Origin of the sequence: Sphingorhabdus sp. 109, assembly GCF_902506555.1 — a bacterium.
GTDB lineage: Bacteria > Pseudomonadota > Alphaproteobacteria > Sphingomonadales > Sphingomonadaceae > Parasphingorhabdus.
Genome location: NZ_LR732707.1, coordinates 55,791 through 169,470, shown reverse-complemented (window position 1 = coordinate 169,470; position 113,680 = coordinate 55,791). Strand labels below are relative to the sequence as shown.

Here is a 113,680-nt window from a genome sequence, read left to right as displayed (position 1 = left end):
AAAATATCCGCCACTATGTCGTGAACCGGTCAATCTGGACGAAGGAAAACCTGCCCGAGATGACCGCGCCAACCCCGCGCTGATCTGGCGGCAACTGCCTGCCCAAATATTGGTCATGCATCGCGATAAATGCCTGTTTTTTGAGCAGCATTGTCAGTCGTCCGATAACAGATTAGCAACGTAATCAAGCATTCCGGCGATTCTGTTCGCGAATCGATTCTGGCATGGTAATTGAATAGCAACGGGCAATTGTGCCCGGCCAAGGCGGTCCACTCCTGTTCGGGGGAATTGTCAGGGTAGCGGTACACGGGAACGTAAAAATGAAAAAAATCGAAGCCATCATCAAGCCCTTCAAACTGGACGAGGTCAAAGAAGCACTGCACGAAGTCGGTGTGTCCGGAATTACCGTGACCGAGGCGAAAGGCTTTGGCCGGCAGAAAGGCCATACCGAACTTTATCGTGGCGCAGAATATGTCGTCGACTTCCTGCCCAAGGTGAAGCTGGAAGTCGTCGTTGACGATAATCTGGCCGACCGTACCGTCGAGGCGATTGCCGCAGCGGCCCAGACCGGTCGCATCGGCGACGGCAAGATTTTCGTCATTCCGGTTGAAGCGGCGCTGCGTATCCGGACGGGCGAGCGCGACAACGACGCCATCTGATCTTTCTTTAACAATCATCCAATCACCGAAAAACCAAGGGATTACAATATGGGCAATTCAGCATCCGACATTATGAAAATGATCAAGGAGCACGAAGTCGAATGGGTCGACGTGCGTTTCACCGACCCACGCGGCAAATGGCAGCATCTGTCGATGTGCGCCGAAGTCATTGACGAGGATGTTCTGGAAGAAGGCTTCATGTTTGACGGCTCTTCCATCGAGGGCTGGAAGGCGATCAACGAATCCGACATGATCCTGCGTCCCGACCTCGATGCGGTCTACATGGATCCGTTCTCCGCGACGCCGATGATGATCCTGGTCTGCAATATTGTCGAGCCCGGCGACGGATCCCTCTACAGCCGCGACCCGCGCTCGACCGCTGTCCGCGCCGAAGCCTATCTGAAATCGACCGGCATCGGTGACACCGTCTATGTCGGACCGGAGCCTGAATTCTTCATGTTCGACGATGTGAAATTCGAAGACGGCTATGACCGCTCCGGCTTCCGGATCGACGATATCGAGCTGCCGACCAACACCGGTCGCGATTATGATGTCGGCAACATGGGCCACCGGCCGCGCGCCAAGGGTGGCTATTTCCCGGTTGCGCCGGTTGACAGCTGCATGGACATTCGCGGCGAAATGGTTGCGACCATGCTGGAAATGGGCCTGCCGATGGACAAGCACCATCACGAAGTGGCCGCCGCACAGCACGAGCTGGGCATCACGTTCGGTACGCTGACCGAAACCGCCGACCGCACGCAGGTTTATAAATATGTCGTGCAGCAGGTTGCCCATGCCTATGGCAAGACCGCAACCTTCATGCCGAAGCCGATCAAGGAAGATAACGGCAGCGGCATGCACACCCATATGTCGATCTGGAAAGACGGCAAGCCCCTGTTCGCCGGCAATGAATATGCCGGCCTGTCGGAAATGTGCCTCTATTATATCGGCGGTGTGATCAAACATGCCAAGGCGATCAACGCCTTCTCCAACCCGACGACCAACAGCTACAAGCGTCTGGTCCCCGGTTTTGAAGCGCCGGTGCTGCTCGCTTATTCGAGCCGCAACCGTTCCGCATCCTGCCGTATTCCTTATGGCGCCGGCGACAAGGCGAAGCGCGTCGAATTCCGCTTCCCCGATGCACTTGCCAACCCCTATCTGTCGGCTGCAGCGCTGCTGATGGCGGGTCTCGACGGCATCGAGAACAAGATCCACCCGGGCGATGCCATGGACAAGAATCTCTATGACCTGCCACCGGCAGAGCTGGCCGAAGTACCGACCGTTTGCGGTTCGCTGCGCGAGGCTCTGGAAGCGCTGGAGGCCGATCACGAATTCCTGCTCAAGGGCGATGTCTTCTCGAAAGACCAGATCGACGCCTATGCCGAGCTGAAATGGGAAGAAGTCAGCCGCTTCGAAACCACGCCGAGCCCGGTCGAGTTCGATATGTACTATAGCAGCTGATCTTTTCGATCAGACTGGAAATACAAGCCCGGGGCGTAAAATCGCTCCGGGCTTTTTTGTTACGGCATGAGCCGCGAGCGACGGCGCGTTTGCCTCCGGAAAATATGTGCGGACTTTGACATCGCGCAGCCGCTGACGGTGACCGGCTGCGCGTTTCTACCGGCGTGAGCCGCCGTTCAACGCCCCATCGCAATCCTCATAATTCTTCCACAATCCGGATTAATGAAGCCTGTTGAATCCCCCATTCAACATGACATCAGGATTGATCCCATTATGCGTATTATCAGAAGTACGACCTGTGCCCTGGCCATTGCAACAGCACTCGCCCACTTGCCCGCCCGCGCCGACACCACCATCGACAGCGAAACATCCGATCCGATCCTGACCTCGATAGACGGCGATATCATCATAACCGACGGCGGCATTCTCGCGATCGATTCGGGTGTGGCGATCACGGTGGACAGCGACAATGACGTGACCATCGAAGGGCTGGACGAAGACGATTCGACCGTCGTCGTCGGCGAGATCAACGTCGGCGACGCGGATGACGCGATCGCCATCCTGGTCGAGACCGGTACCAATGCGAATATTTCCAATGTCGGAACGATTACCGTGTTGGAAGATTTCGTTTCGGAGGATGAAGATGCAAATGCGATTGCCGATGGCCCGATTGCCTCTGCCAGCAACCGTTATGGTATCTACGTTGCCGGCGGTGGCACGGCGAGCGGATCGATCGACAATAGCGGTATCATCACCGTGGAAGGCCTGAACTCCGGCGGTATCGTGGTCGATTCCGCCTATGACGGCTCGATCACCAACACCGGTACGATCACCGTCATCGGCGACAATAGCTATGGCATCAAGGTCCAGGACGTTTCGGAAGACGTCACCGTGCGCGGCAATGTACAGGTGGCCGGCGAAGGCTCTGTGGCCTTTTCCTCGCAGGGCGATATTGACGGGGCGCTGACGTTCCAGGGCGCGGTCCGGCAACTGAGCAGCTATACCAATGACGATAGCGTGACCACAGCTCTGTCCCGGACGGACCTGAGATCCGGCGCGGCGGCGGTCGAAATCAGCGGCAATGTCGGTGGTGGTATCATGGTTGCAATCGCACCCGATGATGATGACGAGGACAATGACGACGAGGATGGTGACGGCATAGAGGATACGCTGGAAGGCACCGGCTATATCGCTTCGACCGGCAACGGTCCGGCGATGCTGATCGGCGGCGCCGCCGACACCGTCATCGGCACGGTCGCGGACAGCGATGACGGCTATTCACTCGTGATCGACGGGTCGATCGTCAGCAGCGCCGGTTACAGTTCTACCGACTCATTCGGGCTGGTGATTGGTGGACAAGGCGGTTCAGTGGACGTTGCAGGCGGTATCGAACTGAATGGCACGCTGAGCGCCACCAGCTATGATTCCGCGGCCACCGCCCTGCTGATCAACGAGGATTCTGTCGTGGACCGCATTGCGGTTACCGGCTCTCTGTCTGCCAATCTCACGTCCACCGGCGAAGGCGAAGTCTATGCGATCAGGGATCTGTCCGGATCACTGACATCGATCGACAATTCCGGGTTCATAACGACTTCGGCGTCGAGCGAGGACATCCGCCAGGCGATCGCCGCGTCGAGCAACACCACCGGACTGACGATCATCCAGTATCTCAACGACGAGGATGCCGAAACAAAGGCGGATATCGAAGCGGAACTCGAAGACGGCGAGACCGATGATACCATCTATACCGCGATCATCGGCGATATCGTAACCGGATCGGGGAATGACCTGATCAGTGCCAGCGCCGGCATCATTACCGGCGACACCTATTTCAACGCGGGCAATGATACGCTCACCCTGTCGGACGATGCCGTCTATACCGGCGACGTCTATTTCGGCACCGGCACCGGGCTTATGACCTTGTTCGGCGAATCCGCTTTCGTCGGCGATATCGACGGGGCCGGACAATCCGTGCTGGTAACCCTGAACGACAGCGCGGTCTATACCGGTACCGTGCAGAACGGATCGGGCGTGTCGGTCGTCGTCAACGGCGGAACATTCGGTATCGGCGCCGCCGAAACATCAACCTTTGACAGCCTGACCGTGGGTGCGGACGGTTCGCTCGGTGTCTATATTGACGGCGAGGAAGGCACCAGCTCGCTGTATGACGTGAACAGCGCCACCTTCGAAAGCGGCGCAAAAATCGCCACAACGATTTCCTCGCTCGAGCAAGCCGACGGAACCTACGTGGTGCTGACTGCATCGGAAATCACCGGCACCCCCGACTTTGATTCCGCAACGACGGAGCTACCCTTCATCTTTGCCGGCGAGACCAGCCTGTCCGGCAATGATCTGGTCCTCGACATCCGCCGGAAGGAAGCGGAAGAACTGGGGCTGAGCGGCGCGGGAACATCGGCCTATGACGCCATCATCACTGCGAGCGCGGCCGATGAGACGCTGGCAACGAGCTTCCTGCAGATCGAGGATGCCGAGACACTGCAAAACCAGGTCGATCAGTTCCTGCCGGATCATTCCGGCGGTATTTTTGACTTTGCCACCCGCGGGTCGCGACTGGCCGCGCTGCATATCACGGATGATTCCTCCCTCTACGACGTCAGCGATGTCGGTGGATGGATCGAACCGATATTCTGGGGCAATGACAAAGACGCCGGCGATGCCGCGTCCTATAAAACCAGTGGCTGGGGCGTATCCATGGGCCTCGAACGCTGGTCAAAAATAGGAAATCTCGGGCTGTCCTATGCCTATACCAGCGGCGAGATCGAGAATAATGACGGCACGGGTATCGTCGACGCGTCGCAGCACGAACTTGGCGCATTCTGGCGGATGGATAGCGGACCGCTCTACGCGTTCAGCCGGATATCGGCCTCCTATCTCTCCCTGTCCAGCACCCGCACATTGACCGCGACAGCGGATGATACCGAGTATAGCGCCAGCACGACAGCCGACTGGAACGGTTGGATGCTTTCCGGCGCCGGGGGTGTTTCTTACGATCTGGATGTCGGCAGTCGGCTGACATTCCGCCCCAAGGCCACTTTTGATTATTATCGCCTGCACGAAGGCAGCTATGACGAAACCGGCGGCGGCGATAGTCTGAACCTGTATGTCGACGGCCGCACCAGCGACTCCCTAACCGCGGCCACGACCGTGGCCGCTGTCTATCGGCTCGGGAGCAAACGGAAGGATTTCACGCCCCTGACCTTTGAACTGGAGGGCGGGCGCCGGCACCATCTGGCCGGATCTCTCGGCACAACCACGGCCAGTTTTCTTGACGGCGAGGAGTTCAGCCTGACCGCCGACGGGCTGGACAGCAGCTGGCTGGGCGAAGCCCGCATATTGGCGGGCGGGCTGGACTTTACCTGGCAGCTGTCGGCCAGAGCCGAGAAAACGGAGGATGATGTCGGCTATTCCGCCCGCGCCTCGCTAAGCCTGGCATTCTAGGATCCCGCATCGGACAATCCGCCGCGCCTGTCATCATGCATTCACGATGCCCGCTGATGCGCCGGGCCTGCGCCGTCTGATCTTACGATCTGCCGACCTCTCGGGGTCTATATTATCGGAAAGACCAGCCGGGGCGGCCGCGCGGCGTGGCAAGCATATTTCGTGGCATGCTTCGTTTCGCCGCGCGCCGATCTGACGGGTGTCGCGCTTTCCATTCCATCCCCCGTTCCATTGGAAGCAAACCGGCTCAATAATCCTTGCTTACCCGCAAATTGGCGCTGCGCCGGCCGAGCGTCGAGATGCTCGAGAGGATCGATAGCCAGCGGGTGATCTGGAATTCGAGCTGGGTGGCGCTATAGCCCTTGCCGTCGGTGATCAGTTCCACATAGACGCGGCGGGTAATATATTTGCCCGCGGCAATCGAAGTACCGGAACCGGTATCGGTATCGGACGGCAGGATACGCAGGCGATCGAGACCCACCGCCTTGCGCAATTGATTGATCGGATCGAGTCCGCCACCGCTGTTCAGCGAAGCCACGGCAGCAGCCAGCTGGACCGCCTCCGGGGCGGACAGGTCGGCAATCGAGGCGCCGAACAACACCCGCGACAGCAGTTCGTCTTCGGGCAGGGCCGGAATGCTGGTGAAGGCGATTTCCGGCTTGTTTCCGGTCCCCGTGACATTGATCGTGGCATTGAGACCGGTCAGATCGGCTTCGGCTTCGATATCCAGGGTCGGATTGACCGGCTGGTTGCCGACAAAGCGGATGACACCGCGCTCCAGAGTGAATCGCCGTCCGGCAAAGGTATAATTGCCGCTGATCAGATCGGCGGTGCCAACCATCGCGAAATTGTCGACCGGTCCGGAAATCCTGAGATCGGCCCCCCATTCACTGTCCAGCCCCAGCCCCTCGACCCGTAGACGGTTGGGTGCCTTGGCGGTCAGCGCAAATCGCCAGGGGCGGCTGCGGGTCACGACCGGCCGCTCGTCTGCCCGCCGGTTGATCTCGCGGGTCTTGATATCAGGCAGGCTGGCGGTTGCGCTGGCCCTGCCGAAACGGAAGAAGCTGCGATTAAGCAGCACATCGCCCGAGATCAGTCCGCCGTCGGCCGAGCTGCGGATCTTGATCGGCCCGGTTACCGTGGCGGCAAAATCATCCCGCGCAATCAGCGCCGCCTGCTCGGCATTGACGTCCATCGTGATGCCAATGCCCTCTCCCGGCGCCACGGCGAAATTGAAACTGCCGCTGCCGCTGACCGTACCGCCCCGCGCCGTATTGCCCGTCAATTTCGGCAGCACCAGGCGCGAACCGTCAAACTGGCCCACGGCCTTGATATCGGAAATGACCGTGCCGGTGAGCGGACTTTCGAGCCGCGCGCTGCTGGTACTGACCTGCCCCTTGATTTCGGGATTGGCGAGGCTGCCGCTGACATCGGCGCTGGCTGCCACCGGTCCGGTCAGATCGAAGGTTTCGACACCGGTGAGACGCCACAGGCTTTCTGCACCGCCGTTGAAACGCGCCTGGGCGAACAACGGCCGGCGCATCAGTTCATCCTGCCAGTTGCCGCTGCCCAGACCGCTCACCCGCCCCTGGAACCGCCCAATGGTCTTGCCTTCGGGCGATTTGATGATTCCGCGTGCTGCAGCATTGCGGCTTGAGAGAGCCATGTTGAGACCGAGATCAACCGGTGTGGACGTCAGGATCAGGCCGGACCGTGTCAGCCCCTTGACCGTCAGCCTGGCTTCACCAACCGGCATCCGGCTGCCCGACTGTTCGAGCTTGACGGTGCCATTAACACTGCCGCCCAGTCCGAGATCGGGATAGCCGATGTCGACGAGCGACAGCGGCATCTTTGTCATCGACAGGTCCAGTCTCGACCGGCCGCTGCCCCAGCGACCGGACAGTCTGGCGCTGCCTCGGCCATAGTTGACCGTGGTTGCCGAAGCGGTCCAGCCATCGCCATCACGGCGTAATTCGAGCGGCTGCGCGAGACGAAGGGTGCGGCCTTCAAACTGGCCGGTTCCCGAAATCCGGTAGCGATCCGGACTGATATCGGCTTTTGCCTGAAACTCGAAGGTGCTTCCGCGCGTCCCGGCGATGGTGAAGGTCGCGCCGCCGCTGCCGTCGGTCAGCTTGGCATTGGCGGCCACCCGGCCGATCATCAATTCGCCGCGGCTAATCCCTTGCGCACGCAGGGTAGCGTCGATATCGGACTGGCCGTCGATCAGCACGATATCAGCATCGACCACGGCCGTCCGTATGTAGATCGGCGGATTGCCGTCGAACCGCGCATTTTCCGCTGTTAGACTGGCGCGGATCAGCTGTTGCCCTGCACCGGGGCGAAACAGGACATCGCCATTCACGCCGCCACCGCTGACGTCCAGCCTTCCGGCAAGGCCATTGGCGGTCGGCCTGATTATGCCGCTGGCCAGCGTGTCGGAGACCAGCAGGCGGTCTACCCGTACCGCTGTGTCCTGACCCGGCGTGGTCAGGATCATCCCGTCACTGCTGAACGGCCCGAGCGTCGATCCACCGGACGCGATATAGGAAAAGCCGCCCTTGGACGGATCGAGCTGCAGGCTGACGGCAGAAAGCCCTGCCGCCGGCAGCGGACTGTCTAGCAATAACGCGATCTTCGGCCGGTTCAGCGCACCGTCGAGCTTCAGATCAAAACGGCCATAGCTGTCCTGCTTTCCCGACCCCCGGAAGGCAAAGGTCGCCGCGCTGGTCTGACGCCCCGAACCGCGAAAGGAGATTTTCGGAGCAGACAGGTTGAGATCGGTGAACCGCAGCAGTCCGTCCGGACCAAGCGCAAGACCGGTCTGCAACTGCGGCAGACCGCCAGCCAGCTCGCGCAAAAAGCCGATATCGAAGCGGCGCAACCGGGCATTGACCTGTCCGTCCAGCGCGATTCCGGTGGATGCCGGCCCGATATTGATGGCGGCGATAATATCGGCGATCCCGACACCCTGCACCGCGAAACCGGGCGCGTTAGCGTTGACATTGATGGCAAAATCGCCGGTTGCGGGGCGCAATTCCAGATCCAGGGTGCCCTGCGCCGCATCGGTCGCAACCTTCGCCCGCTCCGCAAACAGCAGTTCCTTTTCATAGCGGAGCAATGCGTTCGCGCCGAAACCGGAGAGCAATTGCTTGAGCAATTCGCCATTGCCGATCACGGTTCCGACCGAAAGCGCGACGGGAATATCCCAGCCGCCGGTATCGCGCTGCCCCTCGCCTTCGCCGCGCACATTGGTCAGCAGCGTCTTGCCTAGTGCCAACTGCGGCGCGGTCAGCAGATATTGATAGCGCAACCGGGATATTTTGCCGTTCAGCAACGCTTTCAATTCGAAATCCTGCGCCTTCATATTGGCGGACAGCGCGGACGGATCAACCAACCGTGTTTCCAGACGCATCGCATCCAGACTGTTGCGGGCCAGATCGATCCCGCCGGTCGCGGTCAGAAACAGAGCAGCGGAACGCGCCTCGAGGTCCAGCGCCACCAGCCGGTCTGCGAGGCTGGCCGTACCCTTTATCCGGATTTCCGGCGATCCCAGCTTCTGTGCCAGTCCCCCCGGCAACGCCGCGGCGGTCAGCCTGCCGTCATAGGAGAATAGCCCTTCTTGTGCTTCGATCGTGGCTTGCGTCAACATCTCCTCGTTGCCGAGCGCGATCAGTTCGCCATTCCATTTCTGCCAGCTGCCATCGCCTTTCAGGGTCAGCGCCAGAGCGCGATCCATCCCGAGAGCATTGGCTATTACTCCACTGGCAGGAGCGATAATTTCCGCATCGATATCGAGCTTCTGCCGGCTCGGCTCGGCATTCAGCGCAAGCAGCAATTTGTCGCCGCTGCGCGTTGTCGCGGCATCGAGACGCAGCATCGCGCGACCGGCACGGATGTCGGCGGAGCCGGACAGGTCGGCAAATTGTTCGCTGCCGGCAATGGCTTTTCCGAGCGCAAGATTCTCGGCATGGAAAGCGCCGACATAGATGTCGAAACCGGGGAGCAAGGGATTGTCTTCCCCGCTATCGATCAGTTCGGGCAAACGGTCGAGCCGCGCTTTCAGGACCAGCGCATCGGCAATGTTCAGTTCGTTGAAAATCCAGGCCAGCGGATTCCAGTCGACCGCCACAGTACCGGCGGAGAAAAACGCACCCTCGGGATCAAGCAGCTGCAGTCCCTGCACCCTGGCCTTGCCGTAGATCGACCCGTCGATTTCCGCGATCCGGATACGCAGACCATCGTCCGGTTCCAGTGCCTCAACCTGGTTGATGATGAAACGATGGCCCGAATCGCTATCCAGCCACATCGCCCCGCCGAACAATCCGAGCAAGACCAGCGCCGCGAGGCCGAGCAGGCTGCGCATCGACCAGCGCCAGATCAGTCGCCTGGGACCGGGCCTGTCATTGGACCCGGCCACCTAGAATGCCTGCCCGAGCGAAACATAGACCGCGATACGCGAATCTCCCGATCGCCTGTTTATCGGTGTACCGACGTCGATCCGGATCGGGCCGAAGTCGCTATAATAGCGGATGCCGAGACCGGCCCCATATTGCAGATCGGACAAATCCGGTGTGCTGCTGGTGTATACATTGCCGGCGTCGATGAACGGCACGACACCGAAATTGCCACCCAGAAGTCCGGTACGGACGCGCGCCTCGAGCGAAAATTCGACCAGCGAACGGCCGCCCACAGGATCATCATTGGCATCCAGTGGTCCGACGGTCTGGTAGCTATACCCGCGCACCGAGCCACCGCCACCGGAATAGAGCCGGCGCGAGGGAGCGATGCTGTTGGTACCGGCACCGGCAATCGTGCCGATACGCGTACGGCCGGCCAGCACGATCTTATCCGAGACCGGGAAATAGGCGCTGCCGTCGACCTGGCCGCGGATATAGAAGAAGCTGCCGCCCTGCAGCGATGCTTCGGGAGCAATACGGGCGCTTAGCCGGAATCCACGGGTTGGATCGAGCAGATTGTCGCTGGCATCATAGGTCACCAGTCCCGGCAGGGAGGCGATGAAATAGGTTTCCGGATCGGTCGCGCCAATGTCTCCGGTGACATCGGTTTCCCGCGATGCAATCAGTTCGAAACCGCCCGACCAGTTCCAGCGCTTCTGATAGATCAGATTGCTCTGCCGCTCGATATTCGCGGCGATCGACAGGGTTTCGGCATCATAGGCGGCGCTATCGACCAGACTCAGTGCCAACCGTCCGTTCAATATATTGTCGCGTCGGCGAAAATTGTTGCGGCGGTAGACAATGCTGCCCGATTGTTCCTCCGTGCCGAGCACGCCGGTTAGCCGGATCAGTCCTTCCGGCGGGAACAGATTCCGGTGCTCCCAGCTCACTTCGGCGCGGGCGCCCTCGCCTGTCCCGTAACCCAGTTCGCCAGCCACGGTTCGCAACGGTGCCGGCGTCAGTTTCACGGCTATATCCACCGCTTCGGGATCATCGGCCTTCACCGGTTCGATGGCGATGGTCGAGACCAGACCGGTAGCGACCAGCGCCCGGCGCAAATCCTCCAGATCGGAGGCCTGATAGAGATCGCCCGGATCGAAGCGGGCGATCATCTGGACATGGTCTGCATCAAACAGCGCGGTCGGCGCGAGATCGATCGAACCAAAATTATAGCGCCCGCCCGGCGTCACCGCCACGGCGAGATCACCCAGCCGCGTCGCGTGATCGATTTCCAGTTCCGGTTCGGCGGTACTGGCGAAAGGATAGCCATTTTCCGCCATTGTGCCGTCGATCCGACTGATCGCTTCCATGATCCTGTCGCTGTTGACGACATCGCCGGGCTGCAGTCCGAAACTTTCTCGGAAACTCGCTGGATCGGGCGCAACCGCCGTTTCGATTCCGGGCAAGGCAATGGCGTCCAGCTTATATTGCGGCCCAGCCTGCACCCTGATCACGACATTGACCCGCTCCGCTCCGTCGCGCTCGAAACGGGTCTGCACAACCGCATCATAATAGCCTTCTATGCGCAGCAACCGCTCGACCAGATCGGCATCGCTTTGCGCGCGCCGCCGAATCTGCGCGAAATTGGCATCGTCGCCGCGATATTGTTCCAGCACCGATAAAATTTCGAAGCGCGTGTCAAAAGCTTCTCCGGTCTCTTCGGGCAACCCTTCAAAGCTGATCCCGTAGGCGGTTTCGGCCAGCGCATCGGTCGGTCGATATTCGTTGAGCGGCAATTGTTCTGCCAATAGTTCGGAAGCGGGCTGGACATCCTGGTCGCCGGTTCCGTCTCCGGCGGGAGGGATCGCAGCGCCGGCATCGGCGTTTCCGTCAGCCTGCGGTGCCGCTTCTTCCTCTAGGTCCGGCCATTCGACACCAAAATCAGGAAATTCGGTCAGCGGCTGATCGGGATCGAGCGGCACGTCAAAACCGGGCTCGTCCACCGCACCGCTGGCGGGCTGTTCTGCCGTTTGTGCATCGACCGGCCCGACGGGCAAACCCGTCAGCAACACAACCAGCATGCCAAGGCAGCGACAATATGCGGTCAGACCCATCACCAATCTCTTTAGCTGTGGTTGAATCGCGATGCCAACGAATAAGCGCCTTTTTCCGAAGGGCATTCGCTTTCGCTTAATATTCGGTCCGCCAGCATCAAGCCGCCAATTTCACAGATGATTTTAACCGTATATTAACCATGATCGGCAATATTCTGTCCGGTCAGCACCAGATGCTTTATCTGGTCGGTAATTGTTCAACAGGATCGTCAGAAATGTCCAATATGCGCGTTATTTTGCTCGAAGCGGCTCTGGTAGCCGGTGTCTTGATGACCGGATTGTCGGCATCCCAGATTGCCCGTGCGGCAACATCGTCCGATAATGGCGCAGAAGCGGCAACGGATCCGCGGTCGAATGTGAAAATCGACAGTTCGATCATGATCGAACGCACCACAATATCGGAGAATGGCGAGTCTGTGACCCAGCTTATCAGTCCCTCGACCACCAAGGTTGTTCCCGGCGACAAGCTGCTGATCACCAACAGCTATCGCAATATGGGCGACGAGGCTGTGACCGGCTTTGTGCTCAACAACCCGGTGCACCAGGCTGTTGCCTTCGTCGAAGCGCTTGAAGACTGGGCGCTGGTATCGGTTGACGGTGGCGAGAATTTCGGCACCCTGTCTAAGCTGAGCGTCGAAGATGATACACAGGGCTCCCGCCCCGCCGTGGCGGCTGATGTCACTCACATTCGCTGGGTGCTGCCATCACCTATCGAACCCGGCGCCACCGGCGAACTGCGTTTTCGCGGCACCGTCAAATAGGCGAACAGACCGCTACGACCGGCCTTCACATTCCCAATGGACATCTGCAATATCAATCAGCCGGGCCAGCCTGATCAGCTCTGCTGCCAGCTTGTCTTGTCGCGTGGCTGACCGGCGCACGCCAGGTTCGGGCCAATGTTGCGTGACCCGCAAATGCCCCGCTGCCCGGTCCGCCTTGATCTCGATCCGGCCGACAAAGCGGTCGCGTTCCAGTAGCGGATAGACATAATAGCCCCATTGCCGCTGCGCGGCGGGCACGAACATTTCATTACGATAGTGGAAGCCAAACAGGGTCAGAAGGCGTTTGCGGTCGCGGACAGCCGGGTCAAACGGATTGACGATCCGCAGCCGTACGGTTGGTCGGGACAGCTTGGCCAGACGGACTTCGATATCGGGCGGTACCAGGGCCTTGAGCCACTGGCCCTTGTAATTTTCCACCTCGACCGGCACGATGTCGCTGGCCGCATCGGCCCAGGCCCGCGTTTCCTTTGCGTTCACAGCATCCCAGAAACGCTGAATTTCGCCGAGCGAGCCAAAGGCCAGCCGGTCGAGCGCGTTACGGCAGAGCCAGTCGATCTGGCCCTCGTCGTCATGAATTGGTTCACGATGATGCGGGGGAATCACCCGCTCGCTGAGGTCGTAATATTTGGTGAAATTGACGCGATGGGAGGTCGCCAGTTCGCCGGCATACCAGAGCTGGTCCATCACCCTCTTGTGCGGCGGGCGTTCCCACATCTGTTTCTTGCCGCTGACCCTAGTGTCAAAGGCCTGGGTTGACAACGGGCCCTCCGCTGCGATGCGGGCCTTGATCTCGTCGGCCCCGATTTCGCGCGCTGCTTTTTTAAAGGAGGCATGGCCCGCCACCTTTGCGCCGAGCCGCCGGAACTGGCGCTGCCACATCGGATAGAATTCCATCGGCAGGACCGAAGCATCGTGGGTGAAATGTTCGAACACCCCCCTGTCCTCGCCCAACAGCTTGTCGAGCATCGGCTCGCGGTAATTCTGGTTGCGGCTCCACAAGATATGATGGTGGGCGCGGGTGACATTCTGGATCGTGTCGAGCTGGACATAGCCGAGGCGACGGATCGTCTCCGGCAGGTCGAGCGGACCGGTCGGGGTTTCGGACAGGCCCTGCGCCTGCAGCCACAGCCAGCGCGCCTCTCGATTGCCGATGCGCAGCGCCATCGCGATCAGACCGCGGTGGTTTCGATATGCGCAACTTTCCGCTCGCGCCGCGTTGCCAATATGCAACCGACGACGATCATCGCCGCGCCGACCACGGTGATCAGCGTGATTGGCTCGCGGAAGAATAGCCAGCCGAAAATCGCCGCCCAGATGAAGGCGCTATATTCAAGATTGATCAGATTTTGCGCTTCGGCCCGCGCATAGCCCCAGGCGATGAACAGCGAGGAGATCAGCGAGAATATCGCCGCGGCCCCGATATAGGGCAACGATTCCGCTTCCGGAACGACCGCAAAAAAGGGTGCGAGCAGTAGGAAGGACGACCCGACCACGAGATTCTGGGCAAAGCTGATCTCGATAGGCCCGGCGAGCAGCGCCTGTTGCCGCTGGATCACCAGATTGCCGGCATAGAGCACCGCCGACACAAGAATGGCTCCGATGCCGAACAGCGCCTCTTTCTCGAACTCGCCGCTCGCCCTGCCCCATGCGATCACCAGCACCCCGGCAAAGCCCAGCGCCGAGGCGTAAATGGCGTTGCGGTGGATGGTCTCGCCAAGGAACACGGCGGCGAGATAGAGCGCGATAATCGGCGCGATGAAGGAGAGCGCGATGGCTTCGGCCAGCGGCACCCGTGCCAGGCCCCAGAAGAACAGATAGGACATGAAGACGATGATGATGCCGCGCTGCAGATGGACCTTGCGGGCGGCCTTGCCCGGCATTCTCGGGCGGCGCACGAAGAAAACCACCGAAACGATCACCAGAGCGAGCAGCACCCGCCAGAGGATCGCGTTATAGGCGCCAATCTCGATCGACAGGCTTTTCATCGCCACGTCCATCATCGCGAAGGTGAGCAGACCGAAGAGAACCGACCCCGCCGGCAGCAGGATCGGGCCGTTTTCTGGCGGGCTATTGGCGGATATAAGATCGGGCATATTATATTCCATCAGCCTGATGCTGTTGCCGGACGCGCTGCTGCGACAGGCTCAACGCGAACGGATGACAAGAGGCTCTGCTTATCGCCCGCCAACCGAAAATGGCAAGCGCGATCAGAGGCCCATTTGCCGGACCGCGAGATCGCGCATGATTTCTTCCGAGCCGCCGCCGATCGCCATCACCTTGACCTCGCGATAGAAACGTTCGACCGGATTGCCGCGCAGATAGCCGGCGCCGCCGAGTATCTGCATCGCTTCGCTGGCGCAGAACTCGAGATCCTTGGTGGCGCTGAACTTGGCCTTGCAAATCTGCGCGACCGGCATCTCGCCCTGATCGGCGAGCCAGCAGATCTGGTTGAGCCAGCCGTCGAGCCGGTCGACTCGCGCCGACATGTCGGCGATCTTGTGACGGATCACCTGGTGCCTGATCATCGGCTTGCCGAAGGTCTCGCGCTGCTGCGCATAGTCGATCGAATATTCGAGCAGCACCCGCATCATGCCGAGCGACTGGGCAACCATGCCGAGCCGCTCGTGGTTGAAATTGTGCATGATCTGGATGAAACCGCGGCCTTCCTCGCCGAGCATATTTTCCGCCGGGACGCGCACTTCATCAAAATAGAGCGAGGCTTGGTCCGAAGCCCACCAGCCCATTTTCTTGTCGAGCGCGGTGCGCGAGAAACCCTCTGCATCGGCGTCGACCAGAAACAGCGAGATACCGTTCAGTCCCTCGCCGCCGGTGCGCGCGCCGATGACATAATGGTCGGCCGTCATGCCGCCGGTGATGAAGGTCTTGGCCCCGTTGATCACCCAGTGATTGCCGTCCTGCCGCGCCGTGGTCTGCATATTGGCGACGTCCGATCCGCCACCCGGTTCGGTAATGCCAAGGCTGGAACCCTTTTTGCCGAGCACGATATCCTTCAGGATGCGCTCCTTGATATCCTGCGAAGCCAGCTTGTGGATCGGGCCGATGGAAATCGAGCGGCCACCGAGCGCCGCCAGCGTGCCGCCATTATGCGCTCTTGCCGCTTCCTCGCCCCAGGCCGCGCGCATGAAAATATCGTCCATGCCGAGCCCGCCATATTTTTCGTCGACGCCAAAGCCCCATACGCCAAGCGCCCCGGCTTTTTCGTGAACCTCCCAGGGGATTTCGCCCGCTTCATCCCACTCATTGGCGAACGGCTGCAATTCGGTCTCGGCAAAGCGCCGGCAGGTTTCGCGGAATTGGCGGCGCTCGTCATTGTCAAAGGGGCGTAGCATCTGTGTCTCTCCAGCAATTTAATCGTCTGGTTAAACTTCTATCGCTTCCAGCGCCGAACGCAAGGGAGATGGAAGAGAAACTGGCCGGCGGGAACCGCGGTCGACATAGACGTGGGTGAAGCTGCCGGCCGCGGAGGCAATATTCTCTTCGCCGCGAAACAGGCCGACGCCATAAGTCACGCTGCTGTTGCCGAGACGGTCGACGCGAATCCGCGCCATGACCTCGTCGGGAAAGGCGATCGGCGCGAAATAGTCGCAGCTCGTATTGACCACCAGACCGATGGTCTCGCCACCGGTAATGTCGAGCGTGCCCTGCTCGACCAGATAGCGGTTTACCGCGGTGTCGAACCAGAAATAATAGATGGCGTTATTGACGTGGCCATAAGGATCATTGTCATTCCAGCGCGTGGTGATCGCCGAGCCGGTGCGATAGTCGCTGCGAACCGGCGGCTGCGCCCGGGGGCTTTTACCAAGCGGCATCATAGATCCTTTGCGCGTCAGCCAGCGTGACCTCTCTGGGATTATTGTCGAGCAGACGCGTCTGTAGCATTGCCGCTTCTGCCAGTCCGGTCGTCGCATCCTGTGCGATACCGATCTCGCGGAGCTTGCGCGGTGCCTGGACCTTGACCGCCAGAGCCTCAAGATAGTCGATCAATTGCTGCGCCCGCGCTTCGCTGCTGTTCTCGCAGCCGCGCGGCAGGTCGAGCGCATCGGCCAGCTCGGCATAGAGCGGCGCGGCGGCTTCCAGATTAAATTGCATGACAAAAGGCATGACCAACGCGTTGGAGAGGCCGTGCGGGATATGATAAATGCCGCCGAGCGGATAGGCGAGCGCGTGGATCGCGCCGACCGGACTGTTGGCAAAGGCCTGCCCAGCGAGCATCGAGCCGCGCAGCATCGCTTCGCGCGCCTGCATGTTATTTCCGTCGGAACAGGCGGTTTCGATATGCGTGGTGAGCAGTTTCAGCGCCTCGATCGCCAACATGTCGGAGACCGGGTTCTTGCCGTTTCGGCTGGTGTAGGATTCGACCGCGTGAACCATTGCATCGATGCCGGTCGCGGCGGTGACGCTGGCGGGGAGCCCGGTCGTCAGTGCCGGGTCGAGTAGCGCGACATCGGCAAAAAGATGCGGCGAGATGATGCCCGCCTTGGTGGTTTCGCCGGTGGTCAGGATCGAAATGGCGGTGACCTCCGATCCGGTGCCCGAAGTGGTCGGGATCAAGATGGTCGGCAGGCCCTTGCGCTCCAGCAGGCCGATGCCGTAGATATCGGAAAGCGGTTGCGCGCCATCCACCGCGAGCGCCGCAACCACCTTGGCGGTATCGAGCGAGCTGCCGCCACCCAGCCCGATGACGATATCCGCGCCCGCGGCTTTTGCCATTTCTACAGCCTGCAGAACAATCGCCTCCGGCGGGTCGGCGACCACCGCGTCAAATATCGCGACATCAAATCCGGCTTGCCGCAATGTCTGTTCAACCGGCGCGATCAGCCCCGCCTGGACGATACCCTTGTCTGTGACGATCATTGGCTTTGATGCGCGCAAGGCGGTGATCTGTCCGGGAAGTTCGGCGAGGCAGCCGTCACCGAAGTGGAGCACCGGTACAGTCTGGAAGAGAAAGTTTTTCATAATGGCAATCCTTTGCACCAATGGTGCAGCCGCGCAATAAAAAGGGGCCGGAAAACCGGCCCCTGTCCATCTGGTGACTGTTCGTCACCGATATTTCTGTCAGCCTAGAATTTGCCGCGCAAGGTCAGGCCGTAGCTGCGGGGTTCCTGAACGAAGGCCGAGCGCGAACCGGACCGGAGCACGGTATTGAACGTCACACCGCGCGTTATTTCGTTGGTCAGGTTGGTCACGAAGGCCTCAATGCCCCAAGTGTCTTCCTGGCTACCGATACCAGCGCGCAGATTGATCTTGATATTGCCATCCTGGGTGTCGAACGGAACCGGAATGTTCGCAGCGAGGTCGGCAGGATCAATGGCCTGGGTTGAAGTCCTGCGATCGCTTTCAAAACGCATCTGGGCATTGAGGAAATATTTCAGGTTGCTACCAATTTCATTGGTATAGGTAGCGCCAGCAATACCCACGAGATCCGGTGCGTTGGTCAGCGAATTGCCGCAAAGCGCGACAACGTTCGCCGCAGTCTGCGTACCGGCGCAATCGTCCGGATAATTGGCATCGGTGATCGTCAGAGCAGCGTTGACCGTGAAATGTTCGCTCGGACGGATCGTCGATTCGATTTCAACACCCTGTGTTTCCGCTTTCGGAACATTGAAGGTCTCAAACTGAGCCCCCGTGAATTCCAGAACCTGGAAGTTCTTGAATTCCTCACGGAAGGCAGCCACGTTCAATGTCACCGCATTGTCGAGGAATTTGGCTTTCAGTCCAATTTCATACGCGTTTACGGTTTCCGAAGCAAAGCGCGGATCGGCGCCGCCAGCCGCTGCTGTCGAGTCAAGGTTGAAGCCACCCGATTTATAACCATGGGTAAAGCTCGCATAGATATTGACCGGATCGGCAAAAGCATAAGAAACCTTGCCGGTGTAGATCAGTTCGTTGTCCTTGAACTTGCTATTAAACGTCCGAGGTGAAGGCAACACGGCGGCATATGGCGCATCGGCTGGCGAGGTGAAGGCAAAGCAACCCAGACCAAAGAATGCGTTCTGCAGAGCCGCAGGCAGGCCGCTCAAACCACCGCCGGGAGAAATCTGGCCGACAATTGCCGGGCAAACCGGGTTGTTGTTTCCGCCGCTAGCGAAGCTGCCATCCTTGCTTTCATCCGAATAGCGCAGACCAACGGTCAGCTCCAGGTCATCGGTAACTTCAAGCGTGTTGTGCGTGAAGATCGACCAGCTTTTGCTGTTTTGCGCATAGAGATTGGTGTTGGTGATCGTCGACGGGTCAAAGCCGGTGATGTTCTGAAGTGGAGTAGCGCCAAAGAAAATCGGGCTCAATGGGTTCAGGCTGGCACCGCCGGTTGCACCGGCAAGGATTGCTCCTACGAGCCCGTCATAATCTGCGCCAAGCGCGAAAGACACGTCCTGAGCGATATCTTCCTTGGAATAATATCCGCCCACGAGCCAGTTCAAAGCCCCGCCAAACGCTTCACCCTGAACGCGCAGTTCGTGGGTCATGGTTTCGATTGACGTGCCGTTGTTGGTCACATTGAAGACATCAAGACCGGAGAAATCGGAATCATAAGCTTCGACCGCATCATACTCACGATAGGAACCGATATAGATCAAGTCGACACTGTCACCCAAAGGCACTTCGATTTCACCGGTGATGCCCCATTGGTCAAATTTCGTCTGTGGAGCAAAACTGGCTGTCGCGATGCGGTTGTCGGCCGCGATTTCAGCATTTGTTGTGTCGAAAGGATCTGTCGGGACAACCGGCGCTGCCATGCCGCCACGGACACCCAGTCCCACGGCTGCGAACAGACCTGACGTTTCAAGTGGTGATTTCAGGACTTCGACGGCTGCACAGCAACCAGCGGTGCTCTTGGCATAATCGCCTATCAGACGGCCGCGGATGCCGCTGTCAGTTTCAAAACCGAGCTGCGCACGAACCAGATATTGGTCGGTGCCGTTCGATTCGCCGACTTTGGCACCGGTCTGGTCGACCACGGTCACATAACCATCACGCTCGCGATAAGCGCCGGTGACGCGGAGAGCGAGATAGTCTTTCATGATCGGCACATTCACTGCACCCTGAACGCTGTAGAGATCGCGATTGCCATAAGTGGCATTGGCGAAGCCGCCAAATTCGTTCAGATCGGGGCGGACATTGGTGATGTTCAACGCGCCGGCGGATGTGTTGCGACCGAACAGCGTACCCTGTGGGCCACGCAACACTTCGACGCGTTCGACGTCGACAAATTCGGAAAGCGCAACACCCGGACGGGACTGATAGGCACCGTCAATAAAAATACCGACAGCCGATTCAAAACCAATATTGTTGGATGTCGTACCGACACCGCGGATCCGCAGCACCACGGAACCCGACGCCAGCTGGGCGTTCGAGGTCGAGAAGCTGGAAGATACATTGGTGATCTGGCCAACATTGACGACTCCCTGGCGTTCCAGCTGGACCGGACTAACCGCGGTTACGGCGATGGGAATATCCTGAACATCTTCTGCGCGGCGGGTCGCCGTCACGATGATTACATTGTCGTCGAAGGTTTCGGCTTCCTGCGCTGCATCCTGCGCAAAAGCGGGGGTGGTCATGGCCGTGCTACACAGTGCGGCCATGAGGATTTTGTTGATCATTTTCACATTTACTCTCCCGTTATACTCGCTGCCGCGTCCGCCAATTTCCTGGGGGGATGGCTTGTTTTTCTCGGCAGCTGCGTTTGCGTCAGTCGATTAATTGATCCATTAAATCAAGCGGTGACGGACAGCCACAGACCGATTTCGCGAAAATCGTTGCAATTATGTAACAATCATAGCGGATCGACGCGACCGGAAGGCAGGATGAACGGCTCGGTGGCCAGGTGTAAGACCGAACAGGCCGGGCCCCCGCACATCGCTATCACGAAACGCCGGATATGCTGCAATCCTAGAACTGGCTGCGCAGGGTCAATCCGTAGCTGCGCGGTTCCTGGACGAAGACCGACTGCGAACCGGAGCGCAGAATCGTCGCAAAAGTGACGCCCCGCGTCACTTCGTTGGTCAGATTGGTCACAAAGGCCTCGATGCCCCAGCCCTTGTCCTGACTGCCGATACCCGCGCGCAGGTTGATCTTGATATTGCTGTCCTGGACGACAAACGGCAGCGGGGTTGCCGCGGCCAAATCCGTGGTATCAATGGCCTGGGTCGATGTCCGGCGATCACCTTCGAACCGGACCTGCCCGTTGAGGAAATATTCCAGATCGGTACCGATATCATTGCTGTAGGTAGCCCCGGCAATGCCGACAAAATCCGGCGCGTTGGTCAGCGAATTGCCACATAGCGCAACCACATTGGCTGTGGTCTGGCTACCGGCGCAATCTTCCGGATAATGGGCATCGGTATAGGTCAGCGCGGCGTTGACCGAGAAATGGTCACTGGGCCGCAACATCGTTTCGATCTCGACACCCTGAGAGACGGCTTTCGGGACATTGAAGGGCCGGAACTGCGTACCGATAAATTCCAGAATCTGGAAATTCGTGAACTGCTCCCGGAATGCCGCCAGGTTCAGCGTCACGCTGTCCTGCAGGAATTTTGCTTTCAGTCCCATTTCATAGGAATCAACTTCCTCCGACTGGAAGCGCGGATCGCTGCCCCCGGCGGTAGCGGTGGAATCAAGATTGAGTCCCCCCGATTTGTAGCCATGCGTGAAGCTGGCATAGATGTTGACCGGATCGGCAAATGCATAGGACAGTTTTCCGGTATAGATCAGTTCGCTGTCGCGGAACTTGCTGCTGAACGTGCGCGGTGTCGGCAGAACAGCTGCGAAGGGCGCATCGGCCGGAGCGGTCAGCGCGAAACAGCCGAAACCGAACAGCGCGTTCTGCAGGGAAGCCGGCAGTCCGCTCAGCGATCCGCCAGGAGAAATCTGCCCGACGATCGCCGGGCAAACGGAATTGCTGGTGCCGCCACTGGCAAAGCTGCCTTCCTTGCTTTCATCCGAATAGCGCAGGCCTATGGTCAGCTTGAGCCCGTCGGCCACTTCCAGCTCATTATGGGTGAAGATCGACCAGCTCTCGCTATTTTGCGCGTACAGATTGGTGTTTGTGACGGTGGCCGGATCGAAACCCGTGATATTCTGCAGCGGCGTCACCCCCAGGAAGACCGGACCGAGCGGATTCAGCGTAGCTCCGGCGGTTGCGCCCGCAAGCGTGGCACCAACCACCTGATCATAATCCTCGCCCAGTGCCAGCGACAGGCTCTGGTCAATATCCTCGCGGGAATAATATCCACCGACGAGCCAGTTCAGCGCGCCGTCGAACACATCGCCCTGAACCCGCAACTCATGGGTCATGGTGTCGATCGCGGTGCGATTGTTGGTCACGTTGAACAGATCGAGGTCCGAGAAATCATTGTCGTAAGCCTCGGTCGCATCATATTCGCGATAGGACCCGATATAGATCAGGTTTGCGCTGTCGCCGAGCGGTATTTCGATCTCGCCGGTGACACCCCATTGGTCAAAGCGCGTCTGAGGCGCAAAGCTGGCAGTGGAAATCAGATTGCCGGCAGCGATTTCCGCCGTGGTCGTATCGAACGGATTGACCGCGACGTCGGGCCCGGCCATGCCGCCACGCGGCCCCAGCCCGACAGCGGCGAACAGACCAGCGGTTTCGAGCGGTGATTGCAGCACTTCGATTGCAGCGCAGCAACCGGCCGTGCTCTTGGAATAGTCGGCGATCAGCCGTCCCTTGATCCCGCCATCGGTTCCAAAACCCAGCTGTCCGCGAACAAGATATTGGTCAGTGCCGTTTGAATCGCCGATCTTGCTGCCGCTGCCATCGACGACGGTTACAAATCCGTCGCGTTCCCGATAGGCACCGGTGACACGCAGCGCCAGTTGCCCCTCGACGACCGGAACATTGACCGCGCCCTGCACCCCCATCAGGTCACGATTGCCATAAGTCGCATTGGCAAAGCCGCCGAACGCATCCAGATCGGGCCGGACATTGATAATATTGAGGGCGCCGGCGGAGGTATTCCGGCCGAAAAGCGTTCCCTGCGGGCCGCGCAGAACCTCGACCCGCTCGACATCGACCAGCTCGGAAAGCGCGACACCCGGGCGCGACTGATAGGCGCCGTCGATGAAAATGCCGACCGCCGATTCAAACCCGATATTGTTGGACGTCGTGCCGACGCCGCGGATTCTCAAAACCACCGACCCGGAGGCAAGCTGGGCGTTGGAGACCGAATAGCTGGCGGAGACATTGGTTAGTTGCCCGACATTGACGACGCCCTGACGTTCGAGCTCCGTTGGATTGATCGCGGTAACGGCGAGCGGAATATTCTGGACATCCTGCGAACGGCGGGTCGCCGTCACGATAATGACATTGTCATCGAAGGTCTCGGCTTCCTGCGCATTATCCTGCGCGTAGGCAGGAGTCGTCAGGGCGGTGGCGCAAAGCGCTGCCGCAAGCAGTTTGTTCACTTCGTTCACTAATCTTCTCCAGTTTGAAGCACGGTCGTCATTTTTGATTGCACAGAGAGTTTGGGGGATGACTGTTTCCCGCTTACTCCCATTTCCTTGACATAAGTTTACGATTGGCGATCAATCTGCTGAAGGGGGCGGGACAAAAAAAGGGGGCAGCAGCATCTGCGCCATGCCAGCCTGATGATCTCTGCCCGAAATCGCTCTTGGCGACCTCCGTCATCGCCGCTAGAGGAAGGGGAAACATAAATTTAAGGACCTTCAATGCCCCAACTCATTCTGCTTCGCCACGGCCAGTCGCAATGGAATCTCGAAAACCGTTTCACCGGCTGGTGGGATGTCGATGTTACGGAAAAGGGCATTGAGGAAGCCAGAGCGGCTGGACAGCTGATGAAGGAACGCGGCATTGATCCGAATGCCTGTTTTACCAGCGTCCAGACCCGGGCGATCAAGACGCTCAATCTGGCGCTAGAGGAAATGGATCGCCTGTGGCTACCGGTGGAAAAAAACTATCGCCTGAACGAGCGCCATTATGGCGGTCTGACCGGTCTCAACAAACAGGAAACCCGCGACAAGCATGGCGACGAGCAGGTTCATATCTGGCGGCGCAGCTTTGACACGCCGCCACCACCCATGGCTTCGGACAGCCCCTATCAGATGTCGAGCGATCCGCGCTACAAGGGGATCGAGGTGCCTGCGACCGAAAGCCTGAAGGACACCATCGCGCGCGTTCTGCCTTACTGGAAAAGCCGGATCGCACCGGAATTGCAAAATGGCAAGAAAGTGCTGATCTCGGCTCATGGCAACAGCCTGCGCGCGCTGGTCAAGCATCTCTCGAAAATTCCGGATGACGAGATTACCGGTCTGGAAATTCCGACCGGCCAGCCGATCATCTATGAACTGGACGATGATCTGAACGAGATCGAGCGCTATTATCTTTCCGAACGATAGGCTGGCGGGGCGATGGTCACGCGCCTTGGCCCGGCTTGTCTTTTTCCCGGTACATCGCGGCATCGGCGCGGGACATAAGGCCGTCGGCCGTGTCCTTGGGCCCGACGAAACAATAGCCTATCGACGCACCAAGATGCAGCTTTCTTCCTTCATGGACGAGATTTTCCCGCGCCAGTTTCTGGAGTAGAAAGCCGATTTTGTCCGCGACCTGATCGCCGTTCATATTGTCGAGCAACAGGCCGAATTCATCGCCGCCAATTCGCGCGACCACGTCGGTTGTGCGAATATTGGATTTTAGTATTTTCGCAAGGCGCACCAGCAACGCATCCCCGGCAGCGTGGCCATATTCGTCGTTGATCGTCTTCAGCTTGTCGACATCAAGAAACAGCACAGCACAATTGTGTCCATATCGCCGGCTTCGCGCGACGCGATCCTCCAGGCTTTCCACAAATAGGCGACGATTTGAAAGCCCGGTGAGTACGTCGTTATAGGCGTGCTGCTTCATTTCAGCCAGCTGCCTCTGCAGAAAAACTATTTGCTGCTTCAATATATTACATTTTGCGCAATGTTGGTTACCGGATTCACGATGCTTTTGCATTTTATTTGATATCCCCAAATCCTGCTTCCATATATATTTATATCTATTTGCCAGCACAACCGGATTATTCGGACGACCAGCGGCAGATATCTTTTGTCGATATCCGGTTTTTCCTGCGCGGAATCATTGCGTCGCTCTCGCCAGGCGCCGGTGACAATGAAAATTGCTGACAACCATATGTGTCATTGCGTCTGCACGATTTCATGACTAAACCGCATTGCTTCCGTAGCATTTGTCAGGGACGAAAATGGCCGAAGCATCTCCTCCTGTTGGTATTATCATGGGCAGCCAGTCCGACTGGGCGACGATGAAGCTCGGCAGCGATATATTGGATCAGCTGCAGGTGCCCCATGAACAGAAGATCGTGTCGGCACACCGGACGCCCGGCCGGCTCGTTGACTATGCCACCTCGGCAGCGGATCGCGGACTCCAAGTGATTATCGCCGGCGCTGGCGGCGCCGCCCATCTGCCCGGCATGGTGGCCTCGATGACCCGGGTACCGGTGCTCGGCGTGCCTATCCAGTCGAAGGCTCTGAGCGGCATGGACAGCCTGCTCTCGATCGCGCAAATGCCTGCGGGTATCCCGGTCGGCACATTGGCGATCGGCGACGCGGGCGCGAAAAATGCGGCGTTGCTCGCAGCCGCCATTCTGGCCAATGGTGACCCGGCCCTGGCGCAGCGGCTGGATGCATGGCGCGCGGCCCAGACCGACGCCGTCGCCGACGAGCCGGAATAAGCAGACGCCATGAAGACACTCGCTCCCGGATCCACCATCGGTATATTGGGCGGCGGCCAGCTCGGCCGGATGCTGAGCGTAGCGGCAGCCCAGCTCGGCTATCGCTGCCATATCTATGCGCCCAATGCCGATAGCGTGGCAGCGGAAGTCTCGGCCGAGTTCACCTGCGCCGAGGACGACGATGTGGCATCCCTCACCCGCTTTGCCGAAGCCTGCGACGTGCTCACCTTCGAATTTGAGAATGTTCCGGTGGACCCGCTCCACCAGATAGAAGACTGCGCCCCATTGCACCCGCCGATCGCGGCACTGGATATCGCGCAGAACCGGGTTGCGGAGAAAAATTTCGCCCGCGACCATGGCGGCACAACGGCGCCTTTTGCCGAAGTGACCGACCGGGACGGGTTGGACAAGGCGATTGCCGAAATCGGCGCACCGGCGATCCTCAAGACAATCCGCATGGGCTATGACGGCAAGGGCCAGTCGCGGATCCGGCCCGGCGAGGATCTTGACCAGCATTGGGAAGCCGTGGCGCAGCAACCCTGCGTCGCCGAGGGCTTTGTCACCTTCGACCATGAATTTTCGGTGATATTGGTGCGCGCCCGGGATGGCGAGATCCGCTTCTGGGATACGCCGCACAATATCCATGTCGACGGCATATTGTCGGTTTCCAGCGCACCCGCTCCAACAGAGATTTTGGCACAGCAGGACGACGCCCGCGCGCTCGCCGCCAAAATGGCCGAGGCGATGGATTATGTCGGCGTGCTGACCTGCGAATTTTTCGCTACCCAGGATGGTCCCGTCTTCAATGAAATGGCGCCACGCGTCCACAACAGCGGCCACTGGACGATCGAGGGTGCGGTCACCAGCCAGTTTGAAAATCACATAAGGGCGATTTGCGGATTGCCGCTGGGCGACACCGGACTGGCGGCGGCAAAGGTCGAGATGCACAATCTGATCGGCGCGCAAGCCGACGATTGGCAAAACCTGCTATCCGATGGTGCAAACCATCTTCATCTCTACGGCAAGGGCGAGAGCCGGCCGGGTCGCAAAATGGGGCATGTCACCAAATTATATTTCTAATTTGCAGTGCGCCGGAACTGCGCTAGGCATCGCGCATGAATCATCCTGAAATCATCCTCTTTCTTGCCCGCGCCGACAATGGAGTGATCGGCGATGGCGACCGCATTCCATGGCGTTTGCCGGAAGACCAGCGGCGTTTCAAAACGATGACCATGGGCAAGCCGATGATCATGGGCCGCAAGACTTTTGACAGCCTGCCCGGACTGTTGCCCGGACGGCGCCATATCGTCATCACCCGGGACCCGGAATGGGAGGCCGATGACGCGGAAATCGCGGACAGTGTGGAAAGCGCGCTGAAAATCGCCAATTCACCGCATATAGCGGTGATCGGCGGCGCGGAAATCTACAAGGCCTTTCTTGACCGCGCAGACCGGATCGAACTGACTGAAGTGCATAGCGAGCCAAGGGGCGACATCAGCATACCAGCCTTTGACGATAATATCTGGGAAGAAGTGGCGCGCGAGGATCATGCCCCAAAAAATGAAAGGCCCGGCTTCAGCTTCGTCACCCTGAAGCGAAAACTTCCATGAAGAAATTCGCGCTGGCACTTCTGAGTATCGTCGTGATTGCTATCGTCGCCTTTCTGATTTTCGCGCCGGCCGAGTTCGAGAAGCAGACCAATATGGTCGACGGAAAGCCGCTACCGGCGATCCGCCCCGAGGCGCAGAAATTGCACGACAGCCTGATGATCGTCGATCTGCACGGCGACACCTTGCTGTGGAAGCGCAAGATTACCGACAGCGTCGATCGTGGCCATATCGATCTCGACCGGCTGCAGGCGGGCAATATCGGGCTGCAGATTTTCTCCAGCGTGACCAAGACGCCCAAGGGCCAGAATTACGACAGCAACAGCGGCGATACGGATAATATCACCCTGCTGGCGATCACCCAGATGCAGCCGGTGCGGACCTGGTTCTCGCTGCTCGAGCGGCAACTCTATCATGCGCAGAAGCTGGACCGCGCGGTGGCCGTGTCGGCGGGCGCGATGATGCCGATCAGCCAGCCTGGCCATCTTGACACGCTCGCGGCTGCGCGGAATCAATCAGACGGCCCGATTGGTGTATTATTCTCCGCCGAAGGCCTGCAGACGCTGGAGGGCGAGCGGGCCAATCTGGAGAAACTCTATGCCGCGGGCATGCGCATGGCGGGGCTGGTGCATTTTTTCGACAACGAGCTGGCCGGATCGATGCATGGCATGGAAAAAGGCGGGCTTACCGATTTTGGCCGGACCATTGTCCGCGACATGGAAGACATGGGCATGATCGTCGATATCGCCCATAGCAGCCACGCGACCGTTGCCGACATTCTAAAGATGGCGCGGCGTCCTGTGGTCTCCAGCCATGGCGGTGTTCAGGCGGTGTGCGGGGTCAACCGCAATCTGACCGACGCAGAGATCAGGGGCGTGGCCGCGACCGGCGGGATCATTGGTCTGGGCTATTGGGACGGCGCGATGTGTGACACCAATCCCGCAACCGTGGCGAAAGCGGCGAAACATGTCCGCGATCTGGTCGGCATCGAGCATGTCGCGCTGGGCAGCGATTTTGACGGCGCGGTGACGACGCGCTTTGATACCAGCGGAGTGGTTCAGATCACCCAGGCGCTGATGGACGCCGGCTTCAGCGAAGCGGAAATCCGGGCGGTGATGGGGCTGAATGCGTTGCGGGTGATCAAGGCTGGACTGGTGCCATTGTCGAAGACCGCAGCCCCGGCGCAGGCCGGGGTCCAGCCCGGTGGTAATACCCGCACTTCGCGTGCGGGTTAGGCGTCAGCCTTCACTGACATGACGAATTTGTTGAATGATACGCAAAATCCCGCAATAGCGATTCGATGATCAGACTGAACGGAAAAGACCGGATCGAAGGCGAGCTGCGCGGGGCGATCATTGCGCTGGGCAATTTCGACGGCTTTCATTTCGGCCATCAGGCAGTCGCCGGCAAGGCGCTGAACTGGGCGCGGGACGAAGGTCGTCCGGCGATCATTGCGACTTTTGATCCGCATCCGGTGCGCTTTTTCAAGCCCGATGTGGCTCCCTTCCGGCTGACCAGTCTCGATCAGCGCCAGCGGCTGTTCGCCGATGCGGGCGCGAGTGCGATGCTGGTCTTCGCATTTGACGCGGGTCTGGCAGCCACCACGGCAGAGGATTTCATCGCCAAGCTGCTGGTCGAGCGCTTTGGCGCAGCCGGTGTGGTTACCGGCGCTGACTTCACCTTTGGCAAGGGCGCGAAGGGCAATATCGACGTATTACGCGAAGTCGGCGCTGAGCACGGGCTGAAAAGCGAAGCGGTCAGCGCGGTCAGCGACAGCGACGACATTATCTCCTCCAGCCGCATCCGCGCGGCGCTGAAAGAGGGCCATTGCGAGGAAGCGAACCGGCTGCTCACCCGCCCGTTTGCGATACGGGGCGAGGTCATCCACGGCGACAAGAATGGCCGGATATTGGGCTATCCGACCGCCAATATCGATATCGGTCAATATCTGCGTCCTAAATATGGCATCTATGCGGTCAAGGGCCGCCTGCCCGATGGCCGCGTGCTGAACGGCGCGGCCAATCTGGGCATACGCCCCAGCTTCGACCCGCCCAAGGAATTGCTCGAGCCTTTTTTCTTTGATTTCAGCGAAGATCTTTATGGCCAGACGATCGAGGTCGAACTGCACCATTTCCTGCGCGGCGAGCAGAAGTTCGATGATCTCGACGCGCTGAAGGTCCAGATGGAAAAGGATTGCGAGCGGGCGAGAGCGTTGCTGGCGTGAGCCACCGTTCGTCATTGCAAGCGCAGCGAAGCAATCCGTAACGCCACTCCCCCGCACTGGATTGCCACGGGCTTTCAGCCCTCGCAATGACGGGTAGATTGCAGGGCTCGCGCGTGGCACAAATCCCGCTTGCACCCAAGGCCCGCGTCCCCTAATCCCCGCGATCATGACCGATCCCAAAGCAGATTATAAAGACACGGTTTTCCTGCCGAAAACCGATTTCCCGATGAAGGCTGGCCTTGCGAACAAGGAACCGGCGATATTGGAGCGCTGGCAGAAAATTGGTCTCTATGAAAAGCTGCGCGAAGCCCGCGCCGGCCGCGAGAAATTCATCCTGCATGACGGCCCGCCTTACGCCAATGGCAATATCCATATCGGCCATAGCCTCAACAAGACGCTGAAGGATCTGGTTGTCCGCTCGCAGAGTCTGCTCGGCAAGGACGCGCCTTATGTACCGGGGTGGGATTGTCACGGCCTGCCGATCGAGTGGAAGATCGAGGAACAATATCGCAAGAAAAAGCGCAACAAGGACGAGGTCCCGGCCAGCGAATTCCGCGCCGAATGCCGCGAATATGCGGACAAATGGGTCGATGTGCAGCGCGAGGAGTTCAAACGGCTCGGCGTGATGGGCCAGTGGGACAAGCCCTATCTGACGATGGACTATGACGCCGAGGCGGCGATTGTTACCGAATTGCTGAAATTCGCCGAAGCCGGCCAGCTTTATCGCGGCGCCAAGCCGGTGATGTGGTCGCCGGTCGAGAAAACCGCGCTGGCCGAGGCCGAGGTGGAATATGAGGATATTGTCTCGACCCAGATTGATGTGGCGTTCGAGATTGTCGAGGCGCCGAATGCGCCGGAGCTGGTCGGCGCACATGCGGTGATCTGGACGACGACGCCTTGGACGATTCCGGTTAATCAGGCTTTGGCTTACGGGGCGGATATCCAATACGCACTTCTTCATTTTCAAGATCGAAAGCTGCTAATTTGCGCAGATCAGATAACAGAAGTATTCCTTCGAATTTCTAGCCAAAAAGACGGCAATCTCTACGAACCGAAAGATGAGGTACCTGACCCCAATGACTGGAGTTGGGGCCAAGATCCTAAATTGTACAGTGGCTCCCAACTCGCCGGAGCCACCGCCAAACACCCGATGGCCGACAGGTTCCCGGACAGCGAATTCTATACCAAACCGCGCCCGTTCCTCGATGGTTCGCATTTTGTCACCACCGATGCGGGTACGGGACTCGTCCATATGTCGCCCGACCATGGTGAGGATGATTTCGATCTGTGCAAGGCTAATGGCATCAATCCGGTATTCGCGGTCGATGCCGATGGCGTCTATCGCGACGACTGGGAATGGCTGCCACGCGGCGACGAGCGCGCCGGCGGAGTGATCAACAAGAATTTCAACGGTCCGGACGGACCGATCTGTTCGGACCTGCGCGAGGCGGGCGCGCTGCTCTCGGCCAGCGCCGATTTCAAGCATAGCTATCCGCACAGCTGGCGTTCGAAAGCGAAGATTATTTACCGCTGCACACCGCAATGGTTTGTGCCGATGGATGCGCCGCTTACGGCCCCTCCACCGCCTGCGGCGGTCCCCCTCCCCACGCCTTCGGCGCAGGGAGGAAATGGGGAAGCATCCTCCCTGGCGCGCAGCGACGGGGAGGGGGACCATGCGCAGCATGGTGGAGGGGCCACCCTCCGCGATGTCGCGCTCGACGAGATCCGCAACAAGGTCCGCTTCGTGCCGGAACGCGGGCGGCGCCGTCTCGAATCGATGGTCGAGGGCCGTCCCGACTGGGTGCTCTCCCGTCAGCGCGCCTGGGGCGTGCCGATTGCGCTTTATGTCGACCGCAAGAGCGGCGAATATCTCAACGATCCCGCCGTAAACGCGCGGATCATCGCAGCGTTCAAGACCGGCGGAGCCGATGCCTGGTTCAACGCCGATCATCAAGATTTTCTCGGCAACGCATATGCGCTCGACGATTATGAGGTGATCACCGATATTCTCGACGTCTGGTTCGACAGCGGCTGCACCCATGCGTTCGTGCTGGAAAGCGGCAAATGGCCGGAGCAGCAGAGCCCGGCCGATCTCTATCTGGAAGGCAGCGATCAGCATCGCGGCTGGTTCCAGTCGAGCCTGCTGGAAAGCTGCGGCACCAGAGGCCGCGCGCCCTACGAGGCGGTGCTGACCCACGGCATGACGCTGGACAAGAATGGCAAGAAAATGTCGAAGTCGCTCGGCAACACGCTTGATCCGAAGAAGATCATCGATGTGCAGGGCGCGGATATCTTGCGGCTGTGGGCGGCGAGCGTCGATTTTACCGAGGATCACCGGATCGGCGATGAAATCCTGAAAGGGGTTTCGGACAGCTACCGGAAGCTGCGCAACACCTTCCGCTATATGCTCGGCGGTCTTGGCGACTTTACCGATGCCGAGCGCGTGGCGGTGGCCGACATGCCGGAGCTGGAACGCTATATCCTGCACCGGCTGGCCGAGGTCGATGCGGAGCTGAAGCAGCACGTCAACGACTTTGCTTTCGGTCCCTATATGCGGACATTGAACGCCTTTGCGCAGGAGGATCTCAGCGCCTTCTTCTTCGATATCCGCAAGGATTGTCTCTATTGCGACGCGCCGGATGATCCGAAGCGCATGGCCTATCGCACGGTGATGGACATTTTATTCCACGCGTTGACGCGCTATATCGCGCCGGTGCTGGTGTTTACCGCTGAGGAAATCTGGCAGAGCCGGTTCCCGGATGAGAATGACTCGATCCATTTGAAGATATGGCCCGAGGTGGATGCCGGGTGGATGGACGGCGATCTGGCTGGAAAATGGCAGACCATCCGCGATGCCCGTGAAAAAGTGACCGAGGCGATTGAACCATTGCGACGGGAAAAGACCATTCGGTCAAGCCTGGAAGCAGAGATTGCCTATCCAATGGCCGACCTGCCGATCAGCACCGAAGAATTTGCCGAGCTGGCGATTGTTGCGGATGTCACAAATGGTGCGGAAATCGCCGTCACCAAGACCGACAACCACAAATGTGGCCGCTGCTGGCGGTTGCTGCCGGAAGTAGAAGAAGACGGCGCGCTGTGCGACCGTTGTGCGGAGGTGTTGGCGTGATCGCTGCTCTCTCGCTCGTCATCCTGAAGCGGAAGCTCGTCATCCTGAACTCGTTTCAGGATCTCCCGCGGCAGAGCGCCAAGCCCGGCGGGATCCTGAAACAAGTTCAGAATGACGACGCCCTCTCTCACCATTGCGCTGCTCGGAACGGAATTTGATATGACCGATAGCAAGCAAGTCAAATACTACCGCCGCATCGGCCTGGTCATCGCCTTTCTGATCTTCATCCTCGATCAGGCGAGCAAATTTGTCGTGATGCAATTGCTGCAGCTGCCGTCCAGAGGCCAGATCGAACTGATCCCCTTTTTCAACCTGACCTGGGCGGAAAATTACGGGGTGTCGATGGGATTTCTGACGGCGTCGTCCGAATTCCAGCGCTGGGCCCTGGTCGCGCTGACCGGACTGATCGGTTTTGCGGTCTTCATCTGGATGAACCGCGAAAAGGCAAAATGGGACATTATCGCTTTGTCCATGGTGCTCGGCGGGGCGTTGGGCAATATCGTCGACCGCGCGCGGCTCGGTTATGTCGCCGACTTTGCCGATCTGCATATCGGGGATTTCCGGCCGTTTCTGATTTTCAATCTTGCCGACGCCTCTATCAGCATCGGTGTGGTGATCCTGCTTGCACGCGCGCTGTTAATCCGCGAAAAGAAGGCCGAGTGAAAAGACGACGTTCAGCTTGACGAAAGTTGACCTGTGACAGGAGCGCGCTATCAGGCTCCGTAAGAGATTTTTGAGGGACAATAAAATGCGTAAATCGACCGTCGCCATCAGCCTTGTTTCGCTGGCCAGCCTGACCGCCTGCGGTTCAAGCGGGCTGTTCGACCGCGAGCGGCCGGATGAATTCGCAGTTTCGCGCCAGCCACCGCTGGTCATTCCGCCCGATTTCACGCTCACCCCGCCCCAGCCAGGCCAGCCGCGCCCGCAAACCGGTGGTTTGCAGCAACAGACGCTGGAAGCCCTGTTCGGCGGGCCACAGGCGCGCAGCGTGACCGAAAATGCGGTTGTTGGCCTGGCCGGTGAGTCCGATGCCGGGATTCGTTCTTCGGTCGGCGATCCGGACACTTATACCGTTGACAAGGGCAGCGTCACCCGCGACATCATCGCCGCTCCCGAAGGCGACGGCCAGAACGCCCAGGCCGCTACGCCGGATTGATGTTGGTGCTCCGCCCTTGAGGCGGAGCTTTTTGACGACCTGTCACGCTTTATAATACAGGGCTCCGCATCAAGTGCGGAGCACAGTGGTGAAGTGATTGTTCCCCTGCGCAGGCAGGGGTCCACCTGTCGCCCTACCGACTACATATCCGGGCAGCGAAAACAGCGCGCTGCTGACTCGCGCGCTTGAACGCTCCATCCGTTGTCATGACCTAGAATTCAGGAGATGGGCCCCTGCCTTCGCAGGGGCACACCGCCCTCTCCCGTAAAGGAGAGGAAATGTTCAACCAGGAACCGAGATTACCTTCGTTCTTGCATTGCCGCCCCGCACAATCTCCAGCGATGTCCTGGGCAGCCCGAGCGCTTTTGACAGCAGTCTCAACACGGCGGCGTTGGCCTTGCCATTCTCCGGCGTAGCGGTGACGCGGACCAGCAGCACGCCGGCGGGCCCCGTTGCGCCCGGCAGGCTGATGCTATTCTCACTTGCATTGGGCGTGACTTTCACCGTCAGTTCGCCACTCTCTATGAACGAGAACATCTCGGACCGGGGCGGGAATGATGTCTTTCTTGCCATTGTCTAACTATTTCCCTTCTCCCATGAGCGAGAAGGATAGGGAGCCTTATGCGCGAAGTGGATTAGGCGGACTTGGATGAGGGTGTTTTTCAATCTGAAGCGCAATACACCCTCACCCAGCTGCGACTAGCAAACAAGTTTGCAAGTCTGCGCAACCCTCTCCCTTAAGGGAGAGGGAAGAACACCTAGTGCCGGAAATGCCGCATCCCCGTGAACAGCATCGCCAGACCCGCTTCGTCGGCCGCCGCAATCACTTCGTCATCGCGGATCGAACCGCCGGGCTGGATCACTGCGGTTGCGCCCGCCTCGACAGCAGCCAGCAGGCCGTCGGCGAAGGGAAAGAAAGCATCCGAGGCAACCGCCGAACCGATGGTCCGGGCTTCGTTCCAGCCGGCTTTTTCCGCTGCATCCTTGGCTTTCCACGCGGCAATGCGCGCCGATTCGAGCCGGTTCATCTGCCCTGCGCCGACGCCCGCTGTGGAGCCATCCTTGGCGTAGACAATGGCGTTGGATTTGACATGTTTGGCGACGGTCCAGGCGAAGAGGCAATCGGCCATTTCCTGCTCGGTCGGCTGGCGCCGGGTGACGCACTTCAGATCAGTCTGGGAAATCTGGCCATTGTCGCGCGACTGCAGCAGGAAGCCGCCGGCGATCGATTTGAAGCCCATGCCGGTGCGGGCCGGGTCGGGCAACTCGCCGGTGAGCAGCAGGCGCAGGTTTTTCTTCTTGGCGAAAATCGCCTTGGCTTCCTCATTGGCACCGGGTGCGCATACAACTTCGGTGAAGATGCCGGTCATCGCTTCCGCGGCCGGGCCATCGAGCGGCCGGTTGACCGCGATGATGCCGCCAAAGGCCGAAACGCTGTCACAGGCCAGAGCCGCTTTATAGGCGTCGAGGATATTGTCGGCGCTCGCCACTCCGCAAGGATTGGCGTGCTTGACGATGACCACGGTCGGCGGACCGTCGCGGAATTCGCTGACCAGTTCGAGCGCGGCATCGGCGTCATTATAATTATTATAGCTGAGCGCCTTGCCCTGCAGCTGCTCTGCCTGGGCAATCCCGCTCGCGGACGGGCCGTCGGGCAAATAGAGCGCCGCGCTCTGGTGCGGATTCTCGCCATAGCGCAACTCGACCGGGCGGCTCATCGTCAGCGGTAGCGTGTCGGGGAACATCTTGCCCTGATCGGCAAAGCCGAACCATTGGGCGATCATGCTGTCATAGCTGGCGGTCGCGGCAAAGGCCTTGGCGGCCATGTTCTTGCGGAAGGCCAGCGATGTGCCGCCGTCATTCTGCTGCAGCTCGGCCAGCAATGTTTGGTAGTCGGAAGGATCGGTGACGATCGTCACGAAATCGTGGTTCTTGGCCGCGCTGCGCACCATCGAAGGCCCGCCGATATCGATATTCTCGATAATCTCGTCGCGTTCCGCTCCTTTGGCGACGGTCTGGGCGAAGGGGTAGAGATTGACGATCACCAGATCGATCCCGGCGATATCATGTTCTTCCATCGAAGCGACATGGCCGGCATCATCGCGCCGGGCGAGCAGGCCGCCGTGGACCTTGGGGTGGAGGGTCTTGACCCGGCCGTCCATCATTTCGGGGAACTGGGTGACATCGCTGATATCGGCAACCTCGAGACCCGCTTCGCGCAAGGCCTTGGCCGTACCGCCGGTCGAGATCAGCGCGACACCCATCGCCGCCAGCTGCTTGCCGAGATCGGCGAGGCCGCTCTTGTCCGAAACCGACAAAAGCGCGCGTTTGATTTTGATATTCTCTGTCATTCTTACCCCATATGTTTGAGCAGCCAGCCGGTGGCGCCGCCGCCCCTGCCCACTGCTCCGGAAATCACCATCTGCATGACATCATGGCCTATGCCCATGCCGTCGACCCAGACGCTCTCTTCCAGTTTGATTTCTCCGCTGGTCGAGCGGAATTGCCACAAATTCCCGTCCTTCAGACGCAACAAGACGCCCTTTCCTTCCGAGATCAGGTCGGTTTCTATATCAGGCCCGAGATGGAAGCGCAGCGCATATTCGATATCATTTTTGCGCCGCCTCCGTTTTCTGCCATCCGGGATTAGCATATCCTCGCCGCGCAGCTCCAGCCCGTCCGAGCGGACCAGCAGCAACCGTTTGTGGAGCAAGCCAAAGCGCCGAACATAGCCATCGTGGCTGGCCTCAAGCCTGGTCGCATTTTCAACGTCGCGGCGGAACAGTTCGACTTCGCTGACGCCGCGGCCGAGCTTGCCGTCCGGAAGGATCGAGGTGCTGTTACTGTCGGCGATACATAGGGTGCTGTGAGCAGCAGTGGTGCGCAACCCGCGCGCGAGCGCCGCCGGGATGGTTGCCCCAACCAGCCCCGCCCCGCCGCAATTGCTGATGATCCGGCAGTCGCCGTTGGAAAATTCAAAGGCCAGTGTCGAGGCGCAACCGGCCACCGCCATGCGCGCGATCGGCGGCGGCGCGGCGTCGAGAACCAGCACGGAACGACCGGATGAGACCCGCTGATAGCCCCATTCATGCGCCTGCCGTAGCGGTCTGGCCCGAACACCGCTGGCTTCCACCACTTGCGCGATCTGCCCCGCCGCGGTGGCGCCGCTGCCCTGCCAGTTGCCGAGGGTTCCGTCAAAATGGGTGAGCGCGGTGAGCGGCGGTACTGCCTTGTTGAGCGCTTCCTCAAGAAAGGCCGGGGCGTCTTCCTTGCGCGCAATATAGACCTGTTTCAGCATCGACAGCAGGATGACCGCATCGATCTGGTTGAGCGGCGAACGCGAGACAGAACCGCCGTCGGCAAAGAAAAATTCACCCATCGCCTTTTCCAGCCCTGCTTCTCCGACGATCTGGCGGACCCGTCCCTCGGGCAGCAGCAGCGATGCCGCAACGACACCGCTCCACGCAACCAGCCTGCCGAGGCTGCTGTTGGCCTTGTCCGCGGTCCGGTCGAGATGACGGGCGGTGCGAGCGATATTGTTGAGCAGCTTGGAGCGGTAGATCAGATCCCGCGAGGACAGGATGAGCGGCGCATGACTGGCCCAGATCAGCAATCGCCAGCCGCAATTGTCGGGCCGCCAGGCCGGCTGGCGAATCGTGTCGCCATTGGCATCGAGCCACTGGTTCATAAGCATTTCCGCCACCGGCACTGCCTGATCGCGGGACGCCGCCGTGTCGAGATCGCGCAGCCACTGGAAGCGGTGGACATAATCCTCGAATTGCGGCGGCAGCTTCAGTTCGGCAAAATCGATCTTCTCGTGTTTTTTCTTGAGGCCACGAAAGAGAAAGAAACCGGCGCGCACCGCCATGCCCTGGACCCGGTCGCCCTCGACCGGATCGACCGGCACCGCCAGCAGCCGCAGGGGCAGTTTTCCCGAAAGACGGAGCCGGTGCAGCGGCATCCGCCAGGTCATCCGGTAATAGAGCATTGTCGCTTGCTGGGCGAGCGACTGGCCGCGGTCGCGGTCGTGGCGCAATGTGAGGCTACGGCCTTCGCCTATCGTATCATTCTCATCTTCAATTTCTGGCTGTTCCGGGTCGCCGTCACCCAGATCCAGCCGGTCGGATCTGCTGGTGGTCATTCACCCCTCAAGCCGCGAATATTGGCGGCATATTGATCCGGGCCGCCGCGGAAGGTTGCGGTGCCGGCAACCAGCGTATCGGCCCCCGCTGCAATCGCTCTCGGTGCGGTCTTGAGATCAATACCGCCGTCGACTTCCAGCCGGATATCCCTGCCGGTGGCGTCGATCCGCTTGCGGATTGCCTCGATCTTGCGCAATTGGCTGTCGATGAAGCTCTGGCCTCCGAAGCCCGGGTTGACACTCATCACCAGAATCAGATCGAGATCGTCAATCAGATAGTCGAGAATATCCAGCGGAGTTGCGGGATTGAGCACCAGACCGGCCTGCTTGCCGAGCGACTGGATCGTCTGCACCGTACGGTGCGGGTGTGGGCCGGCTTCCGGATGGAAGGAAATGATGTCCGCGCCCGCCTCGGCAAAATCCTCGAGAAACTGGTCGACCGGCGATATCATCAGATGGACGTCGAATGGTTTGGCGCTATGCGGTCGCAGCGCTTTGACGACCGCCGGCCCGATGGTGATATTGGGAACGAAATGGCCATCCATTACATCGACGTGCACCCAGTCGCAGCCGGCCTTGTCGATGGCCTGCACCTCTTCGCCCAGCCGGGCGAAATCGGCAGAAAGGATGGAGGGGGCAATACGAATGCTGTCGGACATGGCGCTTCCTTAAACTATGCCCGGCAGTAGAATTTTTGAACCGGGCAAGCAAGACGCTATTATGGCAGTGCCACAGTCCCTTGTGGACAGATTGGGGACAGGTTCACAATATATAGAAAATCAGCTTTTGCGAACCAGCCGGGCAATGAAGAACCCATCCACATGGCCCTGTTCGGCGAGCGTATCGGGCAGCGTCCGGACACAGCCGGATTCGGCTGGCGCGACACCCGCGGGCAGCTCTTCGGCACGGACGGGATCTATTGAAAATTCGTCGTGGCGCTCGAGAAAGGCTTCGATCTGCTCCTCGCCCTCTTCCGGCTCGAGCGAGCAAACGGCGTAAACCAGCAGCCCACCAGGCTTCACCCAAGCGGCTGTGCGGTCGAGCAAGGCGCGCTGCACTTCGGCGCGGTCCTCGATCTGGCGGGAGCCGATGCAGTGCAGCACATCCGGGTGACGCCGGTAGATGCCGGTGGCGCTGCACGGCGCATCGAGCAGGACCGCGTCGGCGGGCTCCGCCGGCTCCCACCGCATCAGATCGGCGATGATTTGCTCGGCCTGCAACCGGGTGCGTTTCAGATTGTCCTGAAAACGCTCCATTCTTTTGGCGCTATTATCGACCGAGACGGTTTTCCAGCCGGCGCTGGCCAGCTGCATGGTCTTGCCGCCGGGGGCTGCGCAGAGGTCGAGAACCGTGCTCCCCTCGCCCTCCCCGAGCAGACGCGCAGGGATAGAGGCGGCGAGATCCTGTACCCAGAAAGCGCCGTCATCAAAGCCGTCGAGCTCGGTAACTGGAACAGTTGGAAGCATCCTGAGATGTTTCGGGGCAAGCTTTTCACCCTCCAGCGTGCCGATATCACCGGACCGGAAGCTGAGGTCGAGCGGCGCAGGCTGTGCCCAGGCCCGGCACGCGGCATTGGCCACATCTTCACCCCATTTGCTGGTCCAGCGGTCCAGCGTTTCCCCAGGAATTTCCGGATATTCCGGCAGTTTCAGCTTGCCCGATTCGATCCCGCGCATGACGGTCGAAAAGACACCGTGCACCAGCCGGCGCGGGCCGCCATGAACCAGCGGCAGGGCGGTCGAAATCGCGGCATGTTGCGGCGTGTCGAGGATCAGCACCTGCGCCAGCGCGATGCGCAGCGCCATCCGCGCCTTCGCGTCGTCGGCCAGCCGGTTGCGGGTCGCGCTGTCGATCATCGCGTCGAGCGCGCTCATCCAGCGCAGCACATTGGCGGCGATATTATGCGCCAGCGCCTTGTCCGACGGATTCGACAATTTGCCCGTAGCCGCTGGCATCGCCTGATCCAGCGTCTCGCCGCGCCGGCAGACGGCGTCGAGCAGGCGAATGGCGGACTGGCGCGTAGCGAGGCCGGGGACTTTATTGTTGGGCTGGTTCATGTTCATTCCGCGATAATTGGGCTTGCAGAACCCGGATGGTTCGCTCTGCCCCACCGCATAGACCTTCCCGCGTTTCGATCAAGCTTTTGGGTCGAGCGCAGCCGCACCGATAGAACGCAATGATGAATAGACGAAGCTAGAAATCAGCGATGAGAGCGAGTCCGTCCATCCTTGTCGGAACATCACGATACACCTTGTCCATGAGGTTGTGATCTACATCACTCTCCCGTTCGCGAGTCACGCTAGGTCGACATCTGGATTGGTTCAGGGGGCCTGCAACGATGACTATCTCGCTCAACGCGGCTGCACCGCGTTCGACCGCAAGCGTGCCGCGAGAAAATTATCGGGAAAGGCAACGGATGGGCCGATCCGCAATCTCGCCGATGCAAAATCAGTGAACAAACCACGTCCGTTGCCGGAATCTGGCGCGTTGCCAGCAAAGGCGGCACTTCATTCAAAAAATAGGAACCACATATGAAAAATTCAATTGCGACCTTGACAGTTTTTGCCAGCGCTCTGGCTCTCAGTGCGTGCGGTAGCAGCAACGAAACTTCGGAAGCTTCGGAAACTGCCGCAACGGAAGAAACTGCGGAAGCAGTGACCTCGGAAGCTTGTAGCCAGGACGACATGATGGCCAAAGCCACGAAACTGGGCGAGAAAATGCAGGCTCTGGCGAGCGATCCGGAAGCGATGCAGGAAATGACCGGCAAGATGCAGGAAGTTCAGGAAAAGTTGCAAAAGGGCGCGGCGGACGGAAGCTACGGTATTGCTGAAGCTTGCGCCGTCTATGACGAGATGCTGGCCGAGTAGATCATATCAGGCGATCTGACAGGGCGGGCCAGCAGGGTTCCTCTGCCCTGCATTCGCTGAACACGGGAAAAGGGCCGGATTTCTCCGGCCCTTTTCTGTGCGTGCAGAGAACAGCAGCCAGACAATGCGATCGGCCTGTTTAGCGCGCCGCCCCGATAGACGGTATGGGCGCCCACCGATCGACGCTGATTGAATATGCCGATCAATGTGATCGCCATAATCATCCAGAAAGCCCGCGATTGGCTGTTGAATAGTGGTCCGCCACAACATATTTCAAACATCTCAAACAGAAGGACAATTGCACGTCGAAACTGACATGCAACAAACGCTCAAACGAAAGAAAAGGACCACCAATGGCTACCATTAACAGCAAGATTTTGCCTTTCTCCACCGAAGCATTTTATCGCGGTGAATTCGTCAACGTGACGGAAGAAGATGTCGCCGGCAAATGGGCCGTATTCTTCTTCTACCCTGCGGACTTTACCTTTGTCTGCCCGACGGAACTGGAAGATCTGGCCAACCAGTATGACGCGCTGCAAGCCATGGGCGTTGAAGTTTACTCTGTCTCGACCGACACGCATTTCAGCCACAAGGCATGGCACGCAAGCTCCGACGCGATCGGCAAGATCAACTTCTATATGCTTGGCGACCAGAATCACACGATCAGCAACAATTTCGGCGTATTGCGGGAAGGCCAGGGCCTTTCGGACCGTGCGACTTTCGTTGTCGATCCCGACGGCGTCATCCAGGTCATGGAAATCACCTGCGAAGGCGTTGGCCGGAACGCGGCTGAACTGGTCCGCAAGATCAAGGCAGCGCAATATGTTCGCGCCAATCCCGGTGAAGTTTGCCCGGCAAAATGGGAAGAAGGCGAAAAAACACTCGCCCCTTCGATCGAGCTCGTCGGCAAAATCTAACCGCGACCCAATACCAACGAAAAATGCAGTGACCGGCTTCGTGCCGGTCACGCTCCCCCTTGGCTTCGACCTAATGCCAGCGAGCCTATAGCCCTGCCCTGGTCATATGAAGAGAGATACCATGCCCATCATCGATCAATCCACCGCCGATCAGCTGAAAGCCTATCTGGCCAACCTGCGCCGCCCGATCCGGCTGGTTGCCACTCTGGACGACAGCGCGAAATCGGCCGAGATGAAAGAATTGGTCGAGACGATTGCACCGATGTCGGATCTCGTGGAAGCGGATTTTAACGGGACGTCAAAGCGTGTGCCCTCCTTCCTGATTTCAGCCGATGACGGCAAATCGGAAGTCGAATTTGCCGGACTGCCGCTGGGCCACGAATTTTCCTCGCTCATTCTCGGCTTGCTGCATGTCGGCGGCCATCCGCCGAAAGAGGAAGAAGAACTGCTCGACAGCGTCGCCTCGCTGAAAGGCGAATATCATTTCGAGACATTTTTCTCGCTCTCCTGCCAGAATTGCCCGGACGTCATCCAGGCGCTCAATATCATGGCGGCGCGCAATCCCAATGTCAGCCATGTCGCGATTGACGGCGCGCTGTTTCAAGACGAGGTTGAAGAGCGCAAGGTCATGGCGGTGCCGACCGTCTTCCTCAACGGCGAGCCCTTTGGTTCCGGCCGCATGAATCTGGCCGAAATCATGGCCAAGGTCGACACCGGCAGCGCCGAAAAAGCGGCTAGCAAACTGTCGGCCAAAGATCCCTATGATGTGCTCGTGGTTGGCGGTGGTCCCGCCGGCGCGGCAGCGGCGATCTATACCGCTCGCAAGGGCATCCGCACCGCCATCATCGCCGAACAGTTTGGCGGTCAGCTGATGGATACGATGGGTATCGAGAATTTCATTTCCGTGCCTTATACCGAGGGTCCCAAGCTGACTGCGGAATTGCAGCGGCATGTGAACGAATATGATCTGGAAGTGTTCAGCCAGCAGCGTGTCGCGGATCTGGCGCGTCCGGCGAGCGACGGCGATCTATTTTCTCTTACGACCGAGAGCGGCGGGTCTCTCAAGGCAAAATCGGTGATCCTGGCGACCGGTGCGCGGTGGAAGACCATTGGCGTGCCCGGCGAAGCGGAATATCGCAACAAGGGTGTCGCCTATTGCCCGCATTGCGACGGCCCTCTGTATAAAGGCAAACGGGTTGCGGTCATCGGCGGCGGCAACTCCGGCGTGGAAGCGGCGATCGACCTGGCCGGCATTGTCAGCCATGTCACATTGATCGAGTTTGACAGCGCGATGCGCGCCGATGCCGTTTTGCAGAAAAAGCTCCAGAGCCTGCCGAATGTCACCGCCATTGTTTCGGCGCAAACGACCGAAATCTCAGGCGACGGTGAAAAGGTCACCGGCCTGCGCTACAAGGACCGCAACAGCGGCGAAGAGCATGATGTCGCGCTGGAAGGCGCCTTCGTCCAGATCGGTCTGATGCCGAACAGCGAATGGCTCGGCGATGTGGTCAAGAGATCCCCATATGGAGAGATCGAGATCGATCATCGCTGCGAGACCTCGGTTCCCGGTATTTTCGCGGCGGGCGACGTTACCACAGTGCCGTACAAGCAGATCGTCATTTCGATGGGAGAAGGGTCGAAAGCCGCGCTGTCGGCCTTTGACTATCTCATCCGGGCGGACGGCTAGGCCGGAGGACAATTCTCTTGTATCCTGCCCGAGACTGGCGCGTCGAACCTAGCGCGCTGGGTTCGGGACACGGACAGTGAGGATACGATAGCGCCATGGTTAGACACTCCCCAATAGCGGTCGCTAGGACACCGGCGGAAGTTCGCTGACGAATTTGCTGATCTCGATTCGAGCAATCTCGTCGTAATTTTCTGCCTCAGCCGTCTCACTGACTTCTAAGGCTAGGTAAAACTTCCAGAAGTATTCTGGTTCACCAATGTGCCGACGGCGAGTGCGAAACTCCATCAGTACCCCAAAAAGGTCGTTGGCCGCTGAATCACAAAAGTCCCAGTCCAGAGTGTTCTCCAAATAGGCGCGGGCAAGCCCTATGCCGATTTGATCGAATGTGTCATTGATGTTGAGATCGCTCTCTTTGGACCATAGCAATATATCCTCTTTCCGTACGCACCCTCTCCATCCGGTGCGGGACACACCGCCTTCATAAAGATTCCGTAGATCTCTGAGCACGTTGTCTAACATCAGCGAAGCCTATGGGGTTTCTCTTGGTGTATCAAGAGCCCCCCTCTCGACCCTATGGCCGACATAGAGTAAAACCCGAGTATAAGTGAACTCCAGTCCACATGCGGGATAATTTCTAGATGAAAGATTTTTGAGCGGCTGCCCTCCCGAACGCCGTGCGACCATCCCTGTCGAACTCGGCTGTTCACCAAAAGTGAATGCTAAGTCGGACGTGCGTTGCAGCAACTTCACCTAGTCGGATCAAGCGCGCTCGGTTTGCGCAATCGGCCCCTGTCGCCCAATTCATTGGGCCCGTCTGACCACCCGCTGCCGCCGCCACCCTGCGCCATTGCCTCCAGCGCCGCGATCCGGTCTTCGGTGGCGGGGTGGGTGGAGAACATCTGGCGGACGCCGCCGGGCACAATATAGAGCTGGGATGCGGCCGGATTGCGCTCTGCAACCGGGTTGGGAATGCGGGCGGCCTGGCCGGAAATCTTGGCCAGAGCGGAAGCCAGCGACAGGGGCTTGCCGCTGATCTGCGCGGCGGCGGCATCGGCACCGAATTCGCGGGTACGACTGATCGCCATCTGCACGATCATCGCGGCAAAAGGCGCGATCAGCACGGCCATGAGACCGGCAACGCCGGCGTTGCGGTCACGGAAGAACATACCGAAATTGGCCAGCATCGAGACAGCGCCGGCGATCGTCGCGACCATCGTCATGATCAAGGTATCACGGTTCTTCACATGGCCCAGTTCGTGGGCCATCACGCCTTCGATCTCGTCATGGCTGAGCATCTGCAGCAGGCCGGTGGTCGCCGCCACCGCCGAATGTTCGGGGTCCCGGCCAGTGGCAAATGCGTTGGGCTGGGCCTGGTCGACAATATAGACTTTCGGCATCGGCAAACCGGCCCGTTTCGACAAATCTTCTACCATTCTGTAGAATTCGGGGTGACTTTTGCCATCAATCTCTACCGCATTGTGCATTTTCAGGACGATTTTGTCGGCGTTCCAGTAGGTGAACAGGTTCATCCCCGCTGCCACCATCAAGGCGATGATCGCCCCGCCGCTGCCGCCCAGCGAATAGCCCAAGACCATGAACAGCGCGGTCAGCGCTGCCAGCAGCATGGTTGTCTTCATGAAATTCATCGTCTCTACTCGCTTGAATATGATCTTTATGGTCTCAATATAGGGTCTGCAGCGGCACGATTCAATTTGACGGACGAGCGAAAATATGACCGATAGCGATAGAAAACCCGGCGAACGCCCTGCCCATGTCAAGGCGCCCGCCTATCTCACCCCGAGCGAGCCGGTGCCGGAACCCGATCCACTGGAAAAGGCCGACGAAATTGCCGCCGACAAGGGCCCCACCCGCTATGGCGACTGGGAGCACAAAGGTATCGCGGTCGATTTCTGACGGGCCGCGGGGCTGCCCCCGGACGCTGCATCCCGTCCCCTTCGCCATTTAACCCTTTGCCCCACCGCGCTTTTATGGAAGGATTGCTGGCCGAAGACGGATGCGGAGCGGGAGCGATAATGTGAGCAAGGACAAGCCGGGCGCGGAGGGTGCCGAAACCATCGCCCCGGAAAACAGAAATGTCCCGACCGATGTCGCGCCGGACGCTGCCACCGAGGCGGGCAATATCGATATCAGCTTCTCGCCGGGGCTGGCTTCCTTCCTGAAAAGCAACAATATCTCCATCGGCTTTACCTCCTACCAGACCGGACGGCTCTATCTGATCGGCCATGGTCCGGACGGCAAGCTGGCGCTGCACGAAGCGGTCTATCCGCAGGCGATGGGAGTGACCGGCGATGCCAGCCGCATCTATCTCGGCACGCTGACCCAGATCGTCCGGATGGAAAATGTTCTGGCTTCCGGCCAGACCGCCAACGAGGTGCACGACAAGGTCTATGTGCCGCGCAATCTGCAGACAACGGGCAATGTCGACATTCACGAAATCGGGATACAAGAGAACGGACGGATCCTGTTCGTCAACACCCGCTTCAACTGCCTGTGCGAGCCCAGCCTGACGCACAGTTTCAGGCCGGTGTGGAAGCCCGATTTCATCAGCGAGATTATCGCCGAGGACCGCTGCCATCTCAACGGCGTGGCGATGGTTGGCGGCCGGCCAAAATATGTCAGCGCCGCCGCACGCTCGGACACTGCGGGCGGCTGGCGGGATCACCGGGACGATGGCGGCCTGATCATCGATGTCGAAAGCCATGCCATCATCGCCGAAGGCTTGTCGATGCCGCACAGCCCGCGCTTCCACGACGGAAGGGTCTGGCTGCTGAATTCGGGCAGCGGTGAACTGGGCTGGCTGGACCCGGCCGATAACAGCTTCGTGCCGCTGGCCTTTTTTCCGGGTTTCTTGCGCGGCCTCGCCTTCCACGGAGACCATGCCTTCGTCACCCTGTCGAAACCGCGCAAAGGCCATTTCGAGGGACTGGCGCTCGATGAACGGCTTGAGAATGAAAGCGAACCAGCCTGGTGCGGCCTACAGATTGTTTCGCAGGCAACCGGCGCGCCAGCGCAATGGCTGCGTTTCGATGGTGCGATTACCGAACTGTTCGATGTCTGTGTCCTGCCGGGGGTCAGGAACCCGATCACCCTCGGCCCGAATTCAGTCGAGATCCGCGATTTTCTCACGGTCGAACCGCCAGCAGGCTAATGCCCGCAGCACCGCGTGACTGACGCGCGCACCATTTCTCAATAGCAGAAAGTCTCGACCTGACCGCGCTTCGGGCGATTCCCGAATGACAAATTTACGGGATTATGGTGCCAAGAGATATTGGGGGCACGCGCCCTGACGGTCCGAGTTTTTCTGGCAAATATGCGGTGCATATTTGTTTTTAATCCGAAAAAATGGAGCGGGCGAAGAGATTCGAACTCTCGACCCCAACCTTGGCAAAGTTGCATAGGCACTATTCCAAGATACGCCACCCCGCGCTATTCTACGATTAACGGTATGATTTTACGTTTCTTTTCTTATCTTTCTACGCTATACAGGGCCGAGAGGAAGCCCGCTTTTCCACTTTGGCGTTGTAGCCCGGTTGTAGCCTGATAAATGGCAAAGGCCCGCAGAAAGACACAGAAAAATGGCAAAGCAGTCTGAAATAAAGCTCACAAAAACGGTGGTGGACGCCGCTGAGCCAGGCGCAAAGCGTTATGTGCTGTGGGATAGCGATACCAAGGGCTTTGGTATTCGCATCGGAGTGAGCGGGGTCAAAACCTTTGTGGTCAAGTATCTCGCCGAAGGCGGCGGCCGGAGTGCGCCGCAACGCTTCTTCACGATTGGGCAATTCGGCCCGCTTACCGTCGAGCTGGCGCGTAAGCGCGCGAAGGAGATCGTGGCTTCCGCGCTGATGGGCAAAGACCCCGTTTCGGAGCGTAATGCCAAGCGTAAGGAAATGCGGATTAGTGCGCTGATCGACCTGTATGAAGCCGAGGGTTGCTTCATCCAGCGCGGCAAGCGCCAGGGTCAGCCGATGAAGTCGTTGACCAAGAAATACACCATCGCCCGGCTGCGCCATCATGTCGTGCCGCTGCTCGGCCGGAAGCGCGTGACGGAGATCGGCGCGGCCGACATCGAGCGGTTCTTCCGCGATGTCGAAGCTGGCAAGACGGCGAAGAATGAGAAGACGGGGCCGCGCACGCGGATCATCGTCAAGGGTGGCGCTGGTGCGGCGCGCAAGGTGTTCCGCGATCTGTCGGCCGTATTCAGCTTCGCCAAGCGGCACGAGATCGTCGCAGCCAACCCCTGCGAGAAGGCCGTGGTGAACAAGTCCGACAACAAGCGCACACGCTTCCTTACGCTTGAGGAAGTCGCACGCTTGGGCGCGGCCTGTGACGCATTGGAAGCGGAGGGCGTCAACAGCAAGGCGCTCAACATCACCCGGTTGTGGGTGCTGACCGGCTGCCGCCGCAATGAAATAGCGGAGCTGAAATGGGATGAGGTCGATCTGGATAATGGTCTGCTCGTCCTCGACGACAGCAAGACCGGCAAGTCGATCCGTCCGCTCTGCCTCGCCGCGGCGACCTTGCTCAAAAGCGTCGAGAAAGTGGACGACACAGACTATGTGTTTCCCGCCGATGAGGGCAACAGCTATTTCCAAGGCACCAAGAACATCTGGCCGAAGATCGTGAAGAAGGCCGAACTGCCCGGCGTCACCCCGCATACGCTGCGTCATACGGTGGGTGCCACAGCCACCTCGCACGGCGAGGCGCTGGCGCTGACCGGCGCAATCCTCGGCCATGCAAATCTACGTTCCACGATGATCTATGCCCATGTTCAGCATGATCCATCGGTGAAGGCCGCCAATCGCGTAGGCCGTCGTATCGCCTCGGCACTGGCCGGTGAAACCAAGCCTGCGCCCCGCAAGCGTCGCAAGGCAGCCGAGCCCATACCAATCAAGGAAGCGGCCCCAGCCAGCAATGGCTTACTCCCTGATGCCGAATGGGAAGCGTTGGTCGAGCTTGCCGCGTTGTCCGCTGAGGACAAGGGATTTCTGGCTTCGGCCAACGATCCGGCCCTCGCTATGCTTGCCAGGCGGGGCTTCGCCATCGCTGATATTGGCCCCAGCGATTTGCTGGCATGGTGGACGATCAGCTCTGTTGGCCGGGCGCTGGTCGATGCGTTAGCTTCGCATCGCGCCGCCGCATAGAGCCTGCTTCGTCCGGCTATTGGGGCGTCATCCTCGTGGGCTGGCTGGCGCTGGGCATCGCCTATTCGAACAGCGCCGGGCGGACGGCTGCTGCGTCGATCATCGGCGGAGGAAGATCGCCCCGCCTTGTTCGCCGCGCAATTCGCGCTCAGTCATGTGTGCTGGCTCATCGCCTATCCACTCGCCGGACAGGCCGGCGCAATTGAAGGCATGGGGACAGCTTTCGGGGCAGCCGCCGCGCTGGCGCTGATCGGCACAGTGATCGCCTTCTGGATTTGGCCGGCGGCAGATGTTGAGGTGCTGGCGCACACGCATGACGATCTGCCACGCGATCATCCCCATCTTCTCGAAGGGCATCCGGGCGGTCGCGCACGCCACGCTTTCGTGATCGACGAACTGCATCCACGCTGGCCCATTGCATAATATATTGACATCTATCATATGAACACATATTCATATGTTCATTCAGTATAGTATGAAAGCTCTATAATGGCCCATTCGCACGCCGATCATGGTCACGGCCACGATCACGACCACGATCATTCGCACACGCCGACCATCACCAGCGATAATGAGCGCAAGGTGCTGCTGTCGTTCGGCCTGATCTTCACCTTCATGGTGGTCGAGGTCGTGGGCGGCCTGATCTCGGGCTCACTCGCTCTGCTGGCAGATGCCGGGCATATGATGACCGACGCAGCGGCGCTGGCACTCGCCTATGCGGCCTTCCGCTTCGGTCAGCGCGCGGCCGATTCCAAGCGCACCTTCGGCTATCTGCGCTTCGAGGTGGTCGCCGGTTTCGTCAACGCCGTCACCCTGTTCGCGATCGTGGGCTGGATCGTCTATGAAGCCTGGGAACGCTTTCAGGAGCCGCAGCCGATCCTTGCCGGGCCGATGTTCGGCGTCGCGGTCGCGGGGCTGCTGGTCAATATCCTCGTCTTCTGGATTCTGACGCGCGGCGACAGCGAGCATGTCAACATCAAGGGCGCGGCGCTGCACGTCATGGGCGACTTGCTCGGTTCGGTCGGGGCCGTGGGCGCGGCGATCGTGATCTATCTGACGGGCTGGACGCCGATCGACCCCATCCTCTCGGTCGTCGTCTCCCTACTGGTCCTGCGTAGCGCGTGGAAGTTGGCGGCCAAGTCGCTTCACATCCTGCTCGAAGGTGCGCCCGACGGCGCGGCGCCGGAGAAGATCGAGCGTCATCTTCTGGAGCATGTGCCGGGCGTCGCTGCGGTCGGTCATATCCATGTGTGGTCGATCACGTCAGGCCGCACGCTGGCAACGATGCACGTCCGCCCCACAAGCGACGCCGAGGCCCGCGTCGTTGTGCGCGCCGTCGAGCGCGAGCTGGAGAACCATTTCGAGATCGAACACGCGACCGTGGCGGTCGACTGGAACGAGGAAGGCGAAACGTGCAGCCTGGCTCCCGGCAACAAGCGGGACAATGGGCATGACCATGACCACGATCATTTCGGCCACAGTCACGGCGCGTCAGGAAAGGCTTGCTCCCACTGACAGGCCGTCAGCGCAACCGATCCGCGATGCTCTGCATCTGCTGGATTTCTTCGCGCTGCGCCTTGCGGATCGCGTTGCACAGATTGGTCAGTTCGGGATCGCTGAGCCTTGCCTCCCGGCACATAAGGATGGCTCCCGAATGATGCGGGATCATCGAGGCGATGAACTGACGGTCATCAATCGCCGCCTGCGCGCGGGTCGCCCAAAAAGACCCGGCGGTCAGCACGGCGAACAGGACGTAGAGCGCGATATTCATTTTCCTGTCGGGAAACATGCCGGGCATGGTGGCGAGCATGAAGATGCCCATCGGCGCCCACATCGTCACCGCCATGTAGAGCATGTTCAGATTGTTCCTGAAGTCATGCCAGCCGTCGATCATGGTGAACATGACCGCATACATGACCGCAAGGCCAAGGATCATGTTGATCCAGAACATCAAATAGGGGCGGCCGTGGGCAGTCTCTTTGTCATGCCCGCCGCCATAGGATTGGTCAGCCTGTGACATCGCCTATGCAATCCTCTGTGCGGCCGTTCGGTTCCCTTCGGGAAGGCGCTTAATGGGGCGGCCCTCGACGCCGAGTGGCGATAGAAAAGACCATATATCTACACATCGTCATATCTTCATGTATGAGTGTTCCAATGTCCGACCCCACTACCTCTGACGATCATGGTAATCCCGAGCATTCGTTGGGATTATCGAGCCACGGTGTTACGATCCTGGCCGAAACGTTCCGCTTGCTGGGTGACCCCTCCCGCCTGCGTATCTTGCTCTATTGCCTGAAAAGTCCGCGATCGGTGGGGGACATCGCCAAAAGCCTCGATCTGTCTCAAACGCTGGTGAGCCATCATCTGCGCCTCCTGCGCGGCGCGCGCCTGGTCCGTAGCGAGCGGCAAGCCAAGCAGATATTCTATGAAGTGGCCGATGCCCATGTGAGCACCATGCTCATCGACATGGCGAGCCATATTGGAGAGGACCACGGCGACGATTGATCGCCGCTGGCCGCGCCGCATTCGGCTCGACCGTTTCCTCTGTCAGAACAAAAAAGCCCCCGATGTCGTGCATGACATCAGGGGGCTGTTCTTGGTGGCGCTGGCGCGCGAGGATCGATCGGCCAGCTATATCGGGACAATCACTTGCCCCGATCGGCCAGCCATTTCTGCATCATCGCGATCTCGCCTTCCTGGGCGGTGATGACGTCCTGGGCCAGCTTGCGAACCTCCGGGTCTTTCCCATGCTGGAGAACGACACTCGCCATATCAATCGCGCCCTGGTGGTGCGGGATCATGCCGCGCATGAAATCGACGTCGGCGTCGCCGGTAAACTCGATTCCCATGTCGGCGTGCATCTTGTCATTGGCAATCTGGTAATCGCGAATGACCGGATTGGCCGAGCGTTCCGGGCTGGCGTGTCCGCCATGTCCGCTTTGTGTCGTCGCAACGCTGGTCGTTTGCGGGCCGATGCCGGATTGCGTGTATGCGAGAACGCCGACGGCCAACAGCGCGCCCGCGATGAAGATAGGCGTCAGCTTGTTCATGCCTGTCTCCTATACCTGTTCAATAACGCGCGCGGGATAACCGTCTTCAGCGAGCGCCGCTTCGATGTCCTGCGCGCTGGCGACGCTATCGACCGTGACTTTCTTGTCCGCGATATTCACGTCGACCTTTGCATTGGGGTCGATCGCGGCGATCGCTTGCGTGATGTGCTTGACGCACGAACCGCAGCTCATGTTTTCGACGTGGAATTGCATTGAAAATCTCCATTTTTCCTAACGACGAATCACAAGCTAACCTTTCCCATCGTTGGAAGGTCAAGGCCGTTTTCGCGATTGCTGTCGGAAAGGGAAAATGCGGCTCCCGCATTCACCCATGCGTTTTCAGATGCAGGCTGGCCATATTTGGCCGGCATATATTTTGCCTTGACCTTCCCACGATTGGAACCTGCATCTTGATGCAAATTCAATCGAAAAGTGTGGAGTATCGAGCAATGAGAGCCGCGGAAATCCAGGGAAACTTGGCGGATCGCGCCGATTCGGCGATCAGCCTGCCCATTGAAGGCATGACCTGCGCCTCTTGCGTCGCGCGCATCGAACGATCGCTGAGCAAGGTCGAGGGCGTGCAGTCCGTCAGCGTCAATCTGACGACCGAGCGCGCCGACATTCAGGCCAGCAACTCCGTTGACCGGAAGGCGCTGGTGAAGGCCGTCGAAGACGCCGGCTATAATGTGCCATCTGCCACCGGCATCGAGCTGGCGGTGGAGGGGATGACCTGCGCCTCCTGCGTCGGGCGGGTGGAACGGGCGCTCAAAGCCGTCCCCGGCGTCACTGAGGCGACCGTCAATCTGGCGACCGAGCGTGCGAGCGTGCGCGGCACGGCCGATGTGCAGGCGCTGATCGCGGCAATCGCGGGCGCGGGCTACACCGCGCGCCCGATCGAAACGAGCGTCGCCGGTGATGAAGAAACGGCCGAACGCAAGGATGCTGAGCGCCGCGATCTCAAGCAGGATTTCTTCATGGCCGCAGCACTGGCGCTGCCGGTGTTCCTGCTCGAAATGGGCAGCCATGTCATTCCCGGCGCCCATGCACTGATCGACCGCACGATCGGCATCCAGACAAGCTGGTATATCCAGTTCGTCCTCACGACGCTGGTCCTCGCCTTCCCCGGCATCCGTTTCTACGAGAAGGGTCTGCCCGCGCTGGCGCGGCTGGCACCCGACATGAACTCGCTGGTGTCGGTCGGCACGCTGGCCGCCTATGCCTATTCGCTGGTCGCGACCTTCGCGCCCGGCCTGCTGCCCGCAGGCACGGTGAACGTCTATTATGAGGCGGCGGCCGTCATCGTCGCGCTGATCCTGCTCGGCCGCTATCTGGAAGCCCGCGCCAAGGGCCGCACGTCCGAAGCGATCAAGCGGCTCGTGGGATTGCAGGCCAAAACCGCCCGCGTTCGCCGCGATGGCTCCGTGGTGGAGGTTTCCATCAACGAAGTCGTCACCGGCGACATCATCGAAGCGCGCCCCGGCGAACGCATCCCCGTCGACGGGGAAGTGATCGAAGGCGAGAGCTATGTCGATGAGTCGATGATTACCGGCGAGCCGATCCCGGTCGCCAAGGTCGCGGGCGCCACGCTGGTCGGCGGCACGGTCAACCAGCAAGGCGCGCTGGCCTTCCGCGCCACCGCTGTCGGCGGCGCGACGATGCTCGCGCAGATCATTCGTATGGTCGAACAGGCGCAGGGGTCGAAGTTGCCGATCCAGGCGCTGGTCGACAAGGTGACGATGTGGTTCGTTCCCGCCGTGTTCGCCGTGGCGGCGCTGACGTTCGCGGCGTGGCTGTGGTTCGGCCCGTCGCCCGCGCTGACCTTCGCGCTGGTCAATGCCGTGGCGGTCCTCATCATCGCCTGCCCCTGCGCGATGGGCCTCGCGACGCCGACCGCGATCATGGTCGGCACAGGGCGCGGCGCGGAGCTGGGCATATTGTTCCGCAAGGGTGAAGCCCTCCAGCTTCTGAAGGATGCCAGGGTCGTCGCGGTCGACAAGACCGGCACGCTGACCGAGGGACGCCCCGCGCTCACCGACCTTCAGGTGACGGACGGCTTCGACCGGGCGGCGGTGCTGGGTCTGGTTGCCGCCGTCGAGAACAAGTCGGAGCATCCGATTGCCCGCGCCATTGTCGACGCCGCGAAGGCGGAAGACATCGCGCTGCCCGCGATTGGCGACTTTGAATCGATCACCGGCTTCGGGGTAAAGGCCGTGGCGGGCGGCGAGTTGGTCCAGATCGGCGCCGATCGTTTCATGCGCGAACTGGGGCTGGACGTCGCCGCCTTCGCCGACACGGCCGCGCGGCTGGGCCAGGAAGGCAAGTCGCCGCTCTACGCCGCGATCGACGGCAAGCTCGCCGCAATCATCGCCGTGGCCGACCCGATCAAGGAAACCACCCCGGCCGCGATCGCCGCATTACACGCGCTTGGCCTCAAGGTCGCGATGCTGACTGGCGACAACCGCATGACGGCGCAGGCCATCGCCCGCCAGCTCGGCATTGATGAAGTGGTGGCCGAAGTCCTGCCTGAAGGCAAGGTGGACGCGATCGCCCGGCTCAAGGCGGATCATGGCCGTGTCGCCTTCGTTGGCGACGGCATCAACGACGCGCCCGCCTTGGCGGCGGCCGATGTCGGCCTTGCGGTCGGCACCGGCACGGACATCGCGATCGAGGCGGCGGACGTCGTGCTCATGTCCGGCCATCTGAACGGCGTGGCGACGGCCATTGCGCTCTCGCGCGCGACGATCGGCAATATTCGCCAGAACCTGTTCTGGGCGTTCGCATACAACACGGCGCTGATCCCAGTCGCGGCGGGTGTCCTCTATCCGAGCCTGGGCATCCTGTTGTCGCCGGTCTTCGCGGCGGGTGCTATGGCGATGTCGAGTATCTTTGTCTTGGGCAACTCGCTGCGCCTGCGCGGTTTTCGGTCAGGCACGATTGAGGCAGGAGCAGCATCATGAATATCGGGCAAGCATCCAAGGCATCGGGCGTCTCCGCCAAGATGATCCGCTATTACGAGCAGACCGGCCTCATTCCGAAAGCCGATCGCAAGGACTCCGGCTACCGCGATTATTCGCCGTCGGATGTCCACATGCTGCGGTTCATCCGGCGGGCGCGCGATCTCGGTTTCTCGGTCGCGGAGATCAACGACCTTCTGAGCCTCTGGCGGGACACGTCCCGCCAGAGCGCCGACGTGAAGCGGATCGCCCAGGCGCATATCGCTCAGCTTCAGGAGCGGATCGAAAATCTGGAACAGATGGCCGCGACGCTCAGCACGCTGGTCGACTGCTGCGCGGGCGATGATCGACCTGACTGCCCGATCCTTGCCGATCTGGAAGAACCCAGCGGGGAGCAGGAAGTGCCGAGCCCGGCTACGGCTGGAACAGGGCGCCTCCGACATCGCCCCTGAATGAACTGGCTATTCGGCGCCGCTTCGTGATGCGACGCCGTCCCCACTAGAACGGCGACCGCCGCACACTTGAGGCGGCTGATCCGGCTGCAAGCCACTGGCTTGCGGTTCGGATCGACGCGCCATGCGGGTGCGAATCTCTCGATCCTCCGCCAATCGTTGACATATTACATATGAACACATATTCATATGAATCTGGGTGACATAAAAGCCTTGACCTTGCCAACGTTGGAAACCGCAAACCGCACAAGAATCAATCAGACGCCGCGGAACAGATGAGCAGGGCGCGGCACCGTTGAAGGGCAAAATCATGCGAGCAAAAAGCGCACTTCTCCTGGCCTCCGTGGCCTTGGCTATAGGTGGCCTTACTTCGGCCTGTAGCGAATCGGGCAGCGATCAGGGCGCGCAGGCGGCTGCCGCCGCGCCGCAAGTGCCGGTGGCGCAAGTCGTGGTGCGCGAGCTTGCGCCCTCGGCCGAGTTCAACGGTTCATTGGCCGCGCCCCAAAGCGTCGAGTTGCGGCCTCGCGTCAGCGGCGCGATCGTCTCCGTCCACGTCCCTGAAGGTGCGATCGTCAGGAAGGGGCAGCTTCTGTTCCGCATTGATCCGCGCCCCTTCCAGGTCGTGCTCGATCAGGCGCAGGCGCAGCTTCGCCAGGCGCAAGCCTCGGCCGCACTCGCGGAAAGCAATTTCAGCCGCTCGGAACAGCTCGTCTCGACCGGCGCGATCTCGCGCAAAGCCTATGACGACGCCGTGGCGCAGCGGAACGCCGCCCGCGCACAGGTTCAGGTCGGCAACGCGGCCGTCGCCGCCGCGCGTCTCGACCTTTCCTTCACCCAGGTTACGGCGCCGATCAACGGCCGGGTCGATCGCGTGCTTGTCACGGCGGGCAACGTCGTGGGCGCAGGCGCCAGCGCGACACCGCTCACCACCATCAAATCGGTCAACCCGCTCCATGTCCTGTTCGACATCGACGAGGCGACCTATCTCAATTTTGTCGAGCAGGCCCGACGTGGCGGTTCGACCGCGCCCCTTCCGGTCGAAATCGGTCTGATGACCGAGCAGGGCTATCCGCACAGCGCCACGCTCGACTTCCTGGGCAATGGCATTGATCGCAGCGCAGGGACCATCCGTGCCCGCGCCATCATCGCCAACCCCGGTGGGGACCTCGCGCCGGGTCTGTTCGCTCGCGTGAGGCTCACGCTCGGCGCACCCCAACAGGCCATCCTCATCAACGATCAGGCTGTCGGAAGCGACCAGGGCAGGAATTATGTGCTGGTCGTCGGCCAGGGCAACAAGGCCGAGTATCGGCCGATCGAACTCGGTCCGGTGGTTGATGGCCTTCGCGTCGTCAAATCGGGACTGAGGCCGGGCGACAGCATCATCATCAAGGGTCTTGTGCGTCCTGGGATGCAGGTCACGCCGCGCAGGGGGCCGATGGTCCAGGGCGAGGCTTCGGGTGCGGGCAACCGTCCCGCCGCTGAGGCTACTTCTGCGGAGGCGGGTCAATGACATTTCCACGCTTCTTCGTCGACCGCCCGATCTTCGCGGTCGTGCTATCGGTGCTCATGCTGATCGCCGGGGGCATCACCCTGTTTCAGCTTCCCTTGAGCGAGTATCCCTCGGTCACGCCTCCAACGGTGCAGGTCACGGCCGCCTATCCGGGAGCCAGCCCGGAGGTCATAGCCGAAACCGTCGCCGCGCCGCTCGAACAGGCGATCAACGGCGTCGAGAACATGCTCTACATGAGTTCGCAGTCTGCGACCGACGGGCGCATGACGATCTCGATTTCCTTCAAGCAGGGAACCGATCCCGATGTCGCGCAAATTCAGGTGCAGAACCGCGTCTCGCGCGCGCTGCCCCGACTGCCGGAGGAGGTGCAGCGCATAGGCGTTGTGACGGACAAGACCTCGCCCGACATCCTGATGGTCATGCATATGCGCGCCACCAGCGATCGTTACGATCCGCTCTACGTGTCCAACTATGCCTCGCTGCGTGTGAAGGATGAACTGGCGCGCCTTCCAGGCGTCGCCAACGTCATCATCGGCGGTGAAGGCGAGTATGCGATGCGCGCGTGGCTCGATCCTACCAAGGTGGCGGCGCGCGGCCTGACCGCCAGCGACGTCGTCGCCGCGATCCGCGAGCAGAATATTCAGGTCGCCGCCGGTTCGATCGGCCAGCAACCCAATGCGCAGGCCGCCTATCAGGTGTCCGTCAATGCGCTGGGCAGGCTGACCACCGAGGAGCAGTTCGGCGATATTGTGGTCAAGAGCGGCGAAGATGGGCAAATCACCCGCCTGCGCGACGTCGCCCGCATCCAGATGGGCGCGGACAATTATACTCTGCGCAGCATGTTGAACGGCAAGCCCGCCGTCGGCATGCAAATCCTCATGAGTCCCGGCGCCAATGCGCTCGACACGTCGAGTGCGGTGCGGGCCACGATGGAACGCCTCAAGGCCGATTTCCCGGAAGGCATCGGCTATGAGATCGCCTACGATCCCACGATCTTCGTGCGCGCCTCGCTCAAATCGGTGGCGGTGACGCTGCTTGAAGCGACGCTGCTCGTCGTTCTCGTCGTGGTCATCTTCCTCCAGAGCTGGCGCGCGTCCATCATTCCGCTGGTCGCCGTGCCGGTGTCGCTCGTCGGCACATTCGCCATCATGTATCTGTTCGGCTTCTCGCTGAACACGCTGTCGCTGTTCGGACTGGTGCTTTCCATCGGCATCGTCGTCGATGACGCGATCGTGGTGGTCGAGAATGTCGAGCGACACATCGCTTTGGGTCAGTCTCCCAAGGAGGCGGCCCGAAAGGCGATGGACGAGGTGACGGGGCCGATCCTTGCGATTACCTCGGTGCTGGCGGCGGTATTCATCCCCTCGGCATTTCTGTCAGGATTGCAGGGTGAGTTCTATCGCCAGTTCGCGCTGACGATCGCGATTTCAACCATCCTGTCGGCCATCAATTCGCTGACGCTCTCCCCCGCGCTGGCCGGTATGCTGCTGAAACCGCATCACGGCGACACGCCGCGCGATCGGCTTACCCGCTTCATCGACCGTGTATTCGGGGGCGTCTTCGCGCGGTTCAATCGCTTCTTCGACAAGCTGTCCGACCGCTATGTGGGGACGGTGCGCCGTGCGGTGCGGGCGAGTGGAATCGTTGGGCTGCTCTATGCCGGCTTCCTGGGGCTGACCTGGCTGGGCTTCCACCAAGTCCCCGCAGGCTTCGTGCCGATGCAGGACAAATATTATCTGCTCAGCATCGCCCAACTTCCTGCCGGAGCCTCGCTCGACCGCACGGAAGCAGTGGTGCAGCAAATGTCAGAAACCGCGCTTGCGGAGCCGGGCGTCGAAAGCGTCGTCGCCTTTCCCGGCCTCGACGTGAACGGCGCGGCCAACCTGCCCAATTCGGCGGTCATGTTCATCATGCTCGACAGTTTTGAGGATCGGAAAGGCGCGGACCTCTCGGCCCACGCCATCGCCGGCAGGCTGATGGGCAAGTTCAGCCAGATTCCCGACGGCTTCGTGGGTGTATTCCCGCCGCCGCCTGTGCCGGGCCTTGGCGCAATGGGCGGCTTCAAGCTGCAAATCGAGGATCGCGCGGGACTTGGCTTCAACGCGCTCGCGCAGGCGCAAGGGCAGATCATGGCGCGCGCCATGCAGACGCCTGAGCTGGCCGGGATGCTGGCGAGCTTCCAGCCCAACGCGCCCCAGGTCCAGATCGATGTCGATCGGGTGAAGGCGAAGGCGCAAGGCGTGCCGTTGACCGCGATCTTCGAGACGATGCAGGTCAATCTCGGCTCGCTCTATGTGAACGACTTTAACCGCTTTGGCCGCACTTACCGGGTGATGGTCCAGGCCGACGCGCCGTTCCGCCAGCAGGCCGAAAATATCGGTCAGCTCCAGGTCCGCAACGCGACGGGCGAGATGATCCCGCTGTCGTCGCTGGTGACGATCACGCGCAGCACGGGGCCGGATCGCGTCATGCACTATAATGGCTATCCGTCGGCCGACATCAGCGGCGGCCCTGCGCCGGGCTATTCGTCGGGTCAGGCGACGGCGGCAATCGAACGCATCGTCCAAGAAACGCTGCCTCCCGGCATGACCTATGAATGGACCGATCTCACCTATCAGGAGAAGGCCGCAGGCAACACGGCGCTTATCGTCTTCCCGCTGTCGGTGCTGCTCGCCTTCCTGATCCTGGCGGCGCAATATAATAGCTGGTCGCTGCCGTTCGCCGTGCTGCTGATCGCTCCGATGGCGCTGCTCTCCGCCATCGGCGGCGTGTGGATTTCAGGCGGCGACAACAACATCTTCACACAGATCGCGTTCGTCGTGCTGGTCGGCTTGGCCGCCAAGAACGCCATCCTGATCGTGGAGTTCGCCCGCGCGAAGGAACAGGAAGGCATGGAGCCGCTACCGGCGGTTTTGGAAGCGGCGAAGCTGCGATTGCGGCCGATCCTGATGACGTCGATCGCCTTCATCGCCGGCGTCATTCCGCTGGTGATCGCGAGCGGCGCGGGCGCGGAAATGCGTCACGCCATGGGCATCGCCGTGTTCGCCGGGATGCTCGGGGTTACGCTGTTCGGCCTGATCCTCACGCCCGTCTTCTACGTCGCTGTGCGGCGCTTTGCGGTCCGCCGCGAGGCACGTCAGCCATCGGCCCCGCTTTCGGAGCAAAACGCATGAACGCTCGACTGAATGCCCTGAGTGGCAAGCTCATCCTTCTGCTCGGCTCGGCGGCGCTCGCCGGTTGCTCCATGGCGCCGAAATATGTGCGCCCGGAAGCGCCGGTGAGCCCATCCTTCCCGACCGGCGCGGCGTATGAGGGCGTGCAGCCTTCCGAGGCGAGCGCGGGAGCGGACATCGGGTGGCGCGACTTCTACGACGATCCGCTGTTGCACGAGCTGGTCGAAAAGGCGCTGACGAATAACCGCGACCTTCGCGTGACGGCCCTGAACGTGGAAGCGGCGCGCGCGCAATACCGCATCCAGCGATCCGAACTGCTGCCGACCATCGCCGTCGGGGCGGAAGGGACAGCCCAGCGCTTGCCATCCGACCTGTTCTATAACCGCCGCAGCTATCAGGTGGGGGCGATGGCTTCGGCCTGGGAGCTGGACCTGTGGGGCCGCGTCCGCAGCCTGAGCGATCAGGCGCTGGAGTCCTATCTGTCGCTGGATGCCACCCGGCAGGCTTCGCAGATGAGTCTCGTTGCGGAAGTCGCCAACGCTTATCTGACCTTGCGCGCCGATCAGGAACTGCTCCGCCTCGCCAACGAAACGCTTGCCACCCAGGAACGCAGCTATGCGCTGACGAAGCAGCTTGCCGAAGTGGGCAATCTTGCCCGGCTCGATCTCGAACGCGCCGAGGTGGCGCTCCGCACGGCGGAATCGGATCGCGCGACCTTTACTCGTCTTGCCGCACAGGACCGCAATGCGCTGGTTCTGCTGCTGGGTGAGCCGTTGTCGCCGGAGCTGACCACCCGGCTTGATGCGGCTGACACGTTGCCCGACGGGATCATGCCCGCCGATCTGCCCGCTGGCTTGCCCTCGGACCTTCTCACGCGCCGTCCCGACATTCGCGCGGCCGAACATACGCTGCGCGGCGCGAACGCCAATATCGGCGCGGCCCGCGCGGCATTCTTCCCGACGATCAGCCTAACCGGCTCGGCGGGAACAGCGAGCGCCAGCCTCGACGATCTGTTCTCGTCGGGGTCGGGCGCGTGGAGCTTCATGCCGCGCATCACCCTGCCGCTTCCCATCTTTGGCGGCGGCGCGCTCAGGGCCAATCTCGACCGTGCGGAAGTGCAGAAGCGGATCGAGATCGCCAACTATGAAAGGGCAATCCAGTCCGCATTCCGCGAAGTGGCCGATGGCCTCGCTGGCAAAGGCACTCTGGACGCTCAAATCCGGTCGGAAACGCAGCGGGTCGATGCGAGCCGTAACGCCTATGCGCTCGCGGAACAGCGGTTCAAAGCAGGAGAGGACGACAATCTCGCCCTGCTCGAAGCCCAGCGCACGCTCTACGGATCGCAGCAAGCCCTGGTCCGCTCCAAGCTGGTGCGGCTTAGCAATCTCATCAATCTCTACAAGGCGCTGGGCGGCGGCTGGACGGAGTTCGCGGCACCGCCTGATGATCCGTTAACCCGGTGATCGAGCTGCGCCAGCTTCGCTACCTGATTGCGGCCGCCGAGGCTGGCAGCTTCAGCCGCGCGGCGCGCAGCATCAATATCAAGCAGGCAACGCTTAGCAGGCATATCCTCGAAATCGAGAAGCGGCTGGGTATGGCGCTGTTCGACCGCAAGACGCGCGGTGCCACGCTGACACCGAACGGCACAACCTATCTGCGGACGGCGCAGCGCATCGTCAGGGAGTTCGAGGAGCTGAACGCTTGGGTTCGCGCCACGAACGACGGCCATGCCGGCAAGCTGGCGGTGGGCTTCTATACGTCCTTCTCTGCCGGCAACTTGCGGGCGACGCTGAGCGAGTTCGGCGAACGCTATCCCGAGGTGAAAGTGTCCGGCTTCGAGCGCGACCGGGATATGCTGCTGGCCGGGATCGAGAACGGCCTGCTCGACATCGCGATCATGACCGGCGAGACACCCTATCGGGAGTTGATGAGCCGCCCCTTGTGGAGTGAGCGCATGTTGGTGGCGATGCCGGAAGGCCATCAGCTTATCGCGCGCGAGCGTATCCATTGGCCGGACCTGAGCGGCGAACGCTTCCTGCTCACCGAGCGCGATCCCGGCCCCGAAACCCGTAACATGCTGCTAGGGAAGCTTGGGATGCCGGGCTACACGCCCGAGATTGCAATGGACGACATCGGCCGCGACACGGTGCTTAGCGCCATCGCGCTGGGCGGCCATATCTCGATCGTCGCGGAATCCGCGCTCGGCATCCAGATTCCAGGCGTCGTGTTTCGCGAGGTCCATGAGACTGGCAGCCACATACGGATAGGCTTTTCGGGGTATTGGCGGGCTGACAACGAGAATGCGGTCCTGCGCCGGTTTCTCGATTTCGTGGCCGTTCGCTATTCGCTGCCACCCATTCCCACGCCCCAGCCATCACATCACCAACCGGAGAAAAAATAGCCATGACACAGAGTAAGACACTCATCATCGTGCTGGTCATCGGATTCGGCGCGGGCTTCGTCCTGCGCCCGGTGATCGTGCCCGTCGACCAAGCGGCGATCGTCGCCGACCCGCCTGCCGCCGCGCCGACGCCGGCCGAGCCGCGCGCGATGCAGTATTTCGCGGCGCATCTCGATGAAGCCCGGCAGGTCGTGGCGCAATGCGCGGAAGGAACGGCCCGCGGCGACGAGTGCGCCAACGCCGAGCAAGCGGTGATCGAGGCGGAAGGCCGCGAGCGGTTCAAGAAGTTCATGGGCAACTGACGGCAGGCGGCGCGCTCTCACTTCCGCTGCGCGAGCCACCGGCGAAAGCCCCTGTCCGTCGCCATGAGCTGAATGGCCATCGGCACTAGCAGTTTCTCGGGCGGCACAGGCGAACTGCCCGTCTCGGCCGCGTGTGCCTCCGCATAGGCGGTCAGCTCGCGATATACCGCAGCGGGAATGTCCACCGTGGCCTTTATCGGCTTCTCGTCGGGAAGCGGCCCCAGCTTCAATTTGCTCATCGTGCGCCTCCAACCGGCTCCAATACGAGGTCGCGGGTCAGAACCACGCGCAACGGATGCCCCGGCCGGATGGTGAGCGTCGGCTGCACGTTGAGCTGCCGACGCACGATCTGCTGGCCGGTCTGGTTGATGGTGTCCTGCGATCCGCGGCGCAGGGCGCGAGTCAGGTCATCCTCGCTGTCCGCGCCCAGCTCGGCCCCCACGCCAAGCAGCGTCGAGACGGCGGCGGCTTTCAGCAGGTTGCCCCAATGCTGGTTCACGCGATCCTGCAATCCGGCATAGCCGGCCGCATCGGCGCCGGGCTGGCGCTCGAGAACGATCGAGCGGCCGTCCGGCATGATGAGCCGATCCCATGCCAGCAGCACGCGCGTCTGGCCGGCGGCGATTTCGCTGTCATACTCGCCGATCAGCCGCGCCCCTTGCGGGATGAGCAGGATGCGGCCCGTAGGGCTGTCATAGACGTTCGCCGTCACCTGGGCGGTGATCTGGCCGGGCAGGTCGGAGCGGATGCCGGTGATGAGCGCGGCCGGAATGATGCTGCCGGCCTGCACGATGTTGGGCGAAGCCGGCGCGACAAGCCGCTCGACGCTCACCGTGCGCTGGCTGGACGCCTGCGCCATGAAGGCGCGTTTGGCGGCCTGGTCGCCCTGCGCGGAATCGGCTGGCTGCGGAGCGGCAGCGTCGGGCGTTGCGATTGCGAGGTTCGGCAGCGAAGGCATGGCAGCGGCCCCGGCGCTACCGCCGCCGAGAAACACGCCGCTCATGCGCGCCGCGTCGCGCTCCTGGCTGATGCGCTGGCGGGCGGCTTCCTCGGCCTGGGCGCGCGGATCGGGCTGGGCGCCGACCGGCGGGACCGGGACATTCTCCCCGCGCTGTTGCGCCGAGACGATCGGGCCGCCGAGATCACCGGGAAGCGGCGGGCCGAGTTTCGGCGCCTGACTGTAATCGCGCGGTCCCGACGTGATGGTCTCGGAGGTGGCGCGGCTGTCCGTGCTGTAGAGTTCCTTTGCTTCCTTCTCGCCTGCCGGCTTCAGCGCATAGATCAGCGAGCCGCCGATCCCGAGGCTGGCGACGACGCCGATCGCGGCCAGAGCCTTGCGCGACAGGCGCATGACGCGCGGCGGGTCGCCGCGAAGCTGGAAGGCTTGAGGATCGGGGCGCGGCGCTTGCGGTGCGGCGGCCTCGGGCGGGGAATTGTCGGCCGGATCGGTCACGGCCGCCCCCTGCGTCCGTCGTCGCGCACGATGCGGACGCGCTGCTCGCTGCGCCGGTCGCCCAGGCGCAGCTCAGCGGCGGCGAACAGCCGGTCCACCACCATGTAGCGGCCCTGCACACGATAGTTGACCAGCTCGGCGTCGCCGGCCGCGCCGGTCGCGAACAAGGGCGGCATCTCGCCCTGCGAGATCCCGGCCGGAAACTCGATGAACACCTGGGCGGAATCGTCGAAGGCGCGAACGGGCTTCCACGGCACGCGGTCGCCCTCGATCCGGTAACGGAAGTTGAGCGCCGCGAGGTCGAGGCCGGTCGCGACGGGGGCCGAGGCGGCGGCTTCGGCATTGGCGCCGCGCAGCGCGATGAGCTGGTCCTGCGGATAGGTCCACGAGACCGACGCCATGTAGGTCGAAGCCGTCGCGCGCAGCTCCAGATGATAGGTGCGCCGGGAAGTGTTGATGATGAGGTTCGTGGAAAGGTCGGGCCGCGTCGGCTTCACGAGGATATGCACGCGCGCCGTCGCGCCGCTGCCGCTCACCGTGTCGCCAATGATCCACCTGACCGTATCGCCGGCCGCGACCGGCCCCGACCCCACGAGCTGCTCGCCTTCCTGCAAGGCGATGTCCGTTACCTGTCCGGGCGCGGTATAGACCTGATAGAGCGCGCCGTCCGTCCAGGGATATTGCTGGATGGCGTTGAGGAAACCGTCACGCACCGGCTGCACGCGGGCGGCGGCGTTGGCGGCCCCGACGCGGCGGCGCGGATCGGCGGGCTCGGAAGTCGCCGCTCCGGCCGCGACCGGCTTCAATTGGCCGGGGAGCGGCAGGGGTTCGGGGATCGTCACCACCTCGACGGGGCGCGGCGGTTCCGCAGCCGGCGTCGCCGCGATCTCGCGCGGCGGATCGTCGTAGGCGATGGCGGGCGGCTTCGCCGAGGTGGTGGCGCAGCCGGCGAGCGCGGTGGCGGAGACAAGCAGGACCGCCGAGGCGGAACGGCGAAATGGCGTGTGCGTCATTGCGACAGCTCCCTTGACCAATTCAAAGCGTTGACGAAGACGCCGAGCGGGTTCTTGCGCAGGGCGTCGGGCGTGCGCGGCGGCTGCACGACGATGGTGAGGATCGCGGACCAGCGTTCGGTGGCGGCGAGGCTACCGTCCTGATAGCGCCGCTCGGTCCATGCGACGCGGAAGCTGTCGGGCGATGCCCGGATCACGCTCGACACGTCCACCGCGACCTGCACCCGGCCGACATTGGCGAAGGGGTCGTTGGCGCGGGCGTAGTCGTTTAGCGCCACCGCTCCCCGATCGGTCGTGAAGTCGTAGGCGCGCAGCCAGTTCTGGCGGACGATAACCGGATCGGCCGGGATCGCCCTGACCTGCTCGATGAAGCGGGCGAGATGGAACGCGATCTGTGGATCGGTCGGGCGGTAGCCGGCTTCGGCGGGGGCGACGGCCTGGGCCTCGCCGAGCCGATCGACCTGCACCACCCAGGGCACGATATGCCCACGCGCCGACTGCCAGACGAGGCCGGCGGAAAGACCGCCCGAGAGCGCCAGCGCGCCGAAGAAGGCGAGGCGCCAGTTCTTCGCCTGCACGCGGGCGGAGCCGATGCGGTCGTCCCAGACTTGCGCGGCGCGCTGATAGGGTGTGGCGGGTTCGGCGGTCTGGCCATAGCGGATGGTGGGGCGTCGGAACATCGGAGGTCAGTCCTTCTCTTTGATGTCGGGACCGGCTCCGCCGCCGTGGCTGTCGCCGGCCTTCATGGTGTGGGCGAGGACGGTCGCGCCGTGGCTGACGGCCTGGCGGCGTTTCATCGCGGCGGCCCATTGAGGCTGGGCCGACGAGCCGGTCGATGCGGAACCGCCAGCGGTTGCGGCGGCCGGGCCGGCGGGCGCGGGTCCGCCGGTGATCGTGCCGCCGGTGGCGGTGAACCCGGCACGGGCGCCGGAGCGGAAGTTGGACTTCATTGCCGCGCCGCCCTTGGCGGCGGCCGCGCGCAGCGGTGAAAGGACGGCGCTCGCCGCGCTTCCCGCCGCCGCCTGGCCGACCGCGGCCATGCCGCCCGCGACAGCGCCCGCGCCGCTCTTGCCCAGCGAGCCGAGGCTGTAGGCGCTGGTCGCACCGCCAGCCATCTGAGCGCCGCCACGCGCGGCGGCGCCTGTCATCCGACCGGCCGTGCCGAGCGCGGAGCCGGCGGCCCCGACGCCAAGCCGTGCGGCGGCTGCGCCACCGACCAGCGCGCCGCCTGCTGCCAGCGCGGTCCCGGCCGCCGCACCCGCGCCGAGCTGCGGGCCGCCCGAGACGATGCCGTTCGCAATGCCAGGACCGAAGATCGACAGGCCCAGGAGCGACAGCGCGGCGAGCGCGATGGCCATGACCTGATTGATGTCGGGCGCGGGGCCGAGGGCCGCGCCGGTGAACTGGCTGAACAGGGTGGTGCCGATGCCGGTAATGACCGCAAGCACCAGCACCTTGATGCCGGTCGAGACGACATGGCCCAGCACCTTCTCGGCCATGAACGCGGTCTTGTTGAAAAAGGCGAAGGGCAGCAGGACGAAGCCGGCGAGCGTCACCAGCTTGAACTCGATCAGCGTGATGAAGACCTGCACGGCGATGATGAAGAAGGCGAGCACCACGATCACCCAGGCGAGCAGCAGCACGAGGATCAGCGCGAGGTTCGAGAACACAGCCCAAAGGCTGGAGAACTGCCCCGCCGCATCGAGCAGCGGCTTGGCGGCTTCGAGCCCCTTCGCCGCGATCGTGCCGGGCTTCATGAACTCGTCGATCGTCATCGCCCCGCCGCTGGCCTGGAGGCCGAGCCCGGCGAAGCTCTCGAACACGATGGTCGCGAGCAGCGCGAAATTGCCGATGATGAAAGCGAAAGTGCCGATGTAGAGCGTCTTCTTGACGAGGCGCTGAAGCACGTCCTCGTCCGCACCCCAGGCCCAGAACAGGCCGGCGAGCGTCACGTCGATGGCGATCAGCGTGGTCGAGAGGAACGCGACCTCACCGCCGAGCAGCCCGAATCCGCTGTCGATGTAGCCGGTGAAGACATTGAGGAAATTGTCGATAACGCCGGTGTCGTTCATGGCGCGGCGCCTTCATCCGGCGCCGTGTCGCCGCCGCGCTCGATCTCGGGCGCGGGCTCGTCCTGGCGGAAGAAGCGGCGGCGGTTGGCGGCCCAGGCCGCCTCGCAGCCGCTGTCCGGCATGGTGAGCGAGGCGCAGCGATCCAGCTCGCGGGCGAGCCTGGCCTGGCCATCGTCCGCCGACAGGACAAGCGGCGGCGCGGGCGCAGGCTCATCGGGCTGGACGGCGGCGGCGATCGCCACCGTCATCATCAGCCCGGCCAGCGCCGCCACCCCCGCGATCTTCGCCGTGCGCGGCATTGGGCGTCTCAGTTGCCCATGAAGCGGCGGAACCGCTCGCGCCCCTCGGCCTCCTCGGCCGCCTGGCGGGCGGATTGCAGCGCCTGCGCCCGGCCCTGCGCCGCCACGGCGGCGGTCAGGTCGGCGAGCTGCTGCGATTGCAGCGCGAGGAGCTGGTTGCCCGCCTGCGTCGCCTGGAGCGCGCCGGTCGCGGACTGGCTGGCCGAGACCAGGCTGTCCATCGTGGTGCGGGCGCTTTCGATGTTGCCGACGACGCCGGCCTGCACCTGCAAGGCGTCCTGAAAGGCGCCGACGCTATCCTCCCAGCGGGCATTGGCGTTGGCGACCATCTGCGCGTGATCGCCGGTCAGCGCCGCGCCCTTGTAGCGGCCGTTGAACGCCTGCTGGATGTCCTGCACGTCGTAGGCGATGCGCTGCGCCTGGCCGAGCAGTTGCTGCGTCTGCTGAATCTGCTGCTGAAGCGTGCTCACCGTCGAGAGCGGCAAGCTGGCGAGGTTGCGCGCCTCGTTGATGAGGCTCGTCGCCTGCTGCTGGATTTGCTGGATCTGATTGTTGATCTGCTGAAGCGACCGGGCGGCCGTCAGCACGTTCTGCGCGTAGTTGGTCGGGTCATAGACGATGCCGCCGAACTGCGCGTAGGCCGGCATGGGCGCGATCATCGGCACGACGGCCGCGCTGGCGAGGACGCCGGCCAGGATGGCGCGGCGCAGGGGGAATCCGGTCATAGAGGTAGCTCCTGCTGAGGTTGGCGTTGGGGATCGGGGGGAAGAAGCTCGACGGCCCAGGCGCAGCCGCGATGGCGCAGCCATTCGGCCGCGAACCCGGCTTGGCCGTAGGTCTCGATGATGTCGGTGATGGCGAGCTGGTCGGTCTTCGACGACGCGGCGGCGAAGGTCAGCGCGACCTCACCCAGCCCCAGTTCGAACAGGCGATTGCCGCGCCTGCTTTGACAGTAATAATCCCTCTTGGGTGTCGCCCGGCTGAGGATTTCGATCTGTCGGGCATTGAGCCCGAACCGCTCATAGATCACCGCGATCTGCGGCTCGGCGGCGCGCTCATTCGGCAGGAAGATGCGCGTCGGGCAGGATTCGATGATGGCCGGCGCGATGCTCGACGTCTCGATGTCGGCGAGGCTCTGCGTCGCGAAGACGACGCTGGCATTGCGCTTGCGCAAGGTCTTCAGCCATTCGCGAAGCTGCGCGGCGAAGTCCGGACTATCGAGGACCAGCCAGCCCTCGTCGATGATGATGAGCGTCGGCGAGCCGTCCAGCCGCCCTTCGATCCGGTGGAACAGATAGGAGAGCACCGCGGCGGCCGAGCCGGCGCCGACCAGGCCCTCGGTCTCGAAGGCTTGCATGTCGGCTTCGCCCAGCCGCTCGGCCTCGGCGTCGAGCAGCCGGCCCCACGGCCCGCCGATGCAATAGGGCGCGAGCGCCTGCTTGAGATGCTGGCTCTGCAACAGGACCGCGAGCCCTGTCAGCGTCCGTTCTGCCGGCGGCGCGCTGGCGAGGGAGCCCAGCGCCAACCATATATGCTCTTTAGCTTGCGGATCGACGGCGACGCCTTCGCTGGCGAGGATCGCCGCCAGCCATTCGGCCGCCCAGGCGCGCTCGGCCGGATCGTCGATCCGAGCGAGCGGCTGCAACTGCACACCACCATCGCTGTCGTCGGACAATCCGCCGCCGAGATCCTGCCAGTCTCCGCCGCAGGCGATGGCGGCGGCGCGGATCGAGCCGCCGAAGTCGAAGGCGAAGACCTGGGCCTTCTCGTAGCGACGGAACTGCATCGCCATCAGCGCGAGCAGCACCGACTTGCCCGCGCCGGTCGGCCCGACGATCAGCGTGTGGCCGACATCGCTGCCGTCGGGGTGAAGGGAAAACCGGAACGGGGTCGAGCCTTCGGTCCTGCCATAGAGCAAGGGGGGTTCACCGAAATGCTCGTCCCGTTCCGGCCCCGCCCATACCGCTGACAGAGGGATCAGGTGGGCGAGATTGATGGTGGAGATCGGCGGTTGCCGGACGTTGGCGTAGGTGTGGCCGGGCAGGCTCCCCAGCCATGCCTCGATCGCGTTCATGCCCTCGGGGATGACGGTGAAGTCGCGGCCCTGGATGACCTTCTCGACAAGCCGCAGCTTCTCGGCCGCAATGGCGGGATCGCGGTCCCACACCGTCACCGTCGCGGTGACGTAGGCCATGCCGGCATAGTCTGCGCCCAGCTCCTGCAGGGCGGTGTCGGCGTCGGCCGCCTTGTTCGAGGCGTCGCTGTCGAGCAGCGTGGACGCCTCGTTGGTCATGACTTCCTTGAGGATGGCCGCGACCGATTTGCGTTTCGCAAACCATTGCCGCCTGATCCTGGTCAGCAGCTTGGTCGCGTCGGTCTTGTCGAGCATGATCGCCCGCGTCGCCCAGCGATACTCGAAGGCGAGCCGGTTCAGTTCGTCGAGCAGGCCGGGAAACGTGACGCTCGGGAATCCGACGATGGTGAGCGTGCGGAGGTGATGATCGCCCAGGCGCGGCTCCAGCCCGCCGGTCAGCGGCTCGTCGGCGAGCAGCGCGTCGAGATGCATGGGCGTCTCGGGGACGCGCACGCGCTGGCGCCGGGTGGAGATCGTGCTGTGCAGGTAGGTCAGCGTTTCGGCGTCATCGAGCCAGCGGACCTCGGGGACGAAGCCCTCGACCAGATTGAGAACGCGGTCGCTACGATCAGCGAAGCCCTTGAGCAGCTCCCACGGATCGACGCCGGTGGTGGACCGGCCCTCGTAGAGCCAGCTTTCGGCACGGGCGGCTTCCTCGGCCGGCGGCATCCACAAGAGCGTCAGATAATAGGCGCTCTCGAAGTGGGCGCCTTCCTCGCGGAATTGTTCGCGCCGCTCCATGTCCACCAGCGCCGAGACGGGATCGGGGAACGCCGATTTCGGGTAGTCGAGCGCGGGTGTGCGCTGCGCCTCGACGAAGATCGCCCAGCCCGAACCGAGCCGCCGCAGCGCATTGTTCAGCCGCGCGGTGGTGGCGACCAGCTCGGCGGGCGTGGCGCTGTCGAGATCGGGGCCACGGAATCGCGCGGTCCTTTGAAAGCTGCCGTCCTTGTTGAGCACGACGCTTGTCCCGACCAGGGCGGCCCAAGGCAGGAAGTCGGCCAGGTGGGCGGCGCGATTCCTGTATTCGCGCAAGGACATCATGGCCGCATCCACGCCGGATAGCGGAGGTGTCGGCGGGCCACGTCCACGAACTGCGGATCGCGGCGCGCGGCCCAAACCGACAGCGCGTGGCCGATCGCCCAGATGACGAGGCCGGCGATCCAAAGGCGCAGGCCGAGTCCGATCGCGCCCGCCAGCGTGCCGTTGACGATGGCAAGCGCGCGCGGAGCGCCGCCGAGCAGGATCGGCTCGGTCAGCGCCCGATGCACCGGGGCATAAAAGCCCGCGATCGGCTCGACGGGATCGGCCGCGCCGGTCATGCGATCAGCGCTCCGCCGCCGAAGCTGAAGAAGCTGAGGAAGAAGGAACTGGCTGCGAACGCGATGCTGAGGCCGAACACGATCTGGATCAGCCGACGGAAGCCGCCGGACGTATCGCCGAACGCCAGGGTCAGGCCGGTCACGATGATGATGATGACCGCGACGATCTTCGCCACCGGCCCCTCGATGCTTTCGAGGATCGACTGGAGCGGCGCTTCCCACGGCATCGACGATCCGCCCGCATGGGCGGGAGCCGAGATGGTCAGCGCGATCACGCTGGCGGTGGCGGCGAGCATGGCGCGGCGTGCGCCATGCGACAAGGCATGGATCATGGCAGGTCTCCGGTCTGGGGGGTGGTGAGCGGCGTGAGGCGGTAGTCGCCGGTGGCGGCGTCGAGTCCTTCGACGCGGGCCAGCTCGGCGAGGCGGCGGCCGTGGCCGTCGCGGACGAGCACGGCGATGAGGTCGATGGTCTCGGCCAGCAGCGCGCGCGGGACCGTGACGACGGCCTCCTGGATGAGCTGCTCCATGCGGCGCAGCGCGCCGAGCGCGGTGCCGGCGTGGATCGTGCCGATACCGCCGGGGTGTCCGGTGCCCCAGGCCTTGAGGAGATCGAGCGCCTCGGCGCCGCGCACCTCGCCGATCGGGATGCGGTCGGGACGCAGGCGCAGGCTGGACCGCACGAGATCGGACAGCGTGACGACGCCATCCTTGGTCCGCATGGCGACGAGGTTGGGCGCGGCGCACTGAAGCTCGCGCGTGTCTTCGATCAGGACGATGCGGTCGGAGGTCTTGGCGACTTCGGCCAGGAGCGCGTTGACCAGCGTGGTCTTGCCGCTGCCGGTCCCGCCCGCGACGAGGATGTTGGCGCGGGCAGTGACGCCTGTCCGCAGCGCCGCGGCCTCGGCCGGCAACATGATCCCGGCCGCCGCATAGTCGTCGAGCGTGAACACCGCGACGGCGGGCTTGCGGATCGCGAAGGCGGGCGCGGCGACGACGGGCGGCAGCAGCCCCTCGAACCGCTCGCCGCCTTCGGGCAGCTCGGCCGAGACGCGCGGGGACCGGGCGTGAACCTCGACGCCAACATGGTGCGCCACCAGACGGATGATGCGCTCGCCATCCGCCGCGCCGAGCGTCATGCCGGTGTCGGAAATCCCTTCGCCCAGCCGATCGACCCACAGCCGGCCGTCCGGGTTCAGCATCACCTCGATCACGGCGGGATCATCCAGCCAGGACGCAATCGACGGCCCCAGCGCCGTGCGCAGCATCCGCGCGCCGCGTGACTTCGCCTCGGAACGGATCGGGTGGACGGTCAAGAAAAAGCCCCTGATGAGGGCCGGGCGAACCGCCGCCCGGCGTCAGGGGCACATCAAGAGAGACAGAAAATGCCGTGCTTCAACAAGTAAATGTGGTCGTCGTAGTCTGGCGTAGAGATACAAGAACTGGCGTAGTCAGCTCATTCTTCTTGGTGCGGAAAGTCCTCGCCGATTTCTTGTCTGACCTTCGGACCTTTTGCGAGTCGGCGACCGAGCGCCTCCATGAAGGCGTCGTAGCGGTCGCCGCCTCGCCGGCGCATCGCGGCCCGTTCGCTCTCGGGCGGCGGCGGCGTGTTCGACAGCCAGAAGCGCACGAACAGCGCGATCATCTCGACGCCGATCCCGACATCGCGCTCCATCCGGGTCATGCGCCGGTCCAGCTTGTCGAGCCGCTTGGCGATGGCGGCCTCGCGCTGCTCATCGGCGTCGGGCGACAGGAAGGAGGCGATGGCCGCCTCGGCGATCAGCGAGCGCGACTTGTCCCTCCGGTCGGCATAGGCGGCGAGCGCGCGCATCAGCTCGGGGTCGAGATAGACCGACAGCGGCGTCTTGGTCGTCATAGCTCGATGCCGTCATCGGGATCGAGCGACGCCTGCCGGGCCACGCGCTGCATCTGGCGGCGCACCGTCGCCTGCCGTGCCGCATCGCTATCGGGGTCGGGCTCATCCAGCTCGAACTCATTGGCGGGCGCGGGCCGGGGCGTCGGCGCAATGTCGATATGGCGCTCCAGCGCCGGCTCGCGGAGCAGGTCCGCATTGGCGGCATCGTCCTCAGCATCCGCCTTCTTGGCGGCCTTTTTCTTCTTCGGCTTCTTCGGCGCGTCATGCTCGATCGGCTCGGGCATCGGCGGCGCCTCGATTGGCGCCAGGCCGCTCCAGTCGTCGGGCCGCGGCGGGCCGCCGCCGACATTGCTGTCGGGCGGCGACATCACCCGCTGCGTGAACCGCCGGTCCTTGAAGTAGCGGACCTTCTTCGCCCGGATCGGCGGGATGCCCGCGACCATGACGATCTCGTCGTCGGGCGGAAGCTGCATGATCTCGCCGGGGGTGAGGAGCTGGCGGGCTGTCTCGGAGCGCGACACCATCAAATGCCCGAGCCAGGGCGAGAGACGGTGGCCGGCGTAGTTCTTCATCGCCCGCATTTCGGTGGCGGTGCCGAGCGCGTCCGAAATGCGCTTGGCGGTGCGCTCGTCGTTGGTGGCGAACGACACGCGCACATGGCAATTGTCGAGGATCGCGTTGTTCGGCCCGTAAGCCTTCTCGATCTGGTTGAGGCTCTGGGCGATGAGGAAGCTCTGGATGCCGTAGCCGGCCATGAACGCCAGCGCGCTCTCGAAGAAGTCGAGCCGGCCGAGCGCCGGAAACTCGTCGAGCATTAAGAGCAGCCGGTAGCGCGACTGCCGCGCCTTCAGGTCTTCGGTGAGCCGGCGGCCGATCTGGTTGAGGATGAGGCGGATGAGCGGCTTGGTGCGCGAGATGTCGGACGGCGGCACGACGAGGTAGAGCGTCACCGGCAGCTCGCCCTCGACCAGATCCTTTATCCGCCACTCGCAGGTGCGCGTGACCTGCGCGACGACGGGATCGCGATAGAGGCCGAGGAACGACATGGCGGTCGAGAGCACGCCCGATCGTTCGTTGGCCGATTTGTTGAGCAGTTCGCGCGCGGCCGAGGCGACGACGGGATGCACGCCCGCCTCGCCCAAATGCGGCGTCGTCATCATCGCCCATAGGGTGCTTTCGATCGGGCGGCGCGGGTCGGACAGGAAGGCGGCGACGCCCGCCAGCGTCTTGTCGGCCTCGGCGTAGAGGACATGGAGGATCGTGCCGACCAACAGGGCATGGGAGGTCTTCTCCCAGTGGTTGCGCTTCTCCAGCGAACCTTCCGGGTCCACCAGCACGTCGGCGACGTTCTGCACGTCGCGCACTTCCCAGGCGCCCTTGCGGATTTCGAGCAGGGGATTGTAGGCGGCCGACGCGCCATTGGTCGGATCGAACAGCAGCACCCGCGCGTGCTGGGCGCGAAAGCCGGCGGTGAGCTGCCAGTTCTCGCCTTTGATGTCATGCACGATCGCCGAGCCCGGCCAGGTGAGCAGCGTCGGCACGACCAGGCCGACGCCCTTGCCGCTCCGGGTCGGCGCGAAGCACAGCACATGTTCGGGGCCGTCGTGGCGCAGATAGTCGCGCCCGAGCCGGCCGAGCATGACGCCGCTGTCGCCCAGCAGCCCGGCGGCGGCGATCTCGCCGCGGGTGGCCCAGCGCGCCGAGCCATAGGTCTCGGCGTTCTTCAGCTCGCGCGCACGCCACACCGACATGCCGATGGCGACGACGATCGCGGCGAACCCGCCCGACACGGCGATGAAGGCGCCGGTCTGGAATATCTCCGGCGCGTAGGCGTCGAAGGAGAACCACCACCAGAAGAAGGCCGGCGGCGGATAGATCGGCCAGTCGCCGAGCATGAACCAGGGCGCCCCAAGCTCGGGCTGATAGGCGAGCGCCGCGGCGGTCCATTGCGTCGCGGCCCACACGGCTGCGAGCACGATCAGGAAGACCGCGAAGACCTGACCCCAGAGGATTTTGGTTGCCGACATGGCATCGAAGTCGATGCGTGCCGGACGCCAAATCAAGTCACTGTTATCATGGGGGAAAGTCTAGCGTAGAAAGACAGGGAGCAGCGTAGTTCTGCCTGCTATATTTCCGATCGTGATCGTCGTTACTCGACCGCTATTCGCTCGATAGCCGGGTCGCCGCCCGAGTCTCTGCGCTCCGCCCTACAGGCCCAGCCCCCGGCCGCGTCCGAACGACCAATCCACCCCGCCGCCCGCGCGCATGACGCCGGAGATGTGCTTGCCGATCTGACTGTCGAGCGACGGGGACCAGGGCACGAGCTGGAAGCTCAGCCCGTTGTCGATCATCGCGAAGCGGCCCGAGGCGAGCGTCAGGCGCTGGCGCACGGTGCCGGCGACATATTCGCCGGCCTTGGACGGCGTGTGCGGCAGGCCGGTCTCGGCCGACAGCGCCTTGGCGGTGGCGTCCAGTTCGCGCCGCTTGAGCGTGTCGAGCAGGTTCCGCGCGAAGATCACGCGCTGGCCCTGCCGCCGCGCCAGGCCCTCGTCGGCGAGATGCTCGGCGCGCGCTTCCATCGCGGCGCGCACCTCGGTCCCGAAGCCACCGCCGAGATCGCGGCCGTCGCTCGCGAGGTTGCAGCGGTCGAGCCAGGTGGCTCCCGGTGCGCGGACCTGGGCGTCGAGGTCCATGTCGGAGCGCACGGCGAGCGCCACGCGCTGCCGGCCCTTGCGGTCCTCGAAGCGGCGCAGCTCGACGATCGCGCCTGGCCGGCAATCGCCGGTCGCCTCAATGTTGGGAAGCTGGACGTGATGGGTGCGCCCGTCGATCCCGTCCACGATCGCATAGGCCCGGCCGGTCAGCTCGTCGTGGAGGCCGCGATCGACCAGCTTGCCGATGACAGGTTGGGCGGGGTCGAGGTCCAGCACATAGCTGGCGGCGCCCCGGTCGATGCCGCGATCGGTCATGGCCTTGTGCATCCGCTTGATGATGTCGTCGCGGTTGCCCATCTCGCGCAGGGCCGCCTGGGCGTCGTCCGCGAGCGTCCATTGTCCCGGCGCGATCTCGCTGGCGAGGCCGAGGCCCTCCAGCTTGCGCAGCCGGCCCATCCGCAGCGCATGGTCGCCGTCCGGCCGCACGCCCGGTTCGGGCGCCATGTCGATGATGCCCTCGCGCTGCAAGGTGCGCGACAGGTCACGGTCGATCTCGGTCCAGCGCTCGGCTTCGACCTGGCGCACCAGCGACGCCCGGATTTCGAGGTCGGTGCGCAGCCCCAGCTCGCGGGTGACAATCTCGCGGGCGACGGCGCGCATCCCTTCGCGGATATAGTCGCGCGAGATGACGAGGTTCTGCCCGTCCTCGCCGACGCCGCGCACGATGATGTGGACGTGGGGATTGTCGGTGTTCCAGTGCTCGACGGCCCGCCAATCGAGCCGGGTGCCGAGATCCTTTTCCATCTGCGTCATCAGTTCGCGTGTGAAGGTCTTGAGGTCGCCCATCTGCGGCGCGTCCTCGGGCGAGACGATGAAGCGAAAATGGTGCCGGTCGTTCTCGCACGTCGCGGCGAAGGCGTTGCGGTCGAGGCCCTCGGCCTCGGCGCCGAACAGCACGCCCTTCTCGCCGTCGCGGGTGACGCCATCGCGTTGCAGATAGTTGAGGTGAGCCGCGAGCGAGGCGCGGCCGCCATGTTTGACGACGCGCGCCTTGACGACGACCTGGCGCGAGCGGTGGCCGAGCCGGTGCGTGGCGCGCAGGCTGGCGACCCGGCCGCGCCCGAAGGTCGAGCGGCCCGGCGCGATGATCCGGCCGCTGCGCGAGACGTGGCCGCCGGCCCGCTGCGCGGCGACGAGCGCCTGGGTGATGATGGGCAGCACCCGCTGACTGCCGCGCGAGCGGATGCGCCCAGGCCGGATGCGGAAATCCTCGTCGCCGCTCATGGCGCGGCGCTCCGCAATGTGCGGAAAACCCTTGCGGCTGCTGGCGTTTCGCCAGCGCCGCACAGTGCGGGCAATCCGCACACATTGCGCAGCAATGCCCGAAAGCCTTGAGAATCAAGGCCACAACCGGGGCGCATGGGCTTCGCACATTGCCGCCCTTTATCTTGCCCTCGGCCTTCCCCCTGCAAAATCAGGGCCTTCCCCCCTTCCAACGCTGCGAAAGGCTGCGAGGGAGCCCGCCACAGCGCGCCGGGGCCGCTCATCGGGGCCGCTCGCCGGACAGGGGGACGAACAGGCCGAGCGAAGGCGAGGCGACGGCGGCCATCGCGACGGAGGAGCGGTCGGCCGGCGAACGTTCGGACAGCGTGGGCGTGGCCCCGCTTTCGGCGCTCGCACCGCGATCCGAAGCGGCGTCCGCGCGCACCGGGAACAGTGCCGCACGACGCCAGGCGTAGGGATCGGACGGTGGCGCGGCGGCAAGCTGCGTGTCGCCCGCCCCGCCGGTGATCGACGCCAGCTTTGCGAGATAGGCGCGCGTCTCGGCGGGCAACGGACGGCCGCGCGACAGGTGCTCGTCATAGCGGCCCGGTCCCGCGTTGTAGGCGGCCAGCATCGCCGTCACGTTGCCGTAGCGGTCGTGCATTTCGCGCAGGTAAGCCGCGCCCGCCATGATGTTGTCGCGGGGGTCGAAGGGATCGCGCCCGAAGCGATAGCGAGCGCGCAGCCCGGTCCATGTGGCGGGCATGATCTGCATGAGGCCCCGCGCGCCAGCAGACGAAACGGCGCGCGCGTCGCGGTTGCTCTCGACGCGCATGACGGCCCATATCCACGCTTCGGGGAGGCCGAAGCGCCGTGCCGCGTCGGTGACATGAACGGCATAAGGATGACGCGCGGCCGCTCGCTCGGCCGGCGCGTTCTGCGCCAGCGCCGCGCCCGGCGAGACCAGCAGCAGGACCGCCAGACCGACAGCCGCCCCGACCCCGCTCCGCCGCCAGCCTGCCAGCGTGCTCGCTCCGGTAAAGGGTGCGCGCGATGCGCCGGCCGGGGGCCGCCCTTGACCTTCGCTGTGCGCGCTGGCCGGCCTGCGACCGAGCGGGACGAAGGGATGAGACGGCTTTTCCGCGAACAAAGGGATGATCGGGACGGACACCGATCAGCTCCAATCGTCGCGCGGCCGGGGCCGTTTCCACGACAGCCTGAACGTCCGCCCATCGTCGTCGGCGCGGAACAGGACGGGCCGGAACACCGCTGAAAAGAGCGGGCTGTCGATCTCCAGCGCGATGTAGTTGCCGGCGCGTTCGCCGACCCGTTTCCACGCGCCGCCGACTTCGGGGCCGTCCTCGTCGTCGAGGTGGATGCGATAGTCAGGCGCGTTCTCGGTGTCGGTCGGATCGAGCGCAACAAGCACGATCGCCTCGTTGATTCCGAACAGCCGGGTGCGCCCGGCATAGCCGTCGCCGGTGGGTTCAAAGATATTGGTCGGCATGGCCGATCTCCTTTTCGCTGGGGGGTGAAGGCGGTGCGGCCGGCGCGCGCAGGTGCAGCGGCGTCGCGCGGCCGATGACGGCGGAGGCCGGAAGCGGGCCGAAATAGCGGCCGTCCAGGCTGTCGGGATGGTCGGGATTGAGCAGTAGCAGTTCGCCCGTGCCGAGCGTCCGGCAGCCCTGCCAGACCGGCAGCGGACGGCCTCGGCCGTCACGCTCGCGGGCGCTGGCGACGGGCTGACCATCGACGCTCACCACGTCGCCGCTGCGGCACACGCGCTGCCCGGCTTTCGCTGCGACATGCTTCAGGAGCGGCAGGCCCTCGGGCAGATAGCCGCGCGCCGAGAGCCAGCGCGCCAGCCGTTCAGGCGGCGCGACGGCGACCAGCGCGCCGGTGGGCGGGTCGCGGTCGGGATGGATGCGGTAGAGTCCGATCGGCGCGCTGGCGCTGGCGTTCCAGATGACGCGCGGGAGCGGATCGGCGACGGCGATCACGACGAACGACACGGCGAAGGCCAAGGCGACGAAGGCCGTCGCCATGACATAGCGGCGGCGCGTCATCCTTCGATCTCCCGGCGCTTGAGCCAGGCGCTATGACGCTCGACCGTGTAGAGGCGCGGCTGATGGCCGGCGGCGATGCGGTTATGGATGTGCCGCCAGTGATCGGGCGCGGCGTCGCAGGGATCGACGCCGGCCGCCTCCACCGCGTCGATGGCAGCGAGCACCTGCTGGACTTTGGGCCAGCCCTCTATCTTGAGCAGGATGTCGCCGCCCGGCCGCACGAACGGCAGCGTCGTATAGGACTCGTTCGCCGCGACCGCGCGCACCACGTCGATGCGCGAGACGATCGTGCCGAAGTCGTTCGACGCCCAGCGGACGAACGCGAAGACGGCGCCCGGACGGAAGCCGACGACGCGGGTTCGGCGTGTCAGGATGCGGTCCTGGGCGACGCGGCCGAAGCGTATCCAGTGCTCCAGCTTCTTCTCGATCCAGGTCAGCTCGACATGGGTGAGGCCGTCGCTGGCGAGCGCGCTGAACGCGCCGCCGCCGCGCACGGCCGGGGGCCGGTCGTCGATCATGGGAGGTCTCCGGGGATGGGGGTCGCGATGGGTGCGGTGCGAGGCCGGCGGCTCGTCCGTCGAGCGAGCGCCGAGCCCTCGAACGGGGCCGCGCTGTCCACAGCCGCGCGCGCCGTTAGCAAGAATCCGAAGGATTCTTTTCTATTAGCACCGTTAGAGGGGGGACGATTCCGCGAGGATTTCTGCGGGTTTGCGAAGCCCGCGCGTTCCCGATAGTCCGTGTCCGGCGTTCCTGATGGTCCGAATCCGGCCGTTCCCGATAGTCCGAACCTCATGGCCAGTTCTCCACAGGCTTGAGGCCGACGCGGCGCATGGCGGCGTCGAGTGGATCGACGGGGATCGGAGCGAAGTTCAGCCGGTCGCGGCCGAGCGCGTGTTCGAGCGTGAGGACGTAGCCGGGGAGCGGTTGGCGGGCGACGATGGCGCGCAGCTCGAACGCGAAACGGCGGAGCGGCGAGAGCACGCCGGATTTGACGTGAAGGTGCGGAACGTCGAAGCTCCAGCCGCCTTCCTGCCGGCCGCCATGCTTGCGCACGATCCGGTAGAGCCAGCGTTCGAGCCCGCCGGTCAGGTCGAAATAAGAGCGGTCGATCGTCAGCACGAGCGCGCGATCGAGCACGCCGGCATAGAACCAGTCGGGCAGGATCAGCTCGATGCCGAGCGCCCGGCCTTTGCCGTCCGCCAGCTCGCGCCACTCGTTGATCCACGAGAAGCGATGGCGGCGGCGCTGATGCTGCTGCCGGATCGAGGTGGCGACGGTGGTGGATTGCAGCCGGTCGAGCGCAGCCTTCAGGCGCTCGTAGCTGGCCTTGCCGGTCCCGCGCCGCGTGAACGCCAGAATCTCGTGCGGCGTCGTCACCATGAGGCGCGAGGTCAGCCGCCCGGCGTCACGCGCCTCGATGAGCTGGCTCGCCGCCCAGATCAGCACGTCGGCGTCCCAAATAGTCGCCATGCCATGCTCGGGCACGGCCTCGACCGAGATCCATGTCCCGCCCATGCGGAAGTCGATGGGTGTGACGCGCCTGGTCTTGGCGAGGCTGAAGAACGGCCAGGCCATCAAATCCTGCGCGTCCCGCGGCGCAAGATCGCCGGGCACGGAACGGAACAGCTCTAGCTGCGTCCGCTCGACGCTGGACCGGCTGGAATGGGAGGGTGCGGTGCGCATGTGACGATCAGCGGCGCACGCAATCGCTGGGCAGGCGCTTGGCCGGATGAACCACGCCATTGCCGGGATCGGAAGTCGAGCGGCGCGTGCCTAGCGCAGCCCAGGCGTCAAGGTCGTCGATCGCATAGACGATCCGGCCGCCGAGCCTGCGGAACACCGGGCCGGTGCCGAAACAGCGATGCTTTTCCAGCGTCCGGGCCGACAAACCGAGATGGATCGCCGCATCGGGCGTCTTGAGATAGCGTGGCGTGGCAGCGGCAACAGGCTCGGCCATGATGATCCTCCTGATGATGGCCGGCCCCCGAAAAGTGGGACCGGCGGACAGGAGGCGATGGTGGCGAAACCACCCCCGGCCGAAGAAGGGACGCCGGCAAGGGGGTCGGAAATGTCCCCCTCAGCCGCCGCGCAGCAGCCGGATGTAGCCGCCGTCGCGCAGCTCGACGGCCTCGGCGATCCATCGGTTGATGCGCTTGCGCTCGCGGCTGTCGGCCCATTCGGCGGCGCTGTAGTCGCGCACGTCATCGTCGATGAGCGCGGCGGCCAGCTCGCGGCGGGTGGCGCCAGCACGGTGGCCGTCGAGCACTTGCAGGAGGGTGAGAAGGTGCCTGCGCCGGTAGGGCGGCGGGCGCAGCGCCGGCGGGCCTGCCGCCATGCCGTTCAGGCGGCGGCACAGGCGCTCGGCGGATGCGAGGCGCGCGAAGGGATCGGGGCCGATCGGCAGCATCACGGCCATTGGTCCCTGGCACGAGCCGCACATGCACAGATGCTCGTCGCCATCGCTGTCGGCGAGAATGACGTGCAGGAAGTCGCCGATCCTGATCCGCGCGCGAACGTCGCCCAGCGCCTTCATGTCGAGACATTCGGCGCCGATACCGGCGCGCGCGGGCGCCAGGACGATACTGGCCGGCGACAGGTCGGGTTGCGCGACCGCGAGCCTGGGATCGAAGGCGGAAGCTGGCGCGGCGTGGAAACTGACGCCCCAGCGCCGCACCAGGGCGGCGGTCGCCTCGTCGGCGGTGATCGCGCCGCGCTTCACGCGGCCGAGCGCACGGTAATAGTCGGCGCGATAGCGGGGGTTGCGGCGGAGATAGCCGATGGCGATGTCGGAATAAGCAAGCGCGTCGTTCCCGGCCTCGTCCGGGGGCGCGCGCCAGTCCTTCTCAGGCGGCATCGAAATCCTCCCAAGCATGGCCCTCTGCGGAGCGCGTCAGGAGATGTTCTCAAGCCCGAGACTGTGGAGAAGCCCTGCCGAGCGGGCCGGCGCATAGCGGATTCAAGTCAGCGTTCTGGATGGTTTTCCCGCGCGGTCGCGGGGTCGCCGGGATCGGCTTCTACGACCCGGACGGACGCAGGAAATGACGGTAGCCGGTCTCGGTCATCCATCGGGCGCGGGCGAGATGGGAGTCATAGACCATGCGCGCGCGTTCCGGCTCGGCCGCCGGGTCGATCCCGAAGATGATCCAGACGGCCTCGCGCCAGTCGGCGTTTTCAGCCGCCGCATCGAGCAAGCGCCAATAGGTTTGATGGTGGCGCTCGTCATAGTCGGTGACATGCGGCGCGTCGGGCGCGCGATCCTCGAAAGCGCCTATCGCCATCGCCTCGTCCCGTCTGCAACTATTGCTTCCTGCACGCGCCGATTTACGGAACATACACCATAATGGAGGGAAGTAATCATACCATGCTCGCTATGACGCCATGATGACGACAGGATAATCCGGCGAGCGTGACGGCGTGTTACTTTCGCGATTCGCCCTGAGCATTGCTCACCAGCAGCACGCCCTGGCCCCGATCCGAATCGAGAAACACGATCCCCGCCGCCTCCAGCGCCTTGGCCACCTGATGCCGGGTATCCTCGCGCACAGGCAGTTCGTTCTCTGATTCGAGCCGCTTGAGCGCGGTCAGAGCAACAAGGGCCTCGTCTGCAAGCATCTCCTGCGTCCAACCAAGAAGTGCGCGAGCGGCCCGCACCTGGCGGGAAGTGATCATGCACGATCACCTCCACAACCCACGCGCCATTCGCCATGAAAACGACTATTATAGTCGTCTTGGTATAATGGGAATAGGCTAACGGCGAGCCGGGCGTTCGCCCGGCGAGCCCGCCCTGCGGCCGCGCGGACCATCGGGACGCGCGGCCGCCGCCGATCCGAGGGAACGGATCGGCGGCGTCATGCGGGCGATGGGAAGGGAAACCGCAGGGCCGGACGGTCCAGCCCTGCGGCAATGGGGTTCAACCCGTCTTGAGGCGCTGCATCCCCTCGGCCAGCGTCCAGAGCGCGCGATTGAGCGTCACGTTCTGGTCGATGCCGTTGATCGGACGCGAACGGCTGCGGCGGATACGGCCCTCGGCGTTGCGCTTGCGGCCATGCAATCCGCCCCGAATGACGTTCTCCTGTATCACGTTGAACGTGGTCCACAGGCTATCGCCCCGATCCTCGTAGCGGCGTGGCTCGATGATCTGCTCGGGGGTGAGCGGGCTTTCGTCGTCGCCGTAGCGGGCGACAAGGCTGACCTCGCCTAGCAAGCGCTGCTCATCCTCGGAAAGCCGAACCTCCTTCATCGTCTCGCTGGCGTCGATCAGCCGGGGGAAGTCTTCGGCCACGGTGTAAACGCCCTCGATGATGTCATGCTGGATATTGCCCTTGTGCGGCACGCGGACCTCCTCGAACCGCTCGCCTGCGATCATGGAATTGGTGCAGACGAAACGCAGCATCCCGGCGAACATCTGATAGGCGCTGGTCCCGTCATGGCTGTTGACGATGATGACCTCGGCGGCCTCCGGCTTGCCGATGCCGTCATCCCGGCGCAGGCGCAGCATGTGCTTGGCGTGGCCGTGGCGGCTGCCGTCGCGGGGGACAGACTGCACCGCGAAGAACGGGAACCATCCTTCTCGGCGCAACCCCTCCACTATGTCGATGGTGGGGACATAGACATACCGCTCGGAACGGCTGTCGTGCGCCTCGCGGGCGAAGATGGACGGGACGTGGCGATACAGCGCCTCGTTGTCGAGCGCCTCATAGCCGCCGATCTGATGGCTGTTGCGGCCGAACCGGGTAGCAAGGTGATGGATGCTCATAGGTCTTTCCTTCCTTGGGTCTGGGTTTCCGCGCAGCGGGAAGCGCCGCGCTGAAACCCTGCCCGGCGGCGAGCCAGGGGTAGCAAAGGGCAAGGGCGGCCGGGGCGGAGGGGGATCACCCGGCCTGCACAAGCGAAGCGCGGAAGGCTGGGGATACCGCCCCGGACGGTTCCACTTACCTTGCCCGGCGCGAGGGCAACGCCCTTAGCAACCCCGCGCCGCGTCTGCGGCGCACAAGGATTCTCGCTCCTTGCGCTCGGGGTTGTGATGGCGTGGAGACATCTCGCCAGCTAAGACTAGCCTATGGTGGCAACGGATCTTCTGGACGATGCGCAATTGCTGTTCGAGCGTGCCCAGACGCACAAGCGAGAGCTTGGCGGTCTCCTAGGTGCCGGTCCCGGCCTCCTGTGGAACATCGGACGCTCAATCTCGGCCGATGGCCAACATCGCGCCGAGCTGAGGATCGACCGGGGCGCACAGCGCCGGGCCAAGCCGATCCTGGCTGATGTTGCCAACAATCTCGTTCACGCGCTCGACCATGTTACGGCTGCGGCGCGTAAATCTGCTGGTCTCCCCAACCCGAGGAACCTTTATTTCCCGATCGAGCGCGACGACGACGATTATGCCAAGGCCATCGAAAAGAAGGTCGCAATTCACATCGACCAGCCTTGGATCGACATCTTCGCTGCCGCACGCGAGGCGCACCGCCCCTATCTCCATTATCTCCAATTGGTTCGGATTCTTTCGCGCGAGTCGAAGCATTGGGAACTGATCGCCGGGACCGCCGGAGCGCTCGCCGTTCAATGGTTCCCGCCTGGATCGCAACAGCACCGGATCGTAGAGATGCCAGCAGATCATTTTTCCGCGAACGACAGCTACACGATCTGGGAGGCCCCCGAGCCCTTTCCAAACGTCGGAGTCCAAATCCTCACGAACTACCGCGTAGCTGGCGAGGACATTGAGGAAGTATCGCTGGAGTCGGTATTGGCGACCAGCTTCACCTTCGTGGCCGGCGTGATCGCTGCAAGTCGAGAGCATCTGGCGGCCCTTTCCTAAGAAGCTGGAAGGAAAGAGAGCGCCCCGCCCATTTCGGGCGGGGCGCGGAGCCGGTCAGCTTGCGAGCAGCTCGTATTCGCCGGCCACCGTCTCGGACTCGAAAAGCCGGAGATAGACCGGCTGAGCAACGACGGGATTGAGCTTGAACGAGATGTAGTCGCGCTTCTCCTTGCTGGTTTTCCGCCAGGCGGCGCCGAACTCGATCCGCTCGTCGTCGGCTGCGACGATGCGGAAGTGTGGGGCCTTCTCGTTGTCCTGGCCCTCGATCGGGAGGAGCACGACCTGTTCGCGCTTGCCGAAGAACCGGATTTCGCCGGAGAAGCCGTGGTCGGTGGTAGTGAAGTTTCCGCAGATCATAACGTCAGTCCTTTCTTGCCTCGGAACCGCGCCTGTCGCGGCCTCGATGGCTGTCGATCGGACGGGGGACGACCGGCCCGCACCCGCAGGGCGGAACGGAGTGGCTGGCGGCGGCGGGCGGTTTTTTTGCTTTCGCGATGCAAAGCCGGCATGGCCGGCGGCGGAAAAAAATCGCCCGGCGCCGTTGCGGGAAGACGGGCGGGCTTCGGCCAGACAAGCCTTTCGAGAGGCCGCGTGGCGGCGGCGACGTGCAAGATCATGGCGCTGACGGGATGTTCTGCGGCAGCTTTGCCGCCGCCGGCCGTGGCGGCGCCGGCGATGGTCTGGTGCCCGAGGCAGGCGTGATGGGCGGGTTTCGCGCGGGCGAGGTGCAGGGCGACGTGGCGCCGGCTTTCGCGTTGTTGCGGTCGATGCAGCGGAGCGCGGCGGCGTCTGGCGGAAAACCAGCGGGAGGGGCGCGGCCTACGTTTCAGACAGGCTCAGGCCCGGTCGATGCGATGCCGGCCTGGCGCCGGATTCGGGGCCGGGACTGCTGGCGAATATGGGTTGACCGCGCTGGTCGGCGCAGCGTCTCGCCCGGAATGGGCGGGGCGCTCCCTTCCCCGCCATCCGACTATGGCGACACTTCACATTGCATGATGTTCGTCCTTTGTTCCATACTGCACCTTTCCGAATCGAGATCGAGGAACGGCGTATGAGCGTGATGATCCGCGGCCAGGGCCGCACGAGATTGAAGGTCATGGGCGATGTGGAAGCCGATCTGGCGGTTCCGGCCGACAGCGCCGGGCGCTGCTGGCTTAGCTTCTCGGACGGGACACTGATCGAAGCGGCCTATGGCGAGGATGATGATTGCCGGTTCGCTGTCAGCGAGGAAGGCGCCGGGATCGTGCGGATTCAGCGCGACGGCGACAGCGATGTGCTGCGGCTCGACTGGAGCGTGGAATGGGTGACGGTGGCCGCGCCCGGCAATGCGGCGCGTGCGATGGCGCACGGCGAGCCCATGCCGGAGTTGCCCGGCCTGTTCGCGTAAGGCTGCGGCGAGCAACCTTGAAGATTCGGACGAATAGGATTAAATCCTACCCGTAAGGAGTGCTATCCATGCGGACGACTCAACAGTTCAGCGTAACGCTGCCGAACGACATGGCGGCGCAGGTCCGTGCCAAGGTGGCGTCGGGCGAGTATGCCAGCGAAAGCGAAGTGATCCGCGACGGGCTGCGCGCGCTCCAGGCGCGCGACCGGGCCGTCGAGCAATGGCTGCGCAATGAGGTCGTCCCCGCTTATGACGCCTACAAGGCCGATCCCTCGCGCGGCATTCCGCTCGACGACGTGCGGGCCGGTCTGGCCGAGCGACACAAGCGAGCCGTCAAGCGCGGCTGAACGTGGGACATTCCATTATCCTCACGCCGGAAGCGCGTGACCATCTCGATGCCATCTACGATTATATCGCTGCCGCCGCGTCCCCGGACATCGCGCAACGCTTCACCGATGGCATCCTCGATCATATCGGCAAGCTGACCAGCTTTCCCCGGCGCGGCACGATGCGCGACGATCTGCGGCCCGGCTTGCGAACGACGGCCTGGCGGCGTCGTGTCACCATCGCCTTTGCGGTGGAAGACACGGCGGTCGTCATTGTCGGGATCTTCTACGGCGGTCGGGACTTCGAGAGCCTGCTGAGTGAGGATTCATAGACGCGAGCCGGGCCATGCCCGGCGAGCGACGATCATCCCATGACAGAGCGGCCGCGCCCGGTAAGGGGCGCGGCCGCGAATTGTCTGGCCGTGGGGAAAAGGGAAGCCGGAACCGCCAGAGCGGCCCCGGCTCCATCACCTATTCAGCAGCAACCGAGTAGGCGGCTTCCTCGTCCACCGCTTCGGGTTCGGTCGGCAGCTCCACCGCCTCGACCTCCACGGCCTCGCCGTCCTGCGCTCCGGTATCGCGGGCCTCCGCTTCGGACGGCTGCGCGATCCCTTCGGCGTCCTCCGTCTCGACGGGTTCGGCCTCCGGTTCCGGCGTCCACAACACAGCGGGAAGCCAGCCCTTCCCGGCAAGACGCTGCTCGGCGGCTTCGGCCATGTCCGGCTTCTTCTTGTCCGCGATACGGCGGGCCGCATCCTCCGACACCCCTTCGGCCACGGCCTCAAGGATATGCGCCTTGGTGACACGGCCAAGGTAGCTGCCCACGGTCGGCGTCCAGTCCTTCGCCATGTCCAGCGCCAGCGCGCTCGCCAGCCTGTCCGCCGTTTGCAGCGTCCGGGGCTTGCGATCCCACGGCAGGCGCAGGGCGTTGACGGTGCGGGACGCGCAATGCGCCAGCAACGCCAGCCGCTGCTCATCGTCCAGTGCGACGATGAAGCCCCACAGGTCGGCCACGTCACGCGGCATGCGCTCGGCCCATGCGTCATGCGCCTCGCTCGCCCGCGCCGCCAGCGGCGTATCCTCGATCCCCGCCGCATGACCACCAAGCGGGGTCACGGTCGGACGGATTTCAAGGCAACCGGCCTCGGCGTAGCTGTAGAACAGTTGCGCCGTGAGCGTGTGGGTCAGGGCGATCAACGCAATGCCGGGCTGCTCGCCAAGCGCCACGCGAAGGGCCAGCGTCCGGTGGGCGGACAGGTCGCGAATGAGGCTGTCGGAAATGGGCTTGCCCGGTTCCTCGTCCTCATCCTCGAAATCCTGAACGTCCTCGTCGCCGTCCTCGGCCTGCTCATCCTCCACGGCCTCCGGGTCGATGGCTTCCACCTCGTCCTCGGGCTGCGGATCGGCAAGCGCCTCATCCTCGGGACGCACGAAACCCCGCTCGATCCTGACCGTGCCGTCATGGTGAAGCACCACGAACGCCCCGCCATGTGCGATCACGTTGGCATCGTAGGCGTAACGCTTGGCCGAAATGGCGTCGATCTCATCGGACACTGCTTCCAGCTTCGCCGCCACGTCCTCGGGCATTTCGTCATAGGACGAATAGCCTTCGGCAAGCTCGTCATGCTCGGTGGACAGGGCCTCAAGCCGGGCCTCGTCCTCGTCGGACAGGTCCACGGCCTGCGGATAGAAGCGCCGCATACCGTGGGCGTGGGGATAGTCGATATGGGCCTCAACCCATTTCCACCCCTCGGCCTGCACTCCGTCCGCGACCTCGCGCAGCTTCTCGACGGCAAGCATGTCGAGCAAGCCCGCATCCTCGAAGAAACCGCCTCGATCCTCGCTGAACAGGTCGCGGATGATGTTGCCGCCCGCCTCGATATAGGCGTCGGCCCCGACGAACACCGCACGGCGATCATCGGCGGGCACGTTGTTGGCGGTCATGTCGCGCCGAATGATCCACGGCTCCCGGTTGTGGTGCAGGTTCTCGAACACCTGCTCCTGCCGGGCGTGGTCCTCGGTGATGGCGAAGGCCATAAGCTGATCCAAGGTCAGCCCGTCCTCGCGATAGACCTGCAACAGCTTCGGACTGACAGCGCCAAGGCGAAGCCGCTGCTTCACCACACCGCCCGACACGCCGAACCGCGCGCCGATTTCCTCCGCGCCCCATCCCTTGTCTTCGGAAAGCTCGCGGAACCGCTCGAACTGATCGGCGGGGTGCATCGGGGTCCGGGTCACGTTCTCGTCCAGACTGATCTCGGACGGGTCGTTCTCGGTGTCGAGGCGGCAGCGAACCGGGTGGTTCTTCCTGATCTGCTTGCGCTTGGCGCGCAACAGATAGGCCAGCCTGCGGCCTTCGCCAGCAGTGACGAAATAGGCGCCGGTCGGCTTCTCGCTCTTCATTTCCGGTTCGATCACAAGGTTCTGGATCAAGCCCTTATGCTCGATGGAAGCGGCCAGCGCCTCGATGGCGGCCTCGCCATGCGGCACCTTGCGGGCGTTCTTGGGGGACTTCTTGAGCTTGTTCAGCGGCACGAAAATCTCGATGCCCGACACAGGCTCAACAGCGGTCGTTGGGGTAACAGCGTTCATCTTCCTTACTCCTTCAAACCGCACTCACCCCGGAATGGGGTGGGCGGCGAAAGAGCGACCGGCAGGCCCGCCGGCGGAGCCGGGGCGCACCCGAAGGGCTGGAACGCAGAGGAGGTAAGCGCGGCTTGCCGCGCGTTGCGCCCCGGCGCGGCGGGCCTAAAGGACGCGCCCGCCCACCCCACCGACGGGGAGAGTCACAAACAAACGCGATCGGGCCGGCGAACGCCCTGGCCCGATCTCCGAAGATTCAGGAAAGACGCAAATCCGCCCAAACGGATTTACGGATCGGCGCGGAGGCGCCGAACGGGGCGTTGCGGGGTGTCCCCGCTCGAAGGGGTAGCGGGAGACCATCGGGCTCCCGATCAGGGGAACGCTTTCCCCTCACGCCCATCGTGTTTTCAATCGGACGCGAACCGCCGTTGCCGGTTTGGGCCTACCGTCAGCGACCCGAGCCGGATAGAAGCAGGCATGTCCGCAGAATTGGTCATCAAAGAGATTCAGCGATTCCTCGCCAGCAAGGATGCTGAGGTTCTGTGCATCAAGGGGCGCTGGGGTGTTGGCAAGACTTACGCTTGGCGCCATTATCTCGAAAAGGCCCAGGAAAGCGGCGATCTCTACCAACAGGACTATGCCTACGTTTCCCTGTTCGGCCTCAATTCACTCGACGACTTGCGCTATGCGATCTTCGAGAGCACGGTTTCACCCGCACAGGCGCTTACCGGCCCCGATGCCGAAACATTCGGGGCGCTGATCAAGAAAGGAAAATCCGTCGGGCGGCAGGCGCGGGGCTGGATCGGCCCGGCTCTCAGTGCCGTGGGATTTGGCGAGATTGGAAACGCCCTGGCGCGATCCGCCTTCCTGCTGGTGCGCGACCGGCTCGTTTGCCTCGATGATCTCGAACGTGCGGGCGTGGATCTGACGCCGCGTGATGTATTGGGGCTCGTTTCCTTTCTGAAGGAGCAGCGCAACTGCCGTGTCGTGCTGCTGCTCAACGATGAAGCGATGGAACAGGAGAAGCGGAAGGATTTCGAACGCCTGCTGGAAAAAGCGATCGACACATCCATCGTGTTCGCCCCGACCGCTGAGGAAGCGGCCAGGATCGCCATCGTCGATGATGAGCCCGTGAGTGCCCTGCTACGGGGCGGCGTTGTCGCGCTCGGCATCACCAATATCCGCGTCATCAAGAAGATCGAACGGCTCGCACATCGGCTCGCCGGCTATCTGCAACCCTATCGCCCGGAAGTTCTGACACAGGCTGTCACAGCTTGCCTGCTGTCCGGCTGGGCAGTGTTTGAGCGCGATCACGCGCCGCCGATGGAGTTTATCCAGAGTTACAATGCGCTCATCGCAGCCATGCAAGATCGCGACAACGACCCCACAGATGAGATAGTGCGATGGCGCGATCAGCTCTCCGCGCTGCCATTCTCGCACCCGGACGATTTCGACCGAACGATCTTCGAGGGCGTTTCGGCCGGCTATTTTGACGAAGCTCGCTTGCTGAAAGAGGCGAAGATCCTAGAGGAAGCGCTGAACCGCAACAGCCGCGACAACAGTTTCGCCCGAGCTTGGGACCGCTATCACGAGTCATTGACGGACGACGACGAAGTGGTGCTCGATACGCTTTACCAGAGCGCAATGGAAAACCTAGCCACGATCGACTCTCTTAACATCAATGGCACCATATTGTTCTTGCGCGAGTTCGGCCGCAACGATGAGGCTGATGAGCTTGCTCGTGCTTACACTGCGGCACAGCCTGACGATCCCCGCTTCTTCGATTTGAGCTATCACCATTTTTCAACGGACGCGCCTGTCGATCCGACATTGAAAGCCGCGTTTGAGGCACGGCAGTCGAGCTTCAAGGATGAGCGCGATCCCAAGGGGGTGCTGCTGGCCATTGGCCGAGGCGAGCCTTGGCGGGATGAGGACGTCAGGCTTCTGGCGAATGTTACCATCGACGCCTTCGAGGCCATGATTGAGGAAACGGAGGGCAAGGATTTGCGTCTGGTCGTCCAAACGGCGCTACAGATCGCCGCACGCCACGAGCACGAAGACCCGTCCATGAAATCATCGCTCCAGGAGGCTCTGACGCGGATCGCGGGCAAGTCACCCATGCGTGCCCGACGATTGCGGGCGTGGGGCTACAGGGCTTCGGCTCCCGAAAAGGAAATCTGATCCCAGCCGGGCGAGCGCCAGAAGTTTAGCGTTCCACAGCCGTTCGGCGCTATATGTCCGAGGCAAAGTCCGTAGGATAGCCGCGCCCGATCTGGTCGAAGATCATGTCCCCCTCACTGTGGACGGCAAGGATTGCCTCGGGACCGAGTGGCTGTGTCACATAGAGGTCGAAGGAGGGAGTGTCGGTCTGGCAGCCGAGCGTTCGAGCGAAGCTCGCCACCAGCGCGCAACTCGCGTCATAGCGATGATTGGTCAGGGCAAGTGGCACCGCGGCCTCGATCACTCTTGGTCGGCCGAGGGTTGCGAGTTGCGCCTGGAGCATCTCGTCATCCTGCCAAAAATAGACGGCTTCGCCACCCCAGCTTGAGAGCAGCAGTTCGACACCGCCATCGTCGATCGTCCTTGGAAGAGACGTCAACCAGAATTTCCCCGCGCGGGCATCGTGCTGGCTGCCGTGAAAGGGGCTGGCAGTGAATAGGGCGTCGGCCATCTCGGAGGTGAACAATCCGGCGCCGACCTGGCGGTCGAGGCGGGCCTTGATTGTCTCTAGCGTCGAGGGCACCGCACCGCGCACGATGATTGCGTCAGCCTCATCATCCATCAGGCGCGTATAGTGCCAGGCTCGGATCGTCCGGTCAGCGATCTGGGCCGACAACTCCTCCTGAAATTTGAGGAACCCGGCAGCGAAGGGATTGCTCGGGGGCGGGCCGCAATGGTGCGACAGGGTGCGTTCGCGCTGCTGGCGCCGGTCGGTCTCAAAGTATTTGCGTATGAGGTCGGACGCTCCCCGCAGCCTTTCGTTAATGCCCTGGTCGAAAGTTGCGACGTTCCACACGTCGATCGGCGTGGCGATCATTGTCCAGCACCCCCGGCGTTGCTATCCGCTTCGGGTTGGACGATGCCGTCGAAACCAAAGGTCGCGGGCACCTTCTCGCCGCGAACCGTTTCCCGCCCTGTAAGGTCGATGGTGTTCACCCTGGGGCGCCCATAAGCCTTCGCGTCGAACGATCCCGGTGTCGGAAATGGCACCAGACTCAGCGGTTGTCCGTTGATGCATTGGTCTTGGGAGAGCGACGGGATGAAGACTTGCAGCACCTCGTTGCCGAGGCCGATCACATAGAAGGCATAGGGGACCGTGGTGACGCCCGACCGGCGGCGCAGCAACATCAGCGTCACCTTGTCGTTGGGCATCGGACCCGAAATGAAGGTGCGGATGATTGGAAATTCCGCGACGAAACTCTGACTATGATCGGGGTTGCGTATCCAGTCGAACGTCTCGGAGAAATGGGCCAACTCGACTTCAGGAAGCAGGGTCAGGCCGATTTTCACGAGCCCCTTGAGTGCGGCGACCGGGATATAGGGATCGCGGTGAAGCTCGAAGCGGAGCTGCTTTGCTTGTTCGTCGATCGTAAAATGGGGGTCGCCCTCATACTCGCTGAGCTGGAAGGCTCCAGTGGAGTATTCGACTCGCCAACCCTTGCCACCGCCAGGCTCCTTGATGGTCGGAACGCCGCTGCGGCCCTTAATGCGCATGAGCGTCCGCATGGGCTTGGTCCAGTTTCCCAGATCGTTCTCGATTCCCTTACCGAAATAGCTGTTGCAGGCGTCGCACTCGTAGTTGCTGAACAGGCCGATCCGGCCAAAGGCTGCCGGTAGCGCATGGGCATCGGTCTTGAACTGAACCTCGGGTTCGCTGAGGCCACAGAAGCGGCAGTGCTTCGGACGATCAGGGCTACCGAGTGTGCATCTCATTCCGGGTTCGAGGAAGAGAGGTTTGCAGCAAGCGTAGTGCTGGTCGTAGAAGTCGGCGGCGGCCGCAGTTGCTGGATCGAGATCGGTCATCGCTGTTCTAGATGCAGGACTCACGCTTGAATGGCGAGAGGTTGAAGGGTGGGTGCTGATACCGCCGCCTCATCAAACGGGAATCGGTCAGCTAAACGTGGGCGATCCCATCGAAGCTGCACCTCGCTCAATTCTCGCGATAGCCACTAGCCGAATTTTCGGACATCAAAGCTTCCGCAATCGGTTGTAGCCCGGTTGTAGCCCGAGCTTTTTTAGCCCGAGAGGCATTTTTGAATGCCCTAGCAAGTTACTGATTTTCTTAGAAAATCTGGAGCGGGCGAAGGGATTCGAACCCTCGACCCCAACCTTGGCAAGGTTGTGCTCTACCCCTGAGCTACGCCCGCTCGGCGTTGCTGCGACACTCGGGTAATCACTTGGTCAGCAGCAGTTGAGGCGCGCGGTTAGCATGGGTTTTTATACCCCGCAAGCCCCAATTCACCTCTCTATCGCTACAAATGCAAAAATATCCTTGGCTTTGCCTCCTCTGACCCCACATAAAGCGCACAAGTTAAACGATTTGGGCGCGAGTCCGGGCATTTGGTCCCGCGCCATAACAGGAGCAAGATGTGGCAACAGCAGGACTGACGGTTGAAGAACAGAAAGCGGTAGAGGTCTTCCAGCGGGAGGTCGTGACACCCAGCATGGACAAGCTGGTGATTCTCGATTTCTGGGCGGAATGGTGTGGTCCGTGCAAGGCGCTGGCCCCGATGCTCGAAAAGGTCGCCGCCCAATATGCGGACAAGGGCGTCGTTCTGGCCAAGATCAATGTCGACGAGAATAAATTTATCGCTGCCCAGTTCCAGGTGCAGTCGATTCCCACCGTTTATGCGATTTTTCAGGGTAAGCCGGTGGCAGATCTGACCAGCGCGCGTTCGGAAAGCCAGCTGACCGGCGCACTGGACCAGCTGCTCGCACAATTGCCGGTCGGCGGCGGCGAAGAGCCGAAACAGGATATCGCGCCCCTGCTCGCCATGGGTGAGGACGTGCTGGCCGAAGGCGACGCCGAGCGCGCCGCCGGGGTGTTCGCCCAGATTGCCGACATGGCGCCGGACAATGTCGAGGCGGTCGGCGGTCTGATTCGCGCACTGGTCGCCGCTGACCATATAGAGCAGGCGGAAGCCGCGCTGGCCGGCCTGCCGGAAGAGTTGCGCAGCGATCCGGCGATCGAACGGGCGCAGACGACGCTGCAACTGGCCAAGGACAAGCCGGACGCCGGCGCGCTGGAGGCACTGCAGGCGGCCGTAGCAGCCGATGAGAAGAATCATCAGGCGCGTTTTGATTTGGCCGGCGCGCTGATCGCCAACGGCGACCATGATGCCGCCGCAGAGCATCTGCTGTCGATCATCGCCGCCGACAGGGACTGGAACGAGGGCGCCGGGCGCCAGAAGCTGCTGTCGCTGTTCGAAATGGTTGGCCTGGAAGACGAATGGGTCGCCGCGACCCGCCGCAAGCTCAGCGCCGTGCTGTTCGGATGAGCGAAACCAAAAGGCTCTCGATTTTTCCGCTGGCCGGAGCGCTGCTGTTTCCCGGCATGCACCTGCCGCTGCATATCTTCGAGGAACGCTATCGCGCGCTCATCAATGACGCGATGGCGCGGGACCGGCAGATCGGTATGGTCCAGCCGAAAGAAGCGGGCAACCACCCGGCTTTGTTCGACGTTGGTTGCCTCGGCAAGATCATCGACATCGAGGCGCTTGACGACGGGCGTTTCAATGTTGTGCTGGAAGGGGTGGCACGGTTTCGCATCACCGAAGAAATCGATGCATCCACGGCTTTTCGTCAGGTCCGGGCCGAGATTGAGGAAGATCTCGAACGCGGCGAAGTTCTGGCGAGTGCGGAACGCGCTGCGCTGGAACTCGAATCGCGCCAGTTTGCCGAGCTGCAGGGCTATCAGGTAGACTGGGACAGTATCGGCCGACTCGACGATATGGCGTTCGTCAACGGCATTGCCCAGATCGCGCCTTTTGATGCGGCGTCGAAACAGGCCTTGCTCGAAGTCGACGGGCTGGCCAACCGCGCCGAACTGATCATCCAACTGCTGCAGTTTTTCGGACGGCAGGACGGCGACGATGACCGGGTCACATTGCAATGAACAACCGTGCGCCTGCACCCTCCGGCGACCGGCAGCGGCGTATCGACCCCGAACTGCTTGAAATTCTGGTCTGCCCAATGACGCGGACACCGCTTGTGCATGACAAGGAGGCAAGCGAACTGATCAGCGAAGCCGCCGGGCTTGCCTATCCGATTCGCGATGGCATTCCGGTGATGCTGGTGGAAGAGGCGCGCCGGCTATAGACCGGCCTCAAACCGGCTAACTTTTGGCCGCCAGTGAATATTCGAGAATCGATCCGGACATCAGCCCAGCTCTGCGCTGGACAAGGCTGTTCGGCGGGTTGCGAATCGCTTCGATCGTGAAATGGGTCAGGGGCAGAGGCTGCCTGCCCTAGATCATCCTGCCGAAAGTCAGCTCTGGTCGCTGTCCGCTTCCAACTGATGGGCTTCGGCGCTGGAGGTGAGCGCATTATGTTCGGTTTCCGCCGCAAGCAAGGGAACAAAGGCAATCGCCAGTGCCACAGCCGAAAAGATGCAGCCCCAAGTCACCAGATTCCCGAGAATCAGTTCTCTTTCTCTCTGGCTCAATGCCTTTTGCTGCAATCTATTCAATACGTTCATATTCACTACACTACTCTGAACTGCCAAACGCCAAGCTATCTGGTCCGCTCGGTACGGACCGTTAATCCATCTCCGGGTTGATCCACTTCATGGGAGGTAATGGATCAACCCGGACTGGAATGTCTGAACGAAGCCAAACGGGTGAAAAAACTTCCTTCAAACTGGCCCGAAACCCTGATGCAGCGAGAGAATATTGACCAGAATATTCCATTCACTCCATCCGATGACGGATTTGGTGGGAAACAGATTCGAAATCCGCAAAGCGAGACTCAAATGTTGCCGTTCCAAACCAGCCACCGCCAGGGGCTCCTTGCCGAACGCCTATGAATATGCACCGCTGGACGGATAAACATGAGTTTCAAACCGTGTCACCGTCCCCATGGCGTAACACGTTAACGTTACCCGCCGGGAACCGGCAGAAATTCGGGGGAGTTAATGCTAAATTAGTGAGTTTCGTTTACGCTTTGTAGCGGTAACATCGGCTTTTACCCCTCCTTAACCCGGTGGAATATATTTGTTACCCAATGAGATCGGACAGTTAGCCATCTAGCCGACCAATCTTTTTGCCAAATGATCGCCCCTGATTTAAGATTGTAAAATGACAAAAGCCGCTTGCGACAATTTGAACGATAAAGAAAAGGAGGTTCTTCACCTTCTTTTGCTGGGCCATGATGCGAAAACCGCGGCCCAGGAGATTGACGTGACTCCCAACGTCATCAACGAACGGCTACGCTCGGCGCGGCAGAAACTGCAGGTTACGAGCAGTAAGGCGGCGGCCCGGATGCTCGCCGATCATGAAAATCTGGCACCCAAATTTTTTGTGCCCAAGAATATTGGGATTGTGCAAAAGCCGAAATCCGACGCAATTTATCCCTTGCCTGGACAACAGGCAGCGACACCGGACAGGGTCAGGGAAGTGCAATCGGCTTATCAGTCATATTCCACTTTCTCCAACTCGTTACTTTCGGTGCCGTTCCGCAAGCAGGGAGAAACGAGTAACGATCTAAGCAAGGAAGCGCGAATCTGGGCAATTGCCGACCTGTCGGTCAAACTTGCCTTCTCATTTGCCTTCGTCTGTCTCGCCGCAATGGTTGTGAGCAGGTTGCTGGATCCGAGCTGAATCTCTGTATGTTTTGTCACTATTAAGCGCCGGTACCCGCCGGCGTCCGGAGATTCACATGCTGAACCAACGTATTGAAGCCGCCCGTCCGATTGCCACCAAGATCAAGGAAGTCGAAACATCCCTCAACCTGACCATGGTCCAGATGGGCGAGCTGATGAGCAACATCGCCGCTGCTCGCATGGCCCCCGGCACCCGTTTTTCGCTGACCGCAGGCGTTGATGCTTCCGAGAAGCTGATCGCGGCCGCCGCCCAGACGGCCCGGTCGTACCGCGAAGTCGTCGAGGCGCATGCGCATCTTGCCGCTGACCGCGAAGAAGCTGGATTGCGCACGGTAAGCTGGGGTGATTTTGCCGAATGCCCACCTAACCCTGCTTCGGCGTCCACCGAGACCTCGGCACCGCTCCGTGTCGTCGAAAGCGCGTAAGCAAATCAAGCAAACCTTGACCGTGCCAGCATAATTTGGTCCGGTTAGGGAATAATGGGTCGGATCGAATTCTTTTTCTCCCTCTTAATTGTCGTTTGTGTTTATTCGACAATCAAAGGCGGGGCGCCTGAAAGACGGGCCGTGATTATCTTCATCGTCGGAATAGCTTTGTCGATGATCGCGGCCACCCTTTCAAACCTTCGATTCACCCAGCTTGAAATCGGCATATTGACTAGTGACATGGCAATGCTGGCCGCGTTCGTTGGACTGGCATTACATGCAGAAAGATACTGGACGTTATGGCTATGCTCCATGCAGGTAATTCAAGTGCTCTCGCATATACCCCTGATGATTATTCCGGAACTTCTTCCTCAGGCCTATTATGTAATAGCGGCTTTCTGGGCCTATCCGATGCTGATTGTGCTGGCGATCGGCACCTACCGTCATCAGCAACGGCTTCGGCAATTCGGGGCCGACAGATCCTGGAGCGACTTTTCCAGCTTGCCAAAATAGACAATGCATCGGCGGTTGCATCGGCACTGATTGCCGAGTTCGGCTCTATTGGTGCGGTTCTGCATTCCGATTCGCGGCCGGCCAAAAGCGCGACTGCCCAGGCCATTCTGTCGCTGGTCCGCGAGGCCATGCTGGTTTCTTCGAAAGACAGGATGCTGGACCGGGTTTGCCTATCCAGAGCCGATGACGTGATCGAATATCTGATCGTCGCAATGGCACGCCTCCCGGTCGAGGAAGTCCGGGTATTGTTTCTCGACAGCAAGAACCGCCTTATCCGCGACGAAGTCGTCAGCAGAGGCACAATATCCGAAGCCCCTATCTATCCCCGCGAAATATTGAAGCGCGCGCTCACCGTGGATGCCAGCGCGCTGATTCTTGCTCATAATCATCCATCTGGCGATCCCGAACCGAGCGAAGGCGATATCGACGCAACCCGCAGGCTGCTCAAGGCCGCGAAGGAACTGGGGCTGACCGTGCACGACCATATCATTGTCGGCAGCGAAGGCTGGATCAGCCTGCGCGACTGGGTGTCGTTCGAGTGACCAAAATGATGGTGCAGCTGTCGAACCGCTCTGATAAGGCCGCGATCAAAGGGAGACCGGAGTAGTGGCCTCACCGATTACGGAAGAGCAACGGGTAAAGCTGCTCCGCGCTGAAACGCATAAATTGTTGCAATCGCCGGATTTCATCCGCTCGCCAGTCATGTCACAATTGCTGAGCTATCTGGTCGAAGAATCAATTTCCAACCCGGACACCCCGCCCAAGGCCTATCAGGTTGCCGTAGACGGACTCGGTCGCAGCGAAGATTTTGACGTCCAGGCCGACAGTTACCCGCGCGTACAGGTCGGCCGGCTGCGCAAGATGCTCGGCACTTATTATAGCGCGCACAAGAGCGCGACCCGGCTACATATCCCGATCGGCCATTATGCCGTAAAAATTGCGGTTGATGAGGGGCCGCAGCCGACGGATGGGAAAAACTCCGCCCCCGACAAGCCGTCGCCCACCGAGCGCGGTCGGGACCGCTGGTTCGACAATCGGCTGATCCGGATCGCGCTGGCCATCCTCCTGCTGATCGCAGCGGCAGGCCTGATCTGGCTACTGAAACCGACCGACCCGGACGACAACCGGACGGGTATGTTAACGGAACACAACACCCTGCCGCCGAAAATATATATCGCCGCCTCAGATGCCGAACCCCGCATAGCAGAAGACGACAGATCCGCCGGAATCGAGGAATTTTTTGAAGGGACATTTGCCCGTTCCTCACAAGTGCGGCTGGCGGCGGCTGTCGAACCGGATGTCGCTTCGATCAGGGGGCAGAATGCCTATCTGTTTGAAAGCCATATCGTCCCGGGCCGGAGCGGCCCGGAGATAAAATTTCAGCTGACGTCGTTGATCGAGGGCGAGACCATCTGGTCAACGACCGTGAAAATGCCGGATTCGCCGGCGGATTATCCGGACCAGCTCGGCCCTGTTTCCAGCCGGATCACCGGCATTTTCGGATTGGTAGCGACCGACCAGCGTAAAAGACTGCCGGATAGCGCGATGATCGGTTATCCCTGCCTGCTTCGCTTCGACAGCTATCGGGCCAACCGCGATCCCGACCTGTTGCCGGTGGTAGAATCCTGCATCAGGCAATCGCTGGCGATCGACCCGTATGACAGCGAGATTCTCGCGGCCGCCTCGTTCATTGCCTTTCTGCGGAAAGAAGCGACCGGCAGAGAGCCCGATCCCGAGCAGGGCCTGGAATATGCGCGGCGCGCCATGGTGCGCGGCAGGGAGAATGCGTCGGCCAATTTTGCGCTCGCCCGATCGAGCTTCTTCAATGGCAATTGTATTAGGGGCAAGGAATTCGCCGAGAAGGCCGTGGCACTGGATCCATATGAAGCCGCGATACAGGCACAGGCCGGTGCTTTTCTTTTTGCTTGCGGGGACCCCGACGCCACCCGTTATCTGAGACGCGCAATCGCGCTGGATCCCCGCGGGTCGCTTCTGGCCGAAACGGCTCTCGTGCTGATGCTGCTGGCGGAAGGGAAGGATGCACAGGCGTTGGAAGTCGCGGAAAAAATTGTCCCGTCCAGCACGGGCGTCGGGCCTTTTTATGACGTCGCAATGGCCATGGTCTATGCCAAAAACGGCCGGATCGAGGATTCGCGCGCATCATGGGACCGGCTGGTTGCAACCTACGGCAATGATTCTGATGAAAGCCAGGAACAGTTGCTCAAGCGGCTGATCACCAATCCGGTGCTGGCCGAGCGGGCTTTTCAGGTGCTGGTGCAGACCGGGGTGATCAACAAATGACCGGCCACTCCTAGCCCGTCACCATCGCCTGTCCCGTCAGAAACTGGCGTTCAGCCCGTCGACGACAAATTGCACCGCGAGCGCGCCAAGCAGCACACCGAGAACACGCGTAATCACCGCCTCGACCTTGTTGCCGAGAACCCGCATCAACGGGCCGGCTGCAAGCAGACCGAACAGGGTCAGCAACAGAACCGTGACCAAGGCACCGAGGATCACAAGCGCATTGTCGATACCGTCATGCTGCGACGTCAGCAGCATCACGGCGGCAATCGACCCCGGTCCTGCGATCATCGGCATGGCCATCGGGAAAATAGAGACATCCTCGATCTCGGGCTGTTCGATAATTTCCTGCGCCCGGTCTTCGCGCCGCTCGGTGCGTTTTTCGAACACCATTTCCAGCGCGATCAGGAACAGCATGATCCCGCCGGCGATGCGGAAACTGTCCAGACTGATGCCCAGCGCGCTCAGCATCTGCTCGCCGAACAGGGCAAAGACCAGCAATATGATCGCGGCAACAAAAATGGCGCGAATGGCCATGATCCGGCGATCGCGCGGCGGCGCGCTGCTGGTCAGGCTGGCGTAGATCGGTGCGCAGCCGGGCGGATCGATCACCACGAAAAAAGTGATGAAGGCAGAGATGAAGAGTTCGATCATGGTGCCGGTGCGTCGACCTTATATTCATGCACGCGCTTGAAGCTGCCGTCATCCTGCGCAAGGTCTACAAAAACGATGCGCCCGCCGCCATCAACAGACGAAGCGTTCCAGATCAGGCTGCCGTCGGCAGACCGTCCTGACCGACCCGCACCGGCTTGTTCTGTCGGGGGGAAGCCGGCCGGAACCTTGGTCTTGCACGAAGCGACCTCGGTCTCGACATAATCCGGTTCTGCCAGCGGCGCGGTCAACGGCACGCCATCATCAAATATCCATTTCCACTCCACATCTTTTCCGGGCTTGCGCTTGCCGAAATTCTCCTGATGCCAGATGGTGGTGAAATGGCCGGTGGTTCCGCTCGCGCTTTGCCAGGCACCGGTGGACACACCGATGCTGCCGTCGCAGGACATATAGATTTTATGCGGTTGCCAGTCGACGGCCTGCGCCGGATCGGCCTTGCCTTTCAGCCATTGCTGCGCGTTGACCAGACCGGGCGTGAACATGATCGCCTCGTCGGCAGCGGTTTTCCGAAAGGCGGACCACTGCCCCTCTTCCTGCGCCAGTCGGGCAAAGGACAGTTCGGCCTTCACGATGGCGCTGGGATTGGCGACGGCCTTGCCCATCACCCTGTCATAGCGTTCCCGGTCGCTTGGACGCCCGCCACCACTCGCACAGCTCGTCAGGATCAGCGCGATTCCGATAACGGCAAATATTCGCATTAGAGACCTTCCGGTTTTTCCAGTCCGGCGCGCGCAGATGCAGCGACCAGCGTATTGCGCAATAGCACTGCAATCGTCATTGGGCCAACCCCTCCCGGAACCGGCGTGATCGCCCGGACATGATCGATGGCTTCGGCTGTGGCGACATCGCCGACCAGACGCCCCTTGTCCTTGCCCGGTTCGGGGGCGAGTCGGTTGATACCGACATCGATAACCACGGCACCGTCTTTCAGCCAGTCGCCCTTGACCATTTCGGCCCGGCCAACGGCGGCGACAACGATATCGGCACGGCGGACGACTTCCGGAAGATCGCGAGTCCGGCTATGCGCCATGGTGACGGTGCAATTTTCCCCAAGCAGCAGCTGCGCCATCGGCTTTCCGACCAGAATCGAGCGGCCAACGACGACGGCATCCAATCCGGTGAGGTCACCCAAAGTGTCTTTCAACAGCATCAGGCTGCCCAGCGGCGTGCAGGGAGTCAGCGCATCTTCGCCATTGGCCAGCCGGCCGGCGTTGATTACGTGCAGGCCGTCGACATCCTTGTCCGGATCGATCGCCATGACCACGGCTTTTTCATCGAGACCTTCGGGCAGCGGCAATTGCACCAGGATACCGTCAACGGTCTCATCGGCGTTAAGACGCTCGACCAGCGCGATCAGCTCTTCCTGCGCAACATTGGCGGGCAGCCGGTGTTCGAAACTTTCCATGCCGGCGGCGATGGTCGCCTTGTGCTTGGAGGCGACATAGACCTGGCTGGCGGGGTCTTCGCCGACCAGTACCACCGCCAGACCGGGCGCGCGGCCTGTCTGTTTCACAAAGGCCGGTACGGCATCCCTGATCCGTTCGCGAAGGCCGACGGCGAACGCCTTGCCGTCTATGATCTGCGCGGCGGTCAACCGAGAAGCGCCTGAGCGATTGGCGGCAGAATGGCGTCCTGCAGGATGATGATACCGATGATCACTACCATCGGGGTCAGATCAATGGCTCCGAAATCCGGCATGATTCTACGGATCGGGCGGTAGATCGGCGCGGTCAGCGCATCGAGGGTGGTCCAGATCGCCCGGGCGATGTCATTTTGCAGATTGATCACATTGAATGCGAGCAGCCAGCTCATGATCGCCTGCACGATGATCACGGTGATCGCCACATTGAGCAGGATGGAAATAATTTGGAGAAGTGCGAATGCCATGGTCGGACCCTTTATCGATAATCTGCCATAGCGACTAGAGCTTTGTCACCATCTATGCCAGAATTTTACTGTGTCACCAATATAAGACAGCGGGCGGATTATTCAACCGGCAGAAAATCGTCCTTGACCAGCGTACCAGCACCCTTGCTGGTGAAGATCTCGAGCAGCATCGCGTGCGGAATCCGACCGTCGAGCACGACCGCCGCATCGACCCCGCCCTGCACCGCATTGACGCAGGTTTCCAGTTTCGGGATCATCCCGCCGGAGATCGTGCCCTCGTCGACCAGCGCCCGGATCTTTTGCGGGTCGAGATCGGTCAGCAACTCGCCCTGCTTGTCCAACACGCCGGGCACATCGGTCAGCAGGAACAGGCGCGCCGCGCGCAGAGCCGAGGCCACGGCTCCGGCCATGGTGTCGGCGTTGATATTATAGGTCGCACCATCGTCACCGACGCCGATCGGCGCGATGACCGGGATCATTCCGGCAGCGGAAATCCGGTCGACCACGCTGCGATCCACTCTTCTGGGCTCGCCGACATAGCCGAGATCGATGATCCGTTCGATATTGCTGTCCGGATCGCGATTGGTGCGGCGCAGCTTGGACGCCTTGACAAAACCGCCATCCTTGCCGGAAATGCCGATGGCGCTGCCGCCGGCCTGTCCGATCCAGCTGACCAGTTCCTTGTTGATTGCGCCGGAGAGCACCATTTCGGCGATTTCCGCGGTTTCCTTCGTGGTGACCCGCAGACCGTCGACAAATTCGCTTTCCACGCCGACCCGCGCCAGCATCGCCCCGATTTGCGGTCCGCCACCGTGTACGACCACCGGGTTGATCCCGACCGCCTTGAGCAGCACGATATCCTGCGCGAAATTGCGCGCCAGCGTCGCATCGCCCATGGCATGGCCGCCATATTTGACGACAAAGGTCTTGCCCGCATAGCGTTGCAGATAGGGCAAGGCATCGGTGAGCGTTTCCGCTTTGGCGAGCATGGCGGGATCGGGTGCGTGATCAGTCATGGGCATCTTTCAATCCAGGCGCAGCGCAAATGCAAGCGTTAAATCAGCTTTCGGAAAGGGCTTTCACTTTTTCCAGCGTGCCGGCCACATGGCCGTGCGGCTTCGTCGCGCTATGGACAAAGACGATTTTCCCCTGCCGGTCGATAACATAGCTGGTCCGATTGGTCATCGCGAGGCCGGGTGCCATGCGAACCTGATAGCCGTTGATGATCTTTTCGTCCGCCGGGGCAACCGCGAACTTGTTGCGGCATTCGGAAACGGAAAATTTCTTCAAGCCCTCGATATCATCGCCCGACATGCCGATGACCGTTGCGCCCGCAGCATTGAAGTCGGCGGTGGCCTCGGCAAACATATTGGCCTCGATCGTGCAGCCCTCGGTAAAGACCTTGGGAAAGAAATAGAGCACAACGGGCCCGTTTTTCAGCTTGTCGGACAGCGAAAATTCAAAGGCTTCGCCAGCCAGGGCACCCGTGGTGGTGAAATCCGGAGCGGTAGCACCGATTTCCAGCGGTTCTGCGTTAGCGCTGCGGGTGTTGTAGACAAAGGCAGAGCCGCCGATGATCGCCACGGCGAGCAGGATTACGATCCATTTTTTCATATCTTCATTCCTGTTCGAGCTGCGACTTGAGCGCATAGAGCTGGTCCAGCGCCTCGCGCGGAGACAGCGCGTCTACATCGATCGCGCCCAGAGCCTCCCGCAAACCGTCGGACTTTTCTTCCCCCTCCGCAAGACTTGCGGCAAATAACGGCAGATCACCGAGACCCGCTGCAAGGCCGCCGGTTTCCGCCTTGCCGGCCTCGAGCTTGTCGAGCACCGCCTTGGCGCGGTTGAGGACCGGCCTGGGGATGCCCGCGAGCTTCGCCACCGCCAGGCCATAGCTTCTGTCCGCCGGGCCTTTCGCCAGCTCGTGGAGCAGCACCAGATCGCCCTTCCACTCACGCGCGCGCACATGGTGCAGCGACAGCGAATCGAGCCGGTCTGCCAGCCGGGTCAGTTCGTGATAATGGGTGGCGAACAGGCAGCGACAGCGATTGGTCTCGTGCACAGCCTCGACCACCGCCCAGGCCAAAGCCAGACCGTCATAGGTCGATGTGCCCCTGCCCACTTCATCGAGAATGACGAAACTGTTCTCGGTCGCCTGCGACAGAATCGCCGCTGTCTCGACCATCTCGACCATGAAGGTCGAGCGGCCCTGCGCCAGATTGTCCGATGCACCGACGCGACTGAACAGACGGTCGACCAGACTGAGCCTCGCCGAGGCTGCCGGCACATAGCCGCCGGCTTGCGCGAGGATGACGATCAGCGCATTTTGGCGCAAGAAGGTCGATTTACCGCCCATATTGGGGCCGGACACCAGCCACAGCCGCTCGTCCTGTGCCAGACAGCAATCATTGGCGACAAAGGGATCGCCCTTGGCCGACAGCGCCGCTTCGACCACCGGATGACGACCGGCCCGGATATCAAGCACATTGCCATCGACAAATTCGGGACGGCACCATTGCCCCTCGGCGGCGCGTTCGGCCAGCGCCGCCGCGACATCGATCCGGGCCAGCGCGTCGGCGCTTTCGCCAATCTCCTGCTTGCGGGCCAGCACCTTGTCGACCAGTTCCTCGAAATGGGCCGCTTCTGCCGCCAGCGCATGGGCACCGGCCTGCGACACGCGCACCGCCTCTTCGTGCAGATCGGTCGAGTTAAACCGCACCACACCGGCCAGCGTCTGGCGATGGGTGAAACCGGAATTTTCCGCCATCAGGCTGTCGCCATGACGGGCGGGCACTTCGATGAAATAGCCGAGCACCGCATTATGCTTGATCTTGAGCGTGTTGATGCCGGTCGCCTCGCGATAGCGTGCTTCGAGCGTGGCAATCGCCTGCCGACCGTCGGAACCGGCGCTGCGCAGTTCGTCGAGCGCGGGATCGAAGCCCGTAGCAATATAGCCACCATTGGTCATATCGGTGGGCGGCGCCTCGACCAGCGCCTGCTCGAGCAGATCGACCAGCGCGGCATGGCCGTCCAGCGCCGGCAATATATTGTCTAGCAGTTCGGGCAGACCCGCCAGTTGTGCCAGGCGTTCGCGCAACAGCCGCGCCCCGGCCAGTCCATCGCGAATCTGCCCCAGATCGCGCGGACTGCCTCGCCCTGCCGACACCCGGCCAAGCGCGCGGCCGATATCGGGCAAAGCCTTCAGACCTGTGCGGACATCGTCGCGGATCGCCGAGCCGTCATGGAACCACTGAACCAGTCCGAGCCGACGATTGATCGGCTGTTCGGCAAACAGGGGCGCGGACAGATCGCGTGCCAGCAAGCGGGCGCCAGCGGGTGTAACCGTGCGGTCGATGGCATGGAGCAGACTCCCTTCGCGCCCGCCGGCCAGCGTCCGGTCGATCTCCAGGCTCGCCCGCGTCGGGCCGTCGATCGAGAGAAATTCCCGCGTTTCCCGCCTTTTCGGCGGATGCAGATAGGGAGCATGGCCTTGCGAGACATGATTCACATAGGCGACAAGACCACCGGCCGTGGCCAGTTCGGCCCGCGAAAATTCGCCCATGCCATCGAGCGTCGCCACTCCGAAATGTTCGCGCAACCGCTTTTCGGCCCGGCTACTGTCGAAATTATCTTTCGCCCAGCCGGTTGCCTTGTGCAGCCGTGGCAGCAGCGATGGCGGACAGATTATTTCCGATGGTGCGATCCGGGCGAGTTCCGCATCAAGCGCATCGTCGGAAATCGTCGCCAGTTCGAAATTGCCGGTCGAAATATCCGCCGCGGCCAGCCCGATCTCGCCCTGCACCTCGGCCAGCGCGACCAGCATATTGTCGCTGCGCGCATCGAGCAGATTGTCTTCGGTCAGGGTACCCGCGGTCACATAGCGGATGATATCCCGCGCAACCAGCGCCTTGTAGCCGCCCCGTGCCTTGGCTTCGGCCGGGGTTTCTGTCTGTTCGGCGATCGCCACCTTGAATCCGGACCGGATCAGCTTGGCCAGATAGCCCTCGGCCGAATGTACGGGCACCCCGCACATCGGGATCGAATCTCCGGCATTTTTGCCGCGCGAGGTCAGCGCGATATCGAGCGCCGCCGCAGCCAGCTTTGCATCCTCGTAAAACAGCTCGAAAAAGTCGCCCATTCGGTAAAATAGCAGGCAATCGCCGGCCTTTTCCTTCAGCCCGAAATATTGCTCCATCATCGGCGTGACCTTGGCCGCTTTCGGCGCGGGCTCTTTTGCCTTTTTGTCTGCTTTGTCCCGAGTCTGGATTGCCATGGCCCTGCGATAGCGGACTGCGGCTGGACATAAAAGAGTAGCGATCGCATCCTATTGATTTTTACTTGATATTGCGGCTCAGGGACAAAAAGAGTAGGTCCCGAACGAAACTTGAACCTGTGATCGGTACTATCGAGCCGCTCTCAGCATATCCGGAGACAGAATTTGGCCGACCAGAACGACAATGATCTAGAATTTTCCGAACGGGAAGCTTTGCTCTTTCACTCCCACGGTCGTCCCGGGAAAATCGAGATTATTGCCTCCAAGCCGATGGCCACCCAGCGCGATCTCAGCCTCGCTTATTCACCCGGCGTTGCCGTCCCGGTCCGCGCCATCGCCGAAGACCCGTCGAAGGCCTATGATTATACCGCCAAGGGCAATCTGGTCGCGGTGATCTCCAACGGTACTGCTATCCTGGGTCTCGGCAATCTCGGCGCGCTTGCTTCCAAACCGGTAATGGAAGGCAAGGCGGTATTGTTCAAGCGCTTCGCCGATGTCGATTCCATCGATCTGGAACTCGATACCGAAGACGCAGACGCGTTTATCAATGCAGTCCAGCTGATGGAGCCCAGTTTTGGCGGCATCAATCTGGAAGATATCGCAGCGCCGGACTGTTTCATCATCGAACAGACATTGCGCGACCGGATGAACATCCCGGTCTTCCACGATGACCAGCACGGCACCGCAATTATCGCCGCCGCCGGGCTCATCAACGCCTGCCTGCTCACCAACCGCAAGATCGAGGATATCAAGGTTGTCGTCAACGGAGCCGGCGCCGCAGCCATTGCCTGCGCGTCGCTGATCAAGAGCCTCGGCGTACCGCACGACAATCTGACCATGTGCGACCGCAAAGGCGTGATCTACCGGGGCCGCGACGATGTTGACCAGTGGAAATCGGCGCACGCCATAGATACCGATGCGCGCAGCCTGACAGACGCGTTGCAGGGTGCCGACTGTTTCCTCGGCCTGTCCGCTGCCGGTGCGCTCAAGCCCGAAATGGTGAAGGAAATGGCGCCGCAGCCGATCATCTTCGCGATGGCCAATCCCGATCCGGAAATTACCCCGCCCGATGCCAAGGCAGCGCGTCCCGACGCGATTATCGCAACCGGGCGCTCCGACTATCCCAACCAGGTTAATAATGTCATCGGCTTCCCCTTCATTTTCCGGGGTGCGCTGGATGTCCGCGCGACCCGGATCAACGAGGAAATGAAAGTCGCGGCGGCCCATGCCATTGCCGAACTGGCGCGCGAACAGGTTCCGGAAGAGGTGGCCGCGGCCTATGGCGGAAAAGCGCCGACATTTGGCGTCGAATATATCATTCCCGCCCCTTTTGACCCGCGCCTGATGGACGTGGTATCCGCCGCCGTCGCCAAGGCCGCGATGGACAGCGGCGTGGCCCAGAAACCGATCGAGGATCTCGACGCCTACCGGCAGAGCCTGAAAGCGCGTCTCAATCCGACCACTTCGGTACTGACGCAGGCTTATGAAGCCTGCCGGCTGTCTCCGAAGCGCGTCATTTTCGCCGAGGCCGAAGAAGCTGTCGTATTGCGGGCAGCGATCCAGTTCCGCGATGGCGGCTATGGCACGCCGGTTCTTGTCGGGCGCGAAGATCGCGTTCGCCAGCAGCTTGCCGAACTGGGCGTCAGCGATCCGGACAGTTTCGAGGTACACAACAGCCGCAACAGTCCGCTGGTTCCAGACATGGTCAGCATGCTTTATGAACGTCTCCATCGCCGCGGGTTCATGGAGCGCGACATCAAGCGCATGGTTAACCAGGACCGGAATATCTTCGGTTCCGCGCTGCTCTCCATGGATCAGGGCGATGCGATGATCACCGGCGTAACCCGCCCCTATTCGCAGACCTTCCGCGATGTCGCCAAGGTGATTGATGTCGAGAAGGGTCGTACGGCGCTCGGCATCCATGTCATGGTCGGCCAGCATCACACGGTATTCATGGCAGACACGACGGTCAATGAACGGCCCTCTGCGCATGAACTGGCGGATATCGCCGAACAGACAGCCGCGGTTGCCCGGCAGATGGGCCACGAACCGCGCGTCGCTTTTCTCAGCTATTCGACCTTCGGCAATCCCGAAGGCCGCTGGCTGGAAAATCTGCGTGAAGCGGTTGCGCTGCTCGACCAGCGTCGGGTCAATTTCGAATATGAAGGCGAAATGGCGCCGGACGTCGCGCTCAATCCGAAACTGATGGGCAATTACCCGTTCAGCCGTCTGTCGCAGCCGGCCAATGTGCTGGTCATGCCAGGACTGCAATCAGCCAATCTGTCCGCCAAGCTGTTACGCGAACTGGGTGGGGACTCGGTCATCGGACCGATGCTTGTCGGTCTGGAAAAATCGGTACAGATTGCCACCATGGCATCGGCGGCGTCCGAACTGGTAACACTCGCCGTGCTGGCTGCCAGCGGTATCGCGAAATAGTAGCGACCGCCGGGTCCCAGACCCGGCGGGCCCGTCAGGGCATGGTGGGATCGTTGCTTGCGCCTTGCGCGCCGGGCGCGCCAACTGCACCGATATTGCCGAACAATTCCTCGAAGAAGGAGCGGTCGCGGCCGAGCGTCGGCGTCTTGTCGCCATCCGGGCTGATACTCGCAACCAGTTCCAGACCGGTCCGGTCGACCGCAGCAACATTGCCGTCTGCATCGAAAATTATCCGCATAACCTGCTGTTCGCGAGGGCGCGGGTTGTTGAAACCATATTGCCGGGTGTCGCGGGACAGATAGTACCAGGTGCTGTCGTCAAACTGGCCGGTGAAAGTCGGCCGGCCGAGCGAAGCTTCTACCGACTGGCGATTGTCGACGCCAGCCTGAACGGCGGACATCAACACCTCGTCGGCGATATATCCCTGATGGCCCCGCACCTGCGTGCAGCCGGCGATCGTCATCGTGCCGGCCATGAGCCCCAGCCACAGACTGTATTTCTTGATATTGCCGACCATCAAACTCATTCTCCACTATCCAGCCAGCACCGTATCGGTGCCTGACTCATCATCGCCCATTGCATCTCGCGCCATAAATATCAATATGCCCTGTATCCAGACTTAACAACCGGCCCGATCGTCCATAAACTTGCGATCCAACCAGCGGAACCAGCAATGTCCTTTTTCAGCAAGATTTTTTCCCGTGACAACCCCAATGCCAAGATGCAGTCATTATATAATGCGATCGTCAGCGAGGGGCGGCAACTGGCCTGGTATGAAGAGGCGCAAGTGCCCGACAGCATCGATGGCCGGTTTGACATGATCGCGGCGATATTTTCACTCGTATTGATCCGTCTGGAAAAGGACGAGTCCCGGGGTCAGGACATCGCCTGGCTGTCAGAGATTTTCATCAGTGATATGGAAGGACAGCTGCGCCAGATCGGTATTGGTGACATGGTTGTGGGCAAGCATGTCGGCCGGCTGATGGGCGCGCTTGGCGGCCGGGTCGGCGCCTATCGTGATGCGCTGGAAAATGATGCCGATCTGAAGGACGCAATCGTGCGTAATATTTTCCGCGGCGAGAAACCGGATGACGAGGCCCTGGATATTCTTGCCCGCCGCCTCGCGGCCTATCATGCCGCGCTCGGTGCTTGCGGCACCGAAGCGATCATCGCAGGACAACTGCCCGCCAGCGGGACGGCCATATGATGGAGCAACCGGAATTCTCGCGTATCGTCAGGCTGTCGGAAATTGGATCCACCGCGCGCAGCGGCGAGCTGTCTGCCGACGAGGAGGAACGCAAAAAGCTGGCACGACGGTTTGATCTGCCGAAGATCAGCAGGCTGGAAGCCAGCTACAGCCTGCTCGCCGGCGAAGACCGTATCGGCTTTACCGGGCAACTGGAATCCGACCTGCAGCAGCGCTGTGTCGTTACCGGGGAAAGCTTTCAGGTCCGGCTCCGCGAGGATTTCGATATCGCCTTTGTGCCTGAACTGGACATCGCCAGCGCGGAGGAAGAAATCGAGCTGACCGAAGAAGATTGCGACATCATCGAATATGAAAACGGCCAGCTCGATCTCGGCGAAGCGATCGCCCAGACGCTCTACCTTGCGCTCGATCCCTTTCCGCGCGGCCCCAATGCCGATGCGGTGGCACAGGAAGTGCTCAAATCGGAAGAAGAAGCCGGGCCCTTTGGCGCGCTGGCAGCGCTGAAGGACAAGCTGCCCTAGGCTGTTTCCTTGTCATCCTTGATCGCCGCTGCATTGATCAGCCGCTTCTGCAATCCGTTCAGCCGCTGTTTGCTGGTGATCTTGCTGCCGAGAAGGTCGGTGATATAGAATGTATCAACCGCCCGCTCGCCATAGGTGGCGATATGCGCGCTGTGCACGGTGACCTTTGATTCGAACAGCGCATAGGCCAGTTCGTTGAGCAGCGCCGGGCGATCCTGGGCATTGACTTCGATCACGGTAAACCGGTTGGAAGCTTCATTGTCGACCAGGGCAAAGGGAGTGATCTTGAACGCCCCGGCCCGCGAATGGGCCAGCGGGCGTGCCTCCAGTTTGCTGGAGAGCTTGGCCCGGTTTGCCAAGGCATCCTCGACCGCCTGCTTGATCCGCTCCAGCTGCGCCTTTTCCGAAAAGGCCTTGCCATGCGGGTCTTGTACCAGAAAATTGTCCAGCGCCATGCCATCGCGGGTGGTATGAATGCGCGCGTCGATGATATTGCCGCCCGAGACATGGATGCCCCCGGCGATCCGGTAGAATAGCCCGGGATGGTCAGCGGCATAGACGGTGATCAGCGTCGCGCCGCGTTCGGGATAGACATCCGCGAAAATCGCGAGATCCGTATCACCGGCTTCCAGGACCAGCTGGGCGTTTTGCACGATGATATCGTCCGGCTCGGCAATCCAGTAGGCATCGGTAAAGCGCGCGGCCAGATCGTTGAATGTGGCTTCCGGCAATTTCAGCGCCTCTGCCAGAACTGCCTTTTTCTCCTCGACCCGATCCTTGCGACCACGCTGCTTGTGGCCGAGCAGAAGCATTTCCTGCGCGGCTTCAAACAGGTCGGTCAGCAACTGCCGTTTCCAGCTGTTCCACACGCCAGGCCCTACCGCGCGAATGTCGACGACAGTCAATACCGTGAGTTGGCGGAGCCGTTCGACGCTTTTCACTTGGCTGGCGAAATCCTGGATCGTCTTGAAATCCGAAAGATCGCGCTTGAACGCGACCGCCGACATCAGCAGATGGTTGCGGACCAGCCAGGCAACCAGTTCGGTTTCATGCGGTTTCAGGCCCAGTCGCGGGCAAAGCTCCATCGCCACTTCCGCACCCAGCACGCTATGATCGCCGCCTCGTCCCTTGGCAATGTCGTGCAACAGGGTCGCAACGAATATCACCCGCCGGTTCTGCAATTTCTCCATCGTCGCCGTACTGTTCGGATGATCGTCCGCAAGATCGCCCCGTCCAATCTTTGCCAGTAGGCCAATGGCACGGATCGTATGCTCGTCGACCGTATAATGGTGGTACATGTCGAACTGCATCTGCGCCACAACCCGGCCAAAGTCGGGAATGAAGCGGCCGAAGATTGCAGCCTCGTTCATCCAGCGCAACACCAGCTCGGGATCCCGCGGCGAGCAGAGTATGTCCAGAAACAGTTTGTTGGCCCGCGCGTTTTTGCGGACTTTATTATCGATCAGCTTGGCATCCCGGCGCGCAGCCCGCATCGCCATGGGATGGACTTCCAGTTCATATTTGTCGGCGAGCCAGAAGATTTCCAGCAACCGCAGCGGGTCTTCCTCGAAAAATTCCTCGCTGGGCAAGGCCAGCCGACCGCGATCCAGCACGAACCCCTTGAGCTTTTTCGGCTTGCGGGTCAGCGACGGCAGGAAACGCCGCACGCCGGCGTTATGGGTTTCATCGAGATGGGCGAGGAATACGCCCGTCAGATTGCCAACGACCTTCGCGTTCAGGAAATAATATTGCATGAACCGTTCGACCGACGATTTGCCGGGCCGATCGGCGAAACGCATCCGGCTCGCCACTTCGGGTTGCAGATCGAAGGTCAGGCGGTCTTCCGCCCGACCGGTGATGTCGTGCATATGGCAGCGTACCGCCCAGAGGAAATTGGCGGCCTTGCGAAAGCGCTTGAATTCATCGACGGTGAGCAAGCCGACGTCGACCAGCTGTTCGGCGGATGTCACCCGATGGATATATTTGCCGATCCAGTAGAGCGTCTGCAGGTCGCGCAAGCCGCCCTTGCCTTCCTTGACATTCGGTTCGACGACATAGCGGCTGTCCCCCATCTTGACGTGCCGGGCATCGCGCTCGGCCAGTTTTTCGGAGACGAAGGCACTATCGGTACCGGCGACGACATCGCTGAAAAAACGCTGCTTGGCTTCTTCGTAGACGCCGGTATCGCCCCAGATATAGCGGCCTTCAAGCAAGGCGGTCCGGATCGACAAATCCTCTTTTGCCATACGCACCATTTCGTCGATCGAGCGGCTGCTCTGCCCGACCTTGAAGCCGAGATCCCAGAGCCAGTAGAGCATTGCCTCGACCGCCTGCTCGGTCCAGCTGTTGGTCTTGTGCGGTGTGAGAAAAGCGATATCCACATCACTGTGTGGCGCCATTTCACCGCGGCCGTAACCGCCGACCGCCATCACCGCGATACGCTCGCCGGACGATGGATTGCTTACCGGATATTGGTGATAGACGGCGATATCGTGAATCAGGCGGACCAGCTGGTCAACCAGAAAGGACTGGGCCGCCGCCATTTCGTGCCCGGCCGAGGGCTTCTTCAGCAGCCGCCTGCTGATTTCCGCGCGCCCCGATGCCAGAGCATCCTGCAGGACCGGCAGAATCTTCTCCCGCGCCTTGGGCATGCCATATTCGGCAATCAGCGCGTCAATCTCTTCCGCCAGCTCACGCCGGTTGACGATATCCCGCTGCCGGACGATCCGTTTGCCCGGATCTGCTGGCGCTGCCGGAATATCAGCCCGAATATTCATCCTGTTGCCGCCAGTTCGTCGCGATGCTTTTTCGCCAGCACGATTTTCGCGATTTTTGCAGTGCCCAGTTTCGGCAGCGGCTCGTCATATTGCCAGATATGGACGGGCAGCTTGAACGGTGCGAGCTGGTGTTTGAGAAACTCCATCAGTTCCTCGTCGGTCAGGCTGTGTCCATCCTTGGTGTGATAGACCAGAGCCGGCACCTCCCCGAACCGTTCGTCGGGAACACCAAAAATACAGGCTTCGGCCACCGCCGGATTG

General features: G+C 62.0%; 106 protein-coding genes and 2 tRNA genes (2 of these 108 only partly in view). 47 read left to right on the top strand and 61 right to left on the bottom strand.

What is annotated here, in order from left to right; genetic code table 11:
* The 4 genes from BOSE62_RS00825 to BOSE62_RS00810 all read left to right on the top strand — a co-directional run.
* A protein-coding gene (locus BOSE62_RS00825; protein WP_159640476.1) for a PQQ-dependent dehydrogenase, methanol/ethanol family crosses the window boundary here: on the top strand, nt 1-83 show its final stretch. It extends 2,041 nt beyond the left edge of the window; only the last 83 of its 2,124 coding nucleotides appear in the window; its start codon lies beyond the left edge, outside the window; the stop codon is at nt 81-83.
* Between the two features lie 237 nt (nt 84-320).
* Nucleotides 321-659, top strand: a complete 339-nt coding sequence (locus BOSE62_RS00820; protein ID WP_159640473.1) for a P-II family nitrogen regulator — start codon at nt 321-323, stop codon at nt 657-659.
* Between the two features lie 48 nt (nt 660-707).
* Complete coding sequence (glnA, locus tag BOSE62_RS00815) at nt 708-2,120, top strand: type I glutamate--ammonia ligase (RefSeq protein WP_159640470.1); 1,413 nt, start codon at nt 708-710, stop codon at nt 2,118-2,120.
* 273 nt (nt 2,121-2,393) lie between these two features.
* Nucleotides 2,394-5,579: an autotransporter outer membrane beta-barrel domain-containing protein gene (locus tag BOSE62_RS00810; protein ID WP_159640467.1), complete on the top strand. Its 3,186-nt coding sequence runs from the start codon at nt 2,394-2,396 to the stop codon at nt 5,577-5,579.
* A 247-nt stretch (nt 5,580-5,826) separates the two neighbouring features.
* Here the strand turns inward: BOSE62_RS00810 and BOSE62_RS00805 are convergent, their stop codons facing one another.
* Nucleotides 5,827-9,996 carry a translocation/assembly module TamB domain-containing protein gene (locus BOSE62_RS00805; RefSeq protein WP_159640464.1) on the bottom strand — a complete coding sequence of 1,390 codons (4,170 nt, stop codon included), beginning with the start codon at nt 9,994-9,996 and terminating at the stop codon, nt 5,827-5,829.
* Entirely contained in the window at nt 9,997-12,090 is a 2,094-nt protein-coding gene (locus BOSE62_RS00800; RefSeq protein WP_236553753.1) for an autotransporter assembly complex protein TamA, read from the bottom strand.
* A 215-nt stretch (nt 12,091-12,305) separates the two neighbouring features.
* On the opposite strand from BOSE62_RS00800, the gene BOSE62_RS00795 reads away from it, so the two are divergent.
* Complete coding sequence (locus BOSE62_RS00795; RefSeq protein WP_159640461.1) at nt 12,306-12,851, top strand: hypothetical protein; 546 nt, start codon at nt 12,306-12,308, stop codon at nt 12,849-12,851.
* A gap of 12 nt (nt 12,852-12,863) precedes the next feature.
* On the opposite strand, the gene BOSE62_RS00790 is transcribed toward BOSE62_RS00795, so the two are convergent.
* The 7 genes from BOSE62_RS00790 to BOSE62_RS00760 all read right to left on the bottom strand — a co-directional run bounded on the left by BOSE62_RS00790 (nt 12,864) and on the right by BOSE62_RS00760 (nt 23,324).
* The gene (locus tag BOSE62_RS00790) at nt 12,864-14,036 is read right to left on the bottom strand and encodes a winged helix-turn-helix domain-containing protein (protein WP_159640458.1); all 1,173 of its coding nucleotides are present in this window, start codon (nt 14,034-14,036) and stop codon (nt 12,864-12,866) included.
* A gap of 5 nt (nt 14,037-14,041) precedes the next feature.
* The gene (locus BOSE62_RS00785) at nt 14,042-14,965 is read right to left on the bottom strand and encodes a DMT family transporter (protein WP_236553752.1); all 924 of its coding nucleotides are present in this window, start codon (nt 14,963-14,965) and stop codon (nt 14,042-14,044) included.
* Nucleotides 14,966-15,079: 114 nt separating this feature from the next.
* Nucleotides 15,080-16,222 carry an acyl-CoA dehydrogenase family protein gene (locus BOSE62_RS00780; protein WP_159640452.1) on the bottom strand — a complete coding sequence of 381 codons (1,143 nt, stop codon included), beginning with the start codon at nt 16,220-16,222 and terminating at the stop codon, nt 15,080-15,082.
* Nucleotides 16,223-16,252: 30 nt separating this feature from the next.
* Entirely contained in the window at nt 16,253-16,705 is a 453-nt protein-coding gene (locus BOSE62_RS00775) for an acyl-CoA thioesterase (protein ID WP_159640449.1), read from the bottom strand.
* On the bottom strand, nt 16,689-17,849 hold the full coding sequence (locus tag BOSE62_RS00770; RefSeq protein WP_159640446.1) for an iron-containing alcohol dehydrogenase: 1,161 nt from the start codon (nt 17,847-17,849) through the stop codon (nt 16,689-16,691). The genes BOSE62_RS00775 and BOSE62_RS00770 overlap by 17 nt, the downstream gene beginning before the upstream one ends.
* Before the next feature lie 104 nt (nt 17,850-17,953).
* Nucleotides 17,954-20,491 (bottom strand): TonB-dependent receptor, encoded by a 2,538-nt coding sequence (locus BOSE62_RS00765; protein ID WP_236554129.1) that lies wholly within the window; start codon nt 20,489-20,491, stop codon nt 17,954-17,956.
* Between the two features lie 289 nt (nt 20,492-20,780).
* Nucleotides 20,781-23,324 (bottom strand): TonB-dependent receptor, encoded by a 2,544-nt coding sequence (locus tag BOSE62_RS00760; RefSeq protein ID WP_159640443.1) that lies wholly within the window; start codon nt 23,322-23,324, stop codon nt 20,781-20,783.
* Between the two features lie 255 nt (nt 23,325-23,579).
* Here BOSE62_RS00760 and gpmA point away from each other — a divergent pair, with 255 nt between their 5' ends.
* Nucleotides 23,580-24,266 carry a 2,3-diphosphoglycerate-dependent phosphoglycerate mutase gene (gene gpmA, locus BOSE62_RS00755; RefSeq protein WP_159640440.1) on the top strand — a complete coding sequence of 229 codons (687 nt, stop codon included), beginning with the start codon at nt 23,580-23,582 and terminating at the stop codon, nt 24,264-24,266.
* 16 nt (nt 24,267-24,282) lie between these two features.
* Here the strand turns inward: gpmA and BOSE62_RS00750 are convergent, their stop codons facing one another.
* A complete protein-coding gene (locus BOSE62_RS00750; RefSeq protein ID WP_159640437.1) occupies nt 24,283-24,771 on the bottom strand; it encodes a GGDEF domain-containing protein in 489 nt (162 codons plus the stop codon).
* Nucleotides 24,772-25,111: 340 nt separating this feature from the next.
* Between BOSE62_RS00750 and purE the strand changes: the two genes are divergently transcribed.
* From purE to BOSE62_RS00710, 8 genes are all read left to right on the top strand, one after another.
* A complete protein-coding gene (gene purE / locus BOSE62_RS00745) occupies nt 25,112-25,600 on the top strand; it encodes a 5-(carboxyamino)imidazole ribonucleotide mutase (protein ID WP_159640434.1) in 489 nt (162 codons plus the stop codon).
* Nucleotides 25,601-25,609: 9 nt separating this feature from the next.
* Complete coding sequence (locus tag BOSE62_RS00740; RefSeq protein WP_159640431.1) at nt 25,610-26,680, top strand: 5-(carboxyamino)imidazole ribonucleotide synthase; 1,071 nt, start codon at nt 25,610-25,612, stop codon at nt 26,678-26,680.
* Nucleotides 26,681-26,715: 35 nt separating this feature from the next.
* The gene (locus tag BOSE62_RS00735) at nt 26,716-27,210 is read left to right on the top strand and encodes a dihydrofolate reductase (RefSeq protein ID WP_159640428.1); all 495 of its coding nucleotides are present in this window, start codon (nt 26,716-26,718) and stop codon (nt 27,208-27,210) included.
* Nucleotides 27,207-28,442 carry a dipeptidase gene (locus BOSE62_RS00730; RefSeq protein ID WP_159640425.1) on the top strand — a complete coding sequence of 412 codons (1,236 nt, stop codon included), beginning with the start codon at nt 27,207-27,209 and terminating at the stop codon, nt 28,440-28,442. Before BOSE62_RS00735 ends, BOSE62_RS00730 begins: the two co-directional genes overlap by 4 nt.
* 65 nt (nt 28,443-28,507) lie before the next feature.
* Nucleotides 28,508-29,431 (top strand): bifunctional riboflavin kinase/FAD synthetase, encoded by a 924-nt coding sequence (locus tag BOSE62_RS00725; protein WP_159640422.1) that lies wholly within the window; start codon nt 28,508-28,510, stop codon nt 29,429-29,431.
* A 166-nt stretch (nt 29,432-29,597) separates the two neighbouring features.
* Nucleotides 29,598-32,558 (top strand): isoleucine--tRNA ligase, encoded by a 2,961-nt coding sequence (gene ileS / locus BOSE62_RS00720; RefSeq protein WP_159640419.1) that lies wholly within the window; start codon nt 29,598-29,600, stop codon nt 32,556-32,558.
* Between the two features lie 159 nt (nt 32,559-32,717).
* Entirely contained in the window at nt 32,718-33,221 is a 504-nt protein-coding gene (lspA, locus tag BOSE62_RS00715; protein WP_159640416.1) for a signal peptidase II, read from the top strand.
* An 85-nt stretch (nt 33,222-33,306) separates the two neighbouring features.
* Nucleotides 33,307-33,714, top strand: a complete 408-nt coding sequence (locus tag BOSE62_RS00710) for a DUF3035 domain-containing protein (protein WP_159640413.1) — start codon at nt 33,307-33,309, stop codon at nt 33,712-33,714.
* Between the two features lie 282 nt (nt 33,715-33,996).
* Here the strand turns inward: BOSE62_RS00710 and BOSE62_RS00705 are convergent, their stop codons facing one another.
* From BOSE62_RS00705 to BOSE62_RS00685, 5 genes are all read right to left on the bottom strand, one after another.
* Entirely contained in the window at nt 33,997-34,287 is a 291-nt protein-coding gene (locus tag BOSE62_RS00705) for a DUF167 domain-containing protein (RefSeq protein ID WP_159640410.1), read from the bottom strand.
* 185 nt (nt 34,288-34,472) lie between these two features.
* Nucleotides 34,473-36,065 (bottom strand): bifunctional phosphoribosylaminoimidazolecarboxamide formyltransferase/IMP cyclohydrolase, encoded by a 1,593-nt coding sequence (gene purH, locus BOSE62_RS00700; protein WP_159640407.1) that lies wholly within the window; start codon nt 36,063-36,065, stop codon nt 34,473-34,475.
* A gap of 2 nt (nt 36,066-36,067) precedes the next feature.
* Complete coding sequence (locus BOSE62_RS00695; protein WP_159640404.1) at nt 36,068-37,855, bottom strand: heparinase II/III family protein; 1,788 nt, start codon at nt 37,853-37,855, stop codon at nt 36,068-36,070.
* Nucleotides 37,852-38,514 carry a ribulose-phosphate 3-epimerase gene (rpe, locus tag BOSE62_RS00690; protein ID WP_159640401.1) on the bottom strand — a complete coding sequence of 221 codons (663 nt, stop codon included), beginning with the start codon at nt 38,512-38,514 and terminating at the stop codon, nt 37,852-37,854. The genes BOSE62_RS00695 and rpe overlap by 4 nt, the downstream gene beginning before the upstream one ends.
* A gap of 120 nt (nt 38,515-38,634) precedes the next feature.
* A complete protein-coding gene (locus tag BOSE62_RS00685) occupies nt 38,635-39,912 on the bottom strand; it encodes an RsmB/NOP family class I SAM-dependent RNA methyltransferase (RefSeq protein ID WP_159640398.1) in 1,278 nt (425 codons plus the stop codon).
* Between the two features lie 474 nt (nt 39,913-40,386).
* Here BOSE62_RS00685 and BOSE62_RS00680 point away from each other — a divergent pair, with 474 nt between their 5' ends.
* The 3 genes from BOSE62_RS00680 to ahpF all read left to right on the top strand — a co-directional run bounded on the left by BOSE62_RS00680 (nt 40,387) and on the right by ahpF (nt 43,326).
* Nucleotides 40,387-40,722: a hypothetical protein gene (locus tag BOSE62_RS00680; RefSeq protein ID WP_159640395.1), complete on the top strand. Its 336-nt coding sequence runs from the start codon at nt 40,387-40,389 to the stop codon at nt 40,720-40,722.
* Between the two features lie 353 nt (nt 40,723-41,075).
* Entirely contained in the window at nt 41,076-41,639 is a 564-nt protein-coding gene (gene ahpC, locus BOSE62_RS00675) for an alkyl hydroperoxide reductase subunit C (protein ID WP_159640392.1), read from the top strand.
* 121 nt (nt 41,640-41,760) lie between these two features.
* Complete coding sequence (gene ahpF, locus BOSE62_RS00670) at nt 41,761-43,326, top strand: alkyl hydroperoxide reductase subunit F (RefSeq protein WP_443028795.1); 1,566 nt, start codon at nt 41,761-41,763, stop codon at nt 43,324-43,326.
* A gap of 123 nt (nt 43,327-43,449) precedes the next feature.
* Here ahpF and BOSE62_RS00665 read toward each other — a convergent pair whose 3' ends face one another.
* A complete protein-coding gene (locus tag BOSE62_RS00665) occupies nt 43,450-43,845 on the bottom strand; it encodes a hypothetical protein (RefSeq protein WP_159640389.1) in 396 nt (131 codons plus the stop codon).
* 227 nt (nt 43,846-44,072) lie between these two features.
* Nucleotides 44,073-44,972 carry a M48 family metalloprotease gene (locus BOSE62_RS00660; protein ID WP_201295622.1) on the bottom strand — a complete coding sequence of 300 codons (900 nt, stop codon included), beginning with the start codon at nt 44,970-44,972 and terminating at the stop codon, nt 44,073-44,075.
* 85 nt (nt 44,973-45,057) lie between these two features.
* On the opposite strand from BOSE62_RS00660, the gene BOSE62_RS00655 reads away from it, so the two are divergent.
* Nucleotides 45,058-45,240, top strand: coding sequence for a DUF1674 domain-containing protein (locus BOSE62_RS00655; protein ID WP_159640383.1), 183 nt, complete (start codon nt 45,058-45,060; stop codon nt 45,238-45,240).
* Between the two features lie 121 nt (nt 45,241-45,361).
* On the top strand, nt 45,362-46,495 hold the full coding sequence (locus BOSE62_RS00650) for a TIGR03032 family protein (RefSeq protein ID WP_236553751.1): 1,134 nt from the start codon (nt 45,362-45,364) through the stop codon (nt 46,493-46,495).
* A gap of 195 nt (nt 46,496-46,690) precedes the next feature.
* On the opposite strand, the gene BOSE62_RS00645 is transcribed toward BOSE62_RS00650, so the two are convergent.
* Nucleotides 46,691-46,772, bottom strand: a tRNA-Gly gene (locus BOSE62_RS00645).
* A 150-nt stretch (nt 46,773-46,922) separates the two neighbouring features.
* On the opposite strand from BOSE62_RS00645, the gene BOSE62_RS00640 reads away from it, so the two are divergent.
* The 3 genes from BOSE62_RS00640 to BOSE62_RS00630 all read left to right on the top strand — a co-directional run bounded on the left by BOSE62_RS00640 (nt 46,923) and on the right by BOSE62_RS00630 (nt 50,003).
* Nucleotides 46,923-48,488, top strand: coding sequence for a tyrosine-type recombinase/integrase (locus BOSE62_RS00640; protein WP_159640377.1), 1,566 nt, complete (start codon nt 46,923-46,925; stop codon nt 48,486-48,488).
* Between the two features lie 126 nt (nt 48,489-48,614).
* The gene (locus tag BOSE62_RS00635; RefSeq protein WP_283249976.1) at nt 48,615-48,911 is read left to right on the top strand and encodes a hypothetical protein; all 297 of its coding nucleotides are present in this window, start codon (nt 48,615-48,617) and stop codon (nt 48,909-48,911) included.
* Nucleotides 48,912-48,977: 66 nt separating this feature from the next.
* Nucleotides 48,978-50,003: a cation diffusion facilitator family transporter gene (locus BOSE62_RS00630; RefSeq protein ID WP_159640374.1), complete on the top strand. Its 1,026-nt coding sequence runs from the start codon at nt 48,978-48,980 to the stop codon at nt 50,001-50,003.
* 7 nt (nt 50,004-50,010) lie between these two features.
* Here BOSE62_RS00630 and BOSE62_RS00625 read toward each other — a convergent pair whose 3' ends face one another.
* Nucleotides 50,011-50,508, bottom strand: a complete 498-nt coding sequence (locus tag BOSE62_RS00625; RefSeq protein ID WP_196847016.1) for a DUF305 domain-containing protein — start codon at nt 50,506-50,508, stop codon at nt 50,011-50,013.
* Nucleotides 50,509-50,642: 134 nt separating this feature from the next.
* On the opposite strand from BOSE62_RS00625, the gene BOSE62_RS00620 reads away from it, so the two are divergent.
* The gene (locus BOSE62_RS00620; RefSeq protein ID WP_159640371.1) at nt 50,643-50,993 is read left to right on the top strand and encodes an ArsR/SmtB family transcription factor; all 351 of its coding nucleotides are present in this window, start codon (nt 50,643-50,645) and stop codon (nt 50,991-50,993) included.
* 140 nt (nt 50,994-51,133) lie between these two features.
* On the opposite strand, the gene copM is transcribed toward BOSE62_RS00620, so the two are convergent.
* Both copM and BOSE62_RS00610 read right to left on the bottom strand, forming a co-directional pair.
* Nucleotides 51,134-51,538, bottom strand: coding sequence for a CopM family metallochaperone (gene copM, locus BOSE62_RS00615; protein WP_159640368.1), 405 nt, complete (start codon nt 51,536-51,538; stop codon nt 51,134-51,136).
* Nucleotides 51,539-51,547: 9 nt separating this feature from the next.
* Nucleotides 51,548-51,751, bottom strand: coding sequence for a heavy-metal-associated domain-containing protein (locus tag BOSE62_RS00610; RefSeq protein ID WP_159640365.1), 204 nt, complete (start codon nt 51,749-51,751; stop codon nt 51,548-51,550).
* Between the two features lie 236 nt (nt 51,752-51,987).
* Between BOSE62_RS00610 and BOSE62_RS00605 the strand changes: the two genes are divergently transcribed.
* From BOSE62_RS00605 to BOSE62_RS00575, 7 genes are all read left to right on the top strand, one after another.
* Nucleotides 51,988-54,495 (top strand): heavy metal translocating P-type ATPase, encoded by a 2,508-nt coding sequence (locus BOSE62_RS00605; protein WP_159640362.1) that lies wholly within the window; start codon nt 51,988-51,990, stop codon nt 54,493-54,495.
* Entirely contained in the window at nt 54,492-54,944 is a 453-nt protein-coding gene (gene cueR, locus BOSE62_RS00600; protein WP_159640359.1) for a Cu(I)-responsive transcriptional regulator, read from the top strand. The genes BOSE62_RS00605 and cueR overlap by 4 nt, the downstream gene beginning before the upstream one ends.
* Before the next feature lie 295 nt (nt 54,945-55,239).
* Nucleotides 55,240-56,454, top strand: coding sequence for an efflux RND transporter periplasmic adaptor subunit (locus BOSE62_RS00595; protein WP_236553750.1), 1,215 nt, complete (start codon nt 55,240-55,242; stop codon nt 56,452-56,454).
* Nucleotides 56,451-59,627, top strand: a complete 3,177-nt coding sequence (locus BOSE62_RS00590) for an efflux RND transporter permease subunit (protein WP_159640356.1) — start codon at nt 56,451-56,453, stop codon at nt 59,625-59,627. The genes BOSE62_RS00595 and BOSE62_RS00590 overlap by 4 nt, the downstream gene beginning before the upstream one ends.
* Nucleotides 59,624-61,090 carry an efflux transporter outer membrane subunit gene (locus BOSE62_RS00585; protein WP_159640353.1) on the top strand — a complete coding sequence of 489 codons (1,467 nt, stop codon included), beginning with the start codon at nt 59,624-59,626 and terminating at the stop codon, nt 61,088-61,090. The genes BOSE62_RS00590 and BOSE62_RS00585 overlap by 4 nt, the downstream gene beginning before the upstream one ends.
* Complete coding sequence (locus tag BOSE62_RS00580) at nt 61,087-62,028, top strand: LysR family transcriptional regulator (RefSeq protein WP_159640350.1); 942 nt, start codon at nt 61,087-61,089, stop codon at nt 62,026-62,028. Before BOSE62_RS00585 ends, BOSE62_RS00580 begins: the two co-directional genes overlap by 4 nt.
* A 2-nt stretch (nt 62,029-62,030) precedes the next feature.
* Nucleotides 62,031-62,330, top strand: a complete 300-nt coding sequence (locus tag BOSE62_RS00575) for a hypothetical protein (protein ID WP_159640347.1) — start codon at nt 62,031-62,033, stop codon at nt 62,328-62,330.
* A 17-nt stretch (nt 62,331-62,347) separates the two neighbouring features.
* Here the strand turns inward: BOSE62_RS00575 and BOSE62_RS00570 are convergent, their stop codons facing one another.
* The 24 genes from BOSE62_RS00570 to BOSE62_RS00455 form a co-directional block, all read right to left on the bottom strand.
* Nucleotides 62,348-62,569: a DUF2274 domain-containing protein gene (locus BOSE62_RS00570; protein ID WP_012049886.1), complete on the bottom strand. Its 222-nt coding sequence runs from the start codon at nt 62,567-62,569 to the stop codon at nt 62,348-62,350.
* A complete protein-coding gene (locus tag BOSE62_RS00565) occupies nt 62,566-63,783 on the bottom strand; it encodes a TrbI/VirB10 family protein (RefSeq protein ID WP_159640344.1) in 1,218 nt (405 codons plus the stop codon). The genes BOSE62_RS00570 and BOSE62_RS00565 overlap by 4 nt, the downstream gene beginning before the upstream one ends.
* Complete coding sequence (trbG, locus tag BOSE62_RS00560) at nt 63,780-64,796, bottom strand: P-type conjugative transfer protein TrbG (RefSeq protein WP_159640341.1); 1,017 nt, start codon at nt 64,794-64,796, stop codon at nt 63,780-63,782. The genes BOSE62_RS00565 and trbG overlap by 4 nt, the downstream gene beginning before the upstream one ends.
* On the bottom strand, nt 64,793-65,476 hold the full coding sequence (gene trbF / locus BOSE62_RS00555) for a conjugal transfer protein TrbF (RefSeq protein ID WP_159640338.1): 684 nt from the start codon (nt 65,474-65,476) through the stop codon (nt 64,793-64,795). The genes trbG and trbF overlap by 4 nt, the downstream gene beginning before the upstream one ends.
* 6 nt (nt 65,477-65,482) lie before the next feature.
* The gene (gene trbL, locus BOSE62_RS00550; protein ID WP_159640335.1) at nt 65,483-66,868 is read right to left on the bottom strand and encodes a P-type conjugative transfer protein TrbL; all 1,386 of its coding nucleotides are present in this window, start codon (nt 66,866-66,868) and stop codon (nt 65,483-65,485) included.
* Nucleotides 66,865-67,167, bottom strand: a complete 303-nt coding sequence (trbK-alt, locus tag BOSE62_RS00545; RefSeq protein ID WP_159640332.1) for a putative entry exclusion protein TrbK-alt — start codon at nt 67,165-67,167, stop codon at nt 66,865-66,867. The genes trbL and trbK-alt overlap by 4 nt, the downstream gene beginning before the upstream one ends.
* Nucleotides 67,168-67,175: 8 nt before the next feature.
* Nucleotides 67,176-67,892: a P-type conjugative transfer protein TrbJ gene (gene trbJ, locus BOSE62_RS00540; RefSeq protein WP_159640329.1), complete on the bottom strand. Its 717-nt coding sequence runs from the start codon at nt 67,890-67,892 to the stop codon at nt 67,176-67,178.
* On the bottom strand, nt 67,889-70,345 hold the full coding sequence (gene trbE / locus BOSE62_RS00535) for a conjugal transfer protein TrbE (protein WP_159640326.1): 2,457 nt from the start codon (nt 70,343-70,345) through the stop codon (nt 67,889-67,891). The genes trbJ and trbE overlap by 4 nt, the downstream gene beginning before the upstream one ends.
* Nucleotides 70,342-70,623 carry a VirB3 family type IV secretion system protein gene (locus BOSE62_RS00530; RefSeq protein WP_159640323.1) on the bottom strand — a complete coding sequence of 94 codons (282 nt, stop codon included), beginning with the start codon at nt 70,621-70,623 and terminating at the stop codon, nt 70,342-70,344. The genes trbE and BOSE62_RS00530 overlap by 4 nt, the downstream gene beginning before the upstream one ends.
* Nucleotides 70,620-70,955 (bottom strand): TrbC/VirB2 family protein, encoded by a 336-nt coding sequence (locus tag BOSE62_RS00525; RefSeq protein WP_159640320.1) that lies wholly within the window; start codon nt 70,953-70,955, stop codon nt 70,620-70,622. The genes BOSE62_RS00530 and BOSE62_RS00525 overlap by 4 nt, the downstream gene beginning before the upstream one ends.
* The gene (gene trbB / locus BOSE62_RS00520) at nt 70,952-71,938 is read right to left on the bottom strand and encodes a P-type conjugative transfer ATPase TrbB (protein WP_159640317.1); all 987 of its coding nucleotides are present in this window, start codon (nt 71,936-71,938) and stop codon (nt 70,952-70,954) included. Before trbB ends, BOSE62_RS00525 begins: the two co-directional genes overlap by 4 nt.
* A gap of 140 nt (nt 71,939-72,078) precedes the next feature.
* Nucleotides 72,079-72,498: a CopG family ribbon-helix-helix protein gene (locus BOSE62_RS00515; protein WP_159640314.1), complete on the bottom strand. Its 420-nt coding sequence runs from the start codon at nt 72,496-72,498 to the stop codon at nt 72,079-72,081.
* Nucleotides 72,495-74,525 (bottom strand): conjugal transfer protein TraG, encoded by a 2,031-nt coding sequence (locus tag BOSE62_RS00510; protein ID WP_159640311.1) that lies wholly within the window; start codon nt 74,523-74,525, stop codon nt 72,495-72,497. Before BOSE62_RS00510 ends, BOSE62_RS00515 begins: the two co-directional genes overlap by 4 nt.
* Before the next feature lie 180 nt (nt 74,526-74,705).
* Nucleotides 74,706-76,436, bottom strand: a complete 1,731-nt coding sequence (locus tag BOSE62_RS00505; RefSeq protein WP_159640308.1) for a relaxase/mobilization nuclease domain-containing protein — start codon at nt 76,434-76,436, stop codon at nt 74,706-74,708.
* A 259-nt stretch (nt 76,437-76,695) separates the two neighbouring features.
* Complete coding sequence (locus BOSE62_RS00500; RefSeq protein ID WP_159640305.1) at nt 76,696-77,586, bottom strand: lytic transglycosylase domain-containing protein; 891 nt, start codon at nt 77,584-77,586, stop codon at nt 76,696-76,698.
* A gap of 3 nt (nt 77,587-77,589) precedes the next feature.
* On the bottom strand, nt 77,590-77,922 hold the full coding sequence (locus BOSE62_RS00495; RefSeq protein WP_159640302.1) for a DUF736 domain-containing protein: 333 nt from the start codon (nt 77,920-77,922) through the stop codon (nt 77,590-77,592).
* On the bottom strand, nt 77,903-78,481 hold the full coding sequence (locus BOSE62_RS00490; protein ID WP_159640298.1) for a S26 family signal peptidase: 579 nt from the start codon (nt 78,479-78,481) through the stop codon (nt 77,903-77,905). Before BOSE62_RS00490 ends, BOSE62_RS00495 begins: the two co-directional genes overlap by 20 nt.
* A complete protein-coding gene (locus BOSE62_RS00485; protein ID WP_159640295.1) occupies nt 78,478-78,999 on the bottom strand; it encodes a DUF2840 domain-containing protein in 522 nt (173 codons plus the stop codon). The genes BOSE62_RS00490 and BOSE62_RS00485 overlap by 4 nt, the downstream gene beginning before the upstream one ends.
* Before the next feature lie 271 nt (nt 79,000-79,270).
* A complete protein-coding gene (locus BOSE62_RS00480; protein WP_159640292.1) occupies nt 79,271-80,164 on the bottom strand; it encodes a replication initiator protein A in 894 nt (297 codons plus the stop codon).
* Nucleotides 80,165-80,171: 7 nt separating this feature from the next.
* Entirely contained in the window at nt 80,172-80,438 is a 267-nt protein-coding gene (locus tag BOSE62_RS00475) for a helix-turn-helix transcriptional regulator (RefSeq protein ID WP_159640289.1), read from the bottom strand.
* Between the two features lie 120 nt (nt 80,439-80,558).
* On the bottom strand, nt 80,559-81,335 hold the full coding sequence (locus BOSE62_RS00470; RefSeq protein WP_159640286.1) for a DUF2285 domain-containing protein: 777 nt from the start codon (nt 81,333-81,335) through the stop codon (nt 80,559-80,561).
* A 160-nt stretch (nt 81,336-81,495) separates the two neighbouring features.
* The gene (locus BOSE62_RS00465; protein ID WP_159640283.1) at nt 81,496-81,759 is read right to left on the bottom strand and encodes a DNA -binding domain-containing protein; all 264 of its coding nucleotides are present in this window, start codon (nt 81,757-81,759) and stop codon (nt 81,496-81,498) included.
* 139 nt (nt 81,760-81,898) lie between these two features.
* The gene (locus BOSE62_RS00460; protein WP_159640280.1) at nt 81,899-82,150 is read right to left on the bottom strand and encodes a helix-turn-helix domain-containing protein; all 252 of its coding nucleotides are present in this window, start codon (nt 82,148-82,150) and stop codon (nt 81,899-81,901) included.
* A 241-nt stretch (nt 82,151-82,391) separates the two neighbouring features.
* Nucleotides 82,392-83,237, bottom strand: a complete 846-nt coding sequence (locus tag BOSE62_RS00455) for a DUF932 domain-containing protein (protein WP_159640277.1) — start codon at nt 83,235-83,237, stop codon at nt 82,392-82,394.
* A gap of 303 nt (nt 83,238-83,540) precedes the next feature.
* On the opposite strand from BOSE62_RS00455, the gene BOSE62_RS00450 reads away from it, so the two are divergent.
* A complete protein-coding gene (locus BOSE62_RS00450; protein WP_159640274.1) occupies nt 83,541-84,293 on the top strand; it encodes a hypothetical protein in 753 nt (250 codons plus the stop codon).
* 54 nt (nt 84,294-84,347) lie between these two features.
* Here the strand turns inward: BOSE62_RS00450 and BOSE62_RS00445 are convergent, their stop codons facing one another.
* The gene (locus tag BOSE62_RS00445) at nt 84,348-84,650 is read right to left on the bottom strand and encodes a DUF736 domain-containing protein (protein WP_012049860.1); all 303 of its coding nucleotides are present in this window, start codon (nt 84,648-84,650) and stop codon (nt 84,348-84,350) included.
* Nucleotides 84,651-85,344: 694 nt separating this feature from the next.
* On the opposite strand from BOSE62_RS00445, the gene BOSE62_RS00440 reads away from it, so the two are divergent.
* The 3 genes from BOSE62_RS00440 to BOSE62_RS00430 all read left to right on the top strand — a co-directional run bounded on the left by BOSE62_RS00440 (nt 85,345) and on the right by BOSE62_RS00430 (nt 86,338).
* Nucleotides 85,345-85,680 (top strand): hypothetical protein, encoded by a 336-nt coding sequence (locus BOSE62_RS00440; protein WP_159640271.1) that lies wholly within the window; start codon nt 85,345-85,347, stop codon nt 85,678-85,680.
* Nucleotides 85,681-85,748: 68 nt separating this feature from the next.
* Complete coding sequence (locus BOSE62_RS00435) at nt 85,749-86,027, top strand: type II toxin-antitoxin system ParD family antitoxin (RefSeq protein ID WP_159640268.1); 279 nt, start codon at nt 85,749-85,751, stop codon at nt 86,025-86,027.
* Between the two features lie 2 nt (nt 86,028-86,029).
* Complete coding sequence (locus tag BOSE62_RS00430) at nt 86,030-86,338, top strand: type II toxin-antitoxin system RelE/ParE family toxin (RefSeq protein ID WP_159640266.1); 309 nt, start codon at nt 86,030-86,032, stop codon at nt 86,336-86,338.
* A gap of 139 nt (nt 86,339-86,477) precedes the next feature.
* On the opposite strand, the gene BOSE62_RS00425 is transcribed toward BOSE62_RS00430, so the two are convergent.
* A complete protein-coding gene (locus tag BOSE62_RS00425) occupies nt 86,478-88,598 on the bottom strand; it encodes a ParB/RepB/Spo0J family partition protein (RefSeq protein ID WP_159640263.1) in 2,121 nt (706 codons plus the stop codon).
* Between the two features lie 468 nt (nt 88,599-89,066).
* On the opposite strand from BOSE62_RS00425, the gene BOSE62_RS00420 reads away from it, so the two are divergent.
* Nucleotides 89,067-90,770, top strand: coding sequence for a hypothetical protein (locus BOSE62_RS00420; RefSeq protein ID WP_159640260.1), 1,704 nt, complete (start codon nt 89,067-89,069; stop codon nt 90,768-90,770).
* Between the two features lie 49 nt (nt 90,771-90,819).
* On the opposite strand, the gene BOSE62_RS00415 is transcribed toward BOSE62_RS00420, so the two are convergent.
* From BOSE62_RS00415 to BOSE62_RS00405, 3 genes are all read right to left on the bottom strand, one after another.
* Nucleotides 90,820-91,425: a hypothetical protein gene (locus tag BOSE62_RS00415; protein WP_159640257.1), complete on the bottom strand. Its 606-nt coding sequence runs from the start codon at nt 91,423-91,425 to the stop codon at nt 90,820-90,822.
* 197 nt (nt 91,426-91,622) lie between these two features.
* A complete protein-coding gene (locus tag BOSE62_RS00410) occupies nt 91,623-92,612 on the bottom strand; it encodes an HNH endonuclease (protein WP_159640254.1) in 990 nt (329 codons plus the stop codon).
* Between the two features lie 269 nt (nt 92,613-92,881).
* A tRNA-Gly gene (locus BOSE62_RS00405) sits at nt 92,882-92,956 on the bottom strand.
* Between the two features lie 222 nt (nt 92,957-93,178).
* Between BOSE62_RS00405 and BOSE62_RS00400 the strand changes: the two genes are divergently transcribed.
* From BOSE62_RS00400 to BOSE62_RS00390, 3 genes are read left to right on the top strand one after another with little or no spacing between them, the layout of a single operon-like run.
* Entirely contained in the window at nt 93,179-94,087 is a 909-nt protein-coding gene (locus BOSE62_RS00400) for a tetratricopeptide repeat protein (RefSeq protein WP_159640251.1), read from the top strand.
* A complete protein-coding gene (locus tag BOSE62_RS00395; protein ID WP_159640248.1) occupies nt 94,084-94,704 on the top strand; it encodes an LON peptidase substrate-binding domain-containing protein in 621 nt (206 codons plus the stop codon). Before BOSE62_RS00400 ends, BOSE62_RS00395 begins: the two co-directional genes overlap by 4 nt.
* A complete protein-coding gene (locus BOSE62_RS00390) occupies nt 94,701-94,907 on the top strand; it encodes a Trm112 family protein (RefSeq protein ID WP_159640245.1) in 207 nt (68 codons plus the stop codon). Before BOSE62_RS00395 ends, BOSE62_RS00390 begins: the two co-directional genes overlap by 4 nt.
* Nucleotides 94,908-95,075: 168 nt before the next feature.
* Here the strand turns inward: BOSE62_RS00390 and BOSE62_RS00385 are convergent, their stop codons facing one another.
* On the bottom strand, nt 95,076-95,285 hold the full coding sequence (locus BOSE62_RS00385; RefSeq protein WP_159640242.1) for a hypothetical protein: 210 nt from the start codon (nt 95,283-95,285) through the stop codon (nt 95,076-95,078).
* A gap of 99 nt (nt 95,286-95,384) precedes the next feature.
* Here BOSE62_RS00385 and BOSE62_RS00380 point away from each other — a divergent pair, with 99 nt between their 5' ends.
* The 6 genes from BOSE62_RS00380 to BOSE62_RS00355 all read left to right on the top strand — a co-directional run bounded on the left by BOSE62_RS00380 (nt 95,385) and on the right by BOSE62_RS00355 (nt 99,646).
* A complete protein-coding gene (locus BOSE62_RS00380) occupies nt 95,385-95,612 on the top strand; it encodes a hypothetical protein (protein ID WP_159640239.1) in 228 nt (75 codons plus the stop codon).
* A gap of 271 nt (nt 95,613-95,883) precedes the next feature.
* Nucleotides 95,884-96,405, top strand: a complete 522-nt coding sequence (locus tag BOSE62_RS00375) for a helix-turn-helix transcriptional regulator (protein WP_159640236.1) — start codon at nt 95,884-95,886, stop codon at nt 96,403-96,405.
* 58 nt (nt 96,406-96,463) lie between these two features.
* Complete coding sequence (locus BOSE62_RS00370; RefSeq protein WP_159640233.1) at nt 96,464-96,832, top strand: hypothetical protein; 369 nt, start codon at nt 96,464-96,466, stop codon at nt 96,830-96,832.
* Nucleotides 96,833-96,886: 54 nt separating this feature from the next.
* Entirely contained in the window at nt 96,887-97,345 is a 459-nt protein-coding gene (locus BOSE62_RS00365; protein WP_159640230.1) for a hypothetical protein, read from the top strand.
* The gene (locus BOSE62_RS17465) at nt 97,231-97,887 is read left to right on the top strand and encodes a JAB domain-containing protein (protein ID WP_268893914.1); all 657 of its coding nucleotides are present in this window, start codon (nt 97,231-97,233) and stop codon (nt 97,885-97,887) included. Before BOSE62_RS00365 ends, BOSE62_RS17465 begins: the two co-directional genes overlap by 115 nt.
* Before the next feature lie 64 nt (nt 97,888-97,951).
* A complete protein-coding gene (locus BOSE62_RS00355; RefSeq protein WP_159640224.1) occupies nt 97,952-99,646 on the top strand; it encodes a tetratricopeptide repeat protein in 1,695 nt (564 codons plus the stop codon).
* 36 nt (nt 99,647-99,682) lie between these two features.
* On the opposite strand, the gene BOSE62_RS00350 is transcribed toward BOSE62_RS00355, so the two are convergent.
* The 7 genes from BOSE62_RS00350 to mutS form a co-directional block, all read right to left on the bottom strand.
* Nucleotides 99,683-100,300: a MarC family protein gene (locus BOSE62_RS00350; protein ID WP_159640221.1), complete on the bottom strand. Its 618-nt coding sequence runs from the start codon at nt 100,298-100,300 to the stop codon at nt 99,683-99,685.
* Complete coding sequence (locus BOSE62_RS00345) at nt 100,297-101,016, bottom strand: hypothetical protein (RefSeq protein WP_159640218.1); 720 nt, start codon at nt 101,014-101,016, stop codon at nt 100,297-100,299. The genes BOSE62_RS00350 and BOSE62_RS00345 overlap by 4 nt, the downstream gene beginning before the upstream one ends.
* Entirely contained in the window at nt 101,016-101,912 is an 897-nt protein-coding gene (gene folD, locus BOSE62_RS00340) for a bifunctional methylenetetrahydrofolate dehydrogenase/methenyltetrahydrofolate cyclohydrolase FolD (protein WP_159640215.1), read from the bottom strand. Before folD ends, BOSE62_RS00345 begins: the two co-directional genes overlap by 1 nt.
* Entirely contained in the window at nt 101,909-102,205 is a 297-nt protein-coding gene (locus BOSE62_RS00335) for a YggT family protein (RefSeq protein ID WP_159640212.1), read from the bottom strand. The genes folD and BOSE62_RS00335 overlap by 4 nt, the downstream gene beginning before the upstream one ends.
* 98 nt (nt 102,206-102,303) lie before the next feature.
* Entirely contained in the window at nt 102,304-103,221 is a 918-nt protein-coding gene (gene argB / locus BOSE62_RS00330) for an acetylglutamate kinase (RefSeq protein WP_159640209.1), read from the bottom strand.
* Nucleotides 103,222-103,264: 43 nt separating this feature from the next.
* Complete coding sequence (locus tag BOSE62_RS00325) at nt 103,265-103,819, bottom strand: peroxiredoxin (RefSeq protein WP_159640206.1); 555 nt, start codon at nt 103,817-103,819, stop codon at nt 103,265-103,267.
* A gap of 4 nt (nt 103,820-103,823) precedes the next feature.
* Nucleotides 103,824-106,403, bottom strand: coding sequence for a DNA mismatch repair protein MutS (gene mutS / locus BOSE62_RS00320; protein WP_159647822.1), 2,580 nt, complete (start codon nt 106,401-106,403; stop codon nt 103,824-103,826).
* A gap of 240 nt (nt 106,404-106,643) precedes the next feature.
* Between mutS and BOSE62_RS00315 the strand changes: the two genes are divergently transcribed.
* The gene (locus BOSE62_RS00315) at nt 106,644-108,914 is read left to right on the top strand and encodes an NADP-dependent malic enzyme (RefSeq protein WP_159640203.1); all 2,271 of its coding nucleotides are present in this window, start codon (nt 106,644-106,646) and stop codon (nt 108,912-108,914) included.
* A gap of 34 nt (nt 108,915-108,948) precedes the next feature.
* On the opposite strand, the gene BOSE62_RS00310 is transcribed toward BOSE62_RS00315, so the two are convergent.
* Entirely contained in the window at nt 108,949-109,440 is a 492-nt protein-coding gene (locus tag BOSE62_RS00310) for an outer membrane protein assembly factor BamE (RefSeq protein WP_159640200.1), read from the bottom strand.
* A 147-nt stretch (nt 109,441-109,587) separates the two neighbouring features.
* Between BOSE62_RS00310 and BOSE62_RS00305 the strand changes: the two genes are divergently transcribed.
* Nucleotides 109,588-110,121 carry a ubiquinol-cytochrome C chaperone family protein gene (locus BOSE62_RS00305; protein ID WP_159640197.1) on the top strand — a complete coding sequence of 178 codons (534 nt, stop codon included), beginning with the start codon at nt 109,588-109,590 and terminating at the stop codon, nt 110,119-110,121.
* Nucleotides 110,118-110,642 carry a YceD family protein gene (locus BOSE62_RS00300; RefSeq protein ID WP_159640194.1) on the top strand — a complete coding sequence of 175 codons (525 nt, stop codon included), beginning with the start codon at nt 110,118-110,120 and terminating at the stop codon, nt 110,640-110,642. The genes BOSE62_RS00305 and BOSE62_RS00300 overlap by 4 nt, the downstream gene beginning before the upstream one ends.
* Here BOSE62_RS00300 and BOSE62_RS00295 read toward each other — a convergent pair.
* Both BOSE62_RS00295 and BOSE62_RS00290 read right to left on the bottom strand, forming a co-directional pair.
* Nucleotides 110,639-113,419, bottom strand: coding sequence for a [protein-PII] uridylyltransferase (locus BOSE62_RS00295; protein WP_159640191.1), 2,781 nt, complete (start codon nt 113,417-113,419; stop codon nt 110,639-110,641). The genes BOSE62_RS00300 and BOSE62_RS00295 overlap by 4 nt on opposite strands.
* On the bottom strand, nt 113,416-113,680 hold the 3' portion of the coding sequence (locus BOSE62_RS00290; RefSeq protein WP_159640188.1) for a class I adenylate-forming enzyme family protein. It continues 1,445 nt past the right edge of the window; 265 of the gene's 1,710 nt are visible here — the last part of the coding sequence; its start codon lies off the right edge, out of view — the gene reads right to left on this strand; its stop codon occupies nt 113,416-113,418. Before BOSE62_RS00290 ends, BOSE62_RS00295 begins: the two co-directional genes overlap by 4 nt.

Excerpts from the sequence above, each read along its gene's own strand:
- BOSE62_RS00820 (WP_159640473.1), top strand. The coding sequence starts at position 321 with ATGAAAAAAATCGAAGCCATCATCAAGCCCTTCAAACTGGACGAGGTC.
- glnA (WP_159640470.1), top strand. The coding sequence starts at position 708 with ATGGGCAATTCAGCATCCGACATTATGAAAATGATCAAGGAGCACGAA.
- BOSE62_RS00810 (WP_159640467.1), top strand. The coding sequence starts at position 2,394 with ATGCGTATTATCAGAAGTACGACCTGTGCCCTGGCCATTGCAACAGCA.
- BOSE62_RS00800 (WP_236553753.1), bottom strand. The coding sequence starts at position 12,090 with ATGGGTCTGACCGCATATTGTCGCTGCCTTGGCATGCTGGTTGTGTTG.
- BOSE62_RS00795 (WP_159640461.1), top strand. The coding sequence starts at position 12,306 with ATGTCCAATATGCGCGTTATTTTGCTCGAAGCGGCTCTGGTAGCCGGT.
- BOSE62_RS00790 (WP_159640458.1), bottom strand. The coding sequence starts at position 14,036 with ATGGCGCTGCGCATCGGCAATCGAGAGGCGCGCTGGCTGTGGCTGCAG.
- BOSE62_RS00785 (WP_236553752.1), bottom strand. The coding sequence starts at position 14,965 with ATGCCCGATCTTATATCCGCCAATAGCCCGCCAGAAAACGGCCCGATC.
- BOSE62_RS00780 (WP_159640452.1), bottom strand. The coding sequence starts at position 16,222 with ATGCTACGCCCCTTTGACAATGACGAGCGCCGCCAATTCCGCGAAACC.
- BOSE62_RS00775 (WP_159640449.1), bottom strand. The coding sequence starts at position 16,705 with ATGATGCCGCTTGGTAAAAGCCCCCGGGCGCAGCCGCCGGTTCGCAGC.
- BOSE62_RS00770 (WP_159640446.1), bottom strand. The coding sequence starts at position 17,849 with ATGAAAAACTTTCTCTTCCAGACTGTACCGGTGCTCCACTTCGGTGAC.
- BOSE62_RS00765 (WP_236554129.1), bottom strand. The coding sequence starts at position 20,491 with ATGATCAACAAAATCCTCATGGCCGCACTGTGTAGCACGGCCATGACC.
- gpmA (WP_159640440.1), top strand. The coding sequence starts at position 23,580 with ATGCCCCAACTCATTCTGCTTCGCCACGGCCAGTCGCAATGGAATCTC.
- BOSE62_RS00750 (WP_159640437.1), bottom strand. The coding sequence starts at position 24,771 with ATGAAGCAGCACGCCTATAACGACGTACTCACCGGGCTTTCAAATCGT.
- purE (WP_159640434.1), top strand. The coding sequence starts at position 25,112 with ATGGCCGAAGCATCTCCTCCTGTTGGTATTATCATGGGCAGCCAGTCC.
- BOSE62_RS00740 (WP_159640431.1), top strand. The coding sequence starts at position 25,610 with ATGAAGACACTCGCTCCCGGATCCACCATCGGTATATTGGGCGGCGGC.
- BOSE62_RS00735 (WP_159640428.1), top strand. The coding sequence starts at position 26,716 with ATGAATCATCCTGAAATCATCCTCTTTCTTGCCCGCGCCGACAATGGA.
- BOSE62_RS00730 (WP_159640425.1), top strand. The coding sequence starts at position 27,207 with ATGAAGAAATTCGCGCTGGCACTTCTGAGTATCGTCGTGATTGCTATC.
- BOSE62_RS00725 (WP_159640422.1), top strand. The coding sequence starts at position 28,508 with ATGATCAGACTGAACGGAAAAGACCGGATCGAAGGCGAGCTGCGCGGG.
- ileS (WP_159640419.1), top strand. The coding sequence starts at position 29,598 with ATGACCGATCCCAAAGCAGATTATAAAGACACGGTTTTCCTGCCGAAA.
- lspA (WP_159640416.1), top strand. The coding sequence starts at position 32,718 with ATGACCGATAGCAAGCAAGTCAAATACTACCGCCGCATCGGCCTGGTC.
- BOSE62_RS00710 (WP_159640413.1), top strand. The coding sequence starts at position 33,307 with ATGCGTAAATCGACCGTCGCCATCAGCCTTGTTTCGCTGGCCAGCCTG.
- BOSE62_RS00705 (WP_159640410.1), bottom strand. The coding sequence starts at position 34,287 with ATGGCAAGAAAGACATCATTCCCGCCCCGGTCCGAGATGTTCTCGTTC.
- purH (WP_159640407.1), bottom strand. The coding sequence starts at position 36,065 with ATGACAGAGAATATCAAAATCAAACGCGCGCTTTTGTCGGTTTCGGAC.
- BOSE62_RS00695 (WP_159640404.1), bottom strand. The coding sequence starts at position 37,855 with ATGACCACCAGCAGATCCGACCGGCTGGATCTGGGTGACGGCGACCCG.
- rpe (WP_159640401.1), bottom strand. The coding sequence starts at position 38,514 with ATGTCCGACAGCATTCGTATTGCCCCCTCCATCCTTTCTGCCGATTTC.
- BOSE62_RS00685 (WP_159640398.1), bottom strand. The coding sequence starts at position 39,912 with ATGAACCAGCCCAACAATAAAGTCCCCGGCCTCGCTACGCGCCAGTCC.
- BOSE62_RS00680 (WP_159640395.1), top strand. The coding sequence starts at position 40,387 with ATGAAAAATTCAATTGCGACCTTGACAGTTTTTGCCAGCGCTCTGGCT.
- ahpC (WP_159640392.1), top strand. The coding sequence starts at position 41,076 with ATGGCTACCATTAACAGCAAGATTTTGCCTTTCTCCACCGAAGCATTT.
- ahpF (WP_443028795.1), top strand. The coding sequence starts at position 41,761 with ATGCCCATCATCGATCAATCCACCGCCGATCAGCTGAAAGCCTATCTG.
- BOSE62_RS00665 (WP_159640389.1), bottom strand. The coding sequence starts at position 43,845 with ATGTTAGACAACGTGCTCAGAGATCTACGGAATCTTTATGAAGGCGGT.
- BOSE62_RS00660 (WP_201295622.1), bottom strand. The coding sequence starts at position 44,972 with ATGAATTTCATGAAGACAACCATGCTGCTGGCAGCGCTGACCGCGCTG.
- BOSE62_RS00655 (WP_159640383.1), top strand. The coding sequence starts at position 45,058 with ATGACCGATAGCGATAGAAAACCCGGCGAACGCCCTGCCCATGTCAAG.
- BOSE62_RS00640 (WP_159640377.1), top strand. The coding sequence starts at position 46,923 with ATGGCAAAGCAGTCTGAAATAAAGCTCACAAAAACGGTGGTGGACGCC.
- BOSE62_RS00630 (WP_159640374.1), top strand. The coding sequence starts at position 48,978 with ATGGCCCATTCGCACGCCGATCATGGTCACGGCCACGATCACGACCAC.
- BOSE62_RS00625 (WP_196847016.1), bottom strand. The coding sequence starts at position 50,508 with ATGTCACAGGCTGACCAATCCTATGGCGGCGGGCATGACAAAGAGACT.
- BOSE62_RS00620 (WP_159640371.1), top strand. The coding sequence starts at position 50,643 with ATGTCCGACCCCACTACCTCTGACGATCATGGTAATCCCGAGCATTCG.
- copM (WP_159640368.1), bottom strand. The coding sequence starts at position 51,538 with ATGAACAAGCTGACGCCTATCTTCATCGCGGGCGCGCTGTTGGCCGTC.
- BOSE62_RS00610 (WP_159640365.1), bottom strand. The coding sequence starts at position 51,751 with ATGCAATTCCACGTCGAAAACATGAGCTGCGGTTCGTGCGTCAAGCAC.
- BOSE62_RS00605 (WP_159640362.1), top strand. The coding sequence starts at position 51,988 with ATGAGAGCCGCGGAAATCCAGGGAAACTTGGCGGATCGCGCCGATTCG.
- cueR (WP_159640359.1), top strand. The coding sequence starts at position 54,492 with ATGAATATCGGGCAAGCATCCAAGGCATCGGGCGTCTCCGCCAAGATG.
- BOSE62_RS00590 (WP_159640356.1), top strand. The coding sequence starts at position 56,451 with ATGACATTTCCACGCTTCTTCGTCGACCGCCCGATCTTCGCGGTCGTG.
- BOSE62_RS00585 (WP_159640353.1), top strand. The coding sequence starts at position 59,624 with ATGAACGCTCGACTGAATGCCCTGAGTGGCAAGCTCATCCTTCTGCTC.
- BOSE62_RS00575 (WP_159640347.1), top strand. The coding sequence starts at position 62,031 with ATGACACAGAGTAAGACACTCATCATCGTGCTGGTCATCGGATTCGGC.
- BOSE62_RS00570 (WP_012049886.1), bottom strand. The coding sequence starts at position 62,569 with ATGAGCAAATTGAAGCTGGGGCCGCTTCCCGACGAGAAGCCGATAAAG.
- trbG (WP_159640341.1), bottom strand. The coding sequence starts at position 64,796 with ATGACGCACACGCCATTTCGCCGTTCCGCCTCGGCGGTCCTGCTTGTC.
- trbF (WP_159640338.1), bottom strand. The coding sequence starts at position 65,476 with ATGTTCCGACGCCCCACCATCCGCTATGGCCAGACCGCCGAACCCGCC.
- trbL (WP_159640335.1), bottom strand. The coding sequence starts at position 66,868 with ATGAACGACACCGGCGTTATCGACAATTTCCTCAATGTCTTCACCGGC.
- trbK-alt (WP_159640332.1), bottom strand. The coding sequence starts at position 67,167 with ATGCCGCGCACGGCGAAGATCGCGGGGGTGGCGGCGCTGGCCGGGCTG.
- trbJ (WP_159640329.1), bottom strand. The coding sequence starts at position 67,892 with ATGACCGGATTCCCCCTGCGCCGCGCCATCCTGGCCGGCGTCCTCGCC.
- trbE (WP_159640326.1), bottom strand. The coding sequence starts at position 70,345 with ATGATGTCCTTGCGCGAATACAGGAATCGCGCCGCCCACCTGGCCGAC.
- BOSE62_RS00530 (WP_159640323.1), bottom strand. The coding sequence starts at position 70,623 with ATGACCGGCGCGGCCGATCCCGTCGAGCCGATCGCGGGCTTTTATGCC.
- BOSE62_RS00525 (WP_159640320.1), bottom strand. The coding sequence starts at position 70,955 with ATGATCCATGCCTTGTCGCATGGCGCACGCCGCGCCATGCTCGCCGCC.
- BOSE62_RS00515 (WP_159640314.1), bottom strand. The coding sequence starts at position 72,498 with ATGACGACCAAGACGCCGCTGTCGGTCTATCTCGACCCCGAGCTGATG.
- BOSE62_RS00510 (WP_159640311.1), bottom strand. The coding sequence starts at position 74,525 with ATGTCGGCAACCAAAATCCTCTGGGGTCAGGTCTTCGCGGTCTTCCTG.
- BOSE62_RS00505 (WP_159640308.1), bottom strand. The coding sequence starts at position 76,436 with ATGAGCGGCGACGAGGATTTCCGCATCCGGCCTGGGCGCATCCGCTCG.
- BOSE62_RS00495 (WP_159640302.1), bottom strand. The coding sequence starts at position 77,922 with ATGCCGACCAATATCTTTGAACCCACCGGCGACGGCTATGCCGGGCGC.
- BOSE62_RS00490 (WP_159640298.1), bottom strand. The coding sequence starts at position 78,481 with ATGACGCGCCGCCGCTATGTCATGGCGACGGCCTTCGTCGCCTTGGCC.
- BOSE62_RS00485 (WP_159640295.1), bottom strand. The coding sequence starts at position 78,999 with ATGATCGACGACCGGCCCCCGGCCGTGCGCGGCGGCGGCGCGTTCAGC.
- BOSE62_RS00480 (WP_159640292.1), bottom strand. The coding sequence starts at position 80,164 with ATGCGCACCGCACCCTCCCATTCCAGCCGGTCCAGCGTCGAGCGGACG.
- BOSE62_RS00475 (WP_159640289.1), bottom strand. The coding sequence starts at position 80,438 with ATGGCCGAGCCTGTTGCCGCTGCCACGCCACGCTATCTCAAGACGCCC.
- BOSE62_RS00470 (WP_159640286.1), bottom strand. The coding sequence starts at position 81,335 with ATGCCGCCTGAGAAGGACTGGCGCGCGCCCCCGGACGAGGCCGGGAAC.
- BOSE62_RS00465 (WP_159640283.1), bottom strand. The coding sequence starts at position 81,759 with ATGGCGATAGGCGCTTTCGAGGATCGCGCGCCCGACGCGCCGCATGTC.
- BOSE62_RS00460 (WP_159640280.1), bottom strand. The coding sequence starts at position 82,150 with ATGATCACTTCCCGCCAGGTGCGGGCCGCTCGCGCACTTCTTGGTTGG.
- BOSE62_RS00455 (WP_159640277.1), bottom strand. The coding sequence starts at position 83,237 with ATGAGCATCCATCACCTTGCTACCCGGTTCGGCCGCAACAGCCATCAG.
- BOSE62_RS00450 (WP_159640274.1), top strand. The coding sequence starts at position 83,541 with ATGGTGGCAACGGATCTTCTGGACGATGCGCAATTGCTGTTCGAGCGT.
- BOSE62_RS00445 (WP_012049860.1), bottom strand. The coding sequence starts at position 84,650 with ATGATCTGCGGAAACTTCACTACCACCGACCACGGCTTCTCCGGCGAA.
- BOSE62_RS00440 (WP_159640271.1), top strand. The coding sequence starts at position 85,345 with ATGAGCGTGATGATCCGCGGCCAGGGCCGCACGAGATTGAAGGTCATG.
- BOSE62_RS00435 (WP_159640268.1), top strand. The coding sequence starts at position 85,749 with ATGCGGACGACTCAACAGTTCAGCGTAACGCTGCCGAACGACATGGCG.
- BOSE62_RS00425 (WP_159640263.1), bottom strand. The coding sequence starts at position 88,598 with ATGAACGCTGTTACCCCAACGACCGCTGTTGAGCCTGTGTCGGGCATC.
- BOSE62_RS00420 (WP_159640260.1), top strand. The coding sequence starts at position 89,067 with ATGTCCGCAGAATTGGTCATCAAAGAGATTCAGCGATTCCTCGCCAGC.
- BOSE62_RS00410 (WP_159640254.1), bottom strand. The coding sequence starts at position 92,612 with ATGACCGATCTCGATCCAGCAACTGCGGCCGCCGCCGACTTCTACGAC.
- BOSE62_RS00395 (WP_159640248.1), top strand. The coding sequence starts at position 94,084 with ATGAGCGAAACCAAAAGGCTCTCGATTTTTCCGCTGGCCGGAGCGCTG.
- BOSE62_RS00390 (WP_159640245.1), top strand. The coding sequence starts at position 94,701 with ATGAACAACCGTGCGCCTGCACCCTCCGGCGACCGGCAGCGGCGTATC.
- BOSE62_RS00385 (WP_159640242.1), bottom strand. The coding sequence starts at position 95,285 with ATGAACGTATTGAATAGATTGCAGCAAAAGGCATTGAGCCAGAGAGAA.
- BOSE62_RS00380 (WP_159640239.1), top strand. The coding sequence starts at position 95,385 with ATGGATCAACCCGGACTGGAATGTCTGAACGAAGCCAAACGGGTGAAA.
- BOSE62_RS00375 (WP_159640236.1), top strand. The coding sequence starts at position 95,884 with ATGACAAAAGCCGCTTGCGACAATTTGAACGATAAAGAAAAGGAGGTT.
- BOSE62_RS00370 (WP_159640233.1), top strand. The coding sequence starts at position 96,464 with ATGCTGAACCAACGTATTGAAGCCGCCCGTCCGATTGCCACCAAGATC.
- BOSE62_RS00365 (WP_159640230.1), top strand. The coding sequence starts at position 96,887 with ATGGGTCGGATCGAATTCTTTTTCTCCCTCTTAATTGTCGTTTGTGTT.
- BOSE62_RS00350 (WP_159640221.1), bottom strand. The coding sequence starts at position 100,300 with ATGATCGAACTCTTCATCTCTGCCTTCATCACTTTTTTCGTGGTGATC.
- BOSE62_RS00345 (WP_159640218.1), bottom strand. The coding sequence starts at position 101,016 with ATGCGAATATTTGCCGTTATCGGAATCGCGCTGATCCTGACGAGCTGT.
- BOSE62_RS00335 (WP_159640212.1), bottom strand. The coding sequence starts at position 102,205 with ATGGCATTCGCACTTCTCCAAATTATTTCCATCCTGCTCAATGTGGCG.
- argB (WP_159640209.1), bottom strand. The coding sequence starts at position 103,221 with ATGACTGATCACGCACCCGATCCCGCCATGCTCGCCAAAGCGGAAACG.
- BOSE62_RS00325 (WP_159640206.1), bottom strand. The coding sequence starts at position 103,819 with ATGAAAAAATGGATCGTAATCCTGCTCGCCGTGGCGATCATCGGCGGC.
- mutS (WP_159647822.1), bottom strand. The coding sequence starts at position 106,403 with ATGATGGAGCAATATTTCGGGCTGAAGGAAAAGGCCGGCGATTGCCTG.
- BOSE62_RS00310 (WP_159640200.1), bottom strand. The coding sequence starts at position 109,440 with ATGAGTTTGATGGTCGGCAATATCAAGAAATACAGTCTGTGGCTGGGG.
- BOSE62_RS00305 (WP_159640197.1), top strand. The coding sequence starts at position 109,588 with ATGTCCTTTTTCAGCAAGATTTTTTCCCGTGACAACCCCAATGCCAAG.
- BOSE62_RS00300 (WP_159640194.1), top strand. The coding sequence starts at position 110,118 with ATGATGGAGCAACCGGAATTCTCGCGTATCGTCAGGCTGTCGGAAATT.
- BOSE62_RS00295 (WP_159640191.1), bottom strand. The coding sequence starts at position 113,419 with ATGAATATTCGGGCTGATATTCCGGCAGCGCCAGCAGATCCGGGCAAA.